Below are 96,731 nucleotides of genomic sequence, written 5' to 3'. Positions count from 1 at the left end.
GCAGCAACAAGTTATGCCTGATGACCATAGCAAGTTGGTACCACTCCTTCCCATCCCGAACAGGACAGTGAAACGACTTTGCGCCGATGATAGTGCGGGTTCCCGTGTGAAAGTAGGTCATCGTCAGGCTCCTACAGCCGAAAACGCCCCAACCTCCAACGAGGTTGGGGCGTTTTTATTTGGGCCTTCGATTCGTGAATGTTGTCAGGCATTGCTGTCTGCGGTGATCTGCTCGGGCCAATCCGATGCAAATGAAAAGGGCCGGCGAGATACTCGCCGGCCCTTGAGAAGTCGTCGTACGGTAGCTTACTTGGCCGTCGGCATCACGAACTCGGCGCCCTTGCCGATGCTCTCGGGCCAGCGCTGCATGATGGACTTCTGCTTGGTGTAGAAGCGCACGCCCTCTTCGCCATAGGCGTGCATGTCGCCGAACAGGCTCTTCTTCCAGCCGCCAAAACCGTGCCAGGCCATGGGCACCGGGATTGGCACGTTGATGCCGACCATGCCGACCTGGATGCGGCGCGCGAATTCGCGTGCCACATTGCCGTCACGCGTGAAGCAGGCCGTGCCGTTGCCGAACTCGTGCTTGTTGATGAGGTCCACCGCCGCGGCCAGGTCGGGCACGCGCACGCAGGCCAGCACCGGGCCGAAGATCTCTTCCTTGTAGATCTTCATCTCGGGCGTGACCTTGTCGAACAGCGTGCCGCCCGTGAAGAAGCCCTGTTCGTGGCCAGCCACCTTGAAGTTGCGGCCGTCCACCAGCAACTCGGCGCCTTCCTGCACGCCGGTGGCGATGTAGCCCTCGATGCGCTCCAGTGCCTGCTGCGTGACGATGGGGCCCATCTCGGCGTCCAGTTCCATGCCGTTCTTGACCACCAGGGTCTTTGCGCGCTCGGCCAGCTTGGGGATCAGCTTGTCGGCCGCGTCGCCGACCAGCACCGCCACCGAGATCGCCATGCAGCGCTCGCCCGCCGAGCCGTAGCCGGCGCCGACCAGCGCGTCCACGGCCTGGTCGATGTCGGCATCGGGCATCACCACCATGTGGTTCTTGGCGCCGCCCAGAGCCTGCACGCGCTTGCCGTGGTGCGCGCCGGTCTCGTAGATGTACTGCGCGATCGGCGTGGAGCCGACGAAGCTGATGGCCTTCACATCCGGGTGCTCCAGCAGCGCGTCGACGGCCAGCTTGTCACCCTGCACGACGTTGAACACGCCGTCAGGCAGGCCGGCTTCCTTCAGGAGCTTGGCGATGAACAGCGAGGGCGAGGGATCGCGCTCGCTGGGCTTGAGGATGAAGGTGTTGCCGGCGGCGATGGCCACAGGAAACATCCACATCGGCACCATGACCGGGAAGTTGAACGGCGTGATGCCGGCGACCACGCCCAACGGCTGGCGCAGCGTCCAGTTGTCGATGCCGGTGGAGACCTGGTCGGTGAAGTCGCCCTTGAGCAGCTGCGGCACGCCGCAGGCGAATTCGATGATGTCGATGCCGCGCGAGACCTCGCCCTGCGCGTCGGTGAACACCTTGCCGTGCTCGGCCGTGATCATGGCGGCCAGTTCGTCCTTGCGCGCGTTCACGAGTTCCAGGAACTTGAGCAGCACGCGGGCGCGGCGGATCGGCGGCGTGTCGGCCCAGGCCGGGAAGGCGGCCTGGGCTGCGGCCACGGCGGCGTCCACATCGGGCTTGGCGGCCAGGCGCAGGCGGCGGGCCTCGGTGCCCAGAGCCGGGTTGAACACCGCCTGGGTGCGTTCGCCGACGCCCTGGTAGGGCTGGCCGGCGATGAAGTGCGCCAGTTCGGCGCTGTCGGTGTAGGCGGGGGTGGCAGGCAGGTCGCGCTTCATGGGTTTGTCTCGCGTGAGAGTGGGAGAGGCCGCAAGTCTAGGAAGCGCTACAGGCCTTGTACAGGCAGGCCGGCTGAACTGATTGTTCGCCATGGTGAACAATACACACCATGTCTTCCGAAAAAACCGACGCGCTCTGGAGCACGCTGCACGCACTGGCCGTGCTCGGCGAACACGGCAGCTTCACAGCCGCGGCGGCACGCCTGGGCATCAGCAAGGCCGCCATGAGCCAGCGCATCGCCGAGCTGGAGCGCGCCGCTGGCGTGCCGCTGGTGCAGCGCACCACGCGCAGCGTGCGGCTGACCGAGGCCGGCCAGCGCCTGGCCGACGGCACCCGCGGCGCCTTCGCGCAGATCCAGCAGAGCTTCGCCGCCGTGCGCGACCTGGCCGATGCGCCGCAGGGCCTGCTGCGCGTGACGGCGCCCGTGGCCTTCGCACGCCAGCAACTCGTGCCGCGCCTGCCCGAGTTCCTGCGCGCGCACCCGCAGGTGCGGCTGGAGCTGGACCTGTCCGACGGCCTGCGTCCGCTCGCGGTGGAAGGCTTCGACCTGGCCGTGCGCCACACCGCCGCGCCGCCCGAGACGCATGTGGCCTGGCTGCTGGCGCCCACACACTCGCTTCTGGTGGCCAGCCGAGCCTACCTGCGCCGACGCGGCGCGCCGGCCAACCCGGACGCACTGCGCACACACGACTGCCTGCACTACCCGCGCGCTGGCCAGGTGGCGGGCTGGACGCTGCTGCGCGACGCCGAACGCCTGGTGGTGCCCGTGGCCGGCGCCTTCGCCGCCAACAACAGCGAGGCGCTGCGCGACGCCGCGCTGGCTGGCCTGGGCATCGCGCTGGTGCCCGACTTCAGCGCCCAGGCTGCGTTGCGCGCCGGCCAGCTGCAGCAGGTGTTGCCGGACTGGAAGGTCGAGGGCCAGTTCAGTGAGACGCTGTACGCCATCCGGCCCTACGCGCCCTACGTGCCGCGCGCGGTCGAGGCCTTCGTGGCTTACCTGCGCCGGGCCTTCGCCGAGGGCTTCGGCGCCTGAAGGAAGGACCTTCAAATGCCTCACTGCCTAGGTTTTGTCGCGCCCCTGGCGCCCTCGCGCTCCCGAGCAGAACGCCATGACGGCGAACGCCGTGCAGGGAGACCGCGAGCGCTGTGCCGCGGCCGGCATGAAGGACTTCGTGGCCACGCCTATCGAGTCCGAGCAACTCTGGCAGGCGCTGGTGCGCTCGATGCGGCCGCGGCAGGGGCTGCCGGTGCCGGCCATCCCAACGGCTGCAGCGGTGCCGTCGCTGGCGGCGGGGACTATCCTGCGAGGACTGGCGGGCAATCTGGGGGCTTCGCCGCTGCAGGCATGGCCGCCGAGCTGGAGGCGGCCATGACCAGGGCGACGCCTTGGCAGCCTCTCCCCAGCACTCGAAGCCTGGCGCGCCGCCTCGGTGCGCTGGTCGCTGTCTTCCAGTACGCGGTGCCCGCAGTGACTGCGGTGACCGCATCTGCGCCAGCTGCCAACGGCCACGGCCGCCTGGCCGCCAGCCGCCAGCCGCCATCGCGCGCACTTACAGGCGCTGCTGGAGCAGGGCGACGGCGAGGCCATGCACTACTTCGGCGAGCACCGCGCCGCGCTGCAAGCCACCATCGGTCCCGCCTGCGCGCATCTCGGTGGCGATCGATGGCGACGACTCAGACGTGCGGCGCAGGTCCTGGCCGCCGCGCTGCCCCGCTGAAGCTTCAGCCCAGCCAGTCGCGCAGCGCCTGGTTCACGGCCCCGGGCTGCTCCAGCGTGCTCAGGTGGCCGCAATCGGCGAACACCTGCAGCCGCGCACCGGGCACCAGCGCCGCCATTTCCTCGTGCAGCGCAGGCGGCGTCAGCAGGTCGTGCGCGCCGCAAGCCACCAAGGTGGGGCAGGCCACGGCCGCCAGCGCGCCGCGCGCATCGGGCCGGCCGATGATGGCCTCCTGCTGCCGCGCGAAGGCGTCCACGCCCACGTTCCAGGCCATGCTCCGGACAGTGGCGCGCAGCGCCGCATGCCGCGGCGCCTGCGGCCACACCAGGCGTGGCAGCAGCGCGTCCGCCGCGGCGCCCATGCCTTCGGCGCGGCCACGCGCCACCAGTTCGCGGCGTGCGGCGCTGGCGGCCGGCGCATCGGCGACGGCGTTGGTGTCCAGCAGGGCCAGGTGCGTGACGCGCTGCGGCGCCTGGCGCTGCATGGCCATGGCGATGTAGCCGCCCATGGACAGGCCGGCCAGCGCGAAGCGCTCGAACGGACAGGCGGCCAGCGCAGCGCTGGCGAGTGCGTCGACCGTGGCGTGCTGCGTGGGCGCAGGCACCCAGGCGTCGGCGATGTCGGCGAGCCCTTCGATCTGCGGCGCCCAAAGCATGGCGTCGCAGAGCAGGCCAGGGACGAGGACCAGGGGGTGGGGTGCGTTGGCGTTGGACATGACAGCGAATGGATGGATGACGATGGAGCGCGTCGATTGTCCTGGCATACCACAGACCGCTGATGACGGCAGCTGCGCAAACTGCAGGCCTTACATGCATCGAGCGCGCTTGCTAGACTGCTGGCGTGCGCATGCCATGCGCATCAAGGATGCCGATATGACCGATCTGGCCGAACGCCGCAAACGTGCAATCAACCTCAGCCTGAACGAAGCCTTGGTCGATGAGGCGCGTCGCTACAGTCCCAATCTGTCGGCCACGGTCGAAGCCTTGCTGACCGAATATGTCCACCGCGAGAGCGCGGCGCAGGCCGAGCGTCGGCAGCGTGCCGATGCCTGTACTGCGGGCTGGAACGAGGTGCACGCCAGGATTGGCTCCTTGGCGGACGAACACACCACCTTGTGAGGACGGTGCCATGGCGCAGTTCGACGTGCACCGCAACCGGGGCAGCCTGCGCGATGCGATTCCGTTCGTCGTGGTGGTGCAGTCATCGCTGTCCGACGGCTATCGGCGTCGTGTCGTGGTGCCGCTGGTTCTGCGCGCGGAACTGCCGCGCAAGGGCAGCATGGCGGGCTCGCGCTTGAATCCGGTGTTTCGGATCGAGGGCGTCGATGTGGTGCTGCATCCTTTGGACACGGTGTCCGTCGCCGTGGACCAACTCGGCCAAAAGGTGGTGTCCCTGGCGGACGACGGGCAGCGCATTGCAGATGCCATGGATGAACTGCTGACGCGCTCGTGGGGTTGAAACGCGTCATCAGGCGAGCAGTGCCCGCCCACAAGCAAGGATTCGAGATGGTGGATCTCGCGCAGATTTTTGCGGAAGGCGAATGGGCTGGCCGCGCCGATCTTCTTCTTCCGGAGGACCACTGCAGTGCGCACAGGCTCGCAGTCTTCTGGACGCCACGCGAGCTTGCTTTCGAAACTGCGCTTCGCACCTGATTCCGACCTGTTGGGAGTGCTCAGGGATGTGGAGTGGCGTCGCTCACCCCCTGTGCCCATCTTGCTGCGCAATGTGGTGCTGGAACACGGGCCTTGGACGCTCTCTGCTGACGAGCTAAGGGTGAGGCGGATCAATCCACTGAGGGAATGGCCGGAAGATGAGTGGTCTGACAATTCCGTGGACGAGCAGCGCCTGCGGATGCAGCCTGTTGAGGCGCAGCGGGTTGACTTCGACCTCGTGGGCCCGCGCACGCGCCCCGCACATTGGGTGCTGCTGCAGAACTGGCCTCAGAGCATGTGGCTGCCTTCTGCAGTGGAGTGTCCAGGGCACCAAGCCATCGTGCTCAGCGCTGGCGCCAACGGCATCTTCCTTGGCAGCGACGAGCTGCCCGCACAGGGCTGGGGCCGTCTCAGCACTGCCTTGCAACTGGCCTGTGGCGCGCCTCTGCCTTACGTCCTCAGCATGTCGCCAGATCGCTGCGCGCTGTATCGCTCTGCTGCGACACCACCTCCGAGCCAGCTGCCCATGTTCAAGGATGGGGGCGTGTGTCGAGCGCCGATCCACGACATGCTCCGCACCTTGCTGCAAATGCCGCAGGACGAGTTCGAGGTGTTGCGGTTCGCGGCGGCGATCACCGTACAAGGCAAAAGCCCGGAGCTCTTCCTGGAGATGCGCTACCTGCTCCTCATGATATGCGTCGAGATGCTGGATGGGCAGCGACAGCTGGGTGGCGAAGCGACAGCGCGGATGCTGGGCGTGGATCGACCGGTTGCAGATTTGCTCAATGGCATGAGGAACCAGCTGGTCCATGCGCATTCGGGCGGCGGCTATCGCAATGCCTTCACGGCGTGGGTACGGGAGAATCAAGGCGTTCTTCCGGCCATGCCAGAAACCTGGGCACACACCATCGATACCGAGGCCTGTGATGTGCATTTCGACAGGCTCTACTTCCAACTGTGCGAACGCATCGACGCATACTGGTGTGGACGCCTTGGTGTTCGCGATCCGCGGAGCTGTCGGCGCGCTTTTCCGTACTCCACGCTGGGCGACCTGCCACCAGCGGTTGCTCCTGCGCCGGATGTGGTGCGCGCGACGGCCGGTGAAGATCGGCACGTCGCCGAGCTTGAGGCGGCGCTGAGATCGAGGGAAGCCAAGATCGCTCAGCTCGAGGATGCCCTCAGCCGTCAAGGTCGCGCGATCGCCGAGAAGCGAGAGAACATCAAGGCACTGCAAGCTGCGATGAGACGCAATGGGATTGAAATTCCGGGCGCCCCGCATGCAGCGGATCCGTGACCGTCACCGGTCTCAACCCCACACCTGCTCCAGCGCCCTCCACGCCGCCTGCACCACCGCGTCCTCCCGCCGCCCCGCCAAGCACACGAACTGTAGCTCGCAGCCGATGCGCACCTGGTCCGCCACGGCCAGGCCATGCTGCTGGCTCTCGCGCATGGCGATCGCATCGCGCACCAGCGACAGGCCCACGCCCGACTTGATGAGGTCCAGCATCGAAGCCTCCTGGTCGACCAGCGCAGCACGGCGCGGTGCCAGTCCGCGTGGGCCGAACACGCCCTGCAGCAGCCGGTGGTGCGCGGACTCGGGTGGCGTCTCCAGCCAGGGCAGCGTGGCCAGTGCTTCCCAGTCGCGCCCCGCCACCTGCGGCCCCCAGCCGGCGGGCGCCACCACGCGGTAGTCGAAGCGCGTCAGCGTGCGCCCGGCCAGCGCCGGTTGCAGCGCCTCGGTGGCGGCCAGGCTGGGGCTCAGGTAGAAGCACACGTCCAGCTGGCCTTGCTGCAGCTGCGCCATCACGCTGCCGCTGATGCCGTGGCGCAGCTCGGTCGCGATCTGCGGCGCCGAGCGCACCAGCGCGCCGAGCCAGTCGCCCAGGCGCAGGAACGAGGGGTCGAGGATGGTGCCGATGCGCAGCAGGCCGCGCGCGCTGCCGTGCAGCCGCTCGACGCCGCGCGCGAAGTCGTCGGCCGCGGCCAGGGTGCGTTCGGCCAGCTGCAGCAGCGCGGCGCCATCGGCCGAGAGCACCATGCCGTGGGCGCCGCGCTGGAACAGTTCCAGCCCGCTGGCCTCGGCCAGCTTCTTCAGCTGCAGGCTCAGTGCAGGCTGCGTGCGGTGCAGCTGCGTGGCCGCGCGCGAGACGCTGCCTTGGCGCGCCACGGCGACGAACGCGCGCAGCAGGTGCAGGTCGAGCAGGGCGGGATTCATATTTGCGCCGCTTATACCAGTAGGGGTCAGAACTCATTGGCTTCGCTGGTGCGTGCAGGCGACACTCGCGCCCCCAGGGAGACACACGCATGAGCGGCAGCAATACCTTCGACCACATCGTCATCGGCGCAGGCACGGCCGGGAGCCTGATGGCCAACCGCCTGAGCAAGGACCCGCGCCAGCGCGTGCTGCTGATCGAGGCCGGCGGCAAGGACGACTACCACTGGATCCACATTCCGGTGGGCTACCTCTACTGCATCGGCAACCCGCGCACCGACTGGCTCTACCAGACCGAGCCCGACGCCGGCCTCAACGGCCGCACGCTGCGCTACCCGCGCGGCAAGACGCTGGGCGGCTGCTCCAGCATCAACGGCATGATCTACATGCGCGGCCAGGCGCGCGACTACGACGGCTGGGCCGCTGCCACGGGCGACGAGGCCTGGCGCTGGCAGAACGTGCTGCCGGCCTTCAAGCAGCACGAGGACCACTATCTCGGCGCGGACGAGATGCATGGCGCCGGCGGCGAGTGGCGTGTGGAGAAGCAGCGCCTGCGCTGGGACATCCTGGACGCCTTCGCCCAGGCTGCGCAGCAGGCCGGCGTGCCGCACAGCACCGACTTCAACCGCGGCGACAACGAGGGCGTGGGCTACTTCCAGGTCAACCAGAAGAACGGCTGGCGCTGGAACACGGCCAAGGCCTTCCTGCGGCCGGCCTGCTACGGCCGGCCCAACTTCGAACTGTGGACCGGTGGCCAGGTGGCGCGGTTGCTGCTGGAGCGCCAGGGCGATGGCAGCCTGCGCTGCACCGGTGCGGAGGTCTGGACGGGTGGCGAGCTCGTCACCGTGCGCGCCAAGGGCGAGGTGCTGCTGTGCGCCGGCGCGGTCGGCTCGCCGCAGATCCTGCAGCTCTCGGGCATCGGACCGGGCGCGCTGCTGCGCCAGCACGGCATCGACGTGCAGGCCGAGCTGCCTGGGGTGGGCGAGAACCTGCAGGACCACCTGCAGATCCGCGCGGTCTACAAGATCAGCGGCGCGCCCACGCTGAACGTGCTGGCCTCCACGCTGGCGGGCAAGGCCCGCATCGGGCTGGAGTACCTGCTGTCGCGCAGCGGGCCGATGAGCATGGCGCCTTCGCAGCTCGGCGCGTTCACCCGCAGCGACCCTGGCCAGCCCTATGCGAATCTCGAATACCACGTGCAGCCGCTCTCGCTCGACGCCTTCGGCGAGCCGCTGCACAGCTTTCCGGCGTTCACCGCCAGCGTCTGCAACCTGAACCCGACGAGCCGCGGCAGCGTGCGCCTCAAGAGCCCGCGCTTCGGCGATGCGCCGGCGATTGCGCCCAACTACCTGAGCACCGATGCCGACCGCAAGGTGGCCGCCGATTCGCTGCGTGTGACGCGGCGCATCGCCGCCCAACCCGCGCTGGCGAAGTTCAAGCCCGAGGAGTTCAAGCCCGGCGCGCAGTACCAGAGCGACGACGACCTGGCGCGCCTGGCCGGCGACATCGCCACCACCATCTTCCACCCGGTGGGCACGACCGCCATGGGCCGCGACGGCGACCCCATGGCCGTGCTGGACAGCCGCCTGCGGGTGCGCGATGGCAAGGGCGGCGTGATCGCCGGCCTGCGCGTGGTGGATGCGGGCGCCATGCCCAGCATCACCAGCGGCAACACCAACAGCCCGACCTTGATGATGGCCGAGAAGGCAGCGGCCTGGGTGCTGGCGGACGCGCGCGCGTAGGCTCAGTGCGCGGCGTCGCGCGCGCCGCGCCGCACCGCCTGTGGGGGCGTGCCGAAGCCGCGCAGGAAGGCCTCGCGCAGGTGGCGGCGGTCGCGGAAACCCGTCTCGCGTGCCACCACTTCGAGCGGATGGCGGCCCTGCTCGACCATCAGGCGGGCCGCCTCCAGGCGCAGCCCCTCGACCGCCTTGGCCGGTGACTGCCCGGTCTCCGCGGTGAACACGCGGCTGAACTGGCGCGGGCTCAGGTGCGCGGCCTCGGCCAGCTCCTCCACGCTCAGCGGGCCGGCCAGGTTGCGGCGCGCGTGCTCCAGCGCCTGCTGGATGCGGTCGGACTTGGGCGCGAGCTTGAGCATCTCGGAGTGCTGCGATTGCCCGCCCGCGCGGCGCTGGTGCATCACCAGCCCATGCGCCACGGCGCGCGCCGTTTCGGCGCCCAGGTCCTTCTCGACCAGGCCCAGCGCCAGGTCGAACTCGGCCGTCATGCCGGCCGAGGTCCAGACCGGGCCGTCGGCGATGTAGATGCGGTCGGGCTCGACCTGGATGTCGGGGTGGCGCTGCTGCATGGCTTCGGCATGGGCCCAGTGCGTGGTGGCGCGCCGGCCCGCCAGCAGGCCGGCCTCGGCCAGCAAGAAGGCGCCGGTGCACAGCCCCACGGTGCGGCGCGCCTGCGCGCCGAGCTTGCGCACCAGGCGCAGCAGCTCCGGTGCCGCGGGTGCGGCCAGAGGATTCACCACGCCCACCACCATCCACGTGTCGGCCTGGCTGCGCGCGGTGAGCGCGCGTGTCTGCACCGACACGCCGAACGAGGCATGCACCTCGCCTCCGCCCAGCGCGTAGTTGTCGACGGCATAGAAGGGCTCGCCCGCCACCAGGTTGGCGAACTCGAACACCGCCTGGGTGCCCAGGGCGATGACCTGGAAGCCCGGTGGCAGCAGGTAGCCGAGGCGGTGCATGGAGATGCCTTTCGTCGATGTCTTGAAAACGCACTATATACGTCATTTACGCCATGCGCCGCACGGCGCAACATGCGTCCCATCCCAACCTGAACACGACGGAGCGACACATGACACAAGCACATCCGGGCACGGCCCTCATCACCGGCGCCTCGACCGGCATCGGCGCGCTGTACGCCGAACGGCTGGCACAGCGCGGCTACGACCTGGTGCTGGTCGCCCGCAACCGCGAGCGGCTGAACGCGCTGGCCAAGGGCATCAGCACGCGCACCGGCCGCGCAGTGGAAGTGTTCCCGGCCGACCTGAACGACACCGCCGCGCTGGCCAGCGTGGAGGCCAAGCTGCGGCAGGACGCCAGCATCACGCTGCTGGTCAACAACGCCGGCATCGGCACGCACACGCCGCTGCTGCAGAGCGACGTGGAGGCGATGACACGCATGATCGCGCTCAAAGTCACCGCGCTCACGCGGCTGACCTATGCGGCGGTGCCCGGCTTCGTCGCGCGCGGCCGCGGCGCCCTCATCAACATCTCGTCCATCGTCGCGGTCTCGCCGGAGACGCTGAACGGCGTGTACGGCGGCAGCAAGGCCTTCGTGCTGGCCTTCAGCCAGTCGCTGCAGCACGAGCTGGCCGGCAAGGGCATCCACGTGCAGGCCGTGCTGCCCGGCGCCACCGCCACGGATTTCTGGGCCACCGGCGGCCTGCCGGTGGAGCACCTGGACGCCGCCATCGTGATGCGCGCCGAAGACCTGGTCGACGCTGCGCTGCTGGGCTTCGACCGCGGCGAGCGCGTGACCATTCCCTCGCTGCACCAGGCCGAGGAGTGGGACGCCTTCGAGGCCGCGCGCCGCGCCATGGCGGCCCACCTGTCCACCAACAGCCCGGCGCTGCGCTACCGCGCCGCGCATTGAATCGCAGCGAACGAAGGCACACATGCAATACAAGACCCTGGGCACCACCGGCGTGCCGCTGGCGCAGATCGCATTGGGCACCGCGAATTTCGGCCGCCGCTGGGGCCATGGCGCGGACGCGGCCGAGAGCGCCGCCATCTTCAACACCTATGCCGAGGCGGGCGGCAACTTCATCGACACCGCCGACATCTACCAGTTCGGCCAGTCCGAAGAGATCCTGGGCACGCTGCTGGCCGGGCGGCGCGAGGACTTCTTCCTCGCCACCAAATACACCAGCGGCGCCACGCCGGACGCCAACCGCCTGGTCACCGGCAACAGCCGCCGGGCCATGGTGGCCTCGGTCGAGGCCAGCCTGCGCCGGCTGCAGACCGACCGCATCGACCTGTACTGGGTCCACCAACCGGACGGGCTCACGCCGTCCGACGAGATCGTGCGCGGCCTGGACGACCTGTCTCGCGCCGGCAAGATCCTGTATGCGGGCCTGTCCAACTTCGCGGCCTGGCGGTTGGCGCGCGCGGCGACGCTGGCCGAACTGACCCGCGCCGTGCCCATCGCCGCGGCGCAGTTCGAATACAGCCTGGTGCAGCGTGCGCCCGAGGCCGATGTGCTCGCCGTCTGCCAGGCACTGGGCATCGCGCCGGTCACCTGGTCGCCGCTGGGCGGCGGCATGCTGACCGGCAAGTACCGCAAGGGCGAGGCAGGCCGGGCCGAGGCCCTGGGCGGCAAGGTGTTCCAGGCCGAGGACTCGGCCCAGCGCAGCGCCGTGCTCGACAGCGTGCTGGCGGTGGCGGCCGAGCTGCAGGCCAGCCCCGACCAGGTGGCCATCGCCTGGGTGGCGCAACGTGGCGCGCTGCCGCTGATCGGCCCGCGTTCACGCGCGCAGCTGGTGTCCAACCTCGGCGCCATGGCGCTGGTGCTGTCGCCTGAGCAGCTGGCCCGGCTGGATGCAGCCAGCGCACCGGCCGCTGGCCAGGCTGCGGCAGCCGCCGTGGCGCAGGACGACACCGCGCTGCGGGCGCCCGAGCGGCCTGTCGCCTGAACCATACCTCCCTCCATCGATCCCAGGAGCCCCCCATGAAAGCCCTCATCAGCGCCTACGCGCGTTCGCCCTTCCACTTCGCCCGCAAGGGCCGCCTGGCCGAGGTGCGGCCCGACACGCTGGCCGCGGCCGTGGTGCAGGACCTGCTGCGCCGCACCGGCCTCGATCCCGCACTGCTGGAGGACATCATCCTCGGCTGTGCCTACCCCGAGGCCGCGCAGGGCAACAACCTCGCGCGCATCGTCGGCCTGCTGGCCGGCCTGCCGCACGAAGTCGGCGGCATGACGGTGAACCGCTTCTGCGGCTCGTCCATGCAGGCCGTGCACATCGCCGCCGCGCAGATCGAGGCCGGCATGGGCGAAGCCTTCCTGTGCGTGGGCGTGGAGTCCATGAGCATGGTGCCGCAGGGCGGCTTCAACTTCTCGCCGCACCCGGCGCTGCAGGCCACCACCGACGCCTACATCTCCATGGGCGAGACGGCCGAGAACGTGGCGCAGCGCTGGAACGTGGGCCGCGCCGACCAGGAGGCGCTGGCCGTGCAATCGCACCGCAAGGCCGCCGCCGCGCGCGAGCTGGGCCGGCTGGCCGCCGAGATCGTGCCCATCCGGCTACCGGATGGCGAGGTCGTCGATGCCGATGGCTGCATCCGCCCTGCCACCTCGGCCGAGGCGCTGGCCGGGCTCAAGCCCGCGTTCCGGCCCGATGGCGTGGTGACGGCCGGCACCGCCTCGCCGCTGACCGACGGCGCCGCCGTGGTGCTGGTGACCAGCGACGCGTTCGCCGAGCGCCATGGCCTGGCGCCGCTGGCGCGCGTGCGCAGCTTCGCCACGGTGGGCGTGGACCCGGCCATCATGGGCATCGGCCCGGTCCCGGCCACACGCAAGGCGCTGGCGCGCGCCGGGCTCACGGTCGCCGATCTGGATGTGGTGGAGATCAACGAGGCCTTCTCGTCGCAGGCGCTCGCCTGCATCCGCGACCTGGGCCTGGCGATGGAGACCGTCAACCTCGACGGTGGCGGCCTCGCCATCGGCCACCCGCTGGGCGCCACCGGCGCGCGCATCACCGGCAAGGCGGCGGCGCTGCTGGCGCGCGAGAAGGGGCGTTACGCCCTGGCCACGCAGTGCATCGGTGGCGGGCAGGGCATCGCGACGGTGCTGGAAAGGGTGTAGTGGCTCAGCGCTGCGTCAGCAGCGCGGCGAACATGGCCGTGCCGATCACGCCATGCACCTGCGTGGTCGGGTGCATGGCGTCCCAGAACAGGAAGGGCGGCATGAAGGCCGGCTGGGTCACGTCCACGCAGGTGGCCGGGTTGGTGAACAGGCAGGTGGCCGCGCCCTTGCCCGGCGCCAGGAATTCGGCGGCCGGCACGTCGTCGATGATGAGACCGGTGGACAGCAGCGTGGCGCCCAGCTTGTAGACGTCCACCGTCACGATGCGCACGCCGCGCAGCTCGCGGCCCAGGTTGGCCAGCGCGGTCTTGAGCAGCGCGTTGTGCTGCTTGCTCAGCGCGGTGAACTGCGGGCCCAGCCCCTGCGACGTGGCGAACGGCGTGATGCCCATGTCGGCCAGGTTGGGCACGATGAAGTCGCGGGCGCCGGCCACGTACAGGCCGCGGATCGCGGTGGTGACGTTGGCCACTACCGTGTACGGGTCGCTCGTCAGCATCTGCAGGTAGTCGTTCGAGCCGCTCCAGACCATGTAGAGCGCCGTGCTGGGCGCCTTGCGGCCGTTCAGCGCGGTCGTGAACTGTCCAACCTGGCCCAGCAGGCCAGGCACCGTGAAGCCCATGGGCGTGGGCGTGGAAATGCCCGAGGCCGAGCCGCCGAAGGCGAAGCTCAGCGCCGGCTTGGTGCTCAGCGTGGGGTCGGTCACCGAGGGCGAGAGCTCGGCGTTGTTCCTGCGCGCCATCAGGCGCCACAGGTACTCGGCCGCCACGGGCCCGTTGCTGAAGCGGCCCTGCCAATAGGTGGCATAGGGCGTGGCCGAAGGGGGAATGGCGGGCGTCATGCCCATGCTGCCGCTGACGATGTAGTCGTTGCCGGTGTCCGACAGGCTGTCGCCGAAGACATACAGGCCGTTGTAGCTGACCTGGCCAGCCCAGGCCGCAGGCAGCAGTGCCAGGCACAGGGCCATGCACAGCACGCGCCACAGCGCGCGGAGTTGGTTTGCAAACATGTTCTCCCTCCCGGGGAAAAGTGGTAGTCGGGCCAGCGATCTTACGTAACCAGATGCCAAATTAGGTACGAAAACGATGCAAGTGTGTAACAGACATTGCGCTGTTTTATGGTTGTATCTGAGGGCGTGGGGACCGTGCCTTGCTGGCGGAAATGACCGTGCGTTTGTCATTTACGCCAGACCACCCGCTTTTCACAATCGCAGCTTTCTTGCAAGGGCCGGCTGCACATGAACCCCACCCACTTCGACCTGCTGATCCGCGGCGGCACGGTGATCGACGGCACCAGGCGCCCGCGCTTCGCGGCCGACATCGGCGTGCGGAAGGGGCGCATCGCGGCCATCGGTGAACTGTCTGCCGCGGCCGCCGACACGGTGCTCCACGCCGCCGGCCGCATCGTCGCACCGGGCTTCATCGATTCGCACACGCACGACGACCAGGCCGTGCTCTCCCAGCCGGCCATGCCCTTCAAGGTCTCGCAGGGCGTGACAACGGTGGTCACCGGCAACTGCGGCGTCAGCGCGGCGCCGCTGCGCGACGGCATGGACCTGCCGATGCCGCTGAACCTGATCGACGCGCCGCCGCAGGGCCGCTTCACCAGCTTCGCCGCGTACCTCGACGCACTGCGCGCCACGCCGTCCTCGGTGAACGTGGCCGCGATGGTCGGCCATTCGACGCTGCGCGGCGTGACCATGGACCAGCTCGACCGGCCGGCCAGCGCCACCGAGATCGCCGCCATGCGCGCCCATGTCGAAGAGGCGATGGCAGCCGGCGCCATCGGCCTGTCCACCGGCACCTTCTACGCCACCGCCACGCACGCGACCACCGACGAGATCATCGAAGTGGGCCGTCCGCTGAGCGCGCGTGGCGCGGTGTACGTGACGCACATGCGCGACGAGGCCGACCGGATCATCGAAGCACTGCAAGAGTCCTTCGCCATCGGCCGCGCGCTGGGTGTGCCCGTGGTGCTGTCGCACCACAAGGCCATGCACACCCCCAACTTCGGCAAGACCAGGGCCACGCTGCCGCTGATCCGCGAGACCATGCGCCACCAGTGCGTGGCGCTCGACTGCTATCCCTACACGGCCGGCTCCACCATGATCCGCACCGACCGCGGCATGCTGGACAACCGCGTGCTGATCGCCAGCAGCGAGCCGCACCCCGAATGTGCCGGGCGCGACCTGGCCGACATCGCCGCCGAATGGGGCGTGCCCAGGGAAGAAGCCGCGCGCCGGCTGCAACCCGGCAGCGCCATCTACTTCATGATGGACGAGGGCGACGTGCAGCGCGTGCTGGCCTTCGACGAGACCATGATCGGCTCCGACGGCATCCCGCTGGGCGACAAGCCGCACCCGCGCCTGTGGGGCACCTTCCCGCGCGTGCTGGGGCACTACAGCCGCGACATCGGCCTGTTCCCGCTCGAGACCGCGGTGTGGAAGATGAGCGGTCTCACCGCGCGCAACTTCGGCCTGCAGGGCCGTGGCACGCTGCAGGTGGGCCAACATGCCGACATCGTGGTCTTCGATGCGGCCACCATCCGCGACGCCGCCAACTACGAGACGCCGACGCGGCCGGCCGAGGGCATCGATGCCGTGGTCGTCAACGGCACCGTCACCTGGCAGCACGGCGTGCACACGGGCGCACGCAGTGGCCAGGTCATCACGCGGCAGGACAAGCTCGCAGCTTGAGCGCTGTCGGAGCGCTGTCGGAGCGCTGTCGGAGCGCTGTAGGAGCGAGGTCGGAGCGCGGTGCTGCTCAGGCCGTCGCCGACACCTGCGCCAGGTGCGCATGGATCTGCGCCACCGCCGCCGCACCTTCGCCGATGGCGCCGCCCACGCGCTTGACCGAGCCGGAGCGCACGTCGCCCACCGCGAACACGCCCGGCACGCTGGTCTCCAGCGCACCCTTGGCCTGCGCATCGTCTCCGGTCTGCACGAAGCCGTGGCGGTCCACCGCCACACCGCATCCTTGCAGCCAGTCGGCCTCGGGCTCGGCACCGACGAACAGGAACAGGTTGCGCGCCGGGCAATCGTGCTGGCCGCCGGTGCGCGCGTCGCGCCAGGTCGCGCCTTCCAGCCCGGTGGCGGGTTCGCCGTGCAGGCTGACCAGCTCGGTGTGCGGGCGCAGCACGATGTTGGGCGAAGCCTCGATGCGGTCGATCAGGTAGCGCGACATGCTGGCCGCCAGCGAAGGCCCGCGTACCAGGATGTTGACCAGCGCTGCGTGCTGCGAGAGGAACACCGCGGCCTGCCCGGCCGAGTTGCCCCCGCCGACCAGCGCCACCTCCTGCATGGAGCACATGCGCGCCTCGATGGCCGAGGCCCAGTACCACACGCCGCGGCCCTCGAACTCCGACAGCCGCGGCACCTGCGGACGGCGGTAGCGCGCGCCGCTGGCCACCACCACGGTGCGCGCGCGCAGTTGCCGGCCGTCGGCCAGCCCCACGCGCAGCCCCTCGCCGGTGTGCGTGCCGCTGCAGTCCAGCGACACCGCCTTGGCCGGGATCATCATCTCGGCACCGAACTTCTGCGCCTGCACATAGGCCCGCCCGGCCAGCGCGCCACCGGAAATGCCGGTGGGAAAGCCCAGGTAGTTCTCGATGCGCGCGCTGGCGCCGGCCTGGCCGCCGTAGCTGCGGCAGTCCAGCACGATCACGCGCAGCCCCTCCGATGCGGCGTAGACGGCCGTCGCCAGCCCGGCCGGGCCGGCGCCCACCACGATCACGTCGAACAGGTCGGCATGTTCTGCGGTGTCCACCATGCCGATGCAGCGCGCCAGCGCGTCTTCGCTCGGGTTGACCAGCACTGCGCCATTGGGGCAGGCCACCACCAGGCTGGCCTCGCCGTACTGCTCCAGCAGCGTCGCGGCATCGGGGTCGGTGGACGCATCCACCACGTGGTAGGGCTGGCCGTTGCGGCGCAGGAAGTTCTGCAGCCGCACCAGGTCTGCGGAATCGGGCGGGCCCATCAGCACCGGGCCGCTGGCCCCTGCGTCGATCAGCGCCACGCGGCGCAGGATCAGCGCCCGCACCATGCGCTCACCCAGGTCGGCCTCGGCCACGATCAGGGCGCGCAACTGCTCCGGTGGCACCAGCAGCGCCTCCACGTCCTCGTCGGCATGGCCATCGACCAGCGCCGGCTGGCCCGACAGCGTGCCGACCTCCGCCAGGAACTGGCCCGGCCCCTGCACGGCCACCGGCGTCACGTGGCCCAGGCCGTCGCGCTGCGTGATGGCCACCTTGCCCGCCAGCACCAGGTACAGGCCGGGCCCGGGCTCGCCAGCGCGGAACAGGCAGCTGCCGCGCGGGTAGTGCCGCAGTTCGCCGAAGCGGCGCACACGCGCTGCATCGGCCGCATCGAGCACCGGGAACATCTGGTGCCGACGCGTTTCCACTTCGATCGTTTCGGGGGTGGCCATGGGTTCTCCGGCGCCGGGGCGGCTGGTGGGGTGGATCGCCGCTTCATTCTGCAGGATCGCCGTCGGCCGGCCGCTGCCCCTCAGGGCATGGTGCAGGTGTAGTTCGCGGCCAGCGCCGCCGCGGCAGCGTCGTTCGCCGGTCCGGTGTAGCGCGGATACTGCGGAAAGCGGCACAGCGGGCGGCTGGCCTGGACCATGCCATTGGCCACCTTCGCCGCGCTGAGGGTGCCCGGTGCGGCGCCAGCCGTCACCCAGGCGTCGAGCGGGCCGAGCAGGTCGCTCTGGTCTGCGCCCGGGCCGCCTTCGCAGTGGCCCACGCCTGGGGCGATGTAGTAGCGCGCGAACGTGTCCACCTCGGCCTGGCCGCCCACTGCCGCGGTGACGGCCCGGTAGTAGTCCGTCGTGGCCTGCGGGCTCAGCGAGGGATCGCTGCCGCCGTGCCAGAGGATCAGCTTGGCGCGGCTGTTCTTGAAGGGGCGCAGGTCGGCATCCGTCGCATCGTTGAGTGCGGAGAGGTTCTGCAGCGCCGCTGGATTCGACTCGAAGGCATAGGCCAGTGAATCCTGCGCTGGATCGCGGGCCAGGTAGTGCTTGACCGTGGTGTCCTGGAACAGGAAGTGCAGTGCGTTGCGCACGTTGCCGGCGCCAGTGACCCACATCTCCCAGCCGGCGAAGAGATCGTCTTCCTGGCCACTGAGTGCCAGCGGCGCGCTGGTGTAGGCGCCGTCGGCGAACGAAGCCGGCGAGGTGCGCGACTGCACCACCGCCAGTTGCGCGTCCGACAGGCAGGTGTCGCCAGTGTCCGCGCCGCCGGCGCAGCGCAGCGCCGCGGGGTCGAAGCTGCAGGCTTGCGGGTTGGAGACGATGCCATCGGCGATGCCGTCGTTGGCATCGCAGGCGCTGCGCACGGCCTGGGCCAGCAGCCCCAGCTTCGCGGCAGAGAACTGGCCGCCCGGCGCCGCCACCGCCTTGGCGTTGCGGTTCCAGTGCCCCATGAAGCCCGTCCAGTTGTGGCCGGGCGCGCGCGCGATGATCCCGTCGAACAGGCCGGGGTTGCGCTGGGCAGCCATCAGCGCTTCGCGCCCGCCTTCCGAGCAGCCTTCGAAGTAGGCCTTCTCGGGCGGTTGGCCATACGCCGCCAGCACCATCTCCCGGGCGGACGACAGCACCGCCGGCACCGCCGCGGAGCCGAACAGCGAGGCCGCCAGCGGGTCGTTCAACGCGAATGCGGCAGACAGCCCTTCGCCCGTGTGGCCGGAGTCGCTGTTGACAGTGGCGTAGCCCTGCTGCAGCGCCTTGAGGGCCGGGCCCATGAGCGGCGGGATCGCGCCGTTGTAGCCGCCACCGCCTTCGTAATAGAGCTTGCCGTTCCACCGCTGCGGCAAGCGCAGTTCGAGGTGCAGCTGCGGCGCGATGGTGGCGCTGACCTTGCAGTACAGGGGATCGGCGGCCGTCGCAGCGACGGTGGTGGCAGCGGTGACCGCAGCAGCCGCCACGGTCTTGCCCGCCAAGGCGGCGCAAGCCTTTTCGGCAGTGGCATCGGCGGCAGGCCGGGTGGGGCCGTCACCGCCACCGCAAGCCGCCAACGTGATGGCGGCCAATGTCATGCACGTGGTGCGGTAGGGAAGACGGGAGCTTGCACGCTTCATGGCGGATATCCTTTGGATGGGGATGGCAGCAGCCACGAACAGGCAGTTCTTTTGGAGCTACCTTCCATCCATGACTGCGCCGGGACATTCTTGTGAAGCGGCGACCTGCGCGACGGTCAATCTTGCGTCGAATTCCGCCACGGGAGCGCGTGGCCTGCGCGGAGAGTGCAGGCCCGATGGCAGCGGTACGCGCTACGCCGCCTGGCCGCGGCAATGCAGCTCGCGGAACAGCAGCGGCGTCATGCCGAAACGCCGGTCGAACGCCTTGGACAACTGCGCGCCGGTGCTGTAGCCGGTGCGCGCCGCGATCTCCTTCAACGACATGCCGGCCGCCAGGAGGTTGCGCGTCTGGTCCAGCCGCAGCGTCTCGACGAAGTGCGCGGGCGTCTCGCCCGTGCTGGCGGTGAACTTGCGCAGGAAGGTCCGCTCGGACATCGCCACCTTCTCGGCCAGCAGCGGCACGTCGAGCCGCAGCGCCAGGTTCTCGCGCATCCAGTGGATGAGCTCTGCGAACGGCGCATCGGCATGCGACTGCGCGTTCAGCACCGGGCTGAACTGCGACTGGTAGCCGGGCCGGCGCGCGTAGAGCACCAGGCGCTTGGCGATCACGTGCGCCACCGCGTTGCCCAGGTCCGCGGCCACCATCTCCAGGCTCATGTCGATGCCGGTGGTCACGCCAGCGGATGTCCACAGCCGGCCGTCGTTGACGAACAGCGCGTTGGTGTCGACGGCCACATCGGGGCAGCGCTCGGCCAGCGTGCCGCAGGCCGACCAGTGCGTGGCCACGCGCTTGCCATCCAGCAGCCCGAAGTGCGCCAGCGCGAAGGTGCCGGTGCAGATGGAGCCGTAGCGCCGCGCGCCCTTGCTGGCCTTGACGGCCCACTTGCGCACCGCCTCGTCGGCCACCAGTGTCTGCAGGCCGGAGTCGTCGCCGCCGGCGATCAGCAAGGTGTCGACGGAGGAGGGCGGCAGCTCCTTCACCGATCTGGTGAGCATGGCCACGGCGCTGCTGGTCTGCACGGCGCCGCCCTCGGCCGAGAGGATGTGGACCTTGTAGTGGGCCTTGCCCAGCGCGTCGTTGCCGGCTTCGAACACCATCGCCGGGCCTGTCACGTCCAGCACTTGGCAGCGCGGGAAGGCCAGGATGGCGACGTTCAGCGGCTTGGACATCTGGCGGATATTAGCTTGCGTTTGTCATTTACGCCAAGGGCTGCGACTTCAACAATGGCCCATCGATCGGACCCTTACAACAGCTTCATGACAAACCCTCTGCACATCGGATTCCTGGTCTTTCCCAAGGTCACGCAGCTCGATCTCACCGGCCCGGCGCAGGTGCTCAGCCGCGTGCCCGGCGCCACGGTGCACCTGGCGTGGAAGGCCCGCGAGCCCTTGATGACGGACGTGGGCTTCAGCCTCAACCCGACCACCACCTTCGCCGACAGCCCGCAGTTCGACGTGCTTTGTGTGCCCGGTGGCGCCGGCGTGGTCGAGCAACTCAATGACGCCGAGACCATGGCCTTCCTGCGGGACCAGGGCGCCAGCGCGCGCTATGTCACCTCCGTCTGCAACGGCTCGCTGCTGCTGGGCGCGGCCGGGCTGCTGCAGGGCTACCGGTCGACCTGCCACTGGATGTGGCGGCACTACCTGACGCAGTTCGGCGCCGAGCCGGTGGCGGCGCGCGTGGTGCGCGACCGCAACCGCCTCTCTGGCGGGGGCGTCACCTCTGGCATCGATTTCGCTTTCACCCTGGCCACCGAACTGGCAGGAGAGGAAGCCGCACGCATGATCCAGCTGGGCCTGGAATACGACCCCCAGCCGCCGCTGGACAGCGGCTCGCCCGAGAAGGCCGGCGCCGAGCGCGTCGCCCGTGCGCGTGCGGTGCCTGCCGCCTGGCTGCGCGATGTCGTCGAACCGCAGATCGCGCAGGCGGCCCGCCGCCTCGCCTCCATGGCCTGACCTCCCCCCTCCACCCTCGATGAAGGAAGCCCCCATGAAACCCGTCACCCGCAGCTGCATCCTCGCGGCAGCGTTGCTCGCAGCGCTGCCAGCCTTCGCACAGATCTCGGACGGTGTCGTCAAACTGGGGGTCATCAACGACCAGTCCGGCCCTTACGCTGCGCTGACGGGCCCGGGCTCCGCGCTCGCGGTGCGCATGGCGGTGGAAGACATGAAGGCGCAACTGGGCGACACCAAGGTCGAGGTGCTGGTGGCCGACCACCAGAACAAGCCCGACGTGGGCCTGACCATCGTCAAGCGCTGGTTCGACGTGGACAAGGTCGACGCCGTGCTCGACATCGCCAACTCCGCCGTGGCGCTGGGCGTGCAGTCCGTCATCAAAGAGAAGAACAAGATCGCGCTGTACGGCATCGTCGGCACCACCGAGCTGACCGGCAAGCAGTGCGCCAGGACAGGCTTCTCGTGGGTGCACGACTCCTATGCGCTGGTGTCCGGCCCGGCCCGCACGTTGACGAAGGCCGGCCTGGACACCTGGTACTTCGTGGCCGCCGATTTCGCGTTCGGCAAGAACATGGTGCAGGAGGCCAAGAACTTCATCGGCGCCAATGGCGGCAAGGCCGTGGGCGAGATCTTCCACCCCATGGGCACCTCGGACTACAGCGCGTTCCTGCTGCAGGCACAGGCCTCCAACGCCAAGGTGGTGGCCTTCGCCAACGCGGGCGCGCAACTGGTGAACGCGATGAAGCAATGGAAGGAGTTCGGCATGCAGGAAGGCAAGCAGCGGCCCGTCTCGCTGCTGCTGTCCATCACCGATGTGCACGCGGCCGGCATCGACGTGATGCAGGGCCTGTCGGGCACGTCCGCCTGGTACTGGGACCGCAACGACAACACCCGCGCCTTCGCCCGCCGCTTCTTCGAGCGGCACAAGGCCATGCCCACCGAGTCGCAGGCCGGCATGTACTCGGCCACCACGCATTACCTGAAGGCCGTGCTGGCCACCAAGAGCGACGCCACCGACGCCGTGGCCGAGAAGATGCGCAGCACGCCGGTGAACGACATGTACGCCAGGAACGCCACGCTGCGCGACGACGGCAAGCTGGCGCACGATTTCCTGCTGGTCACGGTGAAGTCCAAGGCCGAATCCAAGGCCGCATGGGACTACTACAAGATCTCCGCCGTGATCCCCGCGGACGAGGCCTACATCCCGCTGGCCCAGAGCGACTGCCCGCTGCTGGCCAGCGCTGCCGCGAAGGCGAAGTGAGCGCGCCGAGATGAACGAGCCTGCCATCGGTGGCGCGGCCGCCATCCTCACCGCGCGCGGCCTCACGCGCAGCTTCTCGGGTTTCACGGCCGTGAAGAACGTGGACATCACGGTGCAGCGCAACACGGTGCACTCGGTCATCGGCCCCAACGGCGCGGGCAAGAGCACGCTGTTCAACCTGCTCACGCGCTTCCTGGAGCCCGATGCCGGCCGCATCGTCTACCGCGGCGAGGATGTCACGCGCACGCCGCCCGCGCAGCTGGCGCGCCAGGGCGTGGTGCGCTCGTTCCAGATCTCGGCCGTGTTCCCGCACCTGACGGTGGCGCAGAACGTCTGCGTGCCGCTGCAGCGCCTCTCGGGCCTGCAGAAGGTGTTCTGGCGCTCCACCGCCTGCCTTTCCGCCCTGGACGACAAGGTGCACGCGCTGCTGCGCCAGTTCGGCCTCAGCGAGTGGGCCGACACGGCCGCCGGCGAACTGCCCTATGGCCGCAAGCGCGCGCTGGAGCTGGCCACCACCTTCGCGCTGGAACCCGATCTCGTGCTGCTGGACGAACCCATGGCCGGCCTGGGCACCGAGGACGTGCACCGCGTGGCCGACCTCATCGCCGCGCAGGCCGGCACCAGGACCATCGTGATGGTGGAGCACAACCTGAAGGTGGTCGAGCGGCTGTCGGACACCGTCACCGTGCTGTGCCGCGGCGAGGTGCTGGCCGAAGGCAGCTACGCGGAAGTGGCGGCCGATTCCCGCGTGCTCGAAGCCTACATCGGGCACTGACCATGGAAACCTCCACCACCGTCCTGGACGTGCGCAATCTCAGCGCAGGCTACGCCGGCAACCAGGTGCTCGACGGCGTCAGCTTCACGATGGCGCGCGGCGAAGTCGTCACGCTGCTGGGCCGCAACGGCGCCGGCAAGTCCACCACGCTCAAGTGCCTGATGGGCTTCATCGCCGAGAAAACCGGCAGCATCGCCTTCGAAGGCCAGCCCATCGCGCGCTGCCTGCCCGAGCAGATCGCCAGACTGGGCATGGCCTACTGCCCCGAAGAGCGCGGCATCTTCTCGCAGCTCAGCGTGCGCGAGAACCTGCTGCTGCCGCCCGTGCTGCGCGCAGGCGGGCTCTCGCTCGACGAGGTCTACGCGCTGTTCCCCAACCTGCGCGAACGCAGCACCAGCCAGGGCACCAAGCTTTCGGGTGGCGAGCAGCAGATGCTGGCCATCGGCCGCATCCTGCGCACCGGCGCCAAGACCCTGCTGCTGGACGAACCCAGCGAGGGCCTGGCGCCCGTGATCGTCAAGCTCATCGCGCGCACCGTGCTGGAACTCAAGCGCCGCGGCTTCACCATCCTGCTGGTGGAGCAGAACCTGCGCTTCGCCACCGAGCTGGCCGATCGCCACGTCGTCATGGAGACCGGCCGCGTGGTCGACATGCTGACGAAGGGCGACATGCACCGGGACGCTGGCCGCGTCGAAGCCTACCTGGGGATGGGACATGCTTGAATCGCTGGGGATCCTCTCGCCCGCGCTGTTCGGCCAGCTGCTGCTGGGCCTGATCAACGGCTCCTTCTACGCCATGATGAGCCTGGGCCTGGCCATCATCTTCGGCCTGCTCAACGTGGTGAACTTCGCGCACGGCGCGCAGTACATGATGGGCGCGTTCACCGCCTGGATGCTGCTGCAGTGGGGCGGCATTCCGTATGGGTGGGCGCTGCTGCTGGCGCCGCTGATCGTGGGCATCTCGGGCATCGTGCTCGAGCGGCTGTTCGTGCGCCGGCTCTACCACCTGGACCACGTCTACGGCCTGCTGCTGACCTTCGGCATCACGCTCATCGTCGAGGGCCTGTACCGCAAGGCCTTCGGCTCCGCCGGCCTGCCTTATGCGAACCCGATGCCGGGCGGCCTGCGCACCGGGCTGGGCTACCTGCCGTATTACCGGCTGTGGGCGCTGTTCGCCTCATTGCTGGTGTGCCTCGCCACCTGGTACGCCGTCGAGAAGACACGGCTGGGCGCTTACCTGCGCGCCGCTATCGAGCGGCCGGACCTGGTGCGCAGCTTCGGCATCAACGTGCCGCGCATGGTCACGCTGGTCTACGGCTTCGGCGTGGGCCTGGCAGGGCTGGCCGGCGTGTTCGCCGCGCCCATCTACAACGTGAGCCCGACGATGGGCTCCAACCTCATCGTCATCATCTTCGCGGTGGTGGTGATCGGCGGCATGGGCTCCATCAAGGGCGCCATCATCACCGGCTACCTGCTGGGGCTGACCGAAGGCCTGGTGCGCTACTACTACCCGCCGCTGTCGGACACGGTGGTCTTCATCGTCATGGCCGCGGTGCTGCTCATCAAGCCGGCCGGGCTGTTCGGCAAGGGTGTCATCACGCAGCACGCCAGCGCCGCGCTGGACACGCGGCCCAGCCGCCTTCCCAAGCTGCGCGCGCCGCTCCGCTGGGCACTGCTGGCGGTGGCGCTGGCGGCGCTGGCCGCGGCACCGTTCGTCATGTACCCGGTGTTCCTGGTCAAGGTGCTGTGCTTCGCGGTGGCCGCCAGCGCGGTGAACCTGCTGCTGGGCTACATGGGCGTGCTGTCGTTCGGCCATGCCATGTTCTTCGGCTTCGCGGCCTACGTGGCCGGGCACCTGGCCAAGGCCTGGGGCTTCGCGCCCGAATGGGCCATCCTCGGGGCCACGCTGGTGTCGGCCGCGCTGGGCGCCGTGGTCGGCCTCATCGCCATCCGGCTGCAGGGCATCTACTTCGCGATGTCCACGCTGGCGCTGGCGCAGATGGTCTATTTCTTTTGCCTGCAGGCGCCGTTCACCGGTGGTGAAGACGGCATCCAGGACATCCCGCGCGGCGTGGCCTTCGGCGTGTGGGACCTGAAGAGCGACGTGGCGGTCTACTTCTTCGTGCTGGCGGTCTGCGGCGCCGCGCTGCTGATGGTGGCGCGGCTGGTGCACTCGCCGTACGGGCGCATCGTGGCGGCCGTGCGCGACAGCGAGCCGCGTGCCATCTCGCTCGGCTACAACGCCAACCGCGTCAAGTGGTCGATGTTCGTGTTCTCGGCCGCCATCACCGGGCTGGCCGGCGCCACCAAGGCGATCGCCGTGCAGATCGCCACGCTGACCGACGTGGGCTGGCACATGTCGGGCGAACTGCTGCTGATGACGCTGGTGGGCGGCCTTGGCACCATCGTCGGCCCCATCGTCGGCGCGCTGGCCCTCATCAGCATGCAGACCTACATGTCGGAGCTGCAGGACTGGGTGACCGTGGCGCAGGGCCTGGTGTTCTGCGTGGTGGTGCTGGCCTTCCGCGGCGGCATCGTCGGCAGCGTGGCGGGGCTGTGGCGCCGGCCCGCGCGGCCGCGGGCCAAGGCCGCGGTGGAGCCGCCCGGCGCGCAGGCCGTCGTGCCATGAAAGAGACGACCGAAGAGGAACCGGCCATGGAGTTCGAATATCTGGTGGTGGGCGCAGGCATCGCGGGCGCGTCCGTGGCCTGGCATCTCGCACCGCATGGGCGCGTGGGTTTGCTGGAGCGCGAAGCGCAGCCCGGCTACCACGCCACCGGCCGCTCCGCCGCCATGTTCATGGAGACCTATGGCACGCCCATGGTGCGCGCGCTGACACGTGCCAGCCGTGCCTTCTACGCATCACCGCCGGCCGGCTTCACCGAGCATCCCATCCTCACGCCGCGCGGCTGCATGCATGTGGCGAAACCCGGGCAGGAGCGGGAACTGGCCGAGGCCTTCGAGGTCTTGCGCGCGTCTTCCTCCGGCGTCGAACGCCTGTCGGTGCGCGAGGTGCTGGCGCTCTGCCCGGTGCTGCGCGAAGACATGGTCTGCGGCGCCGTCCACGAGCGCGACGCGATGGACATGGACGTGCACGCGCTGCACCAGGGCTACCTGCGCGGCTACCGTGCCCGCGGCGGCCTGAGCCTGCACGACGCCGAGTTCGCCCAGGCCACGCGGCAGGGCGGCCGCTGGGCGGTGCACCTGGCAGACGGCCGCACCTGCACGGCCGCCACCCTCGTCAACGCCGCCGGCGCCTGGGCCGACGTGGTGGCACAGCGCAGCGGCGTGGCGCCCATCGGCCTGCAGCCCAGGCGCCGCACCGCCTTCACCTTCGAGGCGCCGGCCGGTGCTGCCATCGCCGGCTGGCCCACCGTGATCGCCGTGGACGAGCGCTACTACTTCAAGCCCGACGCCGGCCAGCTGCTGGGCTCGCCCGCCAACGCCGACCCGGTCGACCCGCAAGACGTGCAGCCCGAAGAGATCGATGTGGCCACCGGCATCCACTGCATCGAGGAGATGACCACGCTGCAGATTCGTCGCCCCAGGCACACCTGGGCCGGCCTGCGCTCCTTCGTGCCGGATGGCGACCTGGTGGTCGGCGCGGACACGGAGGCGCCCGGCTTTTTCTGGCTGGCCGCCCAGGGCGGCTACGGCATCCAGACCGCGGCTGCGGTGTCAGAACTGGCGGCAGCACAGCTCACCGGCGCGCCCATGCCCGACCACATCGCGCGCTGCGGCGTGCGTGCTGAAGCCCTCTCCCCCACGCGCCTGCGCGGCGCCGGAAGCCAACCATGAACAAAACCCAACCGTTGCAGATCGGCGTGCTCGTCTTCGAGGGCATGACCTCGCTCGACGCCCTCGGCCCCTTCGAGGTGCTGGCGCGCACGCCCAACAGCGTCTGCCACCTGGTCTGGAAGGATTGCAAGCCCGTGAAGTGCGACACCGGCCTCATCGTCACGCCCACGCTGTCGTTCTCCGACGCGCCCCAGCTCGACGTGATCGTGGTGCCCGGCGGCCCCGGCCAGAACGAGCTGATGGCCGACGCCGAACTGGCGGCCTTCCTGCGCCAGCAGGCACAGGGCGCGCAGTGGGTCACCTCGGTCTGCACGGGTTCGCTGCTGCTGGCGGCAGCCGGCCTGCTCGACGGCTACGAGGCCACCTGCCATTGGCTGTCGCTGGATTTCCTGCGCCTGTTCCCCGTGCAGGTGGTGCCCGAGCGCGTGGTGATCGACCGCAACCGCGTGACCGGCGCCGGCGTCACCTCGGGCCTGGACTTCGCCTTCGTGCTGCTCGACCTGCTGCGCGGCGAAGACGTGGCCAAGCGCCTACAGCTGATGCTGGAGTACGACCCGGCACCACCCTTCGACAGCGGGCATCCCCGCGTGGCGGATGCGGGCACGGTCGCGGCGGTGAGAGAGATGGCGCAGGGGATGCTGATGCGGCGCGAGGCCGTGTGCGTGGAGGCGGCGCGGCGGATGGCGTAAGGCGGCGCCGGCGGCACTACGGCGTGCGGCCTGCGCGGGCACGCAGGATCGTGCGGGCCGTTACTTCTTGCGTCTCGCCGGGGCGAGCCCGCCTGTCATGGGCAAGCGGGTGTCGTAGAGAAAGAGCCGGGTGCGCACGGCGCTGATCTGTGCGATGCCCGGATGCCGTGGGTTGAGGAGGACATTCGCCTCTTCGGGCACGATCGCCGATGGCACCTCCATCAGCACCGTAGCGACGCTGTCGAGCCAGGCATCGCCGGCATCCAAGGACACCTTGCCCGCCGGAGAAACGTTCCAGCCCACTTTCGCCGTGTGCCGCGTAAGGATTGTTCGCACTACCCAGATGTCATCCGGCACATCCAGCCGAACGAGGATGCGGTTGAGCGGAAGGTCGGTCGTGTTGAAGTGGACCAGCGTTTCGAGGGTCGCCAGCGCAATGTTCGTCGCCGCATAGACCACTGGCGTTCCAGCGCGGTTCCAGCGGCCGCCCGTGATCTCTGCACCCTTGCCCGTGAGGTCGTCGGCGGTGTAGTCCGGCGTGTCGGTGGCGATACGCCACAGCGACATCGTCATGCAAAGGCACCGCTTTGCGAACGCAGGATCATGCTGGCGACGACGGCCTGGCCCTCGGCCGTGTCCATCAGTTCAGCGGGACGCTGGCCGCCCAGCGCCGGGAGCGGGCGGTCGAGCCACGCGCCGACCCATGCTGCCGCATCGAAGCCATCCGGATTTCCGGATGTCTCCACGATGGCCTGCACCTGGCCGATGAGACGGCCGATGCCCAGCACCCGCGATGATTCCTCGATGGAAAGGGATTCGTTTGCCTTCGCCCTGCGCCGGATGGTCTCGCGGCGCAGGCCGAGCGTGGCGAGAAGCTTGTCCTTCGACACCTTCATGCCGCCTGCGAGCCCGTCGATCACCATCGGCGCCACGCCTTGCTTGACCAAGCCAACCTGCGCCAGCGGATCTTCCTTGAACAGGCTCAGGTAGTCCGCATTCCGGATGTTGACCGTGCGGCTTTTCGACACCCAGACCGAAGCACTGGCGGCAGCCTTCAGCTTGACCGTCCGGCCGATGCGTCCGCGCGCGGCGGGCTTGGCCCGCACTGTGTCCTGCGCGTGAGCCGTCGGCGTGCTCATCTCACGCTTCGGAGTAACGGATTTGGCTCTTGGCGTGGACATGGTGGGCTCCTTTGAGCTTTTATTATGGCTCGAATGGGTGGTTCGGCGCGCGCACCGCCTGCGCGGCACGCGAGGCGCGGGCTCTGCAACCGAGATGCCGGAGGTGCTGAGGCTGACCTAAGCTTTGCATGAGGAGGTTTTCATGCAAGAGGCAGCAGCCAAATTCGATGCGGAACGCGCCGCGGAGTACGAACGCCAGAGCCGCATCGCGTTGGCCGGCTACGAGGCCTGCCATGCGCTGGCGGCCTGCCTGCTGGCGGCCGCGCTGGACGCCGAGCAGGCGCAGCCCGCGCCCTGCCATGTGCTCGTGGTCGGTGCCGGCGGCACGGCGCAGGAGGTGCAGAGCATCGCGGCCCTGCAGCCGGGTTGGCGCTTCACGGCCGTGGACCCGTCGCCGCAGATGCTGGACCAGGCGATGGCGCGGCTGCGCGGGCTGGGGCTGGATGCGCAGACCGAAGCGGTGCTCGGCACCGTGCAGGATCTGCCGGCGGCGCAGACCTTCGACGCGGCCACCCTGGTCGGTGTGCTGCACCACCTGCCCGGCGATGCCGCCAAGCGCGAGATCCTCCAGGCCGTCGCGCAGCGGCTGCCACCGGGTGCGCCGCTGATCCTGGCGGGCAACACACACCGTTATGCCAGCCGCCCCTTGCTGCTCAAGGCCTGGGCGCAGCGCTGGCGCATGGCCGGCGCGGGGCCGGACGAGGTGCAGGCCAAGCTTGCGAAGATCCTGCAGGGCGCAGACCCGCCGGTGGACGAGCAGGCCTCGTTGGCGCTGCTGCACGCGACGGGGTTCGGGCGGGAAGAGCGGTTCTTCTCCAGCTTGTTCTGGACGGGGTGGATTGCGTTTCGGCGGTGAACGCTGGGTGAGCAAAGTGCGCGCGGCTGGCGTAGCCCATGCGCTGCGGACCTGCGCCCGCTCCCTGCGGCCGGGGCGGACCCTGCAGGGCTGGACACGCTGTTCCGCGAAGCGGCGGTGCCGTTGGTGCGGCGATACCTTCCCTACGACGGACCGCCGTGGCGCGGCAAGGTCACCGACACCCGCGTCCAGTTCTGCGCATCGGACACCTCCAGGCCAATGTCGCCGCGTTGGGCCTGCGCCAGCAGCCGCGCGGAGTAGGTGCCGATGCCGCTGCCACCGCGCTTGCCGGCGGTGACGTATTTCTCGAAGAAGCGCTCGCGGATCGCGGCAGGGACCACGCCGACGTTCTGGATGTCGACCCGCAACGGCGTCTGGTCCAGCAGCTGGATCGAGACCTTCGTGCCCTGCGGCGCCGCCTCGCAGGCGTTCTTGACCAGGTTCTGGAACACCGAGTAGCACAGCGTGGCGTCTCCCGAGGCCAGCGGCACGTCCTCGCCGACGGGCAAGTCGGTGTCCACCGAGATGGCCAGGCCCTTGGCTGCAAAGGCCACGCGGTCCATCTCCGCGATGCGCCTGAGCACGTCGCCGATGCGGACCGGCTCGGCGTGCAGCTTGAAACTGCCGTTCTCGATCCGGTAGAGCTCGGAGGAAAGATTGATCAGGTTGAGTGCCTGCATGACGCTCTTCTCGGCTAGCCGAAGATGCTCCGTCTGGCGGCGCGCCAGGGAGTCGTCCTCCAGCACCGCCTGGATCAGCCCGAGGGCGCCGGCCAGCGGCGCCTTCACGTCGTGCCGGGTCATGCGTTCGACGTCCTCGCGCAGCTGCGCCGTCTCGACCATGGCGTCGAACTCCACCTGCAGGTCCTTGCGCAGCTGCACGTAGCGCATGAAGTTGCGGATGCGCGGCTTGAGCGTGGCCGGATCGATGGGCTTGGTGATGAAGTCCACGGCCCCCAGGTCCAGGCCCTGCAGCCGCGCGTCGGCCGACGCCATGGCGGTGATGAAGATGATGGGAATCCCCTGCGCGACGGGATGCTCGCGCATGGCCCGCGCGACCTCGAAGCCGTCCATGCCGGGCATCATGATGTCCAGCAGCACCAGGTCCGGCGGCTCGTCCGAGGTGGCGAACTCCAGCGCCTTGCTGCCGGTCTGCGCCAGCCGCACGCGGAACTCGCCCTTGAACAGCTGGGACAGCAGCACCAGGTTGTCCGCGGTGTCGTCGACGATGAGGATGCTGGGGCGCGGGTCGTGCTCGGGCGGCGCGGCGGCAGCGCCGGTCGGCGCAGCGGCCTGCACGGTAGCGGCCCCGGGCGCCGCATGCGCGGGCTGCGGCGCCCGCGGCTTGGCGGCCAGCGCCCGTTCGAGCCGGGCCATGAGCTGCCGCGGCACATAGGGCTTGAGCAGCAGCGAGGTCACGCCGCAGGCGATGGCGTGCTCGACGCCGCCGCGCTCCGCTTCGGCGGTGACGAGGATGAAGGGTGTGGCGAAGAGCTGCTTGTCGGCCCGGATGGCCTCGAGCAGTTCGATGCCGGACATGACGGGCATGTTCCAGTCCGACAGCACGACGTCGAAGCGGTGGCTCTTCATGAGCCGCAGCGCCTCCGCGCCGTTCTTGGCCGTCTGGACCTGCTCCACGCCCAGCTGGCGCAGCTGGTTCACGGTGATGCGGCGCATGGCTTCGTGGTCGTCCACGACCAGGCAGCGGGCACCGGCGCCTGGCGCGCGGGCGGGGGGAGGAGCGAGAGGGTTCATGGCAAGGCCTCTGTCAGTACCGTGGCCGCCATGGCGTCGCCACCTTCGTGGTCCGGTAGTGGTGCGTCGGGCGCAAAGCGCGCCAGGCTCACCGCCACGATCGGCTGGAAGGCTTCGAGCAACTGCCACAGCGGCGCCGTCATGGCCTGCACCATGGCGACTTCGATGACCGCCGTGACGCGGCCGGAATCCAGCACCGGCAGCACGACGATGGCTGCCGGCGTTCCGTGGCCCAGGCCGGACCGGATGCGCAGATAGTCCGGCCCCGGCTGCTCCACCAGCACCGGTTGGCCCGTGGCAATGCAGCGGTCCACGAGGACGGCCGTGCTGGGCATCTCCACCAGGGTCTGCGCCGGAGTCGCGCCGGCCCCCGCGTAGTGGGCCCTGGCGACAGCCTGGCCGGTGCGGTCGACCGTGGCGAAGAGGGCCTGCCCCACCGGCGCCTGCCGGCCCAGTTCACGCAGGACGGCCTGGCCGAAGGCCTCCGGCGTGCGCGCCTGCTGCAGCGCGAGCAGCAGGTCGGACACCGCGCTGCGCCGCTGTGCTTCGTGCGACATCTGCTGCTGGCTCTCGTGCAATGCCACCGCGGCCTCACGGTGGCGCAGCACCTCGCGGCGCAACCGCCCCGCCCAGAACAGCATGGCACCGAACACCCCGACGCAGCCCGCCAGCAGCGGCAGGCCCCATGTCGACCACAGCGTCATCAGCTGCCCGCGCCGATCGAACGGGGCGGAGAACAGCCGGTATTCCGTCAGGGACACGCCGTAGAACTTGCGCCAGGAGAGGTCCAGCCGCGAGCCGACGCGCTGGCTGTCCGCGAAGTACCGTGCCAGCGCAGCCTGCAGATCGTGCGCGTCGACGCCCATGCCCCAACCCACCTCGGTCGCGTCGCCGACGGTGAACAACAGGTCGAGGTGCTCCAGGTCGTCGCGCACCGCCTTGAAGGCCGATTCCGCGGCCAGCACGGTGAAGTCCGCACGCCGCTCCGCGACGCGGCGCAGGCTCTGCGCCGTGGGCGCGTTCTGCATGGCGATGGCCTTGTCCTGCGGCAGCGTTGCATTGAACGCGCGCAGCCAGGCCTCGTAGGTGGTGCCCGCCTGCACCGCGGCCGCGCGGCCGGCCAGATCCGCGGGCTCGCGCAGCACGCCGCGCAGCTCGGGCCGGGCCACGACGACGCTGCGCGTCAGGAAATAGGGGACCAGCAGCATCTTGGTCTTGCGCCAATCGACCATGTGCAGGTCGTTCGGGTAGAGGTCGCAGCGGCCATTGGCCAGGAGCGCGGCCTCGTAGCTGGCCTCCTGCACGGTCACGCCCTGGGCGTTGTGGAACTGCTCGTCCCAGCTGCTCAACACCGTCGTGCGCACGCCCAGCCCCATGGCGCGCGCGAAGTCCTCGCCGTTGACCTGGTAGTAGGCTGCGCTGGAGCCCGCGACGCACAGCCGCAGCTCGCCGCTGCGGCGGATCTCCGCGAGGTCGCGGGCCTGCACCTGCAGCACGACGGCCAGCAGCGCCAGGCCGCCCAGCGTCCGCAAGACGGTGCACGGCCCGCCGCTCATGGCAGCGTCGCTGCCTGCAAGGCGTCCAGGCGCTCCAGGGCATTGTCGAAGTCGATGTTCTCGATCGCACGGACCACGGGCGCCAGGCGCCCGGCCAGCGGATGCCCCTGGGCCGCCAGCCGTGCCACCACCTCGTCCAGCAGGTCGCCGGCCTCGCCGTCGTTCTGCTGCAGCAGCCGGCGCAGGCGCTGCAACATGGCATCGACCTCCGGTCCGGGGGCGGTGTGCGGTCCCTGCGAGCCCGGCATGCGCGGCACGTCGGCTGCGCCGGCCTGCATGGCCTGGATCGCGGCGACCAGCGGATCGAGCGCCTGCAGCGTCTCGGCCAGCAAGGCGTCGATGCGCTCCGGCGCAGCGCCGTCCCTGCAGGCCAGTTCGAGCGCTGCAGCCGCCTGCGCCACGGCGTGGGCGCCGATGTTGCCGGCCGAGCCGCGCAGCGTGTGCGCGCAGCGCGTGGCCGCCACCGGGTCGCTGTCCTGCAGGGACTGCGCGAAGGCCTGCGCGAACCCTTGCTGTCCTGCCGCGAACCGGGCCAGCAGGCGGCGGTAGAGCGCGCCGTTGTTCTGCGTGATGGCCAGCCCCTTGGCCTGGTCGAGGCCAGGCAGCGCCGGCAGCACGGCCAGCATCCGGGCGGGGCCATCGGCGGTGGGCGGGCGCGGCGGCTCGGCCGGCTGCGCGCGGGGATGGATCCAGCGCGCCATGCAGGCGAACATGGCGTCCACGTTCAAGGGTTTGGCGATGTGGTCCACCATGCCTGCGGCAAGCACCTTCTCGCGGTCGCCCGCCATGGCGTTGGCCGTCATCGCAATGATGGGCAGCGCGCGGAACTGCGGCTGGGCGCGCAGATGGCGCGTGGCCTCGTAGCCGTCCATGACCGGCATCTGGCAGTCCATGAGCACGCCGTCGAATGCCGGGTCGCGGGCCAGGATGTCCAGCGCCTCCTGGCCGTTGCTGGCGACGACGACGTCGATGCCCGCCTGCGTCAGCAGCTCCTGCGCCAGTTCCTGGTTCAGGTCGTTGTCGTCCACCAGCAGCACGCGCGCGCCGCGCAGCTGTTGCCGGTGCTCCTGGTTCCCGACCGCGCGGGCCTCCTCGCGGCCCGGCTGCACCTGGCCTCGGCCCAGCGCCTGGCCGATGGCCTCCAGCAGGGTCGATGGCGTGATGGGCTTGGTCAGCACGGCATCGATGCGCGCGCCGTGGTGCTCGATCGCCGTCATGGCTTCATCGCGCCCGAAGGCGGTCACCATGATCACGGCCTGCGTGGCTGGCACGTCCAGCGACTGCATGCGCCGCACCGCCTCGACGCCATCCATCACGGGCATCTTCCAGTCCATGAGCACCAGGTCGTAGGCCAGCTGCCGCTGCAGCGCCGCCTCCACCAGCCGCAGGCCTTCGGGGCCGTCGCGCGCCACGTCCACCTCCAGGCCGAAGCGCCGCGCCATGGTGGAGAGGATCTCGCGCGCCGCGGCGTTGTCGTCCACCACCAGGGCCCGCACGCCCTGCAGTTCGTCCGCGCGGAACATGCGCCGCGGTGCCGGCTCGGCCTGCATGGCGAAGCGCGCGTGGAAATGGAAGGTCGAGCCCGCACCCGGCGTGCTTTCCACCCAGATGCGGCCTTCCATCAGCTCCACCAGCGTGCGCGAGATGGCCAGCCCCAGGCCGGTGCCGCCGTACTTGCGCGTGGTCGAGGTGTCGGCCTGGCTGAAGGACTGGAACAGGCGCGCGCATTGCTCCGGCGTCATGCCGATGCCCGAGTCCTTCACCCAGAAGTGCAGCTCGACCGCATCGGCTTGCTGCTCTACCGCTTCGACCCCCAGCACGATGTCGCCCTGCTCTGTGAACTTCACCGCGTTGCTGCACAGGTTGAGCAGGATCTGGCCGAGGCGAAGCGGGTCGCCCACCAGCGCCGTGGGAACGTCGGCCGAGCAGTTGAAGAGCAGCTCCAGGCCGCGGTCTTCGGCCTTCATGCCGATCAGGTTGGCCACATGGTCGAGCACGTCCTCGAGCCGGAAGTCCACCCGCTCCATCGCCATCTTGCCGGCCTCGATCTTGGAGAAGTCCAGGATGTCGTTGATGATGCCGAGCAGGTTCTCCGCGGCCCGGTGGACCTTCTCCATGTAGTTGCGCTGCTTCTTGTCCAGTTCGGTCTGCAGGGCCAGGTGCGTCATGCCGATGATGGCGTTCATCGGCGTGCGGATCTCGTGGCTCATGTTGGCCAGGAACTCGCTCTTGGCCCGCGTCGCGTCCTCGGCCAGTTCCCGTGCGCGCCGCACCTCGTCCTCGGCCCGGCGCCGCTCGGTCACATCGCGCACCGAGGCGCCCACACACTCGCCGCGCCCGCCCACGTCGGGCAGGCGCGCCAGCCCGACCTCGATCGGGAACTCCGAACCGTCCTTGCGCAGTCCGAACAGCCGGCTGTCGCCCGCACCCATGAGCCGGGCCTTGCTGTCCCGCGCAAAGCCCGAGCGCAGGGCGACGTGGTGGCCGCGCACCGACAGCGGCACCAGCACCTCGATCTTGCGCCCCACCAGCTCGCCGTTGGCATAGCCGAACATCCGGTCGAGCTCCGGGTTGCTGAGGATGATCTCGCCGTGCTGGTCCAGCACCAGCATGCCGTCGGGTGCCGATTCGATGATGCTGCGGAACCAGGTCTCGGTGGCCTGGATGGCGTCCTTCTGGGTTTCCAGCTCGCGGGCCTGCCGCTCCAGCGTCTCGGCCTGTGCCTGCGTCTCCTCCAGCAAGCGTTGCGTGGCGACGCTGCGCTCCAGGATCTCTAGGTTGCCCGCCAGCACCGGCAAGGCGGCATCGAGCAGGGCCTGGCGCGCGCGTGTGGTCGGCTCCAGCGTGGCAATCTCCAGCACGCCGAGCAGCCGGTCGCCGCGGCACAGCGGCAACACGCTGATCGCCCTGGGGACCGCATCGCCGAGCGCGGAGCCGATCCGCACATAGTCGGGCGGCGGCTCCGTCAGGGTGATCGGCGTGCCCTCCATCGCACACTGGCCGACGAGACCCTGCCCGAAGTCGATGTACTGCTCCAGCGTCTTGCGCTCCCGGTGCGCAAAGCCCGTCAGCAGGCGCAACCGCCGGTGCTGCTTCTCGTGGATGTACAGCACGCCGTGGCCGATGCCGAGCAGCGGCGCGGCCACGCTGAAGAACTTCTGCGCCAGCTCCACGAACGAGCCTGCCGACTGCAGTTCCGCGGAGAAGGTCGCGGCATGCGTCTTGACCCATCGCTGCTCCGCCAGCTCGCTCGCCGCCGTCTGCAGCACCGCCACCGCGCGGGCCAGGCCACCCAGGTCGTTCTGGAAACCGGTGTGCGGCACCTCCTGGTCCAGATCGCCGGCCGCGATGCGCTCGACCGCCGAGCGCAGCTCGACCGCCGGAATGCGGATGGAACGCGCGATGACCCAGACGAACAACAGGCAGATGAGACCGCCGAAGACCAGCAGCGCCATCACCCAGATCTCGGTGCGCCGGGCCAGCGCCTGCACCCCGCGCAGGGTTTCGCGGGCGCTGTGCTCCTTGGAAGAGGCCACCGCTTCCATGGCCTGCGCAACGGCATCGCCGATGACGCCGAACTCGGGGCTGGACACGCGCTTGCGGGCCTCCTCCAGGCCCCCCGCACGCGCCTGCTCCAGCACCTGCGCCACGTTCTGGCGGTAGATGGCATAGCTCTGCTCGAAGCTCGCCAGGTTCAGCCGGTTGTCTTCGCGAACGATGCGGCCGCGCAGGTCTTCCACCGCCCGCATGAGCTCGACGTGCTCCTGCTCCAGGCTCCTGACCGCCAGGGCATAGGTTTCCTGCCGGGTCGTGAGCAGCGCCTGGCGCAGCTGCCGGCCCATGGCCGCGTAGTGGAACTGCACTTCGCGCGCATTGGAGACGCCCTGCAGGTCCTGCTCGTACATCGCCCTGATGTCCTTGCCGACCGTTCGCAGGCCATGGATGCCGATCCCGCCCAAGACGACGGCGAGCAGCAGCACGCCGGCGAAGGCGGCAGCCAGGTTGGCGCTCAGGGATGAACGCTGCAGGTGGCGGGTCAGTAGCGGCACGGCCAGGCTCCTGTCGGGGGCTCTCGGTTCGGATGCCGGCTGCCAGAACCGTCGCGCCCGGCTCACGCCGGGCCGGCGACGTCGCCAGCGGCCAGCGCGTGGCTGCGCGCCTTCTCGGCCAGGTCTGCATCGCTGTCGGCGAACTGCTGCGCAATGCGTTGGAACTCGGGCAGCAGCAGCAGGAAGGCATCCAGGATGTCGGGGTCGAAGTGGCTGCCGCGGCCTTGCCGCATGATGTCCACGGCCTTGTCGTGCGGCATGCCTTCCTTGTAGACGCGGCGGCTGATCAGCGCGTCGTACACGTCGGCCACCGCCATGATGCGTGCCGACAGCGGGATGGCGTCGCCCGCCAGACCCTGGGGATAACCGCTGCCGTCCCACTTCTCCTGGTGGCCGTAGGCGATCTCCTTGGCATATTGGAGAAACTCCACCGGCATGCCGAGCTGGTCCTCCGCCTGCTGGATGGCGTCGCGGCCCAGCGTGGTGTGGGTCTTCATGATCTCGAACTCATGGGGCTCGAAACGCCCGGGCTTCAGCAGGATGCGGTCGGGGATGCCGACCTTGCCGATGTCGTGCAGCGGGGCCGACTTGTAGAGCATGTCGACGATGTGCTCGTCCAGCACGCTGCGGAACCGGGGATGCTGCTGCAATGCGCCGGCGAGTGTGCGGACATAGTGCTGCGTGCGCCGGATGTGGTTGCCGGTTTCGTTGTCGCGGGTTTCGGCGAGCGAAGCCATGGCCAGGATCGTCACGTCTTGGATGGCGGCCAGTTCGCGCGTGCGGCGCTGCACCTCGGTGTCCAGGAACTGGTTCTGGTTGCGCAGGAAGTCGGCGCCGGCCTTGGCCTGCAGCTGCGTGGCCACGCGTGCCAGCACGACGGCTGGATTGATCGGCTTGGTGATGAAGTCTGCGGCCCCCAGCGCGAGACCCTGGGTTTCGTTGTCCGCGCCCACCATCGCCGTCAGGAAGATGATGGGGATGTGGCGTGTTGCAGGCGCCTCCTTGAGCTGCCGGCACACCTCGTGGCCCGACATGCCCGGCATCATCACGTCCAGCAGGATCAGGTCGGGCGCGGTGTCGGCCTGGATGAGATGCAGGGCCTTCTCGCCGGAGTTGGCGAGCTTCACGCGGTACTTGGGCTTCAGCAGGCCGGACAGCAACCACAGGTTGTCGGATGAATCGTCGACGGCCAAGACCGTCGGACGCTCGTCGAGGCCCGGGTCGGAAGCATGGTCCAAGATGCCCTCACTTCTGTGTTTTCTTGGGCGGAACTATGTTGTAACTGTCTGGAGTTGGCAAGCATCGGGCGTTCCGCGTGCACCGGGCGCCACACAAGTCCCCGCGGTGGCGCCTGGAGGCAGCGGCCACCGGGCCAGCGCCGCCCGTGCCGCAAGGTGCTCGGTCTGGCCGCCCTGGCCCATGGGCTGCGTTCAGCATGCGCATCGGGTGGCGGGCACATGGCGGCGCCAACGCACCCGTGGTGCTGGGCTGTCAGGCCAGAGTGGAGGCGGCGATGCAGGCCAGCGGCATCGCGCACGGGCCGGTTGTGGCGCGCGCTTGACGGCCCATGGCCGAGATACTAAAGTGATATCACTTTCTCTCGGAGACGACCATGACCGCACCGGCTGCCGCCCCGCCCCGCGCCGCACTCGACGAAACCCGCTACCGCTCGCGGGATGGGTACGTGATGGTGGCGATCAGCGTGCTGCTGTTCGTGGCGGCAGGCCTCATCGTGGCGCGCCAGTGGGCGCCACCGGCGCTGGCGGGTCTGCTGGCCGTGGCCGGCGCGGCGCTGGTGCCCGGGCTCTACATGCTGCAGCCCAACGAGGCCAAAGTGCTCACGCTGTTCGGCCGTTACGTCGGCACCGACCGCACAGATGGCCTGCGCTGGACCAACCCGTTCCAGAGCGGCACCAAGATCTCGCTGCGCGCACGCAACCTGAACACCTCCACGATGAAGGTCAACGACAAGCGCGGCAACCCGGTGGAGATCGGCGCCGCGGTGGTCTGGCGGGTGCGGGACACGGCGCGCGCCGTGTTCGAGATCGACGACTACACCAAGTTCGTCAGCATCCAGGCCGAGGCGGCCATCCGCCACCTGGCCACGCTCTACGCCTACGACAGCGGCGAAGACCTGGCGCCGGAGGAAACCACGCTGCGCGCCGGCCTGGACGCGGTGGCCGACGCCCTGCGCGACGACCTGAACCTGCGCTTCGCCAGTGCCGGCGTGGAGGTGCTCGATGCCCGGCTCACGCACCTGGCCTACGCGCCCGAGATCGCCCAGGTGATGCTGCGCCGCCAGCAGGCCACGGCCATCGTCAGCGCGCGGCACCAGATCGTGGCCGGTGCGGTGGGCATGGTCGAGGCGGCGCTGAACGGACTGTCCGAGCGCAACCTGCTGACGCTGGACGACGAGCGCAAGGCCGCCATGGTGTCGAACCTGCTGGTGGTGCTGTGCTCTGACAACGACACGCAGCCCGTCATCAACACCGGCACGCTCTACACCTGAGCGGCGGCGCCGCTGCAGGCACCCCGATGGCGAGCCCCGACAAGAAGGCTTTCGCGCTGCGCATCGATCCTGCCCTGTGGGAGGAGGTGGAGCGCCTGGCCGCGCAGGAGCTGCGCAGTGTCAACGCGCAGGTGGAATTCCTGCTGCGCGAGGCGCTGGCGCGGCGCGGCCGCCTCCCGGCGCCGGTGGGCGCGAAGAAGGCTGCGCGCAAGTAGGGCATCGCCTGCGCAGCCGGCAGGCCCGGCGGCGCACGCTGGAATCCTCCAAGGCTGGGCAGGGCTCGGCGAAGCCACTGGCGCGGCTATCGCGCCGATCGAAAACAGGTATCACCGGTGCCACGCTTCGGCGCCAGAATGGCCGGCCTCTTCCCGACAACAGCACCAGGAGCCCCGATGAGCCAAGACCAAGCCCCCGCGAAATGCCCGTTCAGCCAGGCGAGCAGCGCCGGGCGCACCAACCGCGACTGGTGGCCCAAGCAGCTGCGCGTCGATCTGCTGCACCAGCACTCCTCCAAGTCCGACCCGATGGGCGCGGGCTTCGACTACGCCGCCGAGTTCAAGACGCTGGACCTGGCCGCCGTCAAGGCCGACCTGGCCGCGTTGATGACCTATTCGCAGGACTGGTGGCCGGCCGACTTCGGCCACTACGGCGGCCTGTTCATCCGCATGGCCTGGCACAGCGCCGGCACCTACCGCATCGGCGATGGGCGCGGCGGTGCCGGCCGCGGCCAGCAGCGCTTCGCGCCGCTCAACAGCTGGCCCGACAACGTGAGCCTGGACAAGGCGCGCCGCCTGCTGTGGCCGATCAAGCAGAAGTACGGCCGCAAGATCTCGTGGGCCGATCTGATGATCCTGACCGGCAACGTGGCACTGGAGACCATGGGCTTCAAGACCTTCGGCTACGCCGGCGGCCGGCCCGACGTGTGGGAACCCGACCAGGACGTCTACTGGGGCCGTGAAGACAAGTGGCTGGGCGGCGACGTGCGCTACACCCAGGGCTCGCCCGGCGTGGACAAGGACCGCGGCGTGCTCGTGAAGGACGACGACAGCAAGACGCCGCACACGCGCGACCTGGAGAACCCGCTGGCCGCCGTGCAGATGGGCCTGATCTACGTGAACCCCGAGGGCCCGGACGGCAACCCCGACCCGGTGGCCGCGGCGCGCGACATCCGCGACACCTTCGGTCGCATGGCCATGGACGACGAAGAAACCGTGGCGCTGATCGCTGGCGGCCACACCTTCGGCAAGACGCATGGTGCCGCCGCTGCATCGCATGTGGCCGACGAGCCCGAAGGCGCGGGCATCGAGTCTCAGGGCTTCGGCTGGAAGAACAGCCATGGCACCGGCGCCGGTGCCGACGCCATCACCAGCGGCCTGGAAGTCACCTGGACCACCACGCCCACGCAGTGGAGCAACAACTTCTTCGAGAACCTGTTCGGCTTCGAATGGGAACTCACGAAGAGCCCGGCCGGCGCGCACCAGTGGGTGGCCAAGGACGCCGCCGAGATCATCCCGCATGCCTTCGACAAGACCAAGAAGCAGCGGCCCACCATGCTGACGACCGACCTGTCGCTGCGCTTCGACCCGGCGTATGAGGCGATCTCGCGCCGCTTCCTGGCCCACCCGGACCAGTTCGCCGACGCCTTCGCGCGGGCCTGGTTCAAGCTCACGCACCGCGACATGGGCCCGCGCGCCCGCTATCTGGGCCCCGAAGTGCCGGCCGAAGTGATGGTCTGGCAAGACCCGGTGCCTGCGGTCGACCACCCGCTGGTCGACGCGCAGGATGTGGTGGGGCTGAAGTCCAAGCTGCTGGCCTCGGGCCTCACGGTGGCGCAGCTGGTGTCCACGGCCTGGGCTTCGGCCTCCACCTACCGCGGCTCGGACATGCGCGGCGGTGCCAACGGCGCCCGCATCCGCCTGGCGCCGCAGAAGGACTGGGCCGTGAACCAGCCCGCGCAGCTGGCCCAGGTGCTGGCGAAGCTGGAGAGCATCCGCACCGACTTCCAGGCCGGTGGCAAGAAGATTTCGCTGGCCGACCTGATCGTGCTGGCCGGCGCCGCCGGTGTCGAGAAGGCGGCCCGCGATGCGGGCCACGCGGTGGAGGTGCCGTTCACGCCGGGCCGTACCGATGCCACGCAGGAGCAGACCGATGTGGCCAGCTTCGAGCCGCTGGAGCCGGTGGCCGATGGCTTCCGCAACTACGTGAAGGCCCGCTACAGCGTGCCGGCCGAGGTGCTCCTCGTCGACCGCGCCCAGCTGCTGACGCTGACGGCGCCCGAGCTGACGGTGCTGGTGGGCGGGCTGCGGGTGCTCGGCGCGAACGTGGACGATGCCCAGCATGGCGTGTTCACCGACAAGCCGAGCCAGTTGACCAACGACTTCTTCGTCAACCTGCTCGACATGGGCACCGTGTGGACCGAGTCCGCCGGCGGCGCGCAGCCGCTGTACGAAGGCCGCGACCGCAAGACGGGGGCAGCGAAGTGGACGGCCACGCGCGCCGACCTGGTGTTCGGCTCGAACGCCCAGCTGCGCGCGACGGCCGAGGTCTATGCCGCCGCAGACGCGCAACCGAAGTTCGTGGCGGACTTCGTGCAGGCCTGGGCCAAGGTGATGGAGCTGGACCGGTTCGACCTGGTGTGAGTCCAAAGGGCGCGCCGAAGCCAGGCAGCTTTCGGCGCCGCCTTCGTCCCGGTGGGCTCGCTTGAATATATGCATTCAATATGCATAATGCCGGTGATGGACATCGAGTTCGACCCGGCCAAGGCGCGGTCCAACCTGCACAAGCACGGCGTCAGCTTTGCGCATGCAGAGCAGGCGCTGCACGATGCCAATGCGCTGACGATCGAAGACCCTGACGTGCCAGGCGAGCAGCGCTTCGTGACGCTGGGCATGGACGATGCCGGCCGGGTCCTGGTGGTGATCCACACACAGCGCGGCGACCGGCTACGGTTGATCTCTGCGCGCAAGGCCAGTCGTGGCGAAGCGGAGCAATACCATGCGTGACGAATACGATTTCAGCAAGGCCAGGCGCGGCGCGGCGCTCGCGTCGCCGGGCAAGACCCGGATCACGATCATGCTGGACGACGACGTGATCTCGTTCTTCCGCGCACAGGCCGAACAGCAGGGCACCGGATACCAGACCATGGTCAACGCGGCCTTGCGTGCGGCCATGGCGCCGGCCAAAGCCGAGAAGCCGGATGCCAAGCCGGTCACCGCGGCAACGCTGCGCAGGATCCTGCGCGAAGAGCTGCGCGCCGGCTGATCGTCTGGCTGCCGCGGGGTGTCAGAACCTGACCCTTGTCGTCAGCGTCACCGCCCGCTCCAGCCCGTAGGCCTCGTGGGCGCAGCCGCAGTTCTCCTTCTGGCCGGTCAGTTCCTCGCATATCAAAGCATTCTTTAATTTGCGTCTGGGCTATCAAAGAAAACTTGCATTGAAGGCTTACGGCTCCTCCGCCTTGTCGAAATCCAGCTCCACCTTCGCCCCGTTCGGATCGTGGCAGAACAGCTGCCACAGCGCCCCGGCCTGGCGCCGCAGGTCGTACTTCCAGCCCGCCGCGTCGAAGCGCGCCTTGACCTCCCTGAGCCCCTTGGCCGTGAACGCCATGTGGTCGATCACGCCCGCGCGCTGGGCCGGCACGGGTCGGTCGAAGTAGACGTGCAGGATGGCGTGTTTGGTGTCCTCGCCGTACAGCCACGCGCCGGGGAACCCCAGGTCGGGCCGGAAGCCCTCCTTCAGCCCCACCATGCCGGTGTAGAAATCCATGGTGGCCTGCGGGTCCTCCGCGATCACGGTGAAGTGGTTCATGCCGAGGATCATGCAAAGCTCCCTTAGGGGATCAGGACAAGTGCGCCGCTGCGCTCGCGCGATTCCAGACGCTCGTGCGCCTGGGCCGCGCTCTCCAGCGTGAAGCGCTCGATGGTGGGCGTCTTGATGCTGCCATCGGCCAGTGCCGCCCACAGGCGAGCAGCGCGGCGCCCCAGTGCCTGGGGCTCCGCCACATAGGCGAACACGATGGGGCGCGAGAACGTGGCGGACTTGGCCAGCAGCGCATCCGGGTCCAGCGGCGCCAGCGGGCCGCTGGCCTGGCCCAGGCTGATCCAGTGGCCGCAGGGGGCCAGCGCGGCCAGGTTCTCCTGCTGGGCTTGCTTGCCCAGGCCGTCGACGATCACGTCGGCGCCGCCCAGGGCCTGCGCCGCATCGGCGAATCGGTAGTCCGCCGTCACGAGCACCTGCGCGCAGCCATGCGCACGTGCAATGCGCGCCTTGGCCTCGGTCGAGACGGTGCCGATGACCTGCGCGCCCAGGCGGCTGGCCCATTGGCACAGCACCTGGCCCAGCGCCCCGGCCGCTGCATGCACCAGCCAGCGCGCGCCGGGTCGCACGGGGGCCACATCGTGCAGCAGCGCGTCGGCGGTCAGACCCTTGAGCAGCAAGGCGGCCGCCACCTCGTCGTCCACCGCGGGCGGCAGTCGCACCAGCCACTGCGCGGGCACGTTGCGCACGCCGGTGTAGGCGCCCGGCTGCGGGCACAGGTAGGCCACGCGTTCGTCGGGCAGGAAGCCGTGCACGCCCTCGCCGCAATTCAGCACGCTGCCGGCGGCTTCCATGCCGGGCGTGCCGCCGGGCGCGAGCATGGCCGGGATCTGCCCGCGGCGCTGGTACACGTCGATGAAGTTCAGGCCGATGGCGCGCTGGCGGATGCGCACTTCGCCCGGCGCGGGCGGCGGCGCCTCGGTGTCCTCCATGCGCAACTGCGCCGCGTCGCCGTAGCCTTGCAGCCGCACGCGCCGCGTGGGCAGCGCGATGGCCACCGGCATGGCGGCCTGGCCCGGCGCACGCAGGTCGCCGCCGCGCTGCAGGTGCCGGCGCAGGTTGGCGAAGCCGGCCTCGTACACGCCCTGCGCCACCATGTCGCGCAACTCATGCTCGCGGCCAGGCGGCGTGGCGAAGGTCGATTCCCAATGCCAGAAGGTGCGGTTGCCATCGGTCACGGGCTTGAGCGTGACGGTGGCCGCATAGCGCAGCAGCGGCACCGTGGCCTCGACGATGCAGTAGGTGCTCTTGTACTGGCGGTCGTCCAGCGTCAGCAGCTGCTCGCGGATGCGGTTGCCGTCCTTGAGCGAGAAGCTGCGCACGCAGCCGACCTGGTCGCTGCGCTCGCCGCCCTCGATGCGGCTTTCGGCGACCACGTCGTGCCACTGGTCGTGGCTGTTGAAGTCGCGCAGCACGGCCCAGACGCGCGCGATGGGCGCGTCGATCACCGTCGAGCGGACGACTTTCTGCAGCATCAACGGTATAGACGCTTGAGCGCGTCGAAGCCCGCCTGGAACACGCCGTCCGCAATCGTGCGCGTCAGCTCCTGCTCGCGCCCTTCGTCGCAATCGAACTCGGCGCTCCACTCGGCGAAGCAGCGGTTGCCATCGGTCACCGGCGTGAGCTTGAGCGTGGCCACGTAGTGCTCCACGCCCATGGGGCTTTCCAGGATCTCGTAAGTCTGCGCGAAGTCGAAGTCGGACAGAGCCAGCAGACGCTCGCGGATGGTGCCGCCGTCGCGCGTGTGGAAGTGGCGGATGCAGCCCACGCGGTCGCTCGGCTCGCCGTTCTCGATGCGGCAGTCGGCGATGCCCGGGTGCCACTGCGGCAGGCCGTTGAAGTCGCGGATGCGGGCCCAGACGTTGTCGGCGCCGGCCTCGATCACGCTGGAGACGTACAGGCGGATCATGACGCTTCGGATTTCTGCTGCGCCGGTGGCAGCGCCACGTTGGCACCCGAGGCACTGCCGGCCAGGCGTTGGATGTCACCGCCCTCCAGTCCGATCTCGCGCAGCAGCTGGTCCACCAGCGGCGCCTGCGCGCGGAAGCGCAGCGCGGAGTTCACCACGCCATCGGCGAAGCCGCCGCCACTGCCGCTGCCATCCCCGCCGCTGCCGCCACCACCACCCAGCCCGTCCACGTGCAGGATCTTGATGCCCTCGATGCGCTCCATCGGCCGCACCGATTCGCGGATGATGCCCTCGGCCTTCTCCACCAGCCGCATGCGCAGCGCCGAGGTGCGGGCCTCGGGCGAGAGCACGTTCTGCGCCTCGTTCATCCAGCGTTGGGCTTCGGCCTCGATCTCGGCGCGCACGCGGATGGCCAGCGAGCGGATGCGGTCGGCGTCGGCATCGGCCTCGGCCTGCGCACGGATGGCGGCGCCGCGGTCGGCGCTGGCCGTCATCTCGGCGTGGGCCGCCGTGGTCAGCTGCAAGGCCTCGCGCTCGGCCGCCTGCGCGGCGCCGATCAGGTCGATGGCCTTCTTGCGCTCGGCCATCTCCACCTCGCGGGCGGTGAACACCTTCTCTTCTGCCGCCACCGCCAGCGCACGCGCAACCTCGGCCCCGGCCTGCGCGTTCGACAGCGCCTCGCTCTCGCGCGCCACCGCAATCGCGCGCTGCTGCTCGGCCAGTTCCAGCGACTGCCGGCGTTCGATCTCGGCCGCCTGCAGCGTGCGCTCCTTGCTGATGCGCTCCTGCTCCAGGCTCTGCTCGCTGCGGATGCGCGCCATGTCGATGGCCTGCTTGGCGGTGATCTGCGCGCCCTCGGCGTTCTGATCGCTCTGCGCGCGTTCGCTGGTGAGTTCGGCGCGCTGCCGGGCGCGGGCGACTTCCACCTCGCGCTGCTGGTGCAGCCGCGCGTGCTCGGCCTCGCGGTCGATGTCCAGGCTCAGCTTCTCGGCCTCCAGGTTCTTGTTGCGGATGGCGATCAGCGTGTCCTGCTCCACATCGTTGCGCTGCTTCTTGCGGCGCTCGATCTGCTCGGTCAGGCGCGTCAGGCCCTCGGCGTCGAAGGCGTTGCTGGGGTTGAAGTACTCCATCGCCGTCTGGTCCAGCTGCGTCAGCGAGGCGGCTTCCAGCTCCAGGCCGTTCATGGTCAGGTCGCCGGCCACGGCTTCGCGCACGCGCTTCACGTAGGCACCGCGCTTCTCGTGCAGCTCCTCCATGCTCATCTCGGCCGCGGCAGTGCGCAGCGCGTCGACGAACTTGCCTTCGACCAGTTCCTTGAGTTGCTCGGGCTCCATGGTGCGCAGGCCCAGCGTCTGCGCGGCGGCGGCCACGGCCTGCGGCTCGGCCGCCACGCGCACGTAGAACTCGGCGATCACGTCCACGCGCATGCGGTCCTTGGTGATGAGCGCCTTGTCGCGGCCGCGGCTGACCTCCAGGCGCAGCGTGTTCATGTTCACCGGGATCACGTCGTGCACGATGGGCAGCACGAAGGCGCCGCCATCGAGCACCACCTTCTGCCCGCCCAGGCCGGTGCGCACGAAGGCGCGCTCCTTGCTGCTGCGCAGGTACAGCCAGTGCAGCAGCCAGACCGCGATGGCCACGACGATGACGACCACGATCAGGCCGAGGATGAAGCTGCCGAATTCAGCGCCGGTCATAGAACGATCTCCGTGAAGCGTCGGGTGGTTTCTGTCAAAGCAATTTCGGTGGGCAGCCGCTCCATCGAGCTGGCGCCGTAGAAGCCGTGCAGTTCAGGGCATTGGCCGAGGATCCAGCGCGCGTCCTCGGGCGTGGCGATGGGGCCGCCGTGGCACAGCACCAGTTGGTCCGGGTTCACCGCCTTGGCGGCGGCGGCCCAGGCCTTGATGGGCGCTACGCAATCGGACAGTTGCATCGCGGTCTCGGCACCGATGGCCCCGCCGGTGGTCAGGCCCAGGTGGCAGACGATGATGTCGGCGCCCGCCTGGGCCATGGCGCGTGCTTCTTCCTCGCGGAACACGTAGGGCGTGGTCAGCAGGTCCATGGCGCGCGCGCGGGCCACCAGCTCCACCTCCAGCCCGTAGCCCATGCCGGTCTCTTCCAGGTTGGCGCGGAAGGTCCCGTCGATCAGGCCCACCGTCGGAAAGTTCTGGATGCCCGAAAAGCCCAGGTCGATCAGCCGGCGCAGGAACTGGTCGGGGATCATGAACGGGTCGGTGCCGTTCACGCCGGCCAGCACCGGCGTGTGCTTCACCACCGGCAGCACCTCGCGTGCCATCTCGCAGACGATCTCGTTGGCGTTGCCGTAGGCCAGCAGGCCCGCCAGCGAGCCGCGCCCGGCCATGCGGTAGCGGCCCGAGTTGTAGATCACGATCAGGTCGATGCCGCCGGCCTCCTCGCACTTGGCCGACAGGCCGGTGCCGGCGCCGCCGCCGATCAGCGGCCGGCCTGCGGCGATCTTGGCGCGGAAGCGCCGCAGCAGTTCATCTCTGGCGATGCGTGGCATGGGTGCGTTCCTCGTTGCGGGCCGTGATCTGGCGCCAGGCGGCGACCAGCGCATCGGCGAAGGCCTCGTCGTTGATGTGGTGCGGCAGCCGCACGAGCTGGTGGTCGCTGCTGGTGCGGAACTGCTGGGCCAGCGTGTCGAACAGCGCGCGGTCGGCCTCGGGGTCGTGGAAGGGCTGGCCGGGTTTGTCGATGGCGGAGACACCGCCCTCGGGGATCAGCAGCCGCACCGGCCCACGCATGGCGTTGCACTTGGCCGCCAGGAAGGCGCCGATGGCGCGGCACTCCTCGGCCGTGGTGCGCATCAGCGTCACGCTGGCGTTGTGCTGGTAGAGGCGGCGTGCGCGGAAGCGCTCGGGCACCGTGTCGCGTGCGCCGAAGTTCACCATGTCCAGCGCGCCGACCGAGCCGACCCAGGGCAGGCCGTGGCGCGCGAACACGTCCAGCCGCGTCGGCCCGGCCGACATGATGCCGCCCACGATCTCGTCGGCGATCTCCGTGGTGGAGACGTCGATGCAGCCGGCCAAGAGGCCCGAATCCGCCAGCTTTTCCATGCTCTGGCCGCCGGTGCCGGTGGCGTGGAACACCAGGCAGTCGTAGGCCTCCTCCAACTGCTTGGTGACCATCTGCACGCAGGGCGTGGTCACGCCGAACATGGTCAGGCCCAGCGCGGGCTTGCGCGCCTCGCTCTCCGGCATCGGGTGCGTCACCATGCCGGCCAGCGCATGCGCGGCGTTGGCCAGCACGCGCTCGCTGATGCGGTTGATGCCTTGCACATCGGTGACCGAATACATCATGCAGATGTCGCTCGGGCCCACATAGGGCCGCACGTCGCCGCTGGCCACGGTGCTGACCATCATCTTGGGCACGCCCACCGGCAGCGCGCGCATGGCCGGCGTGGCGAGCGCCGTGCCGCCCGAGCCGCCGGCCGAGATCAGGCCACCGAGGTCGCGCCGCGTGAGCACGTAGCGTTCGAAGGCGAGCGCCATCGCCGTCACGGCGGTGCCGCGGTCGCCGCTGAACACGGCGGATTCGCCCTGCGGGTGGTGCCGCGCCACCTCGCGCGGATGCACGCTGGCGGGCGATGGCTTGCCGCTGGTGGCCAGGTCGACGGTGACGACGCGCAGGCCCAGCTTCTCCAGGCACTGGCGCAGGTAGGCCAGCTCGCGGCCCTTGGTGTCGAAGGTGCCGGCCACGTAGGCGGCACGCTCGCTGCTGGTGGCGACGGGGAACTCCAGCACCTGGGCCGCGCGCTGGACCACCGCTGGCGCGGGGCTGGGCGCTGCGGCCGGCGCCATGCGCGGGATGTCGGTCACCGGGGCGGCGGTGTCGCCGCTGTTCCAGCGGTTGAAGCCGCGCACCGTGCGCGGCAGCAGGGCGTCCAGCGAGGGCGCGCCGTGGCCGTGCATGCGTGCCACGGTGATGACGGTGGCGGGCCGCGCGCTTTCCACCGTCGGCGCCGCTTCGATCTCTTCGTCCGGCCCGGTGCGCACGCCCAGCAGCCGCTCCTGCAGCGCGCGGTCGGCGCCCAGTTCGGCCGCCGGCATCAGCTGCGCGATGCGGCCGTTGACCATCACGCCGATGCGGTCGGCCACCTCGATGGCCACGCCCAGGTTCTGCTCGATCAGCAGCACGCCGATCTTGCCGTCGGCCGCCAGGGCCCGCAGTGCGCGGGCGACCTGCTCGACGATGACCGGGGCGAGGCCCTCGGTCGGCTCGTCCATGACCAGCAGGCGGGGCTCCAGCAACAGCGCGCGGCCGATGGCCAGCATCTGCTGCTCGCCGCCCGACAGCTGTGCGCCGCCGTTGCTTTTGCGTTCGGCCAAGCGCGGGAACATGGCGTAAACCTTGTCCACATCCCGGCGCTTCGGTGCCACGAGCCGCAGCGTCTCGTCCACCGTCAGCGAAGGCCACACGCGCCGCCCCTGCGGCACGTAGGCGATGCCGCGCTTGGTGCGCCGCTCGGGCGGCAGGCTCAGGATCTCTTCGCCCTGCAGCCGTACGCTGCCGGTGGCGCGGCCCACGGGCGGCAGCAGGCCGCAGATGGCGTTGCACAGCGTGGTCTTGCCCATGCCGTTGCGGCCGACGATGCCGAGCACGCCGCACTCCAGTGCCAGGCCGATGCCCTGCAGCGCGTGGGCGCGGCCGTAGTAGACGTCCAGGCCGTCGATGGCCAGAAGTGGCGCATCCATCAGTGTTTGCTTCCCATGTAGATGGCCTGCACCTGGCCGTCGTTCTCGATCTCGGCCGGCGTGCCGGTCTTGAGCACGCGGCCGTTGTGCATCACGGTGACCTTCTCGGTCACGCGCAGCGCGATGTCCAGGTCGTGCTCGATGATCACGAAGCCCATGTGCGACGGCAGCGCGTTGAGCAGCGCTACCAGTTCGCGCCGTTCGGCCGGCGACAGCCCGGCGGCCGGCTCGTCGAACAGGATCAACCGCGGCGCACCAGCCAGCGCCATGCCGATCTCCAGCTGGCGCTGCTGGCCGTGGGCGAGGTCGGCCACCAGCGTGTCGGCGATGTGCGACAGGCGCGCGCGCTCCAGCAGTTCCTCGGTCGCCTGGGCCGAACCATGACCCGGCCCGGCGCGCCGCAGGCTGAAGCGCCCGTTGGCGACGCCGCGCACGGCCAGGAACAGGTTGTCGCGTACGCTGAGCTCGCGAAACAGCAGCGAGGACTGGTAGGTGCGCCGCAGCCCTTTGCGGATGCGCTCGTGGGGCGGCAGCGCCGTGATGTCTTCGCCGAAGAAGCGGATGCGCCCGCTGGTCGGCGGGAAGTCGCCCGTGATGGCGTTGAACAGCGTGGTCTTGCCTGCGCCGTTGCTGCCCAGCACCGCGTAGCGCTGGCCGGCCGCCACCGAAAAGCTCACGTCGTCCACGGCGCGCAGCGCACCGAAGGCGCGCGTGACGCCTTCGAGCGCGAGCGCGTCGCCCGAGGCCAGCGCGCGCGGGGCGGCGCCGGACCGGGTGGCAGGACGCAGCGGGGTGACAGTGGCCATGCGCGCCGGCTCCGTTACGGGCAGTTCGGCACGTCGCGCGTGCCCATCTTGAAGTCTTCCTTCTTCATGCCCAGCAGCTGGTCGATGTTGTCGACCTTCTTGGCCACCTTGGTGGTCAGGTTGCCCTGTGCGTCCTTCACCACCTCGGTCACGAAGGTGGTGCCGATGGCCTGGCGGTTGCCGTCCAGCCGCACGTCGCCGGTGGGGGTCTTGAGCACCATCTTCTGCAGCGCCTCGCGGTACTTGGCCTGGCCGCCCGACAGATCGCCCTTCACCGCATCGAGCCCGTCCAGCGCGGCCTTCATGTTGGTGTAGTACACATAGGCGAACAGGCTGGGGCTGGGGAACGCGCCGGCCGAGACCGGGTAGGTCTTCTGGTAGTCGGCCACAAAGGCCTTCCAGCCGGCGCCGTCGTAGCTGTCGGCCACCGGGCCGGCCGACAGCGTGCCCACCAGCGAATCGCGGCGCTTGCCGCGGTAGTTCAGCACGTCCTGGCTCACGGTGATGGAGCCGCCCAGCATGGGCTTGTCGCCGCCCGAGTTCTCGTACTGCGTGAGGAAGTTCACCGCGTCGGCACCGCCCAGCACCACCAGCAGCGCGTCCACGTCCTTGGGGATGCGCGCGATGACCGAGCTGTAGTCCTTGCCGCCCAGCGGCACCCATGCCTTCACCGGCACCTTGCCGCCCTTGGCGCAGAACTCCGACATGAAGCCCTGCACCTGCGAATAGGGGAACGCATAGTCCTCGGCGATCACCATCACGCGCTTGTAGCCTTTGTCCAGCGCGGCCTGGCCCAGGCCCACCATCCACTGCGCACCCTCGGTGTTGAAGCGGTAGAAGTTGGGGCTGGGGCTGTCCAGCGTGGTGCCCTGCGCGCCCGATGCGCCGTTGATGAAGGTCACCTGCGGCTGGGTCTTGGAGTAGTCCTTCACGGCGATGCCTTCGCCGCCCGACAGCGGGCCGACCATGATCTCCACCTTGTCCTGCTCCACCAGCTTGCGCGTGGCGTTGACGGCCACATCGGGCTTGGCGTCCGAGCTGGCCTTGACGAGCTCGATCTTGCGGCCCGCCACCATGCCACCGCGTTCCTTGACGGCCAGCTCGGCGCCGCGCATGCCGTCGGCCCCGCCGGCCGCGAACGGCCCTTCCAGCGTGGCCAGCAGGCCGATCTTGATGGGCCCGCCCTGGGCCCAGGCACCGGTCACGGCCGCAGTGGCCGCGATGGCCAGCAGAGTTCTTTTCATGTTCACGCTTGTCTCCTTGGGGTTGGCGTTGTCATGGTCTGCCTGGGCGCGAAGCGCGCACGCGCCTTCGCCCACAGTCCGAGCAGGCCGTCGGGGGAACACAGCACGATGGCGAGGAACACGCCGCCGATGACGAGGTTGAAGCGTTCGCGGTCGACCAGGTCGATGGCGAAGGTCTGCAGCAGCACGAACAGCACCGCGCCGATGAACGCGCCGATCGGGTGGCGCATGCCGCCCAGCACCGCGACCACCAGGATGTTGATGAGCCAGCTGGTGCCGACCGAACCCGGGGTCATCAATCCGTTGTACCAGGCCAGCAGGATGCCGCCGACTGCCGCCAGCAGCCCGGCGAATGCATAGGCCGCCACGCGGTGCGCGACCACGTTGTAGCCCAGCGCGGCCATGCGGCGCGGGTTGTCGCGCACGCCCTGCAGCGCCACGCCGAAGGGTGCCCGCACGATCCACTTGACGAGGCCGTAGCCCGCCAGCGCGCAGGCCAGCGCGAGGAAGTAGAACGGCACCGGCTTGCGCCAGTCCACGCCGAACACGTCGGGCGGGTGAAGTTCGCGCAGTCCCTGGAAGCCGTTGAAGATGCTGTAGTTCTGCAGCACCAGGTAGTAGAACGCCACCCCGATGGCCAGCGTGATCATGATGGTGTAGATGCCCTCGGTACGCACCGACAGCCAGCCGATCAGCGCGGCGCAGGCCACCGCGATCAAGAGCGCGAACGGCACCGCCACCCACCAGGGCCAGCCCAGGCTGATGGCCGCGCTGCTGCTGGTGCCCAGCACCGCCACGCCATAGCCGGCAATGCCGGCCACCGTCATCTGCGCCAGCGACACCATGCCGCCGTAGCCGCCCAGGAAGGTCAGCGACAGGGCGATCAGGCCCAGCACCAGGGATTGGGCCACCACCTGGTAGGTGAAGAAGGGCGTGGCGACGAAGGGGAACAGCAGGGCGGCTGCGATCACGATGCCGTGGCGGATGCGGAGCGTGGGCCAGGCGGCGGTGCGGGGCTGCGGCGTGGTGGCGGCGACGGGTGCTGCGCCGGGGCGCGGCCGGGTGATGGGCGCCGTCGGCTGGCGGTTCATGGCGCGGCGCCATTGAGAGGCGCTCATGGCAGGAGCCCCTGACGTGGTGCGTGGGCCGCGGCCACCGGGTGGCCTCTTCCGCGAATGTCCCCCGCCAGGGCCGCAGGCGGCCCAGGCTCCTCCTTGATTTCGCTGCAGAGACCACCCGATGCCCTCGACCCTGGACACGTCGCGTCGTGCGAGCTGGTGCGACGCGACGCTTCATGACCACGCCGATGGTGTGCTCCACGCAGCGAAATAAAGGAGGAGCCCCGGGCCGCCTGCGGCCCTGGGCGGGGGACATTCGCGGAGTGGAGTACACCGTCGACGGGGTCCCGCACCGGCCTTGTACCTCCGCTGTGCATCGCAACGGTTTGCTGAACCGCCAGACCAGGAGGATCAAACACACAAGCGTCCATCTCAAGCCGCCTTCCCCATGATCCCGCGCGGCCGGAACGCCAGCACCAGGATCAGGATCACGAACGTGAACACCACGCTGTAGGTCGGCGCATAGGCGAGCCCGTAGGTCTCGGCCAGCCCCAGGATCACCGCCCCGATGGCCGCGCCCACCACACTGCCCATGCCGCCCACGATCACCACGATGAGCGAGGCCAGCAGCAGCCGGATGTCTTCGCCCGGCACCATGGAGAGTTCCACCGCGCCGATCACGCCGCCGAAGCCCGCGAGGCCTGCGCCCAGCATGAAGGTGATGGCGAACACCAGGTTCACGTTGACGCCCGACGCGGCCAGCATGCCGCGGTCGTCCACGCCGGCGCGGATCATGGCGCCCACACGGGTCTTGTTCAGCAGCCACCACAGGCCGAAACCGATGGCCAGGCCGAAGCCCAGCAGGCTCAGGCGGAAGGCGCCGTAGGCGTTGATCAGCGGCAGGCCGCGGATGGGGCCTTGCAGCCACTCGGGCGCCTCCATCTGGTGCACCTGGCCGGTGAAGACCCACAGCAGCACGTCGGCGATCACGATGGACAGGCCGATGGTCACCAGCGTCTGGCGCAGGTCCTGGCCCTGCATGCGGCGCAGGATCAGCACCTGGATCAACAGGCCGGCCACCGCAGCTGCCGCGAAGCCCGCCGCCAGCGCCAGCAGCCACCAGCCGGTTTTGTCGGCCACCACATAGCCCACGTAGCCGCCCAGCAGGTAGAGCGAGCCGTGCGCCAGGTTCACGTTGCGCATGAGGCCGAACACCAGCGTGAAGCCGCTCGCCACGATGAAGTAGAGCGAGGCCAGCGTCAGCCCGTTCAGCATGGTGACCACGTACAGCCGCGCGTTGTCGAACAGCGCCCAGAGCGAGAACACCAGGATCGGCCCGCCGACCAGCAGCCAGAGCGCCAGACGGGCGCCTTTGCTCATGCCGCACGCTCCCATCTGCGTTCGCTTGCAACCGGCGGCGCCTTCGCGAACACGCCGTCCTTCATCACCGCCAGGATGCGCTTGGGGTCGCGCAGGATGGCGAGGTTGGCCAGCGGGTCGCCATCGACCAGCAAGAGGTCGGCCAGGTAGCCGGGCTTGACGAGCCCCAGGTCGTGCGGCTGCTTCATGACCGGGCCGCCGAACTCGGCCGTGGAGCGGATCGCCTCCATCGGCGTCATGCCCAAATACTTGACGAAGAATTCCAGGTCGCGCGAATTCTGGCAATGCGGGGTGAACGCGAAGCCGTAGTCGCCGCCCGGCAGCACGCGGATGCCGCGCTTGTGCATGGCGCGCAGCGATTCGATGGCGTTGTCCCACTCGTCCTGGTAGCCCATGTCCACCGCCATCTGGTGCGTGATGCCGAAGGGCTCGGCCTCGTGCAGCATGGCGTAGAGGATGGCGATGCCGGGCGCGACGAACACCTCGTTCTTCGCGGCCTCCAGCAGGTCCAGCGTCTCGGTGTCGGTGTAGCTGGCGTGGTAGATCAGCTCGATGCCGTGGCGCAGCGCCTGCTTGACGCTGTCGGCCGAGCGCGCATGGGCCACGCCACGCTTGCCGCGCATCTTGACCTCCTGCATCGCGGCGGCCACCTCGGCATCCGTCATCCAGGTGGTGCCGGCCGGCGACTGCGGTGTGAAGTTGTCGCCCGAGAGGTTGAGCTTGATCGAGTCGACGCCATAGGCCAGGAACCTGCGCACGGCCTTGCGCATGTCGTCGGCGCCGTTCACGTTCACGCCGAAGCTGAATTCGGGGAAGGGCAGGTGCGGCAGCGTCTCGTCGCCCAGGCCGCCGGGCACCGTGATCTCCTGGCTGGCGGCCAGGTAGCGCGGGCCTGGAATCTGGCCCTTGTTGATCGCGTTGCGCGTGACCACGTCCAGCCGCGGCTTGGCGCAGGCCGCGCCCACGCACGATGTGAAGCCCGCCTGCAGATAGCGCCCCGCCACCTTGGCGCACCACAACACGTGTTCTTCGAGCGGCATGGCCTGGATGGCGGCCAGCGTGGCCGCGTCGTTCCAGCTGAAGTGCGTGTGCGCCTCGCACATGCCGGGCATCAGCGTGGCGCCGGCCGCGTCGATGACCTGCACGCCGCTGTTGAAGCCGCCCACGGGCGCCAGGCTGCGGCCGACCTCGCGGATGCGGTTGCCGCTGACGCGCACGCTGCCCTGGTAGGGCGGCTGCGTGCCGCCTTCGAGGATGCGCACGTTGGTGAACAGAACGTCGGCCATGGTGTTCTCCTCAAGCCGCCCAGCGGTTCATGGGGCGCAACTCGCGCAGGTAGGCGGAGCCGCTGCCCTCGCGCACCGGCGGCGCGCGGTGAAATGCGCCGTCCTTCATCACGGCCAGGATGCGGGCCTTGTCCTGCAGGATGGTGATGTCGGCCAGCGGGTCGCCGTCGACCAGCAGCAGGTCGGCGTAGCAACCTTCGCGCAGGTAGCCGATCTCCTTGCCGTGCTGCATCATCGGCCCGCCCCAGGCCGTGGCCGACAGCAGCGCCTCCATGGTGCTCATGCCCACGACCTTCACGAAGTACTCCAGGTCGCGCGCGTTGGTGCCGTGCGGCGTCCAGGCAAAGCCGTAGTCCCCGCCCGGCAGGATGCGCACGCCGCGCTTGCGCAGCGCCTGCATGCTGGCCACCGCGCATTCCAGCTCGCGGTGGTAGCCCATCTTCCGGGTGACTTCGGGCGTCAGCCCGTACTCGCTGGCGTTGTTCACCGTGCGGATGAGCCAGGCCAGGCCGGGCGCCACGAAGTGCTGCATCTTGTGCGCCTCCAGCAGGTCCAGCGCCTCCTCGTCGCAGAAGCTGGCGTGGTAGATCACCTCGATGCCCAGCTGCACGCACTGCTTGATGGCCCAGGTGCTGCGCGCATGCGCGGCCACGCGCTTGCCCCAGGCCTTGGCTTCCTCGACACAGACGCGCACCTCTTCGGCCGTGAACTGGCTGCGCTCGGACGACATGCCGGTGATCGATTCGCCCGACAGGTTGATCTTGAGCGTGTCCACGCCGTACTTGGCGAACATGCGCACGCAGCGGCGCATCTCCTCGGCGCCGCTGACCACGGCGCCGAACGCGAATTCGGGCTGCGGCAGGTGCGGTTGCGTGGTGTCGCCCAGGCCGCCGGGCACCGTGATCTCCTGGCTGGCGGCCAGGTAGCGCGGGCCTTGAATAGTGCCGTCGTTGATCGCGTTGCGGATGACGACATCGAGCCGCGGCTTGGCCGCTGCGGCGCCCACGCAACTCGTCCACCCCATGTCCAGGTAGCGCTTGGCCACTTCCGCGCACCACAGGATGTGCTCCTCCGGCGGCATGCGCTGGATGGCGTCCAGGCTGGGCTGGTCGTTCCAGCTGAAGTGCGTGTGCGACTCCACCATGCCCGGCATCAGGAAGGCGCCGCCGCCATCGATGACCATGGCGCCGGCGACCGGCTGGCTGCGCTGGCCGAAGCCGGTCTTGACGACACGGTGGATGCGGTTGCCCGACACCAGCAGCTCGCCCATGAAGGGTTGCTCGCCGCCGCCGTCGAAGATGCGCACGTTGGTGAAATGGACGTCCGCCATGGCTAGCTCCTTACGCTGGCCAGGAACTCGCGCAGCGCGCGCTGGCAATCCTCGGGCTTCTCGACGGGCGTCCAGTGGCCGCAGCGCGGCAGCACCAGCACGCGCGCGCCGGCGATCTTCTCGGCCATGGCGCGCACGTTCTGCGGCGGCGCCACGCCGTCCTCGTCGCCGGTGACCAGCAGCACGGGGCAGGCGATGCGGTCGACGGCGGCTGGCTCGGCGCCGGCCAGCGCCTCGCAGCTGCGCGCATAGGCCTCGGGCTCCTGGCGCATCAGGCTCTCGCGGACGAAGGCCACGGCCAGCGGGTGCTGCTGTCGCGTCTCTGACGACACCGCCACCTGCGTCAGCTGGTCGACGATCTCGTGCATGGTGGCCACGCCCCCGCGGGCCTTGGTGGCGCGGGCGCGCATGGCGTTGCGGGCCGGCTCGGGCGGCGCCATCAGCGGGCCGAACAGGGCCAGGCTGCGCACGAGCTTGGGGTTCTGCACGGCCAGGTGCTGGGCCACGATGGTGCCCATCGAATGCCCGAGCACGTGGGCGCGCACGATACCGGCGCGGCCGCAAAAGGCCTGCACGGCGTCCACGTAGCGCTGGATCGTCAGCGCACCTTCCGCACGCTGCGAGCGCGCGCTGCCCGGCAGGTCCGGCCGCAGCACGCGGTGGCGCTGCAGCGCGGGCATCAGCGGGCCGAAGGTGTTGGCGCTGCCGCCCAGGCCGTGGATGCAGACGACGGCATCGCCCTCGCCTTCGTCCTCGGCCACCATGCGTTCGATCAGGTGCAAGCTCATTGGAACCTGTTCTCGATGGCGCCGATGCCGTCGATCTCGACCTTGAACACATCGCCCGCCTTCAGCCAGCGCGGCGGCTTGAAGCCCATGCCCACGCCCGAGGGCGTGCCGGTGGCGATGATGTCGCCCGGCAGCAGCGTGATGCCGCGCGAGCAGGTCTCGATGAGCGTGGGGATGTCGAAGATCATGTCTTCGGTCCGCCCGTCCTGGCGCAGTTCGCCGTTGACCCAGCCACGCACGCGGGTGGCGCGGCCGTCGAGCTCGTCGGCGGTGACGATCCACGGCCCCATGGGGCAGAAGGTGTCGAAGCTCTTGCCCAGGTCCCACTGCTGGTGGCGCGTCTGCACGTCGCGCGCGCTGACGTCGTTGACCACGGTGTAGCCCAGCACATGCTCCATGGCGCGACCCTTGGGAATGTCACGCCCCGGCCTGCCGATGACGATGGCCAGTTCGCTCTCGTAGTCGATCTGCTCGGTGACGGCGCGGCCCGGCAGGCGCACGGTGTCGTAGGGACCGATGACGGTCTGCGGCGTCTTGGTGAAGACGATGGGCCACTCGTCTTCTTTCGGCAGGCTGTCGCGGAACACCGTGCCAGCCAGCTCGGCCGCATGGGCGCGGTAGTTGCGGCCCACGCAGAACAGGTTGCGGTGCGGGCGCGGCAGCGGCGCACGCAGGCTGATGGCCGAGACCGGCAGGCGCGTGCCCGCTTCGCGCGGCAGCGGCCGGCCTTCGGCCAAAGCCTCGATGAGCGGGTGCACGCCACGGCTGGCGTCACCGCACGCGAGCGGCGTGGCCTCTCGTCCGTCGGGCGAGATCAGCCCCACATGGTCCGTACCACCCCAACGCCAGCTGGCAAGCCGCATCTGGTTGTCTCCTGGTGCCGCACATGTCGCAGGGCGGTGCCCTGGCTGTGAGATCGAATGTCCGTTTTAAGACAGGTGTCTCACAACGGGATGGGCGCATCATAATGAGCGGGTCTCGCCGCGCAAGACACAAACAACACACCCAGACCCGGACAAACCCGCATGGCGCGCCCCAAGTTCCCGCACAGCCCCCCTCCGCAGCCGCCCGAGCGCGGTGTCAAGGCGGCCACCTTCAAGCTGCTGCTGGAGACGGCCATGGCCATCATCCAGGACGGTGGCCACATTCCCTCCGTGGCCGAGACCGCGGTGCGCGCCAAGGTGTCGCGCGCCACCGCGTACCGCTACTTCAAGAGCCGCAGCGCGCTGCTGACCGCCGTGATCGAGGCCTCGCTGGGGCCGGTGCGCAGCCATGCGTCGGACCTGCCCGACGGCCATGCGCGGCTGCACGAGCTGTTCAAGAAGACCTTCCCGCGCTTCAAGGAGTTCGAGCCCCAGCTGCGCGCCGCGGCCCTGCTGTCGTTGGAGCAATGGGCGCAGGAGCGCGCCGGCCTGCTCGAGGAAGAGCCGTTCCGCCGCGGCCACCGCGTGCGCATCCTCGAGCACGCGCTCGAGCCGCTGGCGCCGCAGCTGCCGAAGGCGGTGTACGACCGGCTGCACCGCGCGCTCTCGGTGATCTACGGCATCGAGCCCTATGTGATCCTGAAGGACATCTGGGGCGTGAGCGATCGCGAGGTCGAGCGCACCGCGCTGTGGATGGCCGATGCCATGGTCGATGCCGCATTGCGCGAGGCCAACCCGCCGCGTGCGGCCAGGAAGAAGCCCGCACAATGACGCCCATGCCCGAACACGACCCCGCCTGGTACGACGCCCAGTACCACACCCGCGCCGCCATCCCCGAGCACCCGCAGATCCTGCAGCACTGGACGGACGCGTCCAAGGCCACGCGCGGCAAGCTGCGCGGCAAGCTCGACCTGCGCTACGGTGACGGCACCAAGGAGACGCTGGACCTGTTCCCGGCCGCGCAGCCGGACGGCGCGGCGGGCGCCCCGCTGCTGGTCTACATCCACGGCGGCTTCTGGCGCGCGCTGGACAAGCGCGACCACAGCTTCGTGGCCGAGCATTTCGTGGCGGCCGGCGTTTCGGTGATCCTGCCCAACTATGCGCTGGCGCCCTATGCCAGCATCGCGCAGATCGTGCAGCAGATGGTCAAGGCCGTCACCTGGATCTGGCGCGAGGCCGACGCGCTGGGCGTGGACCGCCAGCGCATCGCGCTGGCCGGCCACAGCGCCGGTGCCCACCTGGCCGCGATGCTGCTGGCCTGCAACTGGCGCGCCATCGAGCGGCGCATGCCGGCGCAGCCGCTGCGCGGCGCGCTGGCACTGTCGGGCATCTACGAACTGGAGCCGCTGCGCCACGCGCCCTTCCTGGCGCCCGACCTCAAGCTGACCGAGGAATCGGCCCTTCAGCTGAGCCCGGCCTGGATGCCGGCGCCCGCCGGCCCGCTGCTGGCCCTGGTCGGCGGCGAGGAGAGCGCCGAGTTCCAGCGCCAGAACGCGCTGATCCGCGCGCGCTGGGGCGAGGCCGCGGTGCCGGTCTGCGAGACCGTGCCCGGCCGCAACCACATGAACGTGCTGAACGAACTGGCCGACCCCGCCTCGCGCGCGCACCGGCTGGCGCTGGGGCTGCTGGGACTGTGATCCTTCCCGGGCTGGTGTAGGGTCCGGGCTTCGCCCGCACTCTCAGAAGAAAAAGCCATGGAGACACACAAGCCGCCGACCCCCGGCGTGGATTCGCGCTACGCCATGTTCCGGCTCGGTATCGCGCTGCTGCTGATGGCGGTCGGCAACGGGGGCATGTACGTGGTGTCGGTGGCGCTGCCCGCGGTGCAGGCCGAGTTCGGCGTGGCCCGCTCCGATGCCTCGCTGCCCTACACCTTGCTGATGCTGGGCTTCGGCATCGGCGGCGTGCTGATGGGCCGGCTCGCCGACCGCTTCGGCATCGGCTGGCCGCTGGCGCTGGGCGGCCTGTGCCTGGGCCTGGGCTACTGGGCCAGCGCCACGGCCGAGAGCCTGCTCGGCTTCGCGCTGGCGCAGGGCCTCCTGGTCGGGCTGCTGGGCTGCTCGGCCAGCTTCGCGCCGCTGATCGCCGACACCGCGCTGTGGTTCGAGCGCCGCCGCGGCATGGCCGTCGGGGTGTGCGCCAGCGGCAACTACCTGGCCGGCACCGTCTGGCCGCCGGTGGCGCAGCACTTCATCGAGACCGTGGGCTGGCGCCAGACCTACCTGGGCATGGCGGTGTTCTGCAGCCTCGCGGTGGGCGGGCTGGCGCTGTGCATGCGCCAGCGGCCGCCGGCCGTGGCTGTGGCGCCGCAAGGCACGGCCGCGGCCTCGGCGGCTGCGCTCGTGACGGGCCGACCGTTCGGCCTGTCGCTGGGCACCGCCCAGGGCATGCTGTGCGTGGCGGGCCTGGCCTGCTGCGTCGCCATGGCGATGCCCCAGGTGCACATCGTGGCCTACTGCGGCGACCTGGGCTACGGCGCGGCGCGCGGCGCCGAGATGCTGGCGCTGATGCTGGGCTTCGGCGTGGTCAGCCGGCTGCTCTCGGGCTGGATCTGCGACCGCATCGGCGGCCTGCGCACGCTGCTGCTGGGCTCGGCGCTGCAGGGCGTGGCGCTGCTGCTGTTCCTGCCCTTCGACGGCCTGGTGCCGCTGTACCTGATCTCGGCGCTGTTCGGCCTGTTCCAGGGCGGCATCGTGCCGTCCTACGCCATCATCGTGCGCGAGTACTTCCCGCCGCAGGAGGCCGGCGCGCGGGTGGGCACAGTCATCATGGCCACGCTGTTCGGCATGGCGCTGGGCGGCTGGATGTCGGGCAAGGTGTTCGACCTCACGGGCAGCTACCACGCGGCCTTCCTCAACGGCATCGCGTTCAACCTGCTGAACCTCAGCATCACGGCCACGCTGCTGTGGCGGGTGCAGCGGCTGCGGCGGTTCTCGGACGCGCCCGCGTGATTGGAGCGCTGCGTGCCGCTGCTTTGCTTCAACAGGGCAAAAATCTTGTTCAGGTCTCTCAACAGGCTCTGGGGCGTCGCAGTCGTCTCGGTTTGAACATTCCGTTTTGAAAGCCGCCGTCCTCCACGTGTAGCTCTGAGACCAGCAACGTTCTCAGCTGCCGTGCCTCGGGCGGCTCTTCATCATTCTTACAGCCAGAAAACGCGCACATCAGCAGCCCCCGTTTCGGAAGGCTGGTGAACAGCTCGACCCAGACGACACCCCCGGCGGGACCTGGCGGGAAGTAGGAGGCGCATGTTGCGAACTCTTCGACTGCGTACCTTTCAGTCCTGACTCCACCGAAGGTCCGCAGTTCGGAAACTGCCACTGTCCGGCTCTGAGGATCAATCGTGACCTCGCGCGCGTCTTGGCAGACACGTCCTCGGAAATCCCAGCAGAAGTACAGGAAAGCCCAAGTGAAAAAAAAGATCAACTCTTGCTCGAGGCCGAGCGCCGCCATCGTGACAGCTGCGACGAGTGCTACTGCTGCCAAGGAGAAGATGGCCCAATTGAGTATTCGATCCGGCTTCCTTCGGAGGACGATCAAGTTTGCTCGCATCGGTTGGCAGCTCTCAGTGAAGTTCGCATGTGATGGTAGCGATGGAACACTGGCGTCGACACGGGGGCGCTTTGGCGCATCTGGCTCAACGCCCGCCGACTCCGACGCCCGTGTCTGCTAGTGCTGCGTTCACTTGCTGCGCCGCCGATCATGGCCACGCTGTTCGGCATTGCGCTGGGCAGTTGGATGTCGGGCAAGGTGTTCGACCTCACGGGCAGCTACCACGCGGCCTTTCTCAACGGCATCGCGTTCAACCTGCTGAACCTCAGCATCACGGCCACGCTGCTGTGGCGGGTGCAGCGGCTGCGGCGCGTGGCGGCCTGAACGGCCGTGCGCAGCGCGGCGCGCAGGGGTTTTACACTGCGCGCCTTTTTCGTTTTCCAGGAGTTCTCGATGTCATTTGCCCTTGCCCGCCGCCCGTCCCTGCTGGCCGGCGCCCTGGCGTCCGCGCTGCTGCTCGGCGCCTGCGCGCCGATGCCCCCGTCGCAGGCGGCAGCGTCCAAGCCGGCCGCCGCGCCCGCAGCAGCGGCCGTGCCGGTCGACGCCAAGCTGCGTGAGCAGGCGCAGGCCGATGTCGGCCCCTACCTCAAGACGCTGGAGACCCTGGTCGGCATCGAGTCCGGCAGCCGCGACCTCGAGGGCCTGCGCAAGCTCGGCGACACCGTGGCCGAGCGGCTGCGCAAGGCCGGCATGCAGGTGGAGATCAAGCCCACGCGCGCACCCGGCTTCCACCCGCAGCTCAAGGGCGCGGAACTCGGCAGCATGGTCTACGCGACCCGCAAGGGCCGCGGCGCCAAGAAGGTGCTGCTGATCGCCCACATGGACACGGTCTACCCGCGCGGCATGGGCGCCAAGCAGCCCTTCCGCATCGACGGCGACCGTGCCTACGGCCTGGGCATCGCCGACGACAAGCAGGGGGTGGCGCTGATCCTGCACGTCGTCGAGATGCTGGCCCGCAACGGCTTCAACGACTATGCCGAGCTCGGCGTGCTGATCAACGGCGACGAAGAAGTGGGCTCGCCCGGCTCTGGCCCGTTCCTCACGGAACTGGGCGGCGCCTACGACGCCGTGTTCTCGTTCGAAGGCGGCGGCAGTGCCACGGCCCAGGGCGGCGACATGGTGCGCCTGGCCACGAGCAGCATCGCCATCGTGGAGATGAAGGTGACCGGCAAGGCCAGCCATGCGGGCGCGGCGCCGGAGCAGGGCCGCAACGCCCTGTACGAGCTGTCGCACCAGATGCTCAAGAGCCGCCAGTTCGGCGACCCGGCCAAGGGCCTGCAGATCAACTGGACCGTGGCCAACGCGGGCAACTCGCGCAACGTGATCCCGGCCGAGGCCACGGCGATCGCCGACGTGCGCTCGCTGACCAACGCCGACCTGGACCTGATGGAGGCCTCGCTGAAGAAGTCGATCGAGGACAAGCTCATCCCCGACACCAAGATCGACCTGAGCTTCTACCGCAGCCGTCCGGCCTTCGTTTCCAACGCGGCCTCGCGCGCGCTGGCGCAGCACGCCACCGGCCTGTATGGCGGCCTGGGCATGCCGCTGGAGATCCGCGAGCGCGCCACCGGCGGCGGCACTGACGCCGCCTTCGCCGGCCTGCGTCCGCGCGGCGGCGTGCTGGAGAGCTTCGGCCTGCGCGGCTTCGGCGCGCACTCCAACGACGACGAGTACGTGCTGGTGTCCAACGTGGCGCCGCGGCTGTACCTGGCCGCGCGCATGGTCATGGACACGGGCCGCGGCCAGGTGGGCTGGTAGGCACAGGGCTGGCGCGTGCAGACGCAGGCCCTGTCGCTGACCACCGCGCTGGGCCACAGCGTCGATGCGGTGGCCAGCACGCCCGACGACGCCGAGGCTGCCTATGTGTTCGCCCATGGCGCGGGTGCCGGCATGGCGCATCCCTTCATGGCGGCGGTCGCCCAGGGGCTGGCCGAGCGCCGCATCGCCTGCCTGCGCTACCAGTTCCCATACATGCAGGCCGGCTCGCGCCGCGTGGACGCAGCCCCTGTCGCGCACGCCACCGTGCGTGCCGCGGTGGCTTGGGCGCAGGCCCGCTGGCCCGGGCGCACCCTGCTGGCGGGCGGCAAATCCTTCGGCGGGCGCATGACCTCCCAAGCCCAGGCCACCCTGCCGCTGTCCGGCGTGCAGGGCCTGATCTTCCTGGGTTTTCCGCTGCACCCGGCGGGCCGGCCCGGTGTGGAGCGTGCCGCCCACCTGGCGGACATCGATCTGCCCATGCTGTTCGTCCGCGGCACGCGCGATGCGCTGGCCGAACCGGGGCCTTATGCCGAGACGGCCCAGCGGCTGGGCGGCATCGCCACGCACCTCGGCATCGCCGAAGCCGACCATGGATTCCAGGTGCTGGGGCGCAGCGGGCGCAGCGACGGCGACGTGATGGAAGAACTGCTGGACGGCGTGTGGGCCTGGGCCCAGGCCTGGCGGCTCTAGGAACGCGACCCCGGATAGACCGTGAACACGTTCTAAGCCGCAGGCCGCACGGCGACGGCCTCGATCTCCACCTTCACGGGTGCGATGAGCCCGGCGATCACGGTGGAGCGTGCAGGCGCCTGGTCGGCCGGAAAACGTTCGGCGTAGGCCGCGTTGAAGGCGGGATAGTCCGCCGCGTCGGTCAGCCAGACGGTGGTCTTGACCACGTCCTCCAGCGTGCAGCCCGCGTCGCGCAGGATGCGTTCGATGGCGTCCAGCGTGGCGTGCGTCTGGCCTGCGATGTCGGGCGCGGCCGGGCCGGCCGGCGTCATCGGCACCTGGCCGGAGACGAACACCAGCCGGTCCCAGGCCACGGCGGCCGAGATCGGCTGGCGCTGGCCGGCGCGCACCACCGCGCCGATGCGTTCGATCGGCCCTTCCATCAGTCGGCCTTGGCCCCGGACACCTTGACGATGGCCGACCACTTCTTCACGTCGGCCTCGATCAGGCTCTTGAAGGCGGCCGGCGTCGTGCCCTCGATCAGGAAACCGCGCGCGGCGAAGAAGTCGGCGATCTCCGGCGTCCTGACGGCCTTGTTGACCTCGGCGCTGATGCGGGCCACCAGATCCGGCGGCGTGGCGGCCGGCGCGAACAGGCCCTGCCAGGACAGCGCCTCGAAGCCCGGGTAGCCGCTCTCGGCCAGTGTCGGCACCTTGGGCAGCATGGGGTGGCGCTGCTTCGAGGTCACGGCCAGCGCGCGCAGCTTGCCGGCTTCGAGCTGCGGCATCACCACCAGCAGGTCGCCGAACGTCGCCTCGATCTGCCCGCCCATGAGGTCCTGCAGCATGCCCGCGCTGCCGCGGTAGGGGATGTGCACCATCGAGGTCCGCGTGGCCTGCTTGAACATCTCGCCCGTCAGGTGCATGGAAGTGCCGTTGCCGGCCGAGCCATAGCTGATGGAGCCCGGCCTGGCCTTGGCCAGCGCGATGAACCCGGCGATGGTGTCGGCCTTGACCGCAGGGTTGACGGTGACCACCAGCGGCGAGCTCACGACCATGGACACGGGCGCGAAGTCGCGCAGCACGTCGTAGGGCAGCTTGGGGTACAGCGCCTGCGCGATCGCGTTGCTGCCCGTCACGCCCATCAGCAGCGTCATGCCGTCGGGCGCGGACTTGGCCACGTAGTCGGCGCCCACCGTGCCGCCGGCGCCGGCGCGGTTCTCCACGATGACGGTGTGGCCGAGCGCGACCGACAGCTTCTCGCCGATGCGGCGCGCCAGCAGGTCGGTGCTGCCGCCGGGGGGGAACGGCACGACGATGCGCATGGTCTTGCCGCCCTGGGCCTGGGCGAGCAGCGGTGCAGCGGCCAGGGCGGTGCCGGCGCCAAGGCGGCGCAGGGACTGGCGGCGGGAGATGGGCTGGGTCATGGAGCACTCCGGAGATGGAAAGGGATCAGGGCGGCCAAGCAGGAACCGTGCAGGGCGGGCGGCATGCGGTGGCCTCATGCGCTGGCCTGTGCCGGGGGCTGTCCCCAGCCGCCGCCGCCTGCGGTCTCGATGACGAGCCGGTCGCCGGCCTGCCACTGCGCACGGGCCTTGGCGGGCAGGGGCTCGACGCGCCCGTCGGCGCGTTCGATGCGCGCCGCGGCGCAGGCGCCCGGCAGGCCGCCGGCCGCGCCCTGGGGCGCGATGCCGTGGCGTTCGCCGCGGTAGGAGATGCTGCCGCTGCCGTGCAGCAGGCGGTAGACGCGCACCACGCCGTCGCCGCCGCAGTGGCGGCCCGCGCCGCCCGAGCCCGCGCGCACGGCCACGCGCTCCACGCGCAGCGGCGCCTGGGCCTCGATGGCCTCGGCCGGCGTGCTGCGCGCGTTGCCCACATCGGTGGACACGCCCGAGCCGCCCGGCCCCGTGGGCGCGCCACCGGCCGCCGAGGCGATGATCTCGGTCAGCAGCCAGGGCGTGCCATCGGGCCGCGTGCCGCCCAGCGAGAGCACCACGGCCTCGCCGGCATTGGGCGCCGGCATGCGCGCCGGCAGGGCCTGCGCCCAGGCACCCAGCAGCGCGTTGGCCAGCAGCTTGACGAGGTTGGTGCGCGCGTTGACAGAGGCCGGAAAGGCCGGGTCGACGATGCTGCCGGGCCGCGTGCGCAGCGTGAGCGGGGCCAGGCTGCCGTCGTTCGGTGCGGCCTGCGGCGCGAGCATGCGCGCGAAGTAGGCCACCGCGGCCTGCACGGCGCCACGCGCGGCGTTCACGGGCCCCTGGGTCTGGTCGGCGCAGCCGGTGAGGTCGAGTTCGGCCGCATCGCCGCGCTTGCGGATGCACACCGCCACGCGCACGGGCGCGGCCGTGATGCCATCGCCGTCCAGCGCGTCCTCGAAGGCGTAGTCGCCGTCGGGTGCGGCCGCCAGTGCGGCGCGGGCCGCGGCTTCCGAGGCGGCCAGCGCGGCAACGCAGTGCGCGGCCGCACCGGGCGTGCGCTGCCACAGGTCGGCGAGTTCCTGCGCGCCCTGCGCAAGGCAGGCCCATTGCGCGGCCAGGTCGCCCTGCAGGTTGTCGGGCATGCGGCTGTTGGCACGCAGCAGGCGCAGCAGCGCGGTGTCGATCTGGCCGGCGCGGACCAGCGGCGTGGGCGGGATGCGCAGGCCTTCCTGCTGGATGCTGCTCGCGTGCGTGGGCACCGAGCCGGGCGCGATGCCGCCCACGTCCTGGTGGTGCAGCACGCAGGCCACGAGCGCCACCGTGCGGCCGTCCACGCAGACCGGGCGCACCAGCGTGAGGTCGGGCAGGTGCGTGCCGCCATGCCAGGGGTCGTTGAGCAGGTAGCCGTCGCCCTCGGCCATGCTGGCGGCGGGGTAGAGCGCGAGCAGCCCGGCCACGGCTGGCGACAGGCTGCCCAGCAGCAGCGGCAGCGTGCGCGCCTGGGCGACGAGCCGGCCGTCCGGCAGGAACACGGCAGCGGCGCAGTCCATGGCCTCGCGCACCACGCTGGAGACGGCCTCGGCCACCAGGCGCTGCTGCATGCGGTCGGCCAGCGCCTCCAGCTGCTGCGGCAGGCCGCACGCGCGCGCGGGCTCTGCGGCCGACGCCGGCGCATCCAGGCCCAGCGCCTGCACGGTCGCCAAGGTGCGCTCGTACTCGCCGTCCTGCGGCAGCACGGCGTGCGAGCAGGCCACGGGCATGCCCGGCCACAGGGCCGCGATGCGTTGCGCCAGGGCGCGCTCATGCGCCGGGTTGCGGTGGGCGAACAGCAGGCAGACCGCGATGCCGGCGGGCGGGCGCGGCAGTGCGGTCAGCGCGTCGAGCACGCCGGCCAGGTCCAGTGGCTCGACCTCGGCGCCGGTGGCGTCCATGCGCCCGCGCGCTTCGATGCGCCAGGCGGCCGGCAGCAGCTGTGGCCAGGGCGAGGCGGGCACGTGCAGCGCGTAGGGATCGCTGCGGTTCTGCCGCGCCAGCGTCAGCACGTCGGCGAAGCCTGCGGTGCAGACCAGTGCGATGTCCTGCATGTCAGAACCGATCGGGCCGGAACGGCGCGAGGTTGACCTGCGTGGGCCGCCCCGCCACGAGGTGCGCCACCTCGCGCCCCGTGCTCGCCCCCATGCACATGCCCATGTGCCCATGGCCGAAGGCCAGCCAGGCGTTGTCGGCACTGCGCGCGCGGCCCACCACGGGCAGGCTGTCGGGCAGGCAGGGCCGGTGGCCCATCCACTGCGTTGTCTCGCTGGTGTCCAGGTGCGGGAACAGCTGCTGGCCCAGCCGCAGGAGCGCCTGGGCACGCTCGTAGCGCGGTGGTGCCTTGAGGCCGGCGAACTCCACCGTGCCGGCCAGCCGCAGGCCCATGGCCATGGGGTTGACCATGAGGTTGTTCTCCACGGCCATGACGGTGTGGCGCAGCTGCAGGTTGGAGCTGCGCACGGTGACGTGGTAGCCGCGCTGCGTTTCCAGTGGCACGCGCGAGCCCAGCTGCGCCGCGAGCCGGCCCGACCAGGCCCCCGCGGCCACCACCACGCCATCGACGGGCAGGCTGGCGCCTTCGTCGGTGCGTACGCCGGTGACCCGGCGGCCCTGCCGCTCGAAGCCGGCCACGCGTTTGCGCAGGTGCACCGCGCCGCGCGCCATGCAGTGCGCGTGCAGCGCCTTGACCAGGGCCGAGGGGTCGGTCGTGGAACCGTTCTCGGGCGCCAGGATCCCGAAGCGAAAGCGCCCCTTGAGGTCGGGCTCCAGCTGCTCGAGTTCGTCCCGTTCCACGTCGCGCATCTGCACGCCCAGCGAGCGGCGCAGACCCATGCCCCAGGCCCACTGCGCGGCCTTCTCGCGCGAGGAATAGACGTAGAGGCAGCCGCTGCGGCGCACCAGATCGGTGGCCTGGGCGTCCTGCAGCAGCGGGCCGTAGCAGTCGAAGATGGGCACGAGCAGGCTGCGCAGTGCGGTGGCGATGCGCGTCACCTCCTCGCGCGAGGAATGCCGCAGCATGCGCACCAGCCAGGGCAGGACCACGGGCGCATGGCGCCAGCGCACCGTGAGCGGCCCCAGCGGGTCGAGCAGCCAGCTGGGCACGCGCTTCCACATGCCCGGCATGCCCACCGGCAGGCAGGCGCTCGGCGAGAGCGAACCCGCGTTGCCGAAGGAACAGGCTTCGCCAGGTTCCAGCGGATCGAAGAAGGTGACCTGGTGACCGTCGCGCTGCAGCCAGGCGGCCGTGCAGCTTCCGACGATGCCGGTCCCGATGACGGCGACATGCATAGGGCGCGGATTGTGGAGGGCGCCAGGCCATCAGGCCAACGAATTCCCTTGATCGACGCATCAGGTTTTCTGATCCATGGCCACGCCCGGCGCCACAATGGTGCGCACATGAACCTCACCCTCCGCCAGATGCGTGCGTTCTCGGTCGTGGCGCGCAGCGCGAGCTTCACGCTGGCTGCGCGGCAGCTGAACCTCACGCAGTCGGCGGTGAGCATGCTGGTGCAGCAGCTGGAGGACGAACTCGGCGTGAAGCTGTTCGACCGCACGCGCAACGCCGTCACCTTGACCGAGGCCGGCCAGCAGCTGCTGCCACTGGCGCGGCGCATGCTCGACGACCTGCGCCAGATCGAGGAAGGCGCGGGCGACCTGCGCTCGCTCAAGAGCGGCGTGCTGCGCGTGGTGGCACCGCAGCTGATGGCCTGCACCTGGGTGGCGGGCGTGCTGGCGCGCTTCGAGCGCGCGCATCCCCAGGTGGGCCTGCGCATCGTCGACGGCTCGGCCGGCGACATCGTGGGCACGGTGCGCCGCGGCGACGCGGAGCTGGGCATCGGCCCGGAACGCGCCACCGGCGAGGACGTGACGCGCAGCTTCCTCATGCACGTGCCGATGCGCCTGGTCTGCGCCGCCACACATGCGCTGGCGGCGCGCGAGGCCGTGCAGTGGCGCGAATTGCAGGGCGAGCGCTGGGTCGTCTACTCGGGCGACTTCAGCCGCTACGTGGAGGAGCGCCTGCACGCGCACGATGCCTCGCTGTCGATGCAGACCGCCACCGAGGTGCGCTACCTCACGACCGCGCTGGCGCTGGTCGGTGCCGGGCTCGGCGTGGCCATGGTGCCCGACTACGCGCGCAGCTTCGCGGCCAACTTCGGCATCCGCTTCCTGGCGCTGCGCGCGCCGGCGCTGAACCGCGAGTTCTTCGTCTACCAGCGCCGCAGCCTCGCGCTGTCGCCGGCGGCCCAGGCCTTCGCGCAGATGCTGCGCGAGCAGGCGTAGCGCTGCGGCGTCAGCGCGGCACGCGCGCCGGAATGAAGTGCGCCAGCACGCCGGCCGCCGCGAAGGCCACGAGGCCGATGGCGGCGATGCCCCAGCCCAGCGACAGCGCACCGGCCAGGAAGGACAGCAGCGCCGGCCCGCTGGAGGAGCCGATGTCGGCCATCAGCCGCCACACGCCGAGGAAGTGCGCGCGGCCATGGCGTGGGGAGTGGTCGGCGCCCAGCGTCATGATCAGGCCCGAGCCGATGCCGTTGCCGAAGCCGATGGCCAGCGCCGCGACCAGCAGCGTGTTGAAGCCCGCGGTGAAGGGCATCGCCAGCATGCCCAGGCCCATGATGACCATGGACGGCACCGCGACCCAGCGCCGGCCCTTGAGGTCCATGAGCTTGCCGGCCGGGTAGAAGACCAGCATGTCGATGCCGCCGGCCAGGCCGTAGACCAGCGAGGCCACGGCCGGCGCCAGCATCAGGTGGTCGGCCCACAGCGGGATCACCACCTGGCGCGAGGCGCGCACGGCGCTCAGCAGCGTGACGCCCAGGCCCAGCGTGAGGAAGGTGCGGCGGTGGTCGCGCAGCATGGAGGCGATGCTGGTGGCCGCCGGCGCGGCCTGGCCGGGCGGCGGCGGGGGCACTGGCAGGTCGGGCACGCGCGAGCCGAGCGCCGCTGCGGCCAGCACCCCCGCGATGCCGACACCGAAGGCACCCGGCAGGCCGAAGGCGTGCACGGCCGCCGCGCCGAGGAACGGCCCGATGAACATGCCGATGCGCATGACGCCGCCCAGCGTGGACAGCGCGCGCGCACGGTAGTGCAGGGGCACGGCCTCCGTCATGTAGCTCTGGCGCGCGAGGTTGTAGACCGCCTGCGACATGCCCACCATGAAGCAGCCCAGCGCGAAGAGCGCCAGGTGGCCGGTGAACACGCACAGCGCCATGCCGACGGCGCTCCAGAGCCCGGCGGCGACGATGGCGCCGCGCTCGCCCCAGCGCATGGTGATCAGCGAAGCCGGGATGTTGGAGAGCAGCGAACCCAGGCCGATCAGCGTGACGATCAGCGCGGCCATGGGCACGGAGCCGCCGAGCTCGCGCGCCATGAGCGGGATGATGGGCAGGATGGCGCCCTCGCCCAGGCCGAACAGCAGTGAGGGGCCGAAGGCGGGGATGGCGATGCTGCGGAAGGAGAAGTCGGGCGGGGAGGCGGGCGCGGCGGGCGGGGCGGACATGCGGGAGTGGGCTGGGCGGGCCGAAGGGGACGGGGAGCGAGCCGCGATTGTGGCGCCGCCTGGATCGGCCTGTGGTGCGCTCAGGCTCTGCGCCGTGCAGCGCTCAGGCCGTGCGTCGCTTGCGCGGGCGCTTGGGTGGCGGATCGGCTGGTGCCACGTCGGGCGCGCTCAGCGCATAGAACTCGTGCAGCTTCGCCGCCAACAGCTGCCTGTCGGGCAGCTGCGTCTGGTACTGCGCCACCAGCGCGGGCGACAGCGTGCGGCTCAGGGCGTACTCCACCACCTCGGCGTCCTTGCTGGCGCACAGCAGCAGGCCGATGGCCGGGTTCTCGTGCGGCTTCCTGACGTCGCGGTCCAGCGCTTCCAGGTAGAAGTTGAGCTTGCCGAGTGCTCGGGTTCGAAGCGGTCCACCTTCAGCTCGATGGCCACCAGGCAGTTCAGGCCGCGGTGGAAGAACAGCAGGTCGAGTGCGAAATCGCGTCCACCCACCTGCAAGGGGAACTCGGAGCCGACGAAACAGAAGTCGCGGCCCAGTTCGATCAGGAAGCTGCGCAACTCGGCCAGCAGGCCGCGGTGCAGGTCGGCTTCGGTGTGGCCAACTGGCAGGGCCAGAAACTCGACGGAGTAGGCATCCTTGAAGGCACTCATCGCCGCTTCGCCGTGCAAGTCACTCACCGGCGGCGAGAGTTTTGGCGGTGTCAGTACCGCCTGTTCGAACGCGGCCAGCCGGAACTGACGCTCCAATTCACGTTTGCCCCAGCGCTGTTGTGCAGCCATGCGCAAGTAGAACTCACGTTCCTCTTGTCGTTTGCACTGGGTCAGGATGATCAGGTTGTGGGTCCAAGGCAAAACTCTCACCATTGGTGAGAGTTTCTCGTCGTCCCGGTAGGTTTCATAGAACTGCCGCATGCGCCACAGGTTCTGCGGCGAGTAGCCCCGTGCGCCGGGTGCGCGCTGCGCGATGTACGACGCCAGTTGCACCACGGTGCCCTTGGCCCATCCGTCTGCCTCGATCCGGAGGTGCAGGTACTCGCCCAACTGCCAATACAGATCGACCATCGTCGAGTTGACGGCTTGGTAGGCGCGCTGGCGCGCCCGTTCGATCAGCCGCACCACTTCGGCGAAGGCCGATTCCACCGGTAGAGACGCGACTGCACCGGGGTTCTTGGATGCCGGTTTGCGGGGACACATCGTTGGATTGTCATCCACCAGCGTTCCGCCAGCCCGCTTCACCCCGCCGCCAGCATCCCTTCGACCAACCGCCCCGCATGCAGCACCAGCTCATCCGCGTAGCGCCGCCCCACCACCTGAACGCCGAACGGCAGGCCCTGCGCATCGCGGCCCAGCGGCAGGCTCAGCGCCGGCTGCTGCGTGAGGTTGAACGGGTAGCAGTAGCCGTTGCCGGCGAACCAGTTGCGCGGCTGGGTGTCCGGTGCACCGGGCAGCAGGGGCGCCACGGTCGGGGCGCTGGGTGTCAGCAGCACGTCGATGCCGGCGAACTGCTGGGCCAGCGCGCCGGCCAGCCCGCGCAGCTGGGCGCGGGCGCGCGCCAGCCGCGTTGGCGAGAGATCGGCGCCCTGCTCCCACAGGCGCTGCAGCGCCGGGTCCAGCGCCGCGCGCTGTGCATCGGTCCAGTCGACGAAGGACTCGTGCACGCGCGACTGCCAGACTGTCCACATGGCATCGGCCGCGTCCAGGCCCAGCGGCGGCAGCGCCACCAGCTGGTGGCCGGCCGCTGACAGGCGCTCGACCAAGGCCTGCAGCGCCTGGGCGATGGCAGGCTCCAGCGCGGTGGGCGCACCCAGCGCCAGGCTCCAGCCGATGCGCAGCTGCGCCGGCCGCTGCGCGGCCCCGCGCGGATACAGCGAGGCCGGGTCGCGCGGGTCGGGCTGGGACAGCACGGCCATGGCGCGCGCGCAGTCGGCCACGCTGCGCGTGAGCGGGCCGAAGTGCGCGAACTCGGCGAAGGCGCTCTGCGGCGCAGCCGGGATCGCGCCGAACGTGGGCTTGAAGCCCACCACGCCGCAGTAGGCGGCCGGAATGCGCACCGAGCCGCCCGCATCGCTGCCGATGGCCAGCGGCCCCCAGCCGGCCGCCACCTGCGCGGCGGCGCCGCTGCTGGAGCCGCCCGCGCTGCGCGCCGGGTCACGCGGGTTGCGCGTGGTGCCGGCGTGCGGGTTGTGGCTTTCCGTGGCCCAGCCGAATTCGGTGGTCGTGGTCTTGCCGAACAGCACGGCGCCGGCGGCGCGCAGCTGCGCCACCAGCGGTGCGTCCTGCGCCGCGGGTGGTTCGCCGGCCGTGGCCAGCGAGCCGCGCCGCGTGGGCCAGCCAGCCACCGGCAGCAGGTCCTTGATGGATACGGGCACGCCATCCAGCGGGCCCAACGCGCGGCCGGCCCGCCAGCGCGCGGCCGAGGCCTGCGCCTGGGCCAGCGCGCCTTCGGCGTCCAGGTGGCAGAAGGCGTTGAGGCCTCGCGCGTCGGCGTTCACCTCGGCCAGCAGGGCCTGCAGCACCGCCACAGGCCCGTGCACGCCGCGTGCGTAGGCGGCGGTCAGCGCGCCGATGTCCAGCTGCAGGGCCGGGGTGCTCATCCCTTGGCTGCCGGGTAGGTCTCGAACTCCACGTTGGCCAGCACCTCGCCGACCTTCTCGACGCGGCGGATGTACTGGTCCTGCACGATGTCGCGCGTTTGCGCGTCGATGGCGATGCGGCCGCGCGGGCTGTCCAGCTGCAGGCCCTGCATGGCCTGCAGCAGGGCGGCGCCGTCGGCCCGGCCGCCGGTCTTCTGCAGCGCGGCGTAGATGGCGGCCAGGCCGTCGTAGGCGGCCACGGCCATGATGGTGGGCCTGGCCCTGGCGTCGCGCTGGGCCTTGAAGTCGCGCACGAAGCGCGCGTTCAGTTCCGACTTGTGGTGCATGGAGTACGGGTAGACCGTGGTCAGGCCCAGGGCGCGCTCGCCGATGGTCTCGATGATGGCCTCGTCGACGATGTCGCCGGTGCCCACCAGCTGGATACCGGCCTGCTCCAGGCCCTTCTCGCGGTACTCGCGGATGAAGGCCGGGGCCACGTCGCCGCCGTTGACGAAGGCGAACAGCAGGTCGGGCTTCGCATCCTTCACGCGCTGCATGTAGGGCGAGAAGTCCAGCGTGACCAGCGGCGTGCGCACACTGCCCACGATCTCGCCGCCCGCGGCCTTGTAGGCGGCCAGGAAGGCGGCCTCGGCGTCGTGGCCGGGCGCGTAGTCGGCCACGATCACATAGGCCTTCTTCGAGCCCTTCTGCGCGGCCCATTGGGCGATGGGCGGCACGGTGCGCGGGTAGTCGAACGAGGTGCGCACCATGAAGGGCGACTTCTCGGTCAGCTTGGCGGCGGCCGCGTTCATGACCACCATGGGCACCTTGGCCTGCGTGGCGATGGGCGCGACGGACAGCGCGTTGGGCGTGAAGCCGAAGCCGGCCAGCACGCTGACCTTGTCGCGCACCACGAGTTCCTGCGCGAGCCGCTTGGCCAGCTCGGGGTTGGGGCCGGCCACGTCCTTGACGACGATCTCGACCTTGCGCCCCGCGACACTGTCGCCGAACTGCTTCTGGTAGACCTGGATGCCGGCCAGCATCTGGCGGCCGAACTCGGCGAAGGGACCGGACATCTCGGCGACGAGGCCGATGCGGACGGGATCCTGCGCGAACGCGCGCGGCAGGGCGAGGCCGAGCGTGCCGGCGGCGAGGAGGTGGCGGCGATGGAACATGGGAAGACTCCAGGAAAAAGGGGCGTGGTCAGGCGGGCTCTTCTTCGATGCCGACGCCGAGGAACTTGTCGAGCAGGGGCTGGTCCGCCGCCAGTGCGGCGCTGGGGCCGGCGTGCACCACGGTGCCGCGCTCCAGCACGATGGCCTGGTGCGTCATCTCGAGCGCGAGCACGGGGTGCTGCTCGACCACGATGGAGGCCAGGCCCTCCTGTTCGCAGAGCCGGCGGATGGCTTCGGCCAGCTCCTCGACGATGATGGGCGCCAGGCCCTCCATGGGCTCGTCGAGCAGCAGCAGCAGCGGATTCGTCATGAGGGCGCGGGCGATCGCCAGCATCTGCTGCTCGCCGCCCGAGAGCTGGTTGCCGTAGTTGGCGCGGCGCTCGCGCAGCCGCGGGAACAGGCCGTAGACACGCGTGAGGTTCCAGGCGCCTGGCCGGGCCACGACCGTGAGGTTCTCCTCCACGGTCAGCGAGGGAAACACCTCGCGCTCCTGCGGCACCCAGCCCAGTCCGGCGCGCACGCGCTGGTGGGCCGGCAGGCGCGTGATGTCTTGTCCGCGCCAGCGGATGGCGCCGCCCGTCACGCGGGTGTTGCCCATCAAGGTCTCCAGCGTGGTGGTCTTGCCCACGCCGTTGCGCCCCAGGATGGCCAGGCTCTCGCCCGCGCGCAGGCTGAAGCCCAGGCGGTGCAGCACCACGGCGTTGCCGTAGCCGGCCGTCACGCCGTCGAAGGCCAGCAGTTCAGACATGGGTGGCCTCCTTGCGGATGTTGACGTGGGTCTTGCCCAGGTAGACCTCGCGCACGCGCGGGTCGCGGCCGATCTCGGCCGGCGTGCCCTCGGTCAGGATGCGGCCGGCCACCAGCACCGAGATGCGCCGCGCGAAGCGGAACACCAGGTTCATGTCGTGCTCGATGAACAGCACGCTGATGTCGTCGGGCAGTTCGGCGATCACGTCGAACAGCTCGCCGCTCTCGTCCACGGGCACGCCCGCGGCCGGCTCGTCCAGCAGCAGGATGCGCGGGCGCGCGGCCAGCGCCAGCGCGATCTCCAGCAGCCGCTGCTTGCCGTAGGCCAGTTCGGCCACGGGCGTGTTGGCCAGCGCGTCCAGGCGCAGGCGCCGCAGCAGCGCGTGGGCTTCGTCGAACGCGGCCGTGCTGCGGCTGAACGGGCGCCACCAGGTGGCGCCCTGGCCCTCGCGCTCATGGATGGCCAGCACCACCGACAGCAGCGGCGTGAGGCTGGCGAACAGCGTGTTGATCTGGAAGGTGCGCGCCAGGCCTTGGCGGGCGCGCCTGTCGGCGGGCCAGGACGTGATGTCTTCGCCGTTCATGCGGATGCTGCCGGCACTCGGCTTGTAGATGCCCGTGAGCAGGTTGATCAGCGTGGTCTTGCCCGCGCCGTTGGGGCCGATCAGCGCCTGGCGTGCGCCGGGTTCCAGCGTGAGGTTCACGTCGGCCACGGCGTGGAAGGCGCCGAAGCTGATGCCCAGGCCACTCGTTTGCAAGGCGGTCATCGCATGTGCTCCTGCGTGCGGATGCGGCGCGACAGCGCGCCCATGATGCCGCCGCGGCCCAGCATGACGGCCGCGATGAGGAAGATGCCGAGCCAGAACATCCAGTACTCGGGGTTCAGGTCGGCGAACCAGTCGTGCACCAGCATGTAGACGATGGCGCCGACGAGCCCGCCGTACAGCCGGCCCGTGCCGCCCAGCACCAGGATGATCAGGATCTCGGCCGAGCGGTTGAAGCCGATGGACTCGATGCCGACGAACTGCGTGGTCTGCGCCAGCAGCGCGCCGGCCACGCCGGCCACGGCCGCCGAGAAGCCGTAGGCCATGCGCAGCCGCGACTCCACCGGCGTGCCGATGGCCAGCATGCGCTTGCGGTTGTCGTGGATGCCGCGCAGCGCCAGCCCGAACGGCGAGCGCAGCACCAGCCGCACCAGCAGGAACATCGCCAGCACGACGACGAAGGCATAGCCGAAGGCCGTCTTGCCGAACAGGTCGAACTCGAAGATGCCCAGCACCGGCTTGACTTCCATGCCCTGCAGGCCGTCGCTGCCGCCGGTGATGCCCGACAGGCGGTTGGCCAGCTCGGCCAGCAGCATGCACACGCCGATGGTGATCATCAGCCGCGTGAGGTCGGCACCGCGCACGATGAGATAGCTCAGCGCATAGCCCAGCCCCCCGGCCACCACCAGCGCGGCCAGCAGGCCGCTGAACGGCTCACCCCAGCCGTGCTTGGCCAACAGGCCGGCCGTGTAGGCGCCGGCCCCGAAGAAGGCCGCGTGGCCCACCGTCAGGATGCCGGCGTAGCCCAGCGCCATGTCCAGCGCCACGGCGAACAGGCCGAAGATCAGGATCTGGCTCAGCAGCGTGAGGTGGTTGGGCGCGAGGAAGAAGCTGGAGGCCAGCGCCAGCCAGAAAGCGATCTCGGCCATACGCAGCTGGCCCGGCGAAAGAGTGATGGGTTTCATCATGCGAGGCCCTTCTTCGGGACGATGCCGTTGGGCCGCAGCAGCAGCATGCCGATCATGAACACGTAGATCAGGAAGGCGCCGGCCTCGGGCAGGTAGTACTTGCCCGCCACGTCGACGATGCCGACCAGCAGCGCGGCGATGAAGGGCCCGGTGATGGTGCCGGCCCCGCCCACGCAGACCACGATCAAAAAGTACACCATGTACTTGAGCGGGAACGAGGGCTCCAGGCCCAGCATGCCGAGGCTCAGCGCGCCGCCCAGGCCCGCCAGGCCGCAGCCCAGCGAGAAGGTCAGGAAGAACAGGCGCTGCACATGGATGCCGGTGCCGCCGGCCACGCGCTGGTTGTCCACCGCGGCGCGCACCATGGCGCCGTAGCGCGTGCGGCCCATGGCCAGCAGCAGCACGGCCAGCACCACCACGCCGCAGACGATCAGGAACATGCGGTAGCGGCTCAGCTCCAGCCCCGCGACCGGGAACTGCCCCTGCAGCGCCGGCGGCAGGTTGAACGCCAGCATGGTCGGCCCGAAGAAATACGTCAGTGCCGCGATCGACACGAACACCACGCCGATGGACAGCAGCACCTGGTCGAGCGGGTGCGCACGGTACAGCCGGCGGTAGAACGCGAACTCGAGCACGGCACCCATCAGCGCCGCCGCCACGAAGGCCGCGGCCAACGCCGCCGCGTACGGCAGGCCCAGCTGGTTCATCAGCACGGCGGCCGTGTAGCCGCCGACCACCGCGAAGCTGCCGTGCGCGAGGTTGACGAAGTTCATCAAGCCCATGGTGATGGACAGGCCCACCGCCATGAGGAACAGGAGCATGCCGTAGGCCACTCCGTCGAAGAGGACGATACCCATTGGATTCCCGATGCGGGGCGCACGGTGTCCGGGTGGACGCCGTGTGCCGAGGTCAGCGCTTGGCGGGCGCAGGCTTACTTGGCTTCCTTCGCCGGGTCCTTCACGCGGTCGAACTTGTCGAACTCCACGTTCACGAGCTTGCCATTGGCCTTCTCGGTCTTGCGGATGTAGACGGTCTGCACGATGTCGCGCGTGGCGGCGTCGATCTCGATGGGGCCGCGCGGGCTTTCGAACTGCAGGCCCTTGAACGCCTCCATCACCTTGTCGCCGCTCGCGTCGCCACCGGTCTTCTTGAGCGCAAGATCGATGGCCGACATCGCGTCGTAGGCCGTCACGGCGAAGTAGCTGGGCCGCATCGTGGTGCCGAACTGGGCTTCGAAGTCCTTGACGAACTTCTGGTTCTTGGCCGATGGGTGGGCGAACGAGTAGTGGTGGCTGGTGACCAGGCCCAGGGCCACGTCGCCGGTGGCGTCCAGGTAGCTGTCGTCGGTGGCTTCGCCCGTGGCATAGAGCTTGATGCCGGCCTCGTCCATGCCGCGTTCCTTCCAGACCTTGAGGAAGGCCGGGGGCATCACGCCCGAGGGGAAGAAGAAGAACACCGACTGCGGCTTGGCGTCCTTGATGCGCTGCACGTAGGCCGAGAAGTCGGGGTTGTTCATGGGTGTCTTCAGCTCGCCCACGACCTTGCCGCCACCCTCTTCGAAGGCCTTCTTGAAGGCGGTTAGCGAATCGGTGCCCGGCGCATAGTCGGCCACCACCACATAGGCTTCCTTGGTGCCGTTCTTGAGCATCCAGCGGGCCATCGGGTCGGACACCTGCTGCACCGTGAACGACAGCCGCGCCACGTAGGGCGAGGCGGCGGTGATGCCCGAGGACGATGCGTTCATCACCACGGTCGGAATCTTGGCCTGGGTGGCAACGGCCGCCACGGCGTAGGCGTTGGGGCTGAAGTCCAGGCCCGTGAGGATCTGCACCTTGTCGCGCACGATCAGCTCCTGGGCGATGCGCTTGGAGGCATCGGGGTTGGCGCCGCCGGTGTCCTTCTTCACCACTTCCACGGTGCGGCCGGCGAGCTTGCCGCCGTGCTCCTTGAGGTAGAGCGCCACGCCCGCGTCGAACTGGCGGCCGTAGTCGGCGTAGGGGCCGGAGTAGGTGCCGATCAGTCCGATCTTGAGCGCGTCCTGGGCCTGCGCGGCGCCGCCGATGCAGGCCAGTGCGGCCAGGGCGAACAGAGTGCGTTTGGTCATCTTCATCGTGGGGAACTCCGAGGGGAAGGATCAGCCGCGAGGCCGGGGGATGGAAAACGGTTTGAGGTCGCTGGCGGGGTCTGCCAGCAGGTCGGCCGGTATCTGCGCCCCGACGGCGACCAGCTTGCGGGCCAGCATGTGCTCTGCCGGCCGGTTGACCGAATGCGCGGCCACCACCGCGCCGTCGCGCAGGTAGAACAGCGTGAAGCGGTCGTCGGCCATGTCGCCGCGCAGCACGGTCTCGTCGCCATGGGCGGGCAGCCCGGTCATCTGCAGCTTGAGATCGTGCTGCTCGCTCCAGAACCAGGGCACGGCGGTGAGCGGCTGCGGCTGGCCGGCCAGCACCGAGGCCGCGGCGCGCGCGCCATCGTTGGCGGCCTGGATGGATTCGAGCCGCAGGCGCGCGGGGCCACCCGGCACTGGCGGCAGTTCCATGTTGGCCACGTCGCCGGCGGCCAGCACGTTCGGCGCGCTGGTGCGGCCGCAGGCGTCGACGAGGATGCCGCCCGCGCAGGCGATGCCGGCGGCCTCGGCCAGTTCCACGTTGGGCAGCACGCCGATGCCCAGCACGACGAGGTCGCAGGCGAGCAGGCGGCCGTCGTCGAGCAGCACGGATTCGACGTGGCCTGCGGCATTGCCGAGCAGCGCCTCGACACCGCGGCCAAGTTCCAGCGCCACGCCGCGCTGGCGGTGGGCCTCTGCCATGTAGTCGGACATGGGCTCGGGAAAACTCCGTGCGAGCAGCCGCGTCTGGCCTTCGAGCACGGTGACCTGGGCGCCGGCCGCGGTGAGTGCAGCCGCGACCTCCAGGCCGATGAAGCCGCCGCCGACGATGCAGGCGCGCTTGGCGCGGCTGGAGCCGGAGACGGCCTCCTGCACGGCCAGCGCATCGTCCAGCGTGCGCAGCTGCTGCACGCCTTGCAGCGTGGCGCCCGGCACGTCGAGCGGCCGGCAGCGCGCGCCCGTGGCCAGCGCCAGCCAGCCGTAGTCCAGATGGCTGCCGTCGGCCAGCTGCACGCGCTGGGCCGCGAGGTCGAGCGCGGTGGCGCGCACACCCAGGCGCAGGTCGATGTTCTGCTCGGCGTAGAAGCCCGGCCCGCGCAGCGCGAGCTGGTCCACCGCCGTCTTGCCGGAGAGCAGGCCCTTGGACAGCGGCGGGCGCTGGTAGGGGGCATGCGTCTCGTCGCCCAGCAGCACGATGGGCGCGTCGAAGCCCTGCTCGCGGGCCGCCGCCGCGAGCTGCACGCCCGCGTACGAGGCGCCGACGATGACCAAAGCGGCAGCCATCAGACCTGCGTCTCCGGCACGCGCACCGTGAGGCCGTCGAGCGCGGCCGTGACCGTGATCTGGCAACTCAGCCGGCTGTTCGGCGCGCGCTCGCTGGCGGTGCCGTCCAGCAGTTCGTCTTCCATCTCGTCGGGCGGCACCAGCTTGCCGAGGAAGGCCTCGTCGACATAGACATGGCAGGTCGCGCAGGAGCAGCTGCCGCCGCACTCGGCGTCGATGCCGCGGATGTTGTGGTGGATGGCGGTCTCCATCACGCTGGCGCCGGGCTTGGCCTCCACGCTGCGCGTGCTGCCGTCTTTGAGGATGTAGTGGATCGTGGGCATGGCGTGTTCCTAGAACATGTCGAAGTATTCGCGGTGTTCCCACTCGGTGACTTCGAGGTTGAAGCGTGCGATCTCGGCCTGCTTGATGTGGCAGTAGTAGTCGACGAAGGGCTTGCCCAGTCCTTCGACCAGCACGGCGTCGGCCTGCAGTGCGGCCAGCGCGGCGTCGAGCGAGCGCGGCAGCTGTTCGGCCGGCGTCTCGTAGGGTGCGTCGGCGGAGGGGCCCGGGTCCATCGCGTGTTCGATGCCGTGCAGGCCCGAGAACAGCTGCGAGGCCAGGTAAAGGTAAGGGTTGGCTGTGGGCTCGCCGACGCGGTTCTCGATGCGCGAGGCGTTGTCGCCCGGCGCGCCCAGCACGCGCAGCATGGCGCCGCGGTTGTCCTGGGCCCAGATGGCGCGGTCGGGCGCGAGCGAGAACGGCCGGTAGCGGCGGTAGCCGTTCAGCGTGGGGCTGGCCAGCGCGGCGGCGCCGCAGGCGTGCGCCTTGAGGCCGGCCAGGTACTGCATGCCGAGCGGGCTCAGCACACCACCGCCAGCTTCGGGCATGAAGGCGTTGGCGCCGCTCTTCACATGCTGCAGCGACTGGTGCAGGTGCCAGCCGCTGGACATCACGCTGGGGATCTTCGGCCGGCACATGAAGGTGGCGTGGTAGCCGTTGCGCTGGCAGATCTGCTTGATGGCGCTGCGCAGCAGCACCATGGTGTCGGCCGGCGCCATGCCGACGGTGGGCCCGAACACCAGCTCGAACTGGCTCGGGCCGAACTCGATCTCCAGCGAATGCAAGGGCAGGCCCAGCGCCTGGAGCTGCGTGCGCAGCAGGTCCATGAGCGCGTCCACGCGGTCGTAGCGCAGCTCGGTCAGGTACTGGTGTCCGTGCGTGAGCAAAGAGACGGCGGGCGGCGTGCCGGGCTGGCCCGAATCGCTGAGCGCCATGTGCGCCTCGTCGAGCTTGAAGACATGGAACTCCACCTCCAGGCCGGCGACGAACTCCAGGTTGCGCGCGCTCAGCTGGCCCAGTGCGCGCTGCAGGATGCTGCGCGTGGCGAAGGGGCAGGGCTGGCCGTCCTTCATGTAGGCATCGCACAGCACCCAGCCGGTGCGCGGCGCCCAGGGCAGCATGCGAAAGGTGGATGGGTCGGCCAGCACCACGAAGTCGGCGCCGCCTTGCAGGCCTTCGAGCGCGAAGCCGCCGCCGGCCGAGAAGACGGGGAACACCGAGCGGTGCGAGGTGTCCTTGGCCAGCAGCGTGCTCGTGAGGTTGACGCCGCGTGCGAGCGCGCTGCGTGCGGCAACGGCCACCAGGGTCTTGCCGCGCAGCACGCCATGCTGGTCGGGCCAGGCGAAGCGCAGCACGTCGAGTTCGCCCGCGTCGATGCGGGCGATGATGTCCTTGGCCTGGGCCTGTTGGTCGGCGCTCCACAGGCCGAAGCGTTCGGCGAAGCTGCTGCTCATGTCAGGCTGCCGTCAAGCGGGCGGAGGCCCAGTCGGAGCCCTGGCGGCGCGCCAGGTCGGCTTCGATGCAGTAGCTGTCGGTCTTGTCCGTTGCGGCCACGCCGTCGATGGACGGTGGCCCGGTCAGCGTGCCGGCTTCTTCGAGGGTCGGCTGCATCGGCACGGGATCGCCGGCCTGGGCCGCCTCGATCGCCTTCACCAGCTGGCGGCGGTACAGCATGATGCCCTTGTCGGTCGTGCCCAGGTGCTCGCGCGTGCGGTCCTGGATGCTGCCCATGGATTCGCAGGCCCACTGGTCGTGCACGTTGATGTCCTCGCCCATGCCGGTGTAGGTCTTGTTGCGCTGTTCCTCGGCGCTGTAGCCGTACGCGTTGTGCTTGTTCTTGCGCGAGCGGTAGTCGGGCAGGTCGATGGTTTTGAGGCGTTGCTCGCGCATCTGCTGCTTGTCCACCGGGCCGGTGAAGCTGGTGAAGATGGCGTACCAGTAGCAGTGGTGGTCGTCGATGGGCACATGCCACTGCGAGATCGTCATCTCGGTGCTCATCGGGATCACGAAGGCCTGCGGGAACACCACGTTGGTCACGCGCACATGGGTCTGCTCGGGCGACAGGGTGCGCAGCGTGGTCAGGCGCATGCCGTAGGGCGCGGCCTCGGCGCGGATTTCGGGCCGGTCGTACTCGCGCAGCACCTGGGTGATGGCCAGGTCGGAATCGGCCGACGCGCCGCGGAACTGCTTGCCGTAGCTTTCCGACGTGTCCTCGTCCTCGTAGAAGCGGTGCAGGAAGGAGGCATGGGCCGGGTCCATGCCCACCTCCAGCGCCTGCAGCCAGTTGCATTCCCACAGGCCCTTGAACGCGAAGGTGTGGCTGTCGGGCGCGACGAAGCAGTCGAATTCTGGGAAGGCGGGCGCCTCGCCCTCGCCGATGTAGGCGAACACGACGCCGCTCTTCTCCACCACCGGGTAGGCGCCCTGCTGGATGCGCGTGCAGAGCTTGCTGCCGGCGGGCTCGGCCGGCGTTTCCAGGCACTGGCCGCTGGCATCGAACAGCCAGCCGTGGAAAGCGCAGCGCAGGCCGCCGTTCTCCAGCCGGCCGTAGGCGAGGTCGGCACCGCGGTGCGGGCAGTCGCGGTCGAGCAGGCCGAGGCGGCCGGTCTCGTCGCGGAACAGCACGAAATGTTGGCCCATGAGCTGCACGGGCTTGAGCGGGCGCGGGCCGCGCAGTTCCTCCGACAGCGCCACGGGCTGCCAGTACTTGCGCAGCAGCGTGCCGGCGGGCGTGCCGCGGCCAACGCGGGTGATGAAGTCGTTTTGTTCGGCGCTGATCATCGGGGTGCTCCAGGATGGGTTCGGGTCTGCACGCCATTGCATGCAACGGGATTCATTGTCTGCATCATCTGACCTGCGTCAAAGCTTTGTCACACTGGCTCGCTCGGGAATTGGCACTGCTATAGGGGTTTTCTCTGCATCAAAGCGGTGCATAGAGGTGTTTCGCAAGAAAATTTCCGGCTGATGCATGCAGAATTTAGGCCAGTGCGCTGTGGGTGCGTGCAGGCAAGCAGGCTTCTACAATCCACGGCCGATTCCTGCATGCAACGAGGCTCCCCATGGACTCCCAACAATCCCGCGTGCTCGTGCAGCTGCGCGACATGATCCTGAAGGGCGAATTCGGCCCTGGCGAGCGCCTCGCCGAGATCCCGCTGGCTGAGAAGCTCGGCGCATCGCGCACGCCGGTGCGGCTGGCGCTGGCCAGCCTGGAGCACGAGGGGCTGATCGAGCCCTCGCCGGCTGGCGGCTACCAGATGCGGCGCTTCACCTCGCAGGAGATTGCCGACGCGATTCGCGTCCGCGGCGTGGTCGAAGGCCTGGCGCTGCGCCTGCTGGCCGAGGATGGCGCGCCGCGCCAGCTGCTGCGCGAGCTGCACGACTGCCTGGACGCGGGCGACAAGGCCGTCAACAAACCCACGATGGAACTGGACGACTACGCCGCCTACGTGGAGATGAACGACCGCTTCCACCAGCTCGTGGTGGAAGGCTGCGGCAATGCGGCCGTCAAGCGGATCATGGACATGCTGGACAGCCAGCCCTTCGCCGCGCCCAGCGCCATGCTGCCCATGCAGTCGTCCATGCAGGAGGGCCAGCAGTGGATGCAGCAGGCGCACCGCACGCACCACGCCATGGTGCAGGCCATCGAGAAGGGCCAGGGCTACCGGGCCCAGGCGCTGGGCGAGGAGCATGTGGAGATCGCGCGCATGAACCTGGACTACGCGCTGGAACGGCCCGAGCTCGCGGCCGAACTCATGCCCGGCATGAAGCTGGTGGCGGCACGACGCTGACACCGCCGGCGCGGCGGGGCCTTTGCCCCCGACGCCGCCAGACATACCGGTGGCACGACAATCCCCTGTCCCAACCGAAAGCCACCTGTGCCGACACGCAAGCAACGCATCAACGACCTGACCGCCATGATCCAGAGGATCGCGGACGGTGACCGCTGCATCCAGCGCATGGAGGATCTGGTCGCCCGGGCGGCGGAGCGTGGCGAGGACACCGTCGGCTTGCTGCGCTACCTGGAGGACATGCGCCTCGTGCAGGGCTCGTTCAAGGAAAACCGGGAGGTGCTGGCGCAGGTTCTGGGCGAACGTGCCCGCATCGCGGCGCTGCAGGCCCTCAATGTGATGGACTCACCGGAGGAGCGTGCTTACGACGACATCACGCGCTTGGCGGCTTCGGTCTGCGGCACGCCCATGGCACTCGTGTCCCTGGTCGATGGCACGCGCCAGTGGTTCAAGTCGCGCGTGGGTCTGCAGGCCAAGGAGACACCGCGTGAATTGGCGTTCTGCGCGCATGCGATCCAGACGCCCGGCGAGGTGATGGTGGTGCAGGACGCCCAGGCCGATCCCCGCTTCGAGAACAACGCACTGGTGACGGGCGATCCGAACATCCGCTTCTACGCCGGGGCGCCGCTGGTCACGTCCGCCGGACACGCCTTGGGCACCTTGTGCGTGATCGACACGGTCCCCCGCGGCATCACCGCGGCGCAGATGGAGGAGCTGGAGTTCCTGGCGAACCAGGTCATCGCCGCCATGGAGGCGCGCAAGGCCTGAGCCGCGCAGTCGGGCGCAGCGCCCGATCTGGCGACCCGGCACCGGGCGCCGCGCCGCCACCAGAGCGGGTGTCGGCCAGCGACTACAGCGCTTCGCGGCGCTTGCCGGGCGCCGCGGGCACGGCGGGGCGCCCATGATGGCTGCCTGATCCTTGAGAGCTCCATGACGATGCCACACCGCCCCCCACGCCGCCACGGCGAAGACGATGGCGAGCCCGAACCGGGTGGCATGCCCGTGGAGCCTGGCGATGGCGCACCCGAGCCCGGCCTGCCCGCCGAGCCGGATCCCGATGGTGCGCCGCCACTGCCCGCCCCCTGAGCAACACATGCGGCCCGACCGGCTGGCACTGCTGCTGGCCGAGCCCGCGGGCTTCGCCTGGCGCGTGCTCAAGGCTTTCAAGGCGAACCAGGGCCTGCTGCTGGCCGGCGCCGTGGCGTACTACGCGCTGCTGTCCATCGTGCCGATGCTGATCCTGACGGTCATCGCGCTCTCGCACTTCATCGACCAAGCCGCGCTGCTGGCCACGCTGCGCCACTACCTGGCCTGGCTGCTGCCGGGCCAGTCGGGCGCCATCGTGGCCGAGCTGGCGAACTTCCTGGCGCACCGCGAGGTGCTGGGCTGGGTGCTGCTGGCCAGCATGCTGTTCTTCAGTTCATTGGCATTCACGGTGCTGGAGAACGCGATGTCGGTGATCTTCCACCACCGCGTGGCGGTGCGGCGCCGGCGCTTCATCGTCTCGGCCGCCCTGCCGTATGTCTGCATCCTTGCGCTGGGCGCGGGCCTGCTCGTGGTGACGCTGGTGTCGGGTGCCTTCCAGGCGGTCGGCCGCGAGGAACTGCATTTCCTGTGGCTCAACTGGTCGCTGGGCCATTTGTCCACCGTGCTGCTGTACCTGCTCGGCTTCGCGGGCGAGGTGTTCGTGCTGGCCGCCATCTACCTGGTGCTGCCGGTCGGTCGGTTGTCGCCCTCGCACGCATTGCTGGGTGCCGTGGCCGCGGCAGTGCTGTGGGAGATCTCACGGCGCGTGCTGGTGTGGTACATGGCCACGCTGTCGCAGATCGGCCAGGTCTACGGCTCGCTGACGACCGCCATCGCGGTGCTGCTGAGCCTGGAGCTGGCGGCGGCGCTGCTGCTGCTGGGCGCGCAGGTGATCGCCGAATTCGAGCGCCTGGGCAGCGGTGAACCCGCTGCCGCTGCGGGTTTTCGGACGCCGACGGCGTCGCACGGGTAGGCTGGCCGCATGACAGCGCCTTCTCCTGGTCAGCCGCCCAGCCAGCGCCTGTGGCAGATCGACGCGCTGCGCGGCCTGATGCTGGTGTTGATGACGTTCACGCACCTGCCCACGCTCTTCGCCTCGCCCACGGGCCAGCCCTTCGGCTTCGTCTCGGCGGCCGAGGGCTTCGTGCTGCTGTCGGGCTTCATGGCCGGCATGGTCTATGCCGGGCGCGAACGGCGCGAGGGCGAGGAGCGCATGCGCAGCGCGTTCTACCGCCGCGTGGCCAAGATCTACCTGTGCCAGGCCGCCATGCTGCTGTTCCTGTTCAGCGTGGTGGCGCTGATCGCCGTGGTGCTGCAGGAGGACGCCATCACCGGCCTCATGAAGTACTACCTGCACGAGCCGCTGCACGCGCTGGTCGGCGCGCTGCTGCTGATCTACAGCCCGCCGCTGCTGGACATCCTGCCGCTGTACGTGCTGTTCATGCTGATCAGCCCCATGGTGCTGCTGCACGGCCTGCGCCACGGCTGGGGCGGCATCATGGCCTGCAGCGTGGCGCTGTGGCTGTTGGCGCAATTCAAGCTGGGCGGCGTGCTCTACGAGGCGCTGGCGCCGGCCGCCGGCATCCGCGTGCCGTTGGTGCAGACCGGTGCCTTCGATGTGTTGGCCTGGCAGTTCCTCTGGATCATGGGGCTGTGGATGGGGGCCGAGCGCGCCGCCCAGCGCCCGCCCGTGGTGTTTCCGCGCTGGCTGCTGGGCACTGCCATCGCCTACGCGGCAGTCTGCTTCGTCTGGCGCCACGTGGTCGGGCAGGTGCCCATTCCGCAAGACGCTGGCCTCAACATGCTGTTCGACAAGTGGCAGCTGGCGCCCCTGCGGCTGTTCAACCTGTTCGCGCTGCTGGTGCTGGCCATGCACTACGCACCGTGGATGGCCAGGCATCTGCCGCGCGTGCGCGCGCTGGAAACCATGGGTGCGGCCTCGCTGCCGGTGTTCTGCTCGCACCTGGTGCTGGCGCTGCTGGCCCTGGCGCTGTTCGGTGCGCCCACACCCACGCGCAGCGCGTGGATCGATGTGGGCATCGTGGTGGTGTCGTTCGCCGTGCTCTACGGTGTGGCGCTGCTGAGCCAGGAGCTGGACCGGCAGGCGGCCGCGCGGCGCAAGGCGCGCGCGGCGGGCGGCGTCAAGGCCCCGGCCGGGCCGAGACCGCCGTCTTCTGCAGCGCTGCCGCACTGAGCCCGGCCGACTGCGGCTGCTGCGGCAGCAGGTGCGGCGTGATCGTGGCCTTCCAGATCGCGTAGCCGGCAGGGTTCATGTGCAGCGCATCGGCCGAGTAGAGGTCGGTGCGCGGTTTGCCGTCGGCGTCCAGCATGCGCGAATAGATGTCGATGAAGTCCAGGTTGGGCGTGCGGGCGCTGTAGCCCGCGATGAGCGCATTGGCTTGCATGGCCTGCGGCAGCAGCGCCACGCGCGAAGGGCTGGGCTTGATCGACAGGTACGCGATGCGCGTGCCAGGCAATTCGGCGCGCACGCGCTCGACGAACGCGACGAAGCTGTCCAGCACCTGCTGCGGCGTGCGGCCCTCGGCCAGGTCGTTGTCGCCGGCGTAGACCACGATCAGGCGCGGCTGGTAGGGCAGCACGAGCTGTTCGACATGCTCTGCCACATCCAGCATGCGCGAGCCGCCGAAGCCGCGCTTGATCACCGGCATCTTGTCGAACTGGGTTTCCAGGTCGTCCCACAGCCGGATCGAGGAGCTGCCCACGAACAGCACGCCGCCGGTTTGCGGCGCCTGCTGGAGGTCGGCCGCGGCGAAGGCGTCGAAGCTCTCCTTCCAGCGTGTGTCCACTGCGGTGACGGCACGCTGCTGCTGCGGCGCGCCGCGTCCGGCCTGCACGGGCATGGGTTGCGCCCCCGCCGAGGCGCCGAGGCCCAGGCTGTACAGCGCGAGGGCGAGCTTGGTCAAGCGGCGTTTGGTTTTACGCATGGACAACATCTTCCTCCTCGAACAACCGTCGTGTGTCAGCGCATGCCCACGCGGCCTGACGGACTCAGCGCATCAGCGCCTCGATCTCGTCGGCCTTCACGGGCACGCCGCGCGTGATCAGCTCACAGCCTTCGGCCGTGACGATGGCGTCGTCCTCGATGCGGATGCCGATGCCGTGGAACTGTTCCGGCGCCGCGGTGCCGGGCCGCACATAGATGCCGGGCTCGATGGTCAGCACCATGCCGGGGCGCAGGATGCGGCTGGGCCGGTCGGTGATGGTCTCGCCCGACAGCGCGTCCTTGCGCTCGCTGCCGTTGCCGATCTCGCTGGGCTCCACGTAGCTGCCGCAGTCGTGCACGTCCATGCCCAGCCAGTGGCCGGTGCGGTGCATGTAGTAGGCGAAGTAGGCGCGCTTCTCGATCACGTCGTCCACGCTGCCGACCTTGTCCTTGTCCAGCAGCCCGAGATCCAGCATGCCCTGGGCCAGCACCTTGACGGTGGCCTCGTGCGGGTCGTTGAAGCGCTTGCCCGCCCGCGTGGCCTCCACGGCGGCGTCCTGGCTCGCCAGCACCAGGTCGTACAGCGCGCGCTGCGGGCCGGTGAATTTGCCGTTGGCCGGGAAGGTGCGCGTGATGTCGCTGGCGTAGCCGTCGAGTTCGCAGCCGGCGTCGATCAGCACGAGCTCGCCATTGCGCACGGGCGCGGCGTCGGCGCGGTAGTGCAGCACGCAGGCGTTGGCACCGGCCGCGACGATGGAGCCGTAGGCCGGGTACTGCGAGCCGCCCATGCGGAAAGCGTGCAGCAGTTCGGCGTCCAGGTGGTATTCGCGCACCTCCTGGCCCGCGCGCAGCATGCGTGCGCTGGTCTGCATGGCGCGGATGTGGGCCTCGGCGCTGATCTGCGCGGCGCGGCGCATGATGTCCTGCTCGTGCGCGTCCTTGACCAGGCGCATCTCGTCGAGCACGCCGCACAGGTCGCGCTGCGACTCGGGGCACAGGGCCCCGAAGCGCACCCGCGCACGCACCGAGGACAGCCAGCCATCGATGCGCGACTCCAGCCCCTTGTGGATCGCGAACGGGAACCAGACGGTGCCGCGGTTCTCCAGCAGCCTGGGCAGTTGCGTGTCCAGCGTGGCGACCGAGTGCGCGGCGTCCAGGCCCAGCGCCTCGGGCGCGGCATCGGGGCCGAGGCGGTAGCCGTCCCAGATCTCGCGCTCCAGGTCCTTGGGTGCACAAAACAGCGTGCTTTTGCCATCGCCGGTGATGACCAGCCAGGCATTGGGCTCGGTGAAGCCGCTCAGGTAGTAGAAGTAGCTGTCGTGCCGGTACAGGAAATCGCTGTCGCGGTTGCGCGGGCGTTCCAGCGCGGTCGGGATGATGGCGATGCCGTCGCGCCCGATCTGGCGGGCGACTTCGGCGCGGCGTTGGGCGTAGGGCAAGGTCATGCGGCGATGCTAACGCCGCGCGGGTTCAGGTGCGCTGCATCTGGCCCGACAGCAGCAGGCTGCGGCCCGGAGCGCCGCGGGCCACGGTGGCGACCAGCGCATGGGCCACATCGCCGGCGCGGATCGCGCGGTAGTTGGCCGGAATCAGCGGCCGCAACCAGCGGCTGACGGCCTCGCCGATGACTTCTCCGCGGCGCGTGGGCTGGCCGAGCGGACCGCGGTCGCCGACCAACAGCGAGGGGCGGGCGATCACCAGGGTCTCGAAGCCGATCTGCGCGATCGCCTGCTCGACCTCCCCCTTGACCTGGCTGTAGAATACGCGCGAGCCGGTGTCCGCGCCCATGGCGCTGACCAGGCCCAGCCGGCGGGCGCCAGCCGCCCGCGCTGCATGTGCCACGGCCAGCACGGCGTCGTGGTCCAGCGCGCGGAAGGCTTCCTGGCTGCCGGCCACCTTGATCGTGGTGCCCAGCGCGATGAAGGCGGTGTGCAGCGGCGGCAGCGCCGGGATGCTGCGCAGGTCGCTGGCATGGTGGTGCAGCTTGGCGTGCACCGTGGGCGGCGCGCGCCGGCCCAGCGTGTGGACGGCGGCCACGCCCCGGTCGGCCAGCAGCAGCGCGAGGATCTCGCGGCCGACCAGCCCCGTGGCGCCGGCCAGCAGCACGTTCATGGGGCGCCTCCGTCCAGCGCGGCCAGTTGGGCCGGCGTGCCGATGTTGTGCCAGGCGCCGGCATAGACCTCGGCGCCGATCTGGCGGTCGCGGATCGCCGACTTGAGCAGCGGGCCCAGCGCGGCCTTCTGGCCCGCGGGCACGCCGGCGCACAACGCCTTGCGCATCAGCGCGAAGTTGGCATAGGTCCAACGCCGGCCGTCCGGGCCGGCGTCGGTCAGCGCCAGGCCGTCCGCACCGATGCCGAAGTCGCCCGCGGGATGGAAGTTGGGGTTGGGCACCAGCCACAGATGGGCCAGGCGCCCGGGCTGCGCCGCGAAGGCGGCGGCGCACGCGGCGTCATAGGCGAAATCGGGCGCGTGGATGTCGCCCGAGACCAGCCAGAAGCACTCGTCCAGCAGGGGCAGCGCCTTGGCGATGCCGCCGGCCGTCTCCAGCGCGCCGCCGTGGTCGCGGCCTTCCATGGAGTAGTGGATGGCGAGGCCCCAGCGGCTGCCGTCGCCGAGGGCGGCCGGAATCTGCTCTTCCAGCCAGGCCGTGTTGACCACCACGCGCTGCACGCCCGCGCGTGCCAGCGCCTCCAGGTGCCAGACGATCATGGGCTTGCCGCGCACGGGCAGCAGCGGCTTGGGGGTCTGGTCGGACAGCGGCCGCATGCGCTCGCCGCGGCCGGCGGCGAGCACCATGGCGCAGCGGACCGGCTGCGCAGAGGGGATCGGGGAAGGCATGGTCCCGATTATGGGGACCGACGCCAGCCTTCAGCCGAACAGTTTGGCAGCCGTCTTGGCCACCAGCTCGCCTTGGTGGCGTGCGCCGGCCAACTCGATCGCACTGGGCTGGCGCGAACCGTCGCCGCCGGCGATCGTGGTGGCGCCGTAGGGCGCGCCGCCGACGATTTCGTCCAGCGTCATCTGGCCGCCATGGCTGTAGGGCAGGCCGACGATCACGAGGCCGAAGTGCAGCAGGTTGGTGATGATGGAGAACAGCGTGGTCTCCTGGCCGCCGTGCTGCGTCGCCGTGGAGGTGAAGGCCGCGCCGACCTTGCCGTTCAGCGCGCCGCGCGCCCACAGGCCGCCGGCCTGGTCCAGGAAGGCCGCCATCTGCGAGGACATGCGGCCGAAGCGGGTGCCGGTGCCGATGACGATGGCGTCGTAGTTGGCCAGGTCTTCGACCGAGGCCACGGGCGCGGCCTGGTCCAGCTTGAAGTGGCCCTTCTTCGCGATCTCTTCGGGCACCGTCTCGGGCACGCGCTTGATGTCCACCTGGGCGCCCGCCGCACGCGCGCCTTCGGCGATGGCGCCGGCCATGGTCTCGATGTGACCGTAGGTGGAGTAGTAGAGAACGAGGACTTTGGCCATGGTGCTTCCTGGTGGATGGAGGGATGGCTGCATTGTTGGCGCCTCCATCCGGGCTGCGCACCACCCAAAGGTGAAGGCAGCGTTCAAGCCTTTTGAACGGACACCCTCATTTGGCGCGCATCAATTCGCCCACTTCGAGCAGCACGAGTTCGTTGTCGTCGGCCTGGTCGGGCACGCGGCTGCTGCTGAACGGCAGGTTGTTGTCGTTGCCGACCACGATGTGCGTGGCGTCCACGATGTCCACGTTCTCGATCGTGAAGAACGGGAAGGTCAGCACGCCGTTCGTCAAGGGCTTCCTGGCGAGCTTGTTCGGGTCCTGGATGGCCATGAGGTCGATGTAGCCGACCTTGCGCACGGCGCTGCCCACGTTGGCCTCGCTCATCTCGATCTTGTAGACGCGCTTGAACTTGGCCAGGTCGTGGAAGCAGTCGGCGCGCTTCTCGCCGGCGGGGCAGGCCTTGTCGGCCGTGCCTTCGCCGTTGTCGCGCTCGATGATGAGGGCGGTGGTGGCATCGACCATGTTGAAGTCGCCGATGGCGTGCTGGCCGGCTTCCAGCAGGTACTTCCAGTGCCGGCCGGTCCAGGCCTTCTGCTGCACGTCGAACTCGAGCACGCGCAGGGCGGTCTTGCCGTCGACCGTCTCGTTGGCCTTGGCCGCGGCGTTCCACAGCGGGCCTTCCAGCAGCGCGTAGAGCTTGCTGCCGTCGGGCGAGGCGGCCATGCCCTCGAAGCCCTTGGAGCGGCGCACCTCGAAGGCGGGCAGCGCGGCATCCGGCGCGCCGGGCATGGCGATGGCGGGGTGGTCGGGCGAGCGCACGGTCTTGCCGTCCACCTGGGTCTCGAACACGGCCAGCACCTTGCCGTCCAGGTCGGCCTGGATCAGCCAGGGGCCGAACTCCTCGGCCACCCAGAGCGAGCCGCCGGCGAACTGGAAGCTCTCGGGGTCGAAGTCCGAGCCGGTCAGGTAGCGCTTCTCGCTGCCTTCGTGAACGATGCGAAAGGGCACCTTGCGGTCCGGGTCGTGCAGGAACACGGTCTTCTTGCGCTCGAACCGGCCGCTCTTGAAGTCCACCGCGTAGTGGTTCAGGTAGAGCATGAAGTCCGGCGAGTTGGCCTTGCTGCCGGCGCCGTTGTCCGTGAGGATCCAGAAGCTGCCGTCGGCCATGCGCTTGATGCCCGAATGGCCTTGCGCGGGCTGGCCATCGAACGGCAGGCCGATGCCGGTGGGCCGGCCGCCCGACAGGCCCATCACCGCGCCCGGCTTGTCCGCACGCTGGGCCGTCGTGAACTTGCCAGCCCTGCGCAGGTCGGCCGGTGCATCGGCGGGCGGCGCGATCAGCGAGAGGGCGGGCAGCACGGCGTGCCCGGCCAGGGTGGCCGGGTAGGCCTGCTGGGCGTGGGCGACGGAAGACAGGGCGGCGGCGCAGGCAAGCGCGGCGAGGGTCAGGCGGAACATGCGTTGTCGGCTCGGTGGAAAAGACAAGCCCGCGAGCCTGACGGCCCCGGATGACAGCGCCGTGACCCTCAGCGGTTGAGCAGCAGCGGCCCCTCGCGCGCCGCCGCGCCCGAGCGCAGCAAATCCTCGACCAGCGAGCCGCCCCAGGCGTCGATGGCGCCAGCGTCCGCGAAATGCCGCGCGTGCAGGGTCTGGAAGTAGGGCGTGCGCTGCGCCCAGGCCAGCAGCTCGGCCTCGGCGATCGACTGCAACTCCAGCAGCTTGAACTTGAGCAGCACCTTGGCCGCGTAGAGCGCGTGCTTGCGCGGCGCCGCGACGAAGCCCTCCAGCCGCCGGCGCGCGCGATCGAGTGCCGGGCCCACGTCGTCGAACGCGCTGCCATGGCCGGGAATGACCAGGCGCGGCGCCAGCCGCTCGATGAGGTCCAGCGAGGCGCCCACCTCGGCGAAGGCCGATTCGCCTTCCAGTTCGGGGAACACCACGCCGAAGCCGTTCTGCCAGAGCGCGTCACCGGCCACGAGCAGGCCCCAGGCCGGCTCGAACAGCAGCACGGCATGCGGGTCGTGGCCCGGCGCCGCATGCACCTGCCAGCGCCCGGCCCCGAGCACGATCTCCTGGCCCGGCTGCAACAGCCCGTCGATGCCGAAACGCGGGCACAGCTGGCCCGTGGGCGCGTAGCTCAGCGCGTCGTCGTCCCAGTCGCGCACGGCCTCGGCCTGGCCGGGCGGGATGGCCGTGTGCAGCTGCGGGTAGTGCTGTTGCAAGGCGGCGTTGCCGCCGCAATGGTCGCTGTGCAGGTGGGTGTTGAGCAGCCGCTCCAGCGGCGCGCCCCCCAGGGCCTGCTGCAGCAGCGCCAGCGTCTGCACGGCGTGCGTGCAATAGCCCGAATCGACCAGCGCGGTGGGGCCGATGCCCTGCGGATCGCGCAGCAGCAGGTTGTTGGAGGAGAGCCAGCCGCGCTCGAACAGCGCGACGCCGGGGGGGAGTTCGATGGCGGCCATGTGCTGCCGGCGACTGTAGATCAAGCAAGGGTGCGGCCCGCCTCGCTAAAATCCCGGGTTTCCCCCGATTCCGACCGGAGCTGCCCACCCATGGCGAACACTGACACGCTGGCCTCTTCCACCCCCGTCGCAGAGGCCGCCGCGCCCGCCAGCCGCTTGGCCAATGCCATCCGCGCGCTGGCCATGGACGCCGTGCAGCAGGCCAATTCCGGCCACCCCGGCGCCCCCATGGGCATGGCCGACATGGCCGTTGCCCTGTGGGGCCAGCATTTGAAGCACAACCCGCGCAACCCCGCCTGGTTCGACCGCGACCGCTTCGTGCTGTCCAACGGCCACGGCTCCATGCTGCTGTACGCACTGCTGCACCTGACGGGCTACGACCTGCCGATCGGCGAACTGAAGAACTTCCGCCAGCTGCACAGCAAGACGGCCGGCCACCCCGAGCACGGCATCACGCCTGGTGTGGAAACCACCACCGGCCCGCTGGGCCAGGGCATCACCAATGCGGTGGGCATGGCACTGGCCGAGAAGCTGCTGGCGGCCGAGTTCAACCGCCCGAACTTCCCCGTCGTCGACCACCGCACCTATGTGTTCCTGGGTGACGGCTGCCTCATGGAGGGCATCAGCCACGAGGCCGTGGCCCTGGCCGGCGCCTGGAAGCTGGACAAGCTGATCGCGCTGTACGACGACAACGGCATCTCCATCGACGGCAAGGTCGCGCCCTGGTTCATCGACAACACGGCGCTGCGCTTCGTCGCCAGCGGCTGGCAGGTGCTGGGCCCGGTCGACGGCCAGGACGCTGCCGCCGTGGCCACCGCCATCGCCGAAGCCAAGGCCTCCACCGGCAAGGGCAAGCCCACGCTGATCATCTGCAAGACCGCCATCGGCCAGGGTTCGCCGAACCGCGCCGGCACCGCCAAGGCCCACGGCGAGCCGCTCGGTGCGGAAGAAATCAAGCTCACGCGCGAAGCGCTGGGCTGGGACGCCGCGCCGTTCGAGATCCCTGAAGACGTGTACGCCGGCTGGGACGCCAAGGCCAAGGGTCTGGCCGCCGAAGCCGAGTGGGACGTGCTGTTCGCCGGCTACAAGGCCGCCCACCCGCAGCTGGCCGCCGAACTCGTGCGCCGCATGCAGGGCGAGCTGCCCGCCAGCTTCGGGGAGACCGCAGCGCGCATCGCCTCCGAGGCGCATGACCAGGCCGCCACCGTGGCCAGCCGCAAGGCCAGCCAGCTGGCGCTGGAAG

General features: G+C 69.9%; 87 protein-coding genes, 1 rRNA gene and 3 pseudogenes (1 of these 91 running past the window's edge). 38 read left to right on the top strand and 53 right to left on the bottom strand.

The features are described 5' to 3' along the window. The first annotated feature begins 16 nt into the window (after positions 1–16). A 5S ribosomal RNA gene (gene rrf / locus DES41_RS35395) occupies positions 17–129 on the top strand. Positions 130–306: 177 nt separating this feature from the next. Here the strand turns inward: rrf and DES41_RS35390 are convergent. Then, positions 307–1,839 carry a CoA-acylating methylmalonate-semialdehyde dehydrogenase gene (locus tag DES41_RS35390; RefSeq protein WP_114472372.1) on the bottom strand — a complete coding sequence of 511 codons (1,533 nt, stop codon included), beginning with the start codon at positions 1,837–1,839 and terminating at the stop codon, positions 307–309. A 110-nt stretch (positions 1,840–1,949) separates the two neighbouring features. Here DES41_RS35390 and DES41_RS35385 point away from each other — a divergent pair, with 110 nt between their 5' ends. From DES41_RS35385 to DES41_RS39720, 3 genes are all read left to right on the top strand, one after another. Continuing rightward, on the top strand, positions 1,950–2,873 hold the full coding sequence (locus DES41_RS35385) for a LysR family transcriptional regulator (RefSeq protein WP_114472371.1): 924 nt from the start codon (positions 1,950–1,952) through the stop codon (positions 2,871–2,873). Between the two features lie 76 nt (positions 2,874–2,949). Continuing rightward, a complete protein-coding gene (locus DES41_RS35380) occupies positions 2,950–3,213 on the top strand; it encodes a response regulator (RefSeq protein ID WP_114472370.1) in 264 nt (87 codons plus the stop codon). Positions 3,214–3,426: 213 nt separating this feature from the next. Next, on the top strand, positions 3,427–3,558 hold the full coding sequence (locus DES41_RS39720; protein ID WP_281277265.1) for a hypothetical protein: 132 nt from the start codon (positions 3,427–3,429) through the stop codon (positions 3,556–3,558). A 4-nt stretch (positions 3,559–3,562) separates the two neighbouring features. Here DES41_RS39720 and DES41_RS35375 read toward each other — a convergent pair whose 3' ends face one another. After that, complete coding sequence (locus tag DES41_RS35375) at positions 3,563–4,273, bottom strand: alpha/beta fold hydrolase (protein ID WP_114472369.1); 711 nt, start codon at positions 4,271–4,273, stop codon at positions 3,563–3,565. 136 nt (positions 4,274–4,409) lie between these two features. On the opposite strand from DES41_RS35375, the gene DES41_RS35370 reads away from it, so the two are divergent. The 3 genes from DES41_RS35370 to DES41_RS35360 all read left to right on the top strand — a co-directional run bounded on the left by DES41_RS35370 (position 4,410) and on the right by DES41_RS35360 (position 6,504). After that, on the top strand, positions 4,410–4,676 hold the full coding sequence (locus DES41_RS35370; RefSeq protein ID WP_245966027.1) for a type II toxin-antitoxin system CcdA family antitoxin: 267 nt from the start codon (positions 4,410–4,412) through the stop codon (positions 4,674–4,676). Between the two features lie 10 nt (positions 4,677–4,686). Continuing rightward, positions 4,687–5,016, top strand: coding sequence for a CcdB family protein (locus DES41_RS35365; protein WP_114472368.1), 330 nt, complete (start codon positions 4,687–4,689; stop codon positions 5,014–5,016). A 165-nt stretch (positions 5,017–5,181) separates the two neighbouring features. After that, positions 5,182–6,504, top strand: coding sequence for a hypothetical protein (locus tag DES41_RS35360; protein WP_147283050.1), 1,323 nt, complete (start codon positions 5,182–5,184; stop codon positions 6,502–6,504). 12 nt (positions 6,505–6,516) lie between these two features. Here the strand turns inward: DES41_RS35360 and DES41_RS35355 are convergent, their stop codons facing one another. Then, the gene (locus tag DES41_RS35355) at positions 6,517–7,425 is read right to left on the bottom strand and encodes a LysR family transcriptional regulator (RefSeq protein ID WP_114472366.1); all 909 of its coding nucleotides are present in this window, start codon (positions 7,423–7,425) and stop codon (positions 6,517–6,519) included. An 89-nt stretch (positions 7,426–7,514) separates the two neighbouring features. Here DES41_RS35355 and DES41_RS35350 point away from each other — a divergent pair, with 89 nt between their 5' ends. Further along, positions 7,515–9,164, top strand: coding sequence for a GMC family oxidoreductase (locus DES41_RS35350; protein ID WP_114472365.1), 1,650 nt, complete (start codon positions 7,515–7,517; stop codon positions 9,162–9,164). 2 nt (positions 9,165–9,166) lie between these two features. Here DES41_RS35350 and DES41_RS35345 read toward each other — a convergent pair whose 3' ends face one another. Then, positions 9,167–10,117, bottom strand: coding sequence for a GlxA family transcriptional regulator (locus DES41_RS35345; RefSeq protein WP_114472364.1), 951 nt, complete (start codon positions 10,115–10,117; stop codon positions 9,167–9,169). Between the two features lie 110 nt (positions 10,118–10,227). On the opposite strand from DES41_RS35345, the gene DES41_RS35340 reads away from it, so the two are divergent. From DES41_RS35340 to DES41_RS35330, 3 genes are read left to right on the top strand one after another with little or no spacing between them, the layout of a single operon-like run. Then, positions 10,228–11,028, top strand: coding sequence for an SDR family NAD(P)-dependent oxidoreductase (locus DES41_RS35340; protein WP_114472385.1), 801 nt, complete (start codon positions 10,228–10,230; stop codon positions 11,026–11,028). Between the two features lie 22 nt (positions 11,029–11,050). Then, positions 11,051–12,067 (top strand): aldo/keto reductase, encoded by a 1,017-nt coding sequence (locus DES41_RS35335; protein ID WP_114472363.1) that lies wholly within the window; start codon positions 11,051–11,053, stop codon positions 12,065–12,067. Positions 12,068–12,102: 35 nt separating this feature from the next. Then, positions 12,103–13,236, top strand: coding sequence for a thiolase family protein (locus tag DES41_RS35330; RefSeq protein WP_114472362.1), 1,134 nt, complete (start codon positions 12,103–12,105; stop codon positions 13,234–13,236). A 4-nt stretch (positions 13,237–13,240) separates the two neighbouring features. On the opposite strand, the gene DES41_RS35325 is transcribed toward DES41_RS35330, so the two are convergent. After that, positions 13,241–14,242, bottom strand: coding sequence for an SGNH/GDSL hydrolase family protein (locus tag DES41_RS35325; protein ID WP_170168394.1), 1,002 nt, complete (start codon positions 14,240–14,242; stop codon positions 13,241–13,243). A 228-nt stretch (positions 14,243–14,470) separates the two neighbouring features. Here DES41_RS35325 and DES41_RS35320 point away from each other — a divergent pair, with 228 nt between their 5' ends. Further along, on the top strand, positions 14,471–15,928 hold the full coding sequence (locus DES41_RS35320) for an N-acyl-D-amino-acid deacylase family protein (protein ID WP_114472360.1): 1,458 nt from the start codon (positions 14,471–14,473) through the stop codon (positions 15,926–15,928). Between the two features lie 67 nt (positions 15,929–15,995). On the opposite strand, the gene DES41_RS35315 is transcribed toward DES41_RS35320, so the two are convergent. From DES41_RS35315 to DES41_RS35305, 3 genes are all read right to left on the bottom strand, one after another. Further along, on the bottom strand, positions 15,996–17,657 hold the full coding sequence (locus DES41_RS35315; protein WP_114472359.1) for an FAD-dependent oxidoreductase: 1,662 nt from the start codon (positions 17,655–17,657) through the stop codon (positions 15,996–15,998). A gap of 80 nt (positions 17,658–17,737) precedes the next feature. Further along, complete coding sequence (locus tag DES41_RS35310) at positions 17,738–19,306, bottom strand: DUF6351 family protein (protein WP_114472358.1); 1,569 nt, start codon at positions 19,304–19,306, stop codon at positions 17,738–17,740. A gap of 192 nt (positions 19,307–19,498) precedes the next feature. Next, a complete protein-coding gene (locus DES41_RS35305) occupies positions 19,499–20,476 on the bottom strand; it encodes a GlxA family transcriptional regulator (protein ID WP_114472357.1) in 978 nt (325 codons plus the stop codon). Between the two features lie 87 nt (positions 20,477–20,563). On the opposite strand from DES41_RS35305, the gene DES41_RS35300 reads away from it, so the two are divergent. The 7 genes from DES41_RS35300 to DES41_RS35270 are packed head-to-tail and all read left to right on the top strand — an operon-like array spanning position 20,564 to position 27,784. Continuing rightward, positions 20,564–21,262 carry a DJ-1/PfpI family protein gene (locus DES41_RS35300; protein ID WP_114472356.1) on the top strand — a complete coding sequence of 233 codons (699 nt, stop codon included), beginning with the start codon at positions 20,564–20,566 and terminating at the stop codon, positions 21,260–21,262. A 34-nt stretch (positions 21,263–21,296) separates the two neighbouring features. Further along, entirely contained in the window at positions 21,297–22,523 is a 1,227-nt protein-coding gene (locus DES41_RS35295) for an ABC transporter substrate-binding protein (RefSeq protein ID WP_114472355.1), read from the top strand. Positions 22,524–22,533: 10 nt separating this feature from the next. After that, entirely contained in the window at positions 22,534–23,298 is a 765-nt protein-coding gene (locus DES41_RS35290; protein WP_114472354.1) for an ABC transporter ATP-binding protein, read from the top strand. A gap of 2 nt (positions 23,299–23,300) precedes the next feature. Next, complete coding sequence (locus DES41_RS35285) at positions 23,301–24,020, top strand: ABC transporter ATP-binding protein (RefSeq protein WP_114472353.1); 720 nt, start codon at positions 23,301–23,303, stop codon at positions 24,018–24,020. Continuing rightward, positions 24,013–25,926 carry an ABC transporter permease gene (locus DES41_RS35280; RefSeq protein ID WP_114472352.1) on the top strand — a complete coding sequence of 638 codons (1,914 nt, stop codon included), beginning with the start codon at positions 24,013–24,015 and terminating at the stop codon, positions 25,924–25,926. The genes DES41_RS35285 and DES41_RS35280 overlap by 8 nt, the downstream gene beginning before the upstream one ends. Then, positions 25,923–27,095, top strand: a complete 1,173-nt coding sequence (locus DES41_RS35275) for an NAD(P)/FAD-dependent oxidoreductase (protein WP_281277264.1) — start codon at positions 25,923–25,925, stop codon at positions 27,093–27,095. The genes DES41_RS35280 and DES41_RS35275 overlap by 4 nt, the downstream gene beginning before the upstream one ends. Beyond that, on the top strand, positions 27,092–27,784 hold the full coding sequence (locus DES41_RS35270) for a DJ-1/PfpI family protein (RefSeq protein WP_114472351.1): 693 nt from the start codon (positions 27,092–27,094) through the stop codon (positions 27,782–27,784). Before DES41_RS35275 ends, DES41_RS35270 begins: the two co-directional genes overlap by 4 nt. 60 nt (positions 27,785–27,844) lie before the next feature. On the opposite strand, the gene DES41_RS35265 is transcribed toward DES41_RS35270, so the two are convergent. Together DES41_RS35265 and DES41_RS39470 are read right to left on the bottom strand one after the other, a co-directional pair. Further along, the gene (locus DES41_RS35265; RefSeq protein ID WP_114472350.1) at positions 27,845–28,357 is read right to left on the bottom strand and encodes an RES family NAD+ phosphorylase; all 513 of its coding nucleotides are present in this window, start codon (positions 28,355–28,357) and stop codon (positions 27,845–27,847) included. Continuing rightward, on the bottom strand, positions 28,354–28,965 hold the full coding sequence (locus tag DES41_RS39470; protein WP_245966026.1) for an antitoxin Xre/MbcA/ParS toxin-binding domain-containing protein: 612 nt from the start codon (positions 28,963–28,965) through the stop codon (positions 28,354–28,356). Before DES41_RS39470 ends, DES41_RS35265 begins: the two co-directional genes overlap by 4 nt. Before the next feature lie 142 nt (positions 28,966–29,107). Here DES41_RS39470 and DES41_RS35255 point away from each other — a divergent pair, with 142 nt between their 5' ends. Then, on the top strand, positions 29,108–29,821 hold the full coding sequence (locus DES41_RS35255; protein ID WP_114472349.1) for an SAM-dependent methyltransferase: 714 nt from the start codon (positions 29,108–29,110) through the stop codon (positions 29,819–29,821). Positions 29,822–29,964: 143 nt separating this feature from the next. Here the strand turns inward: DES41_RS35255 and DES41_RS35250 are convergent, their stop codons facing one another. The 4 genes from DES41_RS35250 to DES41_RS35235 form a co-directional block, all read right to left on the bottom strand. Continuing rightward, complete coding sequence (locus DES41_RS35250) at positions 29,965–31,575, bottom strand: ATP-binding response regulator (RefSeq protein ID WP_114472348.1); 1,611 nt, start codon at positions 31,573–31,575, stop codon at positions 29,965–29,967. Next, positions 31,572–33,131 (bottom strand): GAF domain-containing protein, encoded by a 1,560-nt coding sequence (locus DES41_RS35245; RefSeq protein WP_114472347.1) that lies wholly within the window; start codon positions 33,129–33,131, stop codon positions 31,572–31,574. Before DES41_RS35245 ends, DES41_RS35250 begins: the two co-directional genes overlap by 4 nt. Then, on the bottom strand, positions 33,128–37,180 hold the full coding sequence (locus DES41_RS35240) for a response regulator (protein WP_114472346.1): 4,053 nt from the start codon (positions 37,178–37,180) through the stop codon (positions 33,128–33,130). Before DES41_RS35240 ends, DES41_RS35245 begins: the two co-directional genes overlap by 4 nt. Before the next feature lie 62 nt (positions 37,181–37,242). Then, positions 37,243–38,418, bottom strand: a complete 1,176-nt coding sequence (locus DES41_RS35235) for a response regulator (RefSeq protein WP_114472345.1) — start codon at positions 38,416–38,418, stop codon at positions 37,243–37,245. Positions 38,419–38,792: 374 nt separating this feature from the next. Between DES41_RS35235 and DES41_RS35230 the strand changes: the two genes are divergently transcribed. The 5 genes from DES41_RS35230 to DES41_RS35210 all read left to right on the top strand — a co-directional run bounded on the left by DES41_RS35230 (position 38,793) and on the right by DES41_RS35210 (position 42,950). Continuing rightward, positions 38,793–39,689, top strand: coding sequence for an SPFH domain-containing protein (locus DES41_RS35230; protein ID WP_114472344.1), 897 nt, complete (start codon positions 38,793–38,795; stop codon positions 39,687–39,689). Between the two features lie 26 nt (positions 39,690–39,715). Continuing rightward, complete coding sequence (locus DES41_RS35225; protein ID WP_114472343.1) at positions 39,716–39,904, top strand: type II toxin-antitoxin system antitoxin; 189 nt, start codon at positions 39,716–39,718, stop codon at positions 39,902–39,904. A 177-nt stretch (positions 39,905–40,081) separates the two neighbouring features. Continuing rightward, positions 40,082–42,328, top strand: a complete 2,247-nt coding sequence (gene katG, locus DES41_RS35220; RefSeq protein WP_114472342.1) for a catalase/peroxidase HPI — start codon at positions 40,082–40,084, stop codon at positions 42,326–42,328. 96 nt (positions 42,329–42,424) lie between these two features. Next, entirely contained in the window at positions 42,425–42,691 is a 267-nt protein-coding gene (locus tag DES41_RS35215; protein ID WP_114472382.1) for a BrnT family toxin, read from the top strand. Further along, the gene (locus tag DES41_RS35210) at positions 42,684–42,950 is read left to right on the top strand and encodes a BrnA antitoxin family protein (RefSeq protein ID WP_114472341.1); all 267 of its coding nucleotides are present in this window, start codon (positions 42,684–42,686) and stop codon (positions 42,948–42,950) included. The genes DES41_RS35215 and DES41_RS35210 overlap by 8 nt, the downstream gene beginning before the upstream one ends. Before the next feature lie 177 nt (positions 42,951–43,127). Here the strand turns inward: DES41_RS35210 and DES41_RS35205 are convergent, their stop codons facing one another. From DES41_RS35205 to DES41_RS35140, 15 genes and pseudogenes are all read right to left on the bottom strand, one after another. Further along, complete coding sequence (locus tag DES41_RS35205) at positions 43,128–43,505, bottom strand: VOC family protein (protein ID WP_114472340.1); 378 nt, start codon at positions 43,503–43,505, stop codon at positions 43,128–43,130. A gap of 11 nt (positions 43,506–43,516) precedes the next feature. After that, entirely contained in the window at positions 43,517–44,977 is a 1,461-nt protein-coding gene (locus DES41_RS35200) for an SRPBCC family protein (protein WP_114472339.1), read from the bottom strand. Beyond that, positions 44,977–45,411: an SRPBCC family protein gene (locus tag DES41_RS35195; protein ID WP_114472338.1), complete on the bottom strand. Its 435-nt coding sequence runs from the start codon at positions 45,409–45,411 to the stop codon at positions 44,977–44,979. The genes DES41_RS35200 and DES41_RS35195 overlap by 1 nt, the downstream gene beginning before the upstream one ends. Then, a complete protein-coding gene (locus DES41_RS35190) occupies positions 45,408–47,108 on the bottom strand; it encodes a flotillin family protein (RefSeq protein WP_114472337.1) in 1,701 nt (566 codons plus the stop codon). The genes DES41_RS35195 and DES41_RS35190 overlap by 4 nt, the downstream gene beginning before the upstream one ends. Next, a complete protein-coding gene (locus DES41_RS35185) occupies positions 47,105–47,935 on the bottom strand; it encodes a phosphoenolpyruvate hydrolase family protein (RefSeq protein ID WP_114472336.1) in 831 nt (276 codons plus the stop codon). The genes DES41_RS35190 and DES41_RS35185 overlap by 4 nt, the downstream gene beginning before the upstream one ends. Continuing rightward, entirely contained in the window at positions 47,913–49,172 is a 1,260-nt protein-coding gene (locus DES41_RS38955) for a Tm-1-like ATP-binding domain-containing protein (RefSeq protein WP_245966029.1), read from the bottom strand. The genes DES41_RS35185 and DES41_RS38955 overlap by 23 nt, the downstream gene beginning before the upstream one ends. Before the next feature lie 483 nt (positions 49,173–49,655). Beyond that, positions 49,656–50,126, bottom strand: a pseudogene (locus DES41_RS39715) (ABC transporter ATP-binding protein); the annotation flags it as partial. After that, positions 50,126–50,932, bottom strand: coding sequence for an ABC transporter ATP-binding protein (locus DES41_RS35175; RefSeq protein WP_114472334.1), 807 nt, complete (start codon positions 50,930–50,932; stop codon positions 50,126–50,128). The gene DES41_RS35175 and the pseudogene DES41_RS39715, both read right to left, overlap by 1 nt. Positions 50,933–50,946: 14 nt before the next feature. After that, entirely contained in the window at positions 50,947–52,176 is a 1,230-nt protein-coding gene (locus DES41_RS35170) for an ABC transporter substrate-binding protein (RefSeq protein ID WP_114472333.1), read from the bottom strand. Between the two features lie 2 nt (positions 52,177–52,178). Beyond that, positions 52,179–53,294, bottom strand: coding sequence for a branched-chain amino acid ABC transporter permease (locus tag DES41_RS35165; protein ID WP_211333152.1), 1,116 nt, complete (start codon positions 53,292–53,294; stop codon positions 52,179–52,181). Between the two features lie 372 nt (positions 53,295–53,666). Further along, entirely contained in the window at positions 53,667–54,614 is a 948-nt protein-coding gene (locus tag DES41_RS35160) for a branched-chain amino acid ABC transporter permease (protein WP_114472331.1), read from the bottom strand. Further along, complete coding sequence (locus DES41_RS35155; protein WP_114472330.1) at positions 54,611–55,900, bottom strand: metal-dependent hydrolase family protein; 1,290 nt, start codon at positions 55,898–55,900, stop codon at positions 54,611–54,613. The genes DES41_RS35160 and DES41_RS35155 overlap by 4 nt, the downstream gene beginning before the upstream one ends. Positions 55,901–55,910: 10 nt before the next feature. Then, positions 55,911–57,230 carry a metal-dependent hydrolase family protein gene (locus tag DES41_RS35150; RefSeq protein WP_114472329.1) on the bottom strand — a complete coding sequence of 440 codons (1,320 nt, stop codon included), beginning with the start codon at positions 57,228–57,230 and terminating at the stop codon, positions 55,911–55,913. A gap of 2 nt (positions 57,231–57,232) precedes the next feature. After that, on the bottom strand, positions 57,233–58,018 hold the full coding sequence (locus DES41_RS35145) for an alpha/beta fold hydrolase (protein WP_114472328.1): 786 nt from the start codon (positions 58,016–58,018) through the stop codon (positions 57,233–57,235). Then, entirely contained in the window at positions 58,015–58,881 is an 867-nt protein-coding gene (locus DES41_RS35140) for a fumarylacetoacetate hydrolase family protein (RefSeq protein WP_114472327.1), read from the bottom strand. Before DES41_RS35140 ends, DES41_RS35145 begins: the two co-directional genes overlap by 4 nt. Positions 58,882–59,043: 162 nt before the next feature. On the opposite strand from DES41_RS35140, the gene DES41_RS35135 reads away from it, so the two are divergent. The 6 genes and pseudogenes from DES41_RS35135 to DES41_RS35110 all read left to right on the top strand — a co-directional run bounded on the left by DES41_RS35135 (position 59,044) and on the right by DES41_RS35110 (position 64,938). Beyond that, entirely contained in the window at positions 59,044–59,712 is a 669-nt protein-coding gene (locus DES41_RS35135; RefSeq protein WP_114472326.1) for a TetR/AcrR family transcriptional regulator, read from the top strand. Positions 59,713–59,717: 5 nt separating this feature from the next. Beyond that, positions 59,718–60,578, top strand: coding sequence for an alpha/beta hydrolase (locus tag DES41_RS35130; protein ID WP_114472381.1), 861 nt, complete (start codon positions 59,718–59,720; stop codon positions 60,576–60,578). A 57-nt stretch (positions 60,579–60,635) separates the two neighbouring features. Continuing rightward, complete coding sequence (locus DES41_RS35125; protein ID WP_114472325.1) at positions 60,636–61,892, top strand: MFS transporter; 1,257 nt, start codon at positions 60,636–60,638, stop codon at positions 61,890–61,892. Positions 61,893–62,637: 745 nt separating this feature from the next. After that, positions 62,638–62,814 (top strand): annotated as a pseudogene (locus tag DES41_RS35120) (MFS transporter); the annotation flags it as partial. 69 nt (positions 62,815–62,883) lie between these two features. Next, positions 62,884–64,248 (top strand): glutamate carboxypeptidase, encoded by a 1,365-nt coding sequence (locus DES41_RS35115; protein ID WP_114472324.1) that lies wholly within the window; start codon positions 62,884–62,886, stop codon positions 64,246–64,248. Between the two features lie 15 nt (positions 64,249–64,263). After that, on the top strand, positions 64,264–64,938 hold the full coding sequence (locus tag DES41_RS35110) for an alpha/beta hydrolase family protein (protein WP_114472323.1): 675 nt from the start codon (positions 64,264–64,266) through the stop codon (positions 64,936–64,938). A gap of 32 nt (positions 64,939–64,970) precedes the next feature. On the opposite strand, the gene DES41_RS35105 is transcribed toward DES41_RS35110, so the two are convergent. The 4 genes from DES41_RS35105 to DES41_RS35090 all read right to left on the bottom strand — a co-directional run bounded on the left by DES41_RS35105 (position 64,971) and on the right by DES41_RS35090 (position 69,655). After that, positions 64,971–65,360 carry a RidA family protein gene (locus tag DES41_RS35105; protein ID WP_114472322.1) on the bottom strand — a complete coding sequence of 130 codons (390 nt, stop codon included), beginning with the start codon at positions 65,358–65,360 and terminating at the stop codon, positions 64,971–64,973. Beyond that, positions 65,360–66,343 carry a tripartite tricarboxylate transporter substrate binding protein gene (locus DES41_RS35100; protein ID WP_114472321.1) on the bottom strand — a complete coding sequence of 328 codons (984 nt, stop codon included), beginning with the start codon at positions 66,341–66,343 and terminating at the stop codon, positions 65,360–65,362. Before DES41_RS35100 ends, DES41_RS35105 begins: the two co-directional genes overlap by 1 nt. Before the next feature lie 74 nt (positions 66,344–66,417). Further along, positions 66,418–68,418 (bottom strand): hydantoinase B/oxoprolinase family protein, encoded by a 2,001-nt coding sequence (locus tag DES41_RS35095; protein WP_170168393.1) that lies wholly within the window; start codon positions 68,416–68,418, stop codon positions 66,418–66,420. A gap of 1 nt (position 68,419) precedes the next feature. Then, a complete protein-coding gene (locus DES41_RS35090; RefSeq protein WP_114472319.1) occupies positions 68,420–69,655 on the bottom strand; it encodes an NAD(P)/FAD-dependent oxidoreductase in 1,236 nt (411 codons plus the stop codon). A gap of 108 nt (positions 69,656–69,763) precedes the next feature. Here DES41_RS35090 and DES41_RS35085 point away from each other — a divergent pair, with 108 nt between their 5' ends. Continuing rightward, the gene (locus tag DES41_RS35085; protein ID WP_114472380.1) at positions 69,764–70,648 is read left to right on the top strand and encodes a LysR family transcriptional regulator; all 885 of its coding nucleotides are present in this window, start codon (positions 69,764–69,766) and stop codon (positions 70,646–70,648) included. A 10-nt stretch (positions 70,649–70,658) separates the two neighbouring features. On the opposite strand, the gene DES41_RS35080 is transcribed toward DES41_RS35085, so the two are convergent. The 13 genes and pseudogenes from DES41_RS35080 to DES41_RS35020 all read right to left on the bottom strand — a co-directional run bounded on the left by DES41_RS35080 (position 70,659) and on the right by DES41_RS35020 (position 84,584). Then, on the bottom strand, positions 70,659–71,867 hold the full coding sequence (locus tag DES41_RS35080; RefSeq protein ID WP_114472318.1) for an MFS transporter: 1,209 nt from the start codon (positions 71,865–71,867) through the stop codon (positions 70,659–70,661). 103 nt (positions 71,868–71,970) lie between these two features. Beyond that, positions 71,971–73,058: pseudogene (locus tag DES41_RS35075) on the bottom strand (PDDEXK nuclease domain-containing protein). 38 nt (positions 73,059–73,096) lie between these two features. Next, positions 73,097–74,458 (bottom strand): amidase family protein, encoded by a 1,362-nt coding sequence (locus DES41_RS35070; protein ID WP_114472317.1) that lies wholly within the window; start codon positions 74,456–74,458, stop codon positions 73,097–73,099. Further along, the gene (locus DES41_RS35065) at positions 74,455–75,612 is read right to left on the bottom strand and encodes an ABC transporter substrate-binding protein (RefSeq protein WP_114472316.1); all 1,158 of its coding nucleotides are present in this window, start codon (positions 75,610–75,612) and stop codon (positions 74,455–74,457) included. The genes DES41_RS35070 and DES41_RS35065 overlap by 4 nt, the downstream gene beginning before the upstream one ends. A gap of 28 nt (positions 75,613–75,640) precedes the next feature. After that, a complete protein-coding gene (locus tag DES41_RS35060; RefSeq protein ID WP_114472315.1) occupies positions 75,641–76,360 on the bottom strand; it encodes an ABC transporter ATP-binding protein in 720 nt (239 codons plus the stop codon). Beyond that, positions 76,353–77,126, bottom strand: a complete 774-nt coding sequence (locus tag DES41_RS35055; protein ID WP_114472314.1) for an ABC transporter ATP-binding protein — start codon at positions 77,124–77,126, stop codon at positions 76,353–76,355. Before DES41_RS35055 ends, DES41_RS35060 begins: the two co-directional genes overlap by 8 nt. Beyond that, on the bottom strand, positions 77,123–78,088 hold the full coding sequence (locus DES41_RS35050) for a branched-chain amino acid ABC transporter permease (protein ID WP_114472313.1): 966 nt from the start codon (positions 78,086–78,088) through the stop codon (positions 77,123–77,125). Before DES41_RS35050 ends, DES41_RS35055 begins: the two co-directional genes overlap by 4 nt. Then, a complete protein-coding gene (locus DES41_RS35045) occupies positions 78,088–78,948 on the bottom strand; it encodes a branched-chain amino acid ABC transporter permease (protein WP_114472312.1) in 861 nt (286 codons plus the stop codon). The genes DES41_RS35050 and DES41_RS35045 overlap by 1 nt, the downstream gene beginning before the upstream one ends. A gap of 74 nt (positions 78,949–79,022) precedes the next feature. Continuing rightward, positions 79,023–80,201: an ABC transporter substrate-binding protein gene (locus DES41_RS35040; RefSeq protein ID WP_114472311.1), complete on the bottom strand. Its 1,179-nt coding sequence runs from the start codon at positions 80,199–80,201 to the stop codon at positions 79,023–79,025. Between the two features lie 24 nt (positions 80,202–80,225). Next, positions 80,226–81,482, bottom strand: a complete 1,257-nt coding sequence (locus DES41_RS35035; RefSeq protein WP_114472310.1) for an NAD(P)/FAD-dependent oxidoreductase — start codon at positions 81,480–81,482, stop codon at positions 80,226–80,228. After that, positions 81,482–81,805: a 2Fe-2S iron-sulfur cluster-binding protein gene (locus tag DES41_RS35030; protein WP_114472309.1), complete on the bottom strand. Its 324-nt coding sequence runs from the start codon at positions 81,803–81,805 to the stop codon at positions 81,482–81,484. Before DES41_RS35030 ends, DES41_RS35035 begins: the two co-directional genes overlap by 1 nt. A gap of 9 nt (positions 81,806–81,814) precedes the next feature. Further along, complete coding sequence (locus DES41_RS35025) at positions 81,815–83,257, bottom strand: glutamine synthetase family protein (protein WP_114472308.1); 1,443 nt, start codon at positions 83,255–83,257, stop codon at positions 81,815–81,817. A 1-nt stretch (position 83,258) separates the two neighbouring features. After that, a complete protein-coding gene (locus DES41_RS35020) occupies positions 83,259–84,584 on the bottom strand; it encodes an aromatic ring-hydroxylating dioxygenase subunit alpha (protein ID WP_114472307.1) in 1,326 nt (441 codons plus the stop codon). Positions 84,585–84,862: 278 nt separating this feature from the next. On the opposite strand from DES41_RS35020, the gene DES41_RS35015 reads away from it, so the two are divergent. The 5 genes from DES41_RS35015 to opgC all read left to right on the top strand — a co-directional run bounded on the left by DES41_RS35015 (position 84,863) and on the right by opgC (position 88,811). Further along, positions 84,863–85,591 carry a GntR family transcriptional regulator gene (locus DES41_RS35015; protein ID WP_114472306.1) on the top strand — a complete coding sequence of 243 codons (729 nt, stop codon included), beginning with the start codon at positions 84,863–84,865 and terminating at the stop codon, positions 85,589–85,591. 126 nt (positions 85,592–85,717) lie between these two features. Next, positions 85,718–86,359, top strand: a complete 642-nt coding sequence (locus DES41_RS35010) for a GAF domain-containing protein (RefSeq protein WP_281277263.1) — start codon at positions 85,718–85,720, stop codon at positions 86,357–86,359. A 162-nt stretch (positions 86,360–86,521) separates the two neighbouring features. Further along, complete coding sequence (locus DES41_RS38635) at positions 86,522–86,677, top strand: hypothetical protein (RefSeq protein WP_170168391.1); 156 nt, start codon at positions 86,522–86,524, stop codon at positions 86,675–86,677. A 7-nt stretch (positions 86,678–86,684) separates the two neighbouring features. Further along, on the top strand, positions 86,685–87,590 hold the full coding sequence (locus DES41_RS35005; protein WP_114472305.1) for a YihY/virulence factor BrkB family protein: 906 nt from the start codon (positions 86,685–86,687) through the stop codon (positions 87,588–87,590). A gap of 9 nt (positions 87,591–87,599) precedes the next feature. Then, the gene (gene opgC / locus DES41_RS35000; RefSeq protein WP_114472304.1) at positions 87,600–88,811 is read left to right on the top strand and encodes an OpgC domain-containing protein; all 1,212 of its coding nucleotides are present in this window, start codon (positions 87,600–87,602) and stop codon (positions 88,809–88,811) included. Here opgC and DES41_RS34995 read toward each other — a convergent pair. From DES41_RS34995 to DES41_RS34965, 7 genes are all read right to left on the bottom strand, one after another. Further along, a complete protein-coding gene (locus DES41_RS34995) occupies positions 88,759–89,562 on the bottom strand; it encodes an SGNH/GDSL hydrolase family protein (protein ID WP_114472378.1) in 804 nt (267 codons plus the stop codon). The two genes, opgC and DES41_RS34995, sit on opposite strands and share 53 nt — an antisense overlap. Before the next feature lie 64 nt (positions 89,563–89,626). Continuing rightward, the gene (locus tag DES41_RS34990) at positions 89,627–91,006 is read right to left on the bottom strand and encodes an aminopeptidase P N-terminal domain-containing protein (protein WP_114472303.1); all 1,380 of its coding nucleotides are present in this window, start codon (positions 91,004–91,006) and stop codon (positions 89,627–89,629) included. Between the two features lie 25 nt (positions 91,007–91,031). Further along, positions 91,032–91,673 (bottom strand): Rossmann-fold NAD(P)-binding domain-containing protein, encoded by a 642-nt coding sequence (locus DES41_RS34985; RefSeq protein ID WP_114472302.1) that lies wholly within the window; start codon positions 91,671–91,673, stop codon positions 91,032–91,034. Beyond that, positions 91,670–92,401, bottom strand: coding sequence for an N-acetylmuramate alpha-1-phosphate uridylyltransferase MurU (murU, locus tag DES41_RS34980; protein ID WP_114472301.1), 732 nt, complete (start codon positions 92,399–92,401; stop codon positions 91,670–91,672). The genes DES41_RS34985 and murU overlap by 4 nt, the downstream gene beginning before the upstream one ends. Positions 92,402–92,431: 30 nt before the next feature. Next, positions 92,432–93,031: an NAD(P)H:quinone oxidoreductase gene (wrbA, locus tag DES41_RS34975; protein ID WP_114472300.1), complete on the bottom strand. Its 600-nt coding sequence runs from the start codon at positions 93,029–93,031 to the stop codon at positions 92,432–92,434. Between the two features lie 106 nt (positions 93,032–93,137). Beyond that, positions 93,138–94,487, bottom strand: a complete 1,350-nt coding sequence (locus tag DES41_RS34970) for an esterase-like activity of phytase family protein (RefSeq protein WP_114472299.1) — start codon at positions 94,485–94,487, stop codon at positions 93,138–93,140. Positions 94,488–94,555: 68 nt separating this feature from the next. Then, a complete protein-coding gene (locus tag DES41_RS34965; protein WP_114472298.1) occupies positions 94,556–95,488 on the bottom strand; it encodes an MBL fold metallo-hydrolase in 933 nt (310 codons plus the stop codon). Between the two features lie 183 nt (positions 95,489–95,671). Between DES41_RS34965 and DES41_RS34960 the strand changes: the two genes are divergently transcribed. Next, on the top strand, positions 95,672–96,731 hold the 5' portion of the coding sequence (locus tag DES41_RS34960) for a transketolase family protein (protein ID WP_245966028.1). It continues 1,001 nt past the right edge of the window; the window shows 1,060 of its 2,061 coding nt (coding positions 1–1,060); it begins with the start codon at positions 95,672–95,674; the stop codon falls past the right edge of the window.

It is taken from the genome of Pseudorhodoferax soli (genome assembly GCF_003337555.1).
Taxonomy (GTDB): Bacteria; Pseudomonadota; Gammaproteobacteria; order Burkholderiales; family Burkholderiaceae_C; genus Pseudorhodoferax; species Pseudorhodoferax soli.
The sequence above is the reverse complement of the archived record's forward strand: the minus strand, read 5'-3'. Positions and strand labels throughout refer to the sequence as shown.

What these genes read in the sequence shown, in the direction of transcription:
- DES41_RS39720 (WP_281277265.1), top strand. Translation starts at nt 3,427, where the DNA reads ATGCACTACTTCGGCGAGCACCGCGCCGCGCTGCAAGCCACCATCGGT.
- DES41_RS35365 (WP_114472368.1), top strand. Translation starts at nt 4,687, where the DNA reads ATGGCGCAGTTCGACGTGCACCGCAACCGGGGCAGCCTGCGCGATGCG.
- DES41_RS35030 (WP_114472309.1), bottom strand. Translation starts at nt 81,805, where the DNA reads ATGCCCACGATCCACTACATCCTCAAAGACGGCAGCACGCGCAGCGTG.
- DES41_RS35015 (WP_114472306.1), top strand. Translation starts at nt 84,863, where the DNA reads ATGGACTCCCAACAATCCCGCGTGCTCGTGCAGCTGCGCGACATGATC.
- DES41_RS34985 (WP_114472302.1), bottom strand. Translation starts at nt 91,673, where the DNA reads ATGAACGTGCTGCTGGCCGGCGCCACGGGGCTGGTCGGCCGCGAGATC.
- DES41_RS35315 (WP_114472359.1), bottom strand. Translation starts at nt 17,657, where the DNA reads ATGGCCACCCCCGAAACGATCGAAGTGGAAACGCGTCGGCACCAGATG.
- DES41_RS35040 (WP_114472311.1), bottom strand. Translation starts at nt 80,201, where the DNA reads ATGAAGATGACCAAACGCACTCTGTTCGCCCTGGCCGCACTGGCCTGC.
- DES41_RS35300 (WP_114472356.1), top strand. Translation starts at nt 20,564, where the DNA reads ATGACAAACCCTCTGCACATCGGATTCCTGGTCTTTCCCAAGGTCACG.
- DES41_RS35290 (WP_114472354.1), top strand. Translation starts at nt 22,534, where the DNA reads ATGAACGAGCCTGCCATCGGTGGCGCGGCCGCCATCCTCACCGCGCGC.
- DES41_RS35135 (WP_114472326.1), top strand. Translation starts at nt 59,044, where the DNA reads ATGGCGCGCCCCAAGTTCCCGCACAGCCCCCCTCCGCAGCCGCCCGAG.
- wrbA (WP_114472300.1), bottom strand. Translation starts at nt 93,031, where the DNA reads ATGGCCAAAGTCCTCGTTCTCTACTACTCCACCTACGGTCACATCGAG.
- DES41_RS35230 (WP_114472344.1), top strand. Translation starts at nt 38,793, where the DNA reads ATGACCGCACCGGCTGCCGCCCCGCCCCGCGCCGCACTCGACGAAACC.
- DES41_RS35160 (WP_114472331.1), bottom strand. Translation starts at nt 54,614, where the DNA reads ATGAGCAAAGGCGCCCGTCTGGCGCTCTGGCTGCTGGTCGGCGGGCCG.
- DES41_RS35215 (WP_114472382.1), top strand. Translation starts at nt 42,425, where the DNA reads ATGGACATCGAGTTCGACCCGGCCAAGGCGCGGTCCAACCTGCACAAG.
- DES41_RS35375 (WP_114472369.1), bottom strand. Translation starts at nt 4,273, where the DNA reads ATGTCCAACGCCAACGCACCCCACCCCCTGGTCCTCGTCCCTGGCCTG.
- DES41_RS35150 (WP_114472329.1), bottom strand. Translation starts at nt 57,230, where the DNA reads ATGGCGGACGTCCATTTCACCAACGTGCGCATCTTCGACGGCGGCGGC.
- DES41_RS35335 (WP_114472363.1), top strand. Translation starts at nt 11,051, where the DNA reads ATGCAATACAAGACCCTGGGCACCACCGGCGTGCCGCTGGCGCAGATC.
- DES41_RS34990 (WP_114472303.1), bottom strand. Translation starts at nt 91,006, where the DNA reads ATGACCTTGCCCTACGCCCAACGCCGCGCCGAAGTCGCCCGCCAGATC.
- DES41_RS35190 (WP_114472337.1), bottom strand. Translation starts at nt 47,108, where the DNA reads ATGACCGGCGCTGAATTCGGCAGCTTCATCCTCGGCCTGATCGTGGTC.
- DES41_RS35385 (WP_114472371.1), top strand. Translation starts at nt 1,950, where the DNA reads ATGTCTTCCGAAAAAACCGACGCGCTCTGGAGCACGCTGCACGCACTG.
- DES41_RS35055 (WP_114472314.1), bottom strand. Translation starts at nt 77,126, where the DNA reads ATGACCGCCTTGCAAACGAGTGGCCTGGGCATCAGCTTCGGCGCCTTC.
- DES41_RS34970 (WP_114472299.1), bottom strand. Translation starts at nt 94,487, where the DNA reads ATGTTCCGCCTGACCCTCGCCGCGCTTGCCTGCGCCGCCGCCCTGTCT.
- DES41_RS35045 (WP_114472312.1), bottom strand. Translation starts at nt 78,948, where the DNA reads ATGGGTATCGTCCTCTTCGACGGAGTGGCCTACGGCATGCTCCTGTTC.
- DES41_RS35205 (WP_114472340.1), bottom strand. Translation starts at nt 43,505, where the DNA reads ATGATCCTCGGCATGAACCACTTCACCGTGATCGCGGAGGACCCGCAG.
- opgC (WP_114472304.1), top strand. Translation starts at nt 87,600, where the DNA reads ATGACAGCGCCTTCTCCTGGTCAGCCGCCCAGCCAGCGCCTGTGGCAG.
- DES41_RS35130 (WP_114472381.1), top strand. Translation starts at nt 59,718, where the DNA reads ATGCCCGAACACGACCCCGCCTGGTACGACGCCCAGTACCACACCCGC.
- katG (WP_114472342.1), top strand. Translation starts at nt 40,082, where the DNA reads ATGAGCCAAGACCAAGCCCCCGCGAAATGCCCGTTCAGCCAGGCGAGC.
- DES41_RS35020 (WP_114472307.1), bottom strand. Translation starts at nt 84,584, where the DNA reads ATGATCAGCGCCGAACAAAACGACTTCATCACCCGCGTTGGCCGCGGC.
- DES41_RS35295 (WP_114472355.1), top strand. Translation starts at nt 21,297, where the DNA reads ATGAAACCCGTCACCCGCAGCTGCATCCTCGCGGCAGCGTTGCTCGCA.
- DES41_RS35085 (WP_114472380.1), top strand. Translation starts at nt 69,764, where the DNA reads ATGAACCTCACCCTCCGCCAGATGCGTGCGTTCTCGGTCGTGGCGCGC.
- DES41_RS35070 (WP_114472317.1), bottom strand. Translation starts at nt 74,458, where the DNA reads ATGAGCACCCCGGCCCTGCAGCTGGACATCGGCGCGCTGACCGCCGCC.
- DES41_RS35005 (WP_114472305.1), top strand. Translation starts at nt 86,685, where the DNA reads ATGCGGCCCGACCGGCTGGCACTGCTGCTGGCCGAGCCCGCGGGCTTC.
- DES41_RS35115 (WP_114472324.1), top strand. Translation starts at nt 62,884, where the DNA reads ATGTCATTTGCCCTTGCCCGCCGCCCGTCCCTGCTGGCCGGCGCCCTG.
- DES41_RS35080 (WP_114472318.1), bottom strand. Translation starts at nt 71,867, where the DNA reads ATGTCCGCCCCGCCCGCCGCGCCCGCCTCCCCGCCCGACTTCTCCTTC.
- DES41_RS38635 (WP_170168391.1), top strand. Translation starts at nt 86,522, where the DNA reads ATGACGATGCCACACCGCCCCCCACGCCGCCACGGCGAAGACGATGGC.
- DES41_RS35325 (WP_170168394.1), bottom strand. Translation starts at nt 14,242, where the DNA reads ATGTTTGCAAACCAACTCCGCGCGCTGTGGCGCGTGCTGTGCATGGCC.
- DES41_RS35050 (WP_114472313.1), bottom strand. Translation starts at nt 78,088, where the DNA reads ATGAAACCCATCACTCTTTCGCCGGGCCAGCTGCGTATGGCCGAGATC.
- DES41_RS35285 (WP_114472353.1), top strand. Translation starts at nt 23,301, where the DNA reads ATGGAAACCTCCACCACCGTCCTGGACGTGCGCAATCTCAGCGCAGGC.
- DES41_RS35350 (WP_114472365.1), top strand. Translation starts at nt 7,515, where the DNA reads ATGAGCGGCAGCAATACCTTCGACCACATCGTCATCGGCGCAGGCACG.
- DES41_RS35330 (WP_114472362.1), top strand. Translation starts at nt 12,103, where the DNA reads ATGAAAGCCCTCATCAGCGCCTACGCGCGTTCGCCCTTCCACTTCGCC.
- DES41_RS35065 (WP_114472316.1), bottom strand. Translation starts at nt 75,612, where the DNA reads ATGTTCCATCGCCGCCACCTCCTCGCCGCCGGCACGCTCGGCCTCGCC.
- DES41_RS35265 (WP_114472350.1), bottom strand. Translation starts at nt 28,357, where the DNA reads ATGACGATGTCGCTGTGGCGTATCGCCACCGACACGCCGGACTACACC.
- DES41_RS35250 (WP_114472348.1), bottom strand. Translation starts at nt 31,575, where the DNA reads ATGAACCCTCTCGCTCCTCCCCCCGCCCGCGCGCCAGGCGCCGGTGCC.
- DES41_RS34965 (WP_114472298.1), bottom strand. Translation starts at nt 95,488, where the DNA reads ATGGCCGCCATCGAACTCCCCCCCGGCGTCGCGCTGTTCGAGCGCGGC.
- DES41_RS35060 (WP_114472315.1), bottom strand. Translation starts at nt 76,360, where the DNA reads ATGTCTGAACTGCTGGCCTTCGACGGCGTGACGGCCGGCTACGGCAAC.
- DES41_RS35345 (WP_114472364.1), bottom strand. Translation starts at nt 10,117, where the DNA reads ATGCACCGCCTCGGCTACCTGCTGCCACCGGGCTTCCAGGTCATCGCC.
- DES41_RS35010 (WP_281277263.1), top strand. Translation starts at nt 85,718, where the DNA reads ATGATCCAGAGGATCGCGGACGGTGACCGCTGCATCCAGCGCATGGAG.
- DES41_RS35035 (WP_114472310.1), bottom strand. Translation starts at nt 81,482, where the DNA reads ATGGCTGCCGCTTTGGTCATCGTCGGCGCCTCGTACGCGGGCGTGCAG.
- DES41_RS35355 (WP_114472366.1), bottom strand. Translation starts at nt 7,425, where the DNA reads ATGAATCCCGCCCTGCTCGACCTGCACCTGCTGCGCGCGTTCGTCGCC.
- DES41_RS35025 (WP_114472308.1), bottom strand. Translation starts at nt 83,257, where the DNA reads ATGAGCAGCAGCTTCGCCGAACGCTTCGGCCTGTGGAGCGCCGACCAA.
- DES41_RS35370 (WP_245966027.1), top strand. Translation starts at nt 4,410, where the DNA reads ATGCGCATCAAGGATGCCGATATGACCGATCTGGCCGAACGCCGCAAA.
- DES41_RS35100 (WP_114472321.1), bottom strand. Translation starts at nt 66,343, where the DNA reads ATGACCCAGCCCATCTCCCGCCGCCAGTCCCTGCGCCGCCTTGGCGCC.
- DES41_RS35305 (WP_114472357.1), bottom strand. Translation starts at nt 20,476, where the DNA reads ATGTCCAAGCCGCTGAACGTCGCCATCCTGGCCTTCCCGCGCTGCCAA.
- DES41_RS35095 (WP_170168393.1), bottom strand. Translation starts at nt 68,418, where the DNA reads ATGCAGGACATCGCACTGGTCTGCACCGCAGGCTTCGCCGACGTGCTG.
- DES41_RS35145 (WP_114472328.1), bottom strand. Translation starts at nt 58,018, where the DNA reads ATGAGCTTGCACCTGATCGAACGCATGGTGGCCGAGGACGAAGGCGAG.
- DES41_RS35170 (WP_114472333.1), bottom strand. Translation starts at nt 52,176, where the DNA reads ATGAAAAGAACTCTGCTGGCCATCGCGGCCACTGCGGCCGTGACCGGT.
- DES41_RS35390 (WP_114472372.1), bottom strand. Translation starts at nt 1,839, where the DNA reads ATGAAGCGCGACCTGCCTGCCACCCCCGCCTACACCGACAGCGCCGAA.
- DES41_RS35175 (WP_114472334.1), bottom strand. Translation starts at nt 50,932, where the DNA reads ATGGCCACTGTCACCCCGCTGCGTCCTGCCACCCGGTCCGGCGCCGCC.
- DES41_RS35185 (WP_114472336.1), bottom strand. Translation starts at nt 47,935, where the DNA reads ATGCCACGCATCGCCAGAGATGAACTGCTGCGGCGCTTCCGCGCCAAG.
- DES41_RS35165 (WP_211333152.1), bottom strand. Translation starts at nt 53,294, where the DNA reads ATGAGCGCCTCTCAATGGCGCCGCGCCATGAACCGCCAGCCGACGGCG.
- DES41_RS35245 (WP_114472347.1), bottom strand. Translation starts at nt 33,131, where the DNA reads ATGAGCGGCGGGCCGTGCACCGTCTTGCGGACGCTGGGCGGCCTGGCG.
- DES41_RS34995 (WP_114472378.1), bottom strand. Translation starts at nt 89,562, where the DNA reads ATGCGTAAAACCAAACGCCGCTTGACCAAGCTCGCCCTCGCGCTGTAC.
- murU (WP_114472301.1), bottom strand. Translation starts at nt 92,401, where the DNA reads ATGCCTTCCCCGATCCCCTCTGCGCAGCCGGTCCGCTGCGCCATGGTG.
- DES41_RS39470 (WP_245966026.1), bottom strand. Translation starts at nt 28,965, where the DNA reads ATGTCCACGCCAAGAGCCAAATCCGTTACTCCGAAGCGTGAGATGAGC.
- DES41_RS35380 (WP_114472370.1), top strand. Translation starts at nt 2,950, where the DNA reads ATGACGGCGAACGCCGTGCAGGGAGACCGCGAGCGCTGTGCCGCGGCC.
- DES41_RS35140 (WP_114472327.1), bottom strand. Translation starts at nt 58,881, where the DNA reads ATGCGGCTTGCCAGCTGGCGTTGGGGTGGTACGGACCATGTGGGGCTG.
- DES41_RS35255 (WP_114472349.1), top strand. Translation starts at nt 29,108, where the DNA reads ATGCAAGAGGCAGCAGCCAAATTCGATGCGGAACGCGCCGCGGAGTAC.
- DES41_RS35320 (WP_114472360.1), top strand. Translation starts at nt 14,471, where the DNA reads ATGAACCCCACCCACTTCGACCTGCTGATCCGCGGCGGCACGGTGATC.
- DES41_RS35270 (WP_114472351.1), top strand. Translation starts at nt 27,092, where the DNA reads ATGAACAAAACCCAACCGTTGCAGATCGGCGTGCTCGTCTTCGAGGGC.
- DES41_RS35200 (WP_114472339.1), bottom strand. Translation starts at nt 44,977, where the DNA reads ATGCTGCAGAAAGTCGTCCGCTCGACGGTGATCGACGCGCCCATCGCG.
- DES41_RS35280 (WP_114472352.1), top strand. Translation starts at nt 24,013, where the DNA reads ATGCTTGAATCGCTGGGGATCCTCTCGCCCGCGCTGTTCGGCCAGCTG.
- DES41_RS35105 (WP_114472322.1), bottom strand. Translation starts at nt 65,360, where the DNA reads ATGGAAGGGCCGATCGAACGCATCGGCGCGGTGGTGCGCGCCGGCCAG.
- DES41_RS35210 (WP_114472341.1), top strand. Translation starts at nt 42,684, where the DNA reads ATGCGTGACGAATACGATTTCAGCAAGGCCAGGCGCGGCGCGGCGCTC.
- DES41_RS35275 (WP_281277264.1), top strand. Translation starts at nt 25,923, where the DNA reads ATGAAAGAGACGACCGAAGAGGAACCGGCCATGGAGTTCGAATATCTG.
- DES41_RS35310 (WP_114472358.1), bottom strand. Translation starts at nt 19,306, where the DNA reads ATGAAGCGTGCAAGCTCCCGTCTTCCCTACCGCACCACGTGCATGACA.
- DES41_RS35155 (WP_114472330.1), bottom strand. Translation starts at nt 55,900, where the DNA reads ATGGCCGACGTTCTGTTCACCAACGTGCGCATCCTCGAAGGCGGCACG.
- DES41_RS35225 (WP_114472343.1), top strand. Translation starts at nt 39,716, where the DNA reads ATGGCGAGCCCCGACAAGAAGGCTTTCGCGCTGCGCATCGATCCTGCC.
- DES41_RS35195 (WP_114472338.1), bottom strand. Translation starts at nt 45,411, where the DNA reads ATGATCCGCCTGTACGTCTCCAGCGTGATCGAGGCCGGCGCCGACAAC.
- DES41_RS35090 (WP_114472319.1), bottom strand. Translation starts at nt 69,655, where the DNA reads ATGCATGTCGCCGTCATCGGGACCGGCATCGTCGGAAGCTGCACGGCC.
- DES41_RS35340 (WP_114472385.1), top strand. Translation starts at nt 10,228, where the DNA reads ATGACACAAGCACATCCGGGCACGGCCCTCATCACCGGCGCCTCGACC.
- DES41_RS35125 (WP_114472325.1), top strand. Translation starts at nt 60,636, where the DNA reads ATGGAGACACACAAGCCGCCGACCCCCGGCGTGGATTCGCGCTACGCC.